This window comes from Massilia sp. S19_KUP03_FR1 (assembly GCF_036688685.1).
Taxonomy (GTDB): Bacteria; Pseudomonadota; Gammaproteobacteria; order Burkholderiales; family Burkholderiaceae_D; genus JALYUM01.
On the sequence record NZ_JAQQPS010000002.1, the window covers coordinates 110492 to 225834 of the forward strand.

General features: G+C 61.5%; 95 protein-coding genes and 1 other RNA gene (2 of these 96 running past the window's edge). 61 read left to right on the forward strand and 35 right to left on the reverse strand.

Going from position 1 to position 115343, the window contains the following annotated elements:
- From V6M87_RS02230 to V6M87_RS02255, 6 genes are all read left to right on the forward strand, one after another.
- Positions 1 to 1349 carry the final stretch of a M16 family metallopeptidase gene (locus V6M87_RS02230; protein WP_332848096.1) on the forward strand. 1369 nt of this gene lie to the left of the window's left edge, so 1349 of the gene's 2718 nt are visible here — the last part of the coding sequence; the start codon falls outside the window, past its left edge; the stop codon is at positions 1347 to 1349.
- Between the two features lie 220 nt (positions 1350 to 1569).
- On the forward strand, positions 1570 to 2229 hold the full coding sequence (locus tag V6M87_RS02235) for a TRAP transporter small permease (RefSeq protein ID WP_332848097.1): 660 nt from the start codon (positions 1570 to 1572) through the stop codon (positions 2227 to 2229).
- On the forward strand, positions 2226 to 3629 hold the full coding sequence (locus tag V6M87_RS02240; RefSeq protein ID WP_332848098.1) for a TRAP transporter large permease: 1404 nt from the start codon (positions 2226 to 2228) through the stop codon (positions 3627 to 3629). The genes V6M87_RS02235 and V6M87_RS02240 overlap by 4 nt, the downstream gene beginning before the upstream one ends.
- A 192-nt stretch (positions 3630 to 3821) precedes the next feature.
- Complete coding sequence (locus V6M87_RS02245; RefSeq protein WP_332848099.1) at positions 3822 to 5072, forward strand: phophatidylserine decarboxylase associated domain-containing protein; 1251 nt, start codon at positions 3822 to 3824, stop codon at positions 5070 to 5072.
- Between the two features lie 76 nt (positions 5073 to 5148).
- Positions 5149 to 5406 (forward strand): hypothetical protein, encoded by a 258-nt coding sequence (locus tag V6M87_RS02250; RefSeq protein WP_332848100.1) that lies wholly within the window; start codon positions 5149 to 5151, stop codon positions 5404 to 5406.
- 126 nt (positions 5407 to 5532) lie between these two features.
- Positions 5533 to 6324 carry an SDR family oxidoreductase gene (locus tag V6M87_RS02255; protein WP_332848101.1) on the forward strand — a complete coding sequence of 264 codons (792 nt, stop codon included), beginning with the start codon at positions 5533 to 5535 and terminating at the stop codon, positions 6322 to 6324.
- A gap of 28 nt (positions 6325 to 6352) precedes the next feature.
- On the opposite strand, the gene V6M87_RS02260 is transcribed toward V6M87_RS02255, so the two are convergent.
- From V6M87_RS02260 to V6M87_RS02290, 7 genes are all read right to left on the reverse strand, one after another.
- Positions 6353 to 7423, reverse strand: coding sequence for a flavodoxin family protein (locus tag V6M87_RS02260; protein ID WP_332848102.1), 1071 nt, complete (start codon positions 7421 to 7423; stop codon positions 6353 to 6355).
- Positions 7424 to 7552: 129 nt separating this feature from the next.
- Entirely contained in the window at positions 7553 to 8899 is a 1347-nt protein-coding gene (locus V6M87_RS02265) for a tetratricopeptide repeat protein (protein WP_332848103.1), read from the reverse strand.
- 148 nt (positions 8900 to 9047) lie between these two features.
- The gene (locus V6M87_RS02270; RefSeq protein ID WP_332848104.1) at positions 9048 to 10535 is read right to left on the reverse strand and encodes a glycoside hydrolase family 3 N-terminal domain-containing protein; all 1488 of its coding nucleotides are present in this window, start codon (positions 10533 to 10535) and stop codon (positions 9048 to 9050) included.
- Between the two features lie 4 nt (positions 10536 to 10539).
- Positions 10540 to 11550 (reverse strand): SIS domain-containing protein, encoded by a 1011-nt coding sequence (locus V6M87_RS02275; RefSeq protein WP_332848319.1) that lies wholly within the window; start codon positions 11548 to 11550, stop codon positions 10540 to 10542.
- 16 nt (positions 11551 to 11566) lie between these two features.
- Positions 11567 to 12658 carry an N-acetylglucosamine-6-phosphate deacetylase gene (nagA, locus tag V6M87_RS02280; RefSeq protein ID WP_332848105.1) on the reverse strand — a complete coding sequence of 364 codons (1092 nt, stop codon included), beginning with the start codon at positions 12656 to 12658 and terminating at the stop codon, positions 11567 to 11569.
- Entirely contained in the window at positions 12655 to 13551 is an 897-nt protein-coding gene (locus V6M87_RS02285; RefSeq protein WP_332848106.1) for a BadF/BadG/BcrA/BcrD ATPase family protein, read from the reverse strand. The genes nagA and V6M87_RS02285 overlap by 4 nt, the downstream gene beginning before the upstream one ends.
- Positions 13552 to 13673: 122 nt before the next feature.
- Entirely contained in the window at positions 13674 to 14741 is a 1068-nt protein-coding gene (locus V6M87_RS02290) for a GIN domain-containing protein (RefSeq protein ID WP_332848107.1), read from the reverse strand.
- A 274-nt stretch (positions 14742 to 15015) separates the two neighbouring features.
- On the opposite strand from V6M87_RS02290, the gene V6M87_RS02295 reads away from it, so the two are divergent.
- The 6 genes from V6M87_RS02295 (at position 15016) to V6M87_RS02320 (ending at position 18749) form a co-directional block, all read left to right on the forward strand.
- Positions 15016 to 15189, forward strand: a complete 174-nt coding sequence (locus V6M87_RS02295) for a hypothetical protein (protein WP_332848108.1) — start codon at positions 15016 to 15018, stop codon at positions 15187 to 15189.
- On the forward strand, positions 15186 to 15671 hold the full coding sequence (locus V6M87_RS02300) for a hypothetical protein (protein ID WP_332848109.1): 486 nt from the start codon (positions 15186 to 15188) through the stop codon (positions 15669 to 15671). The genes V6M87_RS02295 and V6M87_RS02300 overlap by 4 nt, the downstream gene beginning before the upstream one ends.
- Positions 15672 to 15681: 10 nt before the next feature.
- Entirely contained in the window at positions 15682 to 17289 is a 1608-nt protein-coding gene (locus tag V6M87_RS02305; protein WP_332848110.1) for an ExeA family protein, read from the forward strand.
- Positions 17289 to 17933 (forward strand): general secretion pathway protein GspB, encoded by a 645-nt coding sequence (locus tag V6M87_RS02310; RefSeq protein ID WP_332848111.1) that lies wholly within the window; start codon positions 17289 to 17291, stop codon positions 17931 to 17933. The genes V6M87_RS02305 and V6M87_RS02310 overlap by 1 nt, the downstream gene beginning before the upstream one ends.
- The gene (mobB, locus tag V6M87_RS02315) at positions 17920 to 18471 is read left to right on the forward strand and encodes a molybdopterin-guanine dinucleotide biosynthesis protein B (protein WP_332848112.1); all 552 of its coding nucleotides are present in this window, start codon (positions 17920 to 17922) and stop codon (positions 18469 to 18471) included. The genes V6M87_RS02310 and mobB overlap by 14 nt, the downstream gene beginning before the upstream one ends.
- Before the next feature lie 77 nt (positions 18472 to 18548).
- Positions 18549 to 18749, forward strand: coding sequence for a YjfB family protein (locus V6M87_RS02320; protein WP_332848113.1), 201 nt, complete (start codon positions 18549 to 18551; stop codon positions 18747 to 18749).
- A gap of 15 nt (positions 18750 to 18764) precedes the next feature.
- On the opposite strand, the gene V6M87_RS02325 is transcribed toward V6M87_RS02320, so the two are convergent.
- The 3 genes from V6M87_RS02325 to fumC form a co-directional block, all read right to left on the reverse strand.
- On the reverse strand, positions 18765 to 19046 hold the full coding sequence (locus V6M87_RS02325; protein WP_332848114.1) for a DUF883 family protein: 282 nt from the start codon (positions 19044 to 19046) through the stop codon (positions 18765 to 18767).
- A gap of 85 nt (positions 19047 to 19131) precedes the next feature.
- The gene (locus tag V6M87_RS02330; protein WP_332848115.1) at positions 19132 to 19344 is read right to left on the reverse strand and encodes an RNA-binding S4 domain-containing protein; all 213 of its coding nucleotides are present in this window, start codon (positions 19342 to 19344) and stop codon (positions 19132 to 19134) included.
- A gap of 56 nt (positions 19345 to 19400) precedes the next feature.
- Positions 19401 to 20795: a class II fumarate hydratase gene (fumC, locus tag V6M87_RS02335; protein WP_332848116.1), complete on the reverse strand. Its 1395-nt coding sequence runs from the start codon at positions 20793 to 20795 to the stop codon at positions 19401 to 19403.
- Positions 20796 to 20904: 109 nt separating this feature from the next.
- On the opposite strand from fumC, the gene V6M87_RS02340 reads away from it, so the two are divergent.
- Both V6M87_RS02340 and V6M87_RS02345 read left to right on the forward strand, forming a co-directional pair.
- The gene (locus V6M87_RS02340; protein ID WP_332848117.1) at positions 20905 to 21873 is read left to right on the forward strand and encodes a FimV/HubP-related protein; all 969 of its coding nucleotides are present in this window, start codon (positions 20905 to 20907) and stop codon (positions 21871 to 21873) included.
- An 84-nt stretch (positions 21874 to 21957) separates the two neighbouring features.
- Entirely contained in the window at positions 21958 to 22947 is a 990-nt protein-coding gene (locus tag V6M87_RS02345; protein WP_332848118.1) for an SDR family oxidoreductase, read from the forward strand.
- Positions 22948 to 23293: 346 nt separating this feature from the next.
- Here the strand turns inward: V6M87_RS02345 and V6M87_RS02350 are convergent, their stop codons facing one another.
- Positions 23294 to 23578 carry a flagellar protein FliT gene (locus V6M87_RS02350; protein ID WP_332848119.1) on the reverse strand — a complete coding sequence of 95 codons (285 nt, stop codon included), beginning with the start codon at positions 23576 to 23578 and terminating at the stop codon, positions 23294 to 23296.
- A 170-nt stretch (positions 23579 to 23748) separates the two neighbouring features.
- On the opposite strand from V6M87_RS02350, the gene V6M87_RS02355 reads away from it, so the two are divergent.
- Together V6M87_RS02355 and V6M87_RS02360 are read left to right on the forward strand one after the other, a co-directional pair.
- Positions 23749 to 25791 (forward strand): M13 family metallopeptidase, encoded by a 2043-nt coding sequence (locus tag V6M87_RS02355; RefSeq protein ID WP_332848120.1) that lies wholly within the window; start codon positions 23749 to 23751, stop codon positions 25789 to 25791.
- Positions 25792 to 26406 carry a class I SAM-dependent methyltransferase gene (locus tag V6M87_RS02360; protein ID WP_332848121.1) on the forward strand — a complete coding sequence of 205 codons (615 nt, stop codon included), beginning with the start codon at positions 25792 to 25794 and terminating at the stop codon, positions 26404 to 26406. It abuts the gene before it with no gap.
- On the opposite strand, the gene V6M87_RS02365 is transcribed toward V6M87_RS02360, so the two are convergent.
- Positions 26403 to 27248 carry a c-type cytochrome gene (locus V6M87_RS02365; RefSeq protein ID WP_332848122.1) on the reverse strand — a complete coding sequence of 282 codons (846 nt, stop codon included), beginning with the start codon at positions 27246 to 27248 and terminating at the stop codon, positions 26403 to 26405. The genes V6M87_RS02360 and V6M87_RS02365 overlap by 4 nt on opposite strands.
- Before the next feature lie 77 nt (positions 27249 to 27325).
- Here V6M87_RS02365 and V6M87_RS02370 point away from each other — a divergent pair, with 77 nt between their 5' ends.
- From V6M87_RS02370 to V6M87_RS02390, 5 genes are all read left to right on the forward strand, one after another.
- A complete protein-coding gene (locus V6M87_RS02370; protein ID WP_332848123.1) occupies positions 27326 to 27685 on the forward strand; it encodes a c-type cytochrome in 360 nt (119 codons plus the stop codon).
- Positions 27682 to 28605, forward strand: a complete 924-nt coding sequence (locus tag V6M87_RS02375) for a cytochrome c oxidase subunit II (protein ID WP_332848124.1) — start codon at positions 27682 to 27684, stop codon at positions 28603 to 28605. Before V6M87_RS02370 ends, V6M87_RS02375 begins: the two co-directional genes overlap by 4 nt.
- A complete protein-coding gene (ctaD, locus tag V6M87_RS02380; protein ID WP_332848125.1) occupies positions 28602 to 31130 on the forward strand; it encodes a cytochrome c oxidase subunit I in 2529 nt (842 codons plus the stop codon). Before V6M87_RS02375 ends, ctaD begins: the two co-directional genes overlap by 4 nt.
- Positions 31130 to 31438 carry a hypothetical protein gene (locus V6M87_RS02385; protein WP_332848126.1) on the forward strand — a complete coding sequence of 103 codons (309 nt, stop codon included), beginning with the start codon at positions 31130 to 31132 and terminating at the stop codon, positions 31436 to 31438. The genes ctaD and V6M87_RS02385 overlap by 1 nt, the downstream gene beginning before the upstream one ends.
- A gap of 107 nt (positions 31439 to 31545) precedes the next feature.
- Positions 31546 to 31731: a CsbD family protein gene (locus tag V6M87_RS02390; protein WP_332848127.1), complete on the forward strand. Its 186-nt coding sequence runs from the start codon at positions 31546 to 31548 to the stop codon at positions 31729 to 31731.
- 54 nt (positions 31732 to 31785) lie between these two features.
- Here the strand turns inward: V6M87_RS02390 and V6M87_RS02395 are convergent, their stop codons facing one another.
- The 3 genes from V6M87_RS02395 to V6M87_RS02405 form a co-directional block, all read right to left on the reverse strand.
- The gene (locus V6M87_RS02395) at positions 31786 to 34020 is read right to left on the reverse strand and encodes a S9 family peptidase (protein ID WP_332848128.1); all 2235 of its coding nucleotides are present in this window, start codon (positions 34018 to 34020) and stop codon (positions 31786 to 31788) included.
- Positions 34021 to 34248: 228 nt separating this feature from the next.
- Positions 34249 to 35649: an MATE family efflux transporter gene (locus V6M87_RS02400; RefSeq protein ID WP_332848129.1), complete on the reverse strand. Its 1401-nt coding sequence runs from the start codon at positions 35647 to 35649 to the stop codon at positions 34249 to 34251.
- A 75-nt stretch (positions 35650 to 35724) separates the two neighbouring features.
- Positions 35725 to 36627: a c-type cytochrome gene (locus V6M87_RS02405; RefSeq protein ID WP_332848130.1), complete on the reverse strand. Its 903-nt coding sequence runs from the start codon at positions 36625 to 36627 to the stop codon at positions 35725 to 35727.
- Between the two features lie 261 nt (positions 36628 to 36888).
- Between V6M87_RS02405 and V6M87_RS02410 the strand changes: the two genes are divergently transcribed.
- Both V6M87_RS02410 and V6M87_RS02415 read left to right on the forward strand, forming a co-directional pair.
- Entirely contained in the window at positions 36889 to 37809 is a 921-nt protein-coding gene (locus tag V6M87_RS02410; protein ID WP_332848131.1) for a DnaJ C-terminal domain-containing protein, read from the forward strand.
- Between the two features lie 2 nt (positions 37810 to 37811).
- Positions 37812 to 38132, forward strand: coding sequence for a chaperone modulator CbpM (locus V6M87_RS02415; RefSeq protein ID WP_332848132.1), 321 nt, complete (start codon positions 37812 to 37814; stop codon positions 38130 to 38132).
- Between the two features lie 3 nt (positions 38133 to 38135).
- On the opposite strand, the gene V6M87_RS02420 is transcribed toward V6M87_RS02415, so the two are convergent.
- Positions 38136 to 38963, reverse strand: coding sequence for a PEP-CTERM sorting domain-containing protein (locus tag V6M87_RS02420; protein WP_332848133.1), 828 nt, complete (start codon positions 38961 to 38963; stop codon positions 38136 to 38138).
- Between the two features lie 188 nt (positions 38964 to 39151).
- Between V6M87_RS02420 and V6M87_RS02425 the strand changes: the two genes are divergently transcribed.
- Entirely contained in the window at positions 39152 to 39478 is a 327-nt protein-coding gene (locus V6M87_RS02425) for a hypothetical protein (protein ID WP_332848134.1), read from the forward strand.
- Positions 39479 to 39481: 3 nt separating this feature from the next.
- Here the strand turns inward: V6M87_RS02425 and V6M87_RS02430 are convergent, their stop codons facing one another.
- Both V6M87_RS02430 and V6M87_RS02435 read right to left on the reverse strand, forming a co-directional pair.
- Entirely contained in the window at positions 39482 to 40105 is a 624-nt protein-coding gene (locus V6M87_RS02430; protein ID WP_332848135.1) for a hypothetical protein, read from the reverse strand.
- 83 nt (positions 40106 to 40188) lie between these two features.
- Positions 40189 to 41826, reverse strand: coding sequence for a methyl-accepting chemotaxis protein (locus V6M87_RS02435; protein ID WP_332848136.1), 1638 nt, complete (start codon positions 41824 to 41826; stop codon positions 40189 to 40191).
- A gap of 483 nt (positions 41827 to 42309) precedes the next feature.
- Between V6M87_RS02435 and V6M87_RS02440 the strand changes: the two genes are divergently transcribed.
- Positions 42310 to 43152: a TauD/TfdA family dioxygenase gene (locus tag V6M87_RS02440; protein ID WP_332848137.1), complete on the forward strand. Its 843-nt coding sequence runs from the start codon at positions 42310 to 42312 to the stop codon at positions 43150 to 43152.
- Positions 43153 to 43185: 33 nt separating this feature from the next.
- Positions 43186 to 44529, forward strand: coding sequence for an MFS transporter (locus tag V6M87_RS02445; protein WP_332848320.1), 1344 nt, complete (start codon positions 43186 to 43188; stop codon positions 44527 to 44529).
- Between the two features lie 337 nt (positions 44530 to 44866).
- Here the strand turns inward: V6M87_RS02445 and V6M87_RS02450 are convergent, their stop codons facing one another.
- Positions 44867 to 45583 (reverse strand): AbiU2 domain-containing protein, encoded by a 717-nt coding sequence (locus V6M87_RS02450; RefSeq protein ID WP_332848138.1) that lies wholly within the window; start codon positions 45581 to 45583, stop codon positions 44867 to 44869.
- A gap of 196 nt (positions 45584 to 45779) precedes the next feature.
- Here V6M87_RS02450 and V6M87_RS02455 point away from each other — a divergent pair, with 196 nt between their 5' ends.
- The 3 genes from V6M87_RS02455 to V6M87_RS02465 all read left to right on the forward strand — a co-directional run bounded on the left by V6M87_RS02455 (position 45780) and on the right by V6M87_RS02465 (position 51905).
- Entirely contained in the window at positions 45780 to 46064 is a 285-nt protein-coding gene (locus tag V6M87_RS02455; RefSeq protein WP_332848139.1) for a hypothetical protein, read from the forward strand.
- Positions 46065 to 46276: 212 nt separating this feature from the next.
- Entirely contained in the window at positions 46277 to 46714 is a 438-nt protein-coding gene (locus V6M87_RS02460; RefSeq protein WP_332848140.1) for a hypothetical protein, read from the forward strand.
- A 250-nt stretch (positions 46715 to 46964) separates the two neighbouring features.
- Positions 46965 to 51905 carry a DEAD/DEAH box helicase gene (locus tag V6M87_RS02465; protein WP_332848141.1) on the forward strand — a complete coding sequence of 1647 codons (4941 nt, stop codon included), beginning with the start codon at positions 46965 to 46967 and terminating at the stop codon, positions 51903 to 51905.
- A gap of 311 nt (positions 51906 to 52216) precedes the next feature.
- Here the strand turns inward: V6M87_RS02465 and V6M87_RS02470 are convergent, their stop codons facing one another.
- From V6M87_RS02470 to V6M87_RS02480, 3 genes are all read right to left on the reverse strand, one after another.
- Entirely contained in the window at positions 52217 to 52840 is a 624-nt protein-coding gene (locus V6M87_RS02470; RefSeq protein WP_332848142.1) for a hypothetical protein, read from the reverse strand.
- Positions 52841 to 52901: 61 nt separating this feature from the next.
- A complete protein-coding gene (locus tag V6M87_RS02475; RefSeq protein ID WP_332848143.1) occupies positions 52902 to 53846 on the reverse strand; it encodes a hypothetical protein in 945 nt (314 codons plus the stop codon).
- Complete coding sequence (locus tag V6M87_RS02480) at positions 53843 to 54211, reverse strand: hypothetical protein (RefSeq protein ID WP_332848144.1); 369 nt, start codon at positions 54209 to 54211, stop codon at positions 53843 to 53845. Before V6M87_RS02480 ends, V6M87_RS02475 begins: the two co-directional genes overlap by 4 nt.
- Positions 54212 to 54307: 96 nt before the next feature.
- On the opposite strand from V6M87_RS02480, the gene V6M87_RS02485 reads away from it, so the two are divergent.
- Positions 54308 to 54982, forward strand: a complete 675-nt coding sequence (locus V6M87_RS02485; RefSeq protein ID WP_332848145.1) for a recombinase family protein — start codon at positions 54308 to 54310, stop codon at positions 54980 to 54982.
- A 58-nt stretch (positions 54983 to 55040) separates the two neighbouring features.
- Here the strand turns inward: V6M87_RS02485 and V6M87_RS02490 are convergent, their stop codons facing one another.
- The 8 genes from V6M87_RS02490 to ompA form a co-directional block, all read right to left on the reverse strand.
- Complete coding sequence (locus V6M87_RS02490; RefSeq protein WP_332848146.1) at positions 55041 to 57434, reverse strand: AAA family ATPase; 2394 nt, start codon at positions 57432 to 57434, stop codon at positions 55041 to 55043.
- Positions 57435 to 57571: 137 nt separating this feature from the next.
- Positions 57572 to 59395 carry a site-specific integrase gene (locus V6M87_RS02495; RefSeq protein ID WP_332848147.1) on the reverse strand — a complete coding sequence of 608 codons (1824 nt, stop codon included), beginning with the start codon at positions 59393 to 59395 and terminating at the stop codon, positions 57572 to 57574.
- Between the two features lie 98 nt (positions 59396 to 59493).
- Positions 59494 to 59853: a transfer-messenger RNA gene (gene ssrA / locus V6M87_RS02500) on the reverse strand.
- A gap of 76 nt (positions 59854 to 59929) precedes the next feature.
- A complete protein-coding gene (locus V6M87_RS02505; protein ID WP_332848148.1) occupies positions 59930 to 60265 on the reverse strand; it encodes a hypothetical protein in 336 nt (111 codons plus the stop codon).
- Positions 60266 to 60302: 37 nt separating this feature from the next.
- Positions 60303 to 60584 carry a hypothetical protein gene (locus V6M87_RS02510; RefSeq protein ID WP_332848149.1) on the reverse strand — a complete coding sequence of 94 codons (282 nt, stop codon included), beginning with the start codon at positions 60582 to 60584 and terminating at the stop codon, positions 60303 to 60305.
- 121 nt (positions 60585 to 60705) lie between these two features.
- Positions 60706 to 61404 carry an HAD family hydrolase gene (locus V6M87_RS02515; RefSeq protein ID WP_332848150.1) on the reverse strand — a complete coding sequence of 233 codons (699 nt, stop codon included), beginning with the start codon at positions 61402 to 61404 and terminating at the stop codon, positions 60706 to 60708.
- Positions 61405 to 61429: 25 nt separating this feature from the next.
- A complete protein-coding gene (gene ubiG / locus V6M87_RS02520; RefSeq protein WP_332848151.1) occupies positions 61430 to 62131 on the reverse strand; it encodes a bifunctional 2-polyprenyl-6-hydroxyphenol methylase/3-demethylubiquinol 3-O-methyltransferase UbiG in 702 nt (233 codons plus the stop codon).
- Positions 62132 to 62253: 122 nt separating this feature from the next.
- Complete coding sequence (ompA, locus tag V6M87_RS02525; protein WP_332848152.1) at positions 62254 to 62955, reverse strand: outer membrane protein OmpA; 702 nt, start codon at positions 62953 to 62955, stop codon at positions 62254 to 62256.
- Positions 62956 to 63322: 367 nt separating this feature from the next.
- Between ompA and gyrA the strand changes: the two genes are divergently transcribed.
- The 14 genes from gyrA (at position 63323) to rfaE1 (ending at position 81970) form a co-directional block, all read left to right on the forward strand.
- Positions 63323 to 65938 carry a DNA gyrase subunit A gene (gene gyrA / locus V6M87_RS02530; protein WP_332848153.1) on the forward strand — a complete coding sequence of 872 codons (2616 nt, stop codon included), beginning with the start codon at positions 63323 to 63325 and terminating at the stop codon, positions 65936 to 65938.
- 73 nt (positions 65939 to 66011) lie between these two features.
- Positions 66012 to 67100 (forward strand): 3-phosphoserine/phosphohydroxythreonine transaminase, encoded by a 1089-nt coding sequence (serC, locus tag V6M87_RS02535; RefSeq protein WP_332848154.1) that lies wholly within the window; start codon positions 66012 to 66014, stop codon positions 67098 to 67100.
- Positions 67101 to 67304: 204 nt separating this feature from the next.
- On the forward strand, positions 67305 to 68375 hold the full coding sequence (pheA, locus tag V6M87_RS02540) for a prephenate dehydratase (protein WP_332848155.1): 1071 nt from the start codon (positions 67305 to 67307) through the stop codon (positions 68373 to 68375).
- 23 nt (positions 68376 to 68398) lie between these two features.
- Entirely contained in the window at positions 68399 to 69502 is a 1104-nt protein-coding gene (hisC, locus tag V6M87_RS02545) for a histidinol-phosphate transaminase (RefSeq protein ID WP_332848156.1), read from the forward strand.
- Complete coding sequence (locus V6M87_RS02550; RefSeq protein ID WP_332848157.1) at positions 69502 to 70392, forward strand: prephenate dehydrogenase; 891 nt, start codon at positions 69502 to 69504, stop codon at positions 70390 to 70392. Before hisC ends, V6M87_RS02550 begins: the two co-directional genes overlap by 1 nt.
- A complete protein-coding gene (gene aroA, locus V6M87_RS02555; protein WP_332848158.1) occupies positions 70389 to 71720 on the forward strand; it encodes a 3-phosphoshikimate 1-carboxyvinyltransferase in 1332 nt (443 codons plus the stop codon). The genes V6M87_RS02550 and aroA overlap by 4 nt, the downstream gene beginning before the upstream one ends.
- A gap of 6 nt (positions 71721 to 71726) precedes the next feature.
- Positions 71727 to 72392 (forward strand): (d)CMP kinase, encoded by a 666-nt coding sequence (gene cmk, locus V6M87_RS02560; RefSeq protein WP_332848159.1) that lies wholly within the window; start codon positions 71727 to 71729, stop codon positions 72390 to 72392.
- Positions 72393 to 72746: 354 nt separating this feature from the next.
- Complete coding sequence (gene rpsA, locus V6M87_RS02565) at positions 72747 to 74432, forward strand: 30S ribosomal protein S1 (RefSeq protein ID WP_332848160.1); 1686 nt, start codon at positions 72747 to 72749, stop codon at positions 74430 to 74432.
- Between the two features lie 18 nt (positions 74433 to 74450).
- Positions 74451 to 74756 (forward strand): integration host factor subunit beta, encoded by a 306-nt coding sequence (locus V6M87_RS02570; protein WP_332848161.1) that lies wholly within the window; start codon positions 74451 to 74453, stop codon positions 74754 to 74756.
- 290 nt (positions 74757 to 75046) lie between these two features.
- Positions 75047 to 77944, forward strand: a complete 2898-nt coding sequence (locus V6M87_RS02575; protein WP_332848162.1) for a TonB-dependent receptor plug domain-containing protein — start codon at positions 75047 to 75049, stop codon at positions 77942 to 77944.
- A 145-nt stretch (positions 77945 to 78089) separates the two neighbouring features.
- Positions 78090 to 78395: a LapA family protein gene (locus tag V6M87_RS02580; RefSeq protein WP_332848163.1), complete on the forward strand. Its 306-nt coding sequence runs from the start codon at positions 78090 to 78092 to the stop codon at positions 78393 to 78395.
- Between the two features lie 41 nt (positions 78396 to 78436).
- Positions 78437 to 79612, forward strand: a complete 1176-nt coding sequence (gene lapB / locus V6M87_RS02585) for a lipopolysaccharide assembly protein LapB (protein WP_332848164.1) — start codon at positions 78437 to 78439, stop codon at positions 79610 to 79612.
- A gap of 4 nt (positions 79613 to 79616) precedes the next feature.
- Positions 79617 to 80990 (forward strand): UDP-glucose dehydrogenase family protein, encoded by a 1374-nt coding sequence (locus V6M87_RS02590; RefSeq protein WP_332848165.1) that lies wholly within the window; start codon positions 79617 to 79619, stop codon positions 80988 to 80990.
- Entirely contained in the window at positions 80987 to 81970 is a 984-nt protein-coding gene (rfaE1, locus tag V6M87_RS02595; protein WP_332848166.1) for a D-glycero-beta-D-manno-heptose-7-phosphate kinase, read from the forward strand. Before V6M87_RS02590 ends, rfaE1 begins: the two co-directional genes overlap by 4 nt.
- Positions 81971 to 82187: 217 nt before the next feature.
- Here rfaE1 and V6M87_RS02600 read toward each other — a convergent pair whose 3' ends face one another.
- From V6M87_RS02600 to V6M87_RS02610, 3 genes are all read right to left on the reverse strand, one after another.
- Complete coding sequence (locus tag V6M87_RS02600) at positions 82188 to 82370, reverse strand: hypothetical protein (RefSeq protein WP_332848167.1); 183 nt, start codon at positions 82368 to 82370, stop codon at positions 82188 to 82190.
- Positions 82371 to 82760: 390 nt separating this feature from the next.
- Positions 82761 to 85331, reverse strand: a complete 2571-nt coding sequence (gene cphA / locus V6M87_RS02605) for a cyanophycin synthetase (protein ID WP_332848168.1) — start codon at positions 85329 to 85331, stop codon at positions 82761 to 82763.
- Between the two features lie 55 nt (positions 85332 to 85386).
- Positions 85387 to 87561: a cyanophycin synthetase gene (locus V6M87_RS02610; protein WP_332848169.1), complete on the reverse strand. Its 2175-nt coding sequence runs from the start codon at positions 87559 to 87561 to the stop codon at positions 85387 to 85389.
- 228 nt (positions 87562 to 87789) lie between these two features.
- On the opposite strand from V6M87_RS02610, the gene V6M87_RS02615 reads away from it, so the two are divergent.
- The 4 genes from V6M87_RS02615 to V6M87_RS02630 all read left to right on the forward strand — a co-directional run bounded on the left by V6M87_RS02615 (position 87790) and on the right by V6M87_RS02630 (position 94083).
- On the forward strand, positions 87790 to 90069 hold the full coding sequence (locus V6M87_RS02615; RefSeq protein ID WP_442920542.1) for a cyanophycin metabolism-associated ABC transporter: 2280 nt from the start codon (positions 87790 to 87792) through the stop codon (positions 90067 to 90069).
- A 1-nt stretch (position 90070) separates the two neighbouring features.
- Positions 90071 to 90541 (forward strand): cyanophycin metabolism-associated DUF1854 family protein, encoded by a 471-nt coding sequence (locus V6M87_RS02620; RefSeq protein WP_332848171.1) that lies wholly within the window; start codon positions 90071 to 90073, stop codon positions 90539 to 90541.
- A gap of 6 nt (positions 90542 to 90547) precedes the next feature.
- Positions 90548 to 91816, forward strand: coding sequence for a glycosyltransferase (locus V6M87_RS02625; RefSeq protein WP_332848172.1), 1269 nt, complete (start codon positions 90548 to 90550; stop codon positions 91814 to 91816).
- 80 nt (positions 91817 to 91896) lie between these two features.
- Positions 91897 to 94083 (forward strand): tetratricopeptide repeat protein, encoded by a 2187-nt coding sequence (locus tag V6M87_RS02630; RefSeq protein ID WP_332848173.1) that lies wholly within the window; start codon positions 91897 to 91899, stop codon positions 94081 to 94083.
- 53 nt (positions 94084 to 94136) lie between these two features.
- Here the strand turns inward: V6M87_RS02630 and V6M87_RS02635 are convergent, their stop codons facing one another.
- Positions 94137 to 94517: a translational machinery protein gene (locus V6M87_RS02635; RefSeq protein WP_332848174.1), complete on the reverse strand. Its 381-nt coding sequence runs from the start codon at positions 94515 to 94517 to the stop codon at positions 94137 to 94139.
- A gap of 189 nt (positions 94518 to 94706) precedes the next feature.
- On the opposite strand from V6M87_RS02635, the gene V6M87_RS02640 reads away from it, so the two are divergent.
- The 13 genes from V6M87_RS02640 to V6M87_RS02700 all read left to right on the forward strand — a co-directional run bounded on the left by V6M87_RS02640 (position 94707) and on the right by V6M87_RS02700 (position 114908).
- On the forward strand, positions 94707 to 97280 hold the full coding sequence (locus tag V6M87_RS02640; protein WP_332848175.1) for an excinuclease ABC subunit UvrA: 2574 nt from the start codon (positions 94707 to 94709) through the stop codon (positions 97278 to 97280).
- A gap of 70 nt (positions 97281 to 97350) precedes the next feature.
- Entirely contained in the window at positions 97351 to 100821 is a 3471-nt protein-coding gene (locus V6M87_RS02645; RefSeq protein ID WP_332848176.1) for a response regulator, read from the forward strand.
- Between the two features lie 38 nt (positions 100822 to 100859).
- The gene (locus V6M87_RS02650) at positions 100860 to 101651 is read left to right on the forward strand and encodes a CheR family methyltransferase (protein ID WP_332848321.1); all 792 of its coding nucleotides are present in this window, start codon (positions 100860 to 100862) and stop codon (positions 101649 to 101651) included.
- A gap of 35 nt (positions 101652 to 101686) precedes the next feature.
- Entirely contained in the window at positions 101687 to 102292 is a 606-nt protein-coding gene (locus V6M87_RS02655; RefSeq protein ID WP_332848177.1) for a chemotaxis protein CheB, read from the forward strand.
- On the forward strand, positions 102289 to 103515 hold the full coding sequence (locus V6M87_RS02660) for a hybrid sensor histidine kinase/response regulator (protein ID WP_332848178.1): 1227 nt from the start codon (positions 102289 to 102291) through the stop codon (positions 103513 to 103515). The genes V6M87_RS02655 and V6M87_RS02660 overlap by 4 nt, the downstream gene beginning before the upstream one ends.
- 142 nt (positions 103516 to 103657) lie before the next feature.
- Entirely contained in the window at positions 103658 to 104221 is a 564-nt protein-coding gene (ahpC, locus tag V6M87_RS02665) for an alkyl hydroperoxide reductase subunit C (protein ID WP_332848179.1), read from the forward strand.
- Between the two features lie 75 nt (positions 104222 to 104296).
- A complete protein-coding gene (gene ahpF, locus V6M87_RS02670) occupies positions 104297 to 105886 on the forward strand; it encodes an alkyl hydroperoxide reductase subunit F (RefSeq protein ID WP_332848180.1) in 1590 nt (529 codons plus the stop codon).
- Between the two features lie 401 nt (positions 105887 to 106287).
- On the forward strand, positions 106288 to 107997 hold the full coding sequence (locus V6M87_RS02675; protein ID WP_332848181.1) for a RecQ family ATP-dependent DNA helicase: 1710 nt from the start codon (positions 106288 to 106290) through the stop codon (positions 107995 to 107997).
- A gap of 9 nt (positions 107998 to 108006) precedes the next feature.
- A complete protein-coding gene (locus V6M87_RS02680) occupies positions 108007 to 109026 on the forward strand; it encodes a ligase-associated DNA damage response exonuclease (RefSeq protein WP_332848182.1) in 1020 nt (339 codons plus the stop codon).
- Positions 109019 to 110647 carry an ATP-dependent DNA ligase gene (locus V6M87_RS02685; RefSeq protein WP_332848183.1) on the forward strand — a complete coding sequence of 543 codons (1629 nt, stop codon included), beginning with the start codon at positions 109019 to 109021 and terminating at the stop codon, positions 110645 to 110647. Before V6M87_RS02680 ends, V6M87_RS02685 begins: the two co-directional genes overlap by 8 nt.
- A complete protein-coding gene (locus V6M87_RS02690) occupies positions 110644 to 113106 on the forward strand; it encodes a ligase-associated DNA damage response DEXH box helicase (RefSeq protein ID WP_332848184.1) in 2463 nt (820 codons plus the stop codon). The genes V6M87_RS02685 and V6M87_RS02690 overlap by 4 nt, the downstream gene beginning before the upstream one ends.
- The gene (gene pdeM / locus V6M87_RS02695) at positions 113103 to 113750 is read left to right on the forward strand and encodes a ligase-associated DNA damage response endonuclease PdeM (RefSeq protein ID WP_332848185.1); all 648 of its coding nucleotides are present in this window, start codon (positions 113103 to 113105) and stop codon (positions 113748 to 113750) included. The genes V6M87_RS02690 and pdeM overlap by 4 nt, the downstream gene beginning before the upstream one ends.
- Positions 113751 to 113819: 69 nt before the next feature.
- Entirely contained in the window at positions 113820 to 114908 is a 1089-nt protein-coding gene (locus V6M87_RS02700) for a glycine zipper 2TM domain-containing protein (RefSeq protein ID WP_332848186.1), read from the forward strand.
- A 63-nt stretch (positions 114909 to 114971) separates the two neighbouring features.
- Here the strand turns inward: V6M87_RS02700 and V6M87_RS02705 are convergent, their stop codons facing one another.
- Positions 114972 to 115343, reverse strand: the 3' portion of a protein-coding gene (locus V6M87_RS02705) for a Crp/Fnr family transcriptional regulator (RefSeq protein ID WP_332848322.1). The gene runs 414 nt beyond the window's last position; 372 of the gene's 786 nt are visible here — the last part of the coding sequence; the start codon falls outside the window, past its right edge — the gene reads right to left on this strand; it ends in the stop codon at positions 114972 to 114974.

Genomic DNA, 115343 nt, shown 5'->3' on the forward strand with positions numbered 1-115343 from the left:
CGGCGGCGCCGACGGTCGACAGCCTGCTCAAGACCTACAAGCCGGCCGCGGCCAGCCTGTCGTCGGAGAACTTCGAGCCGACCCAGGAGAATATTCTGAAGCGCACCACGTTGACCACGGCCGGCGGTGTCCAGCTGGCGCTGCTGCCCAAGAAGAACCGCGGTGAAATGGTCAGCGTCGACCTGCGCCAGCACTTTGGCGACGAAAAGAATATGTTCGGCAAGGGCGCGGTTGCCGGCCTGACCGCCGCGATGCTCACGCGAGGCACCAGCCGCTACACGCGCGCGCAATTGTCCGATGAATTCGAACGCCTGAAGATCAGTGGCGGCCTGACCCATTTCGATACCACCCGCGCGAATTTGCCGGAAGCGTTGACGCTGGTCGCCCACGTGCTGCGCGAAGCGAATTTCCCGCAGTCGGAATTCGACCAGCTGCGCCAGCAGTCGCTGGTGAGTCTGGAAGGCAGCCGCAACGAGCCGGGTGCGGTGGCCGAGCGCGCACTGGGCCTGCACTTCAATCTATACCCGCGCGGCGACATCCGCGAAGAAACCACGCTGGAGCAGGACATCGCCGACCTCCTGGCGGCAAAATTGTCGGAGCTGCAGACGTTCCACAAGGCCTATTACGGCACCACGCCGGCGCAGATGGCCATCGTGGGCGACTTCGATGCCAAGGCCATCGTGCCGCTGGTCGACGCCTTGTTCGGCAACTGGAAAGCCGAGGCAGCCGTGGCGCCGATCCTGTCGCGCTATGCCGACGTGGCGCCTGTCCGGCAAATGATCGACACGCCGGACAAGGAAAACGGCGTGTATGTGGCGCGCGTCAACCTCGACCTGAACCTGGACGATCCCGACTATCCCGCGCTGATGCTGGCCAACTACATCTTCGGCGAAGGCGGCTTGCGCTCGCGCCTGATGGACCGCATACGCCAGAAGGATGGCTTGTCCTACGGCGGCGGTTCGAACCTCGATCCGGGCGCCCTGGACCGCGCCGGCAGTTTCACCATCAATGCCATCGCCGCGCCGCAGAACCTGAAACGCCTCGATGCAGCCATCCGGGAAGAACTGGTGCGGGCGCGCAAGGATGGCTTTACGGCAGCCGAGCTGGCCAGTGCGAAATCCGGCCTGATGCAGCAGCGCGTGCAAAACCGCGCCAACGATGGCGCGCTGGCGGCCGGCTGGACGACCTACCTGTACCAGGGCCGCACCTTCGCCTGGAGCGCGCAGTTCGAGCAAAAGCTGATGGCCGTGACACTGGCCCAGATGAATGCGGCGTTCCGCAAGGCGATCGATCCGGCCAAACTGAGCGTGGTAATGGCGGGCGACCTGAACAAGGCAGGCGCTAAGTAGGCGTCAAGGCTTTGTTGTTTTAATGAAAGTCTAGTGGTTTTCCACAATAGTGGAGATTGTTTAACTGACACAGACTTGTCCCCAGTAACAAAGAATAGAAGTTCAATCTTCCTGGGGACATCACCATGCAATACCACGCACTTGCGGCCCATCGCGGCCGCCGGGGCGGCAGGGGCGTCCGCGCCTGCCAAGCCTGCTTCAGCGCACATGGAGGCCGTCCATGTTCGTAAGATTCCTCGACCACCTCGAAGAATGGATCATCGCCTTCATGATGGGCGGTGCCACCCTGATCATTTTCTTCTCCGTCCTGCACCGCTACGGCACCGGCTTGCCGATCCCCTACGTGCAGGATTTCCTGCTGTCGCTGCACGTCGAGTGGGCCCAAGAGCTGTCGATCATCATGTTTGTCTGGATGGCCAAATTCGGCGCGGCCTATGGCGTGCGCATGGGCGTGCATGCCGGCGTCGACGTGCTGGTACGCAAGTTGCCGCTGACCTGGCGCCGGACTGCCACCTATATCGCGCTGTTCTGCGGCATGCTGTTTACCGGCATCATCGGCACGCTGGGCCTCTCCTTTATCTGGGGCAATGGCATGCACCACGCCATGTTCACCTTCCTCGGCATGAATCCGGGCGATGCGCCCGAAGGCCCTACCACGCCTGACCTCGAATGGCCGACCTGGGTCGTGTATTCGGTGGTGCCGATGGGGTCTTACCTGATGTGCTTCCGCTTCATGCAGGTCACACGCCACTTTTTCCGCACCGGTGAAATGCCGCATCACAACGAAGCGCACGTCGATGGTCTTGACGATGACGACGACGACATGTTTGCCGCGCTCGCGCCGATTACCCCATTGCCGGCCGCCGGAGGTGCACGATGAGTACCGTCAAAACCATCACCGTCGGTGCCGAAGAAGACGGCACCTGGTCCAAAAAGAAGGCCGCCATCTGGCTGGGCGGCATCGCGCTGATCCTGGCGTCCGTGTGCCTGGTGGGCGGCAAGGTTGGCATCGTGTTCGCGCTGCTGATCCTGCTCATGCTGACCGGCATTCCGGTCTCGATCGCGCTGGGCCTGACCGTGCTGATGTTCCTCTACCTGCTGACCCACGTACCGGTCGAAGCGGTGGCATTAAAACTGTTCTCGGGCATTGAAAAATTCGAGATCATGGCGATCCCGCTATTTATTTTGGCGGGTAATTTCCTGACCCACGGCGGCGTGGCCAAGCGCATGATTGGCTTTGCCACCAGCCTGATCGGCCACTGGCACGGCGGTCTCGCCCTGGCCGGCATCATTGCCTGCGCGCTGTTCGCGCTAGTGTGTGGTTCGAGCGTGGCAACCGTGGTGGCGATCGGTTCGATCATCCTGCCAGCCATGATCAAGCAGGGTTATCCGAAGGCCTTCGGTGCCGGCGTCATCATCACCGCCGGCTCGCTCGGCATCCTGATGCTGCCGTCGATTCCGAAAGTGATTTATGCCATTTCGACGAATACCTCGATCGGCGCGCTGTTCCTGGCCGGCCTGTTTCCGGGCATCCTGCTCACCTTCATGTTGTGCACCACCACCTGGGTGATCGCCAGAAAGAACCGCTACCCGCGCATGGCCAAGTCGAACTGGACCGGCCGCTGGAAAGCCTTCCGCAAGAGCGTCTGGGGCCTGATGCTGGTGGTGATCATCATCGGCGGCATCACCAAGGGTATTTTTACGCCGACCGAAGCGGCCGCGATGAGCGCCGTGTACGCTTTCTTCATCGCGGTGTTCGTCTACAAGGATTTGCCGATGAAGAAGGTGCCGGAAGTGCTGCGCCGCTCGGCCAGCCTGTCCGCCATGCTGCTGTACATCATCACAAACGCGGTGCTGTTCTCGTTCCTGATGGCGCACGAAAACATTCCGCAGCAAATGGCGGACTGGATTCTCGACAAGAACCTGAGCGCGAACGGCTTCCTGTTCTTCTCGAACATACTGCTGCTGCTGGCGGGCAACGTGATGGAGCCATCGTCGATCATCCTGGTGATGGCGCCGATCCTGCACCCGGCCGCGATCCGACTGGGCATCGATGCAGTTCACTTCGGCATCATGATCGACGCGAATATGGAAATCGGCCTGTGCCATCCACCGGTCGGCCTGAACCTGTACGTGGCCAGCGGCATTTCGAAGATGAGCATTGCGGAGCTGACGGTGGCGGTGTTGCCGTGGCTGGGTACGATGCTGGTGTTCCTGGTGATCGTGACCTACTGGCCCGGCTTGTCGCTGTGGTTGCCGCGCGCGATGGGGCTGATGTAGCCGGCGTGAATCGATTCTTCTCTGCAAAATAAAACAGGCGCCGGCAACGGCGCCTGTTTTATTTTGCAGCCATAGCCACCACGATTTGTCCTGCCTTTTTTTCGCGGTAATGATGGTGCCGGGCAGTGGGGAGGTGTACTTGTCGCTGCCTTGTATTTTCTCGGCATGCCAACCATTCACATGAGGTGACACATGAACAAGTCGTATTTTCATTTGTTGTCGAATAAAACGACCCCGCACGCAATCGTGCAGGTGGCAGAATCGAACCGCATTTTCGCCAGCCGGGGCGCACGGCCCGGGAGCGAACTCGATCCCTCGGTGCAGGCCCTGCGCAATTTTGTGCTGGAACCGCAAAACGAGTTTTTACGAATCTACATCGGCCGCATGCTCGACGAAGCGAACCGCCAGCAGCCGCTTGCCGTCAAAACGCCGGACGATTTTTTCCGCCAGCTCGACAACGCCTTGCACAGCTATCCGCAGTACGACGCCAACTTTATCGCCGCCTTGCCGTTTTACGCTGCCATGAAGCCCCTCATGGCCAATCAGTACGGCTATTTTTTGTTCACCAACGAGCAGGTCCGGCCTTACTTTGCCGAGATCCTGCGCGTCTATCACCACAACCTGGCCACGCCGGCCTCGCTGGTGTATCTGAACGATTCGTTCGGCAACTGGCTCAGCGCCGACGCGCGCACGGTCCTGAAACTGGATGAGTCGGTGTACGACCCGGCCAGGCCGCATGGCGGCTTCACCTCCTGGAACGATTTCTTTATCCGCCCGTTCAAGGACATTGCCGTCAGCCGTCCGCTGGCCCATGGGCTCACGCCCGACGACATCGTCAGCCCGGTCGATGGCCAGGTCTGGATGATTTCGCGCCAGGTTCAGGCCGCGGCGGCCTTCGAAATCAAGGGCGAGCAGTATTACCTCACCGATTTGCTCGATGAAAGCGCGGACAGCCCCTTGCTGACGCCATTCATCGACGGCCTGGCCATGCAGATTTTGCTGCTGCCGTTTAATTATCATCGCTGGCATGCGCCGGTCTCGGGCCGGGTGACGCAGGTAAAAACCGTGCCCGGGCTGTTTTTTGCCGCGCCTGCGCCCGACCAGGATTACGCCATTTCCTTCCCCTTCCTCAGCCACGTGAACACGCGCACGATCGTCTTCATTACGCCGGACAATCCGCGCATCGGCAGCATCGCCATGGTTTTCGTCGGCCTGACCGAGGTGTCGTCCTGCACCGCAACGGTGGCCAGCGGCGATCACGTCAGCCAGGGCGAGGAAATCGGCCACTACGCTTTCGGTGGCTCCACCTGCTGCGTCCTGTTCGAAAAGGCGAATATCGCGCAGCTGTATGTTGACGAGGACAATAACCTGACGCCGCAACCGTTGCCGCCCCAGGCGGTCACCCAGGTGCTGGTGCGCCAGAAAATCGCCTCGGTCCTGTAACAACCTATCCCCGCGCAGCAGCGCGCGTTTTCCACGTGAAGCGGCCGGCGCAAAGCCGGTCGCAAGGAGCGCAATCATGCCCAGGATTGACCACCGTTTGTTTTGCCTGTCGTCGTTGTTGATAGGGCTGGCGCCGGCCAGCCAGGCTGTGCCGCCGCATGTTCAGATCGTGACCACGGCGCGTGCCGGGGCGGTCGACGGCACGCGCCAGAATTCCGATGAATTCATCTGGCGCCAGCTCACGCAGGTCGCGGCGCCCGTGGCGCGGCTGGCGGCGTATCCGTCAACGCTGCCGGGCCTTATCTTTGTGATAAAAAGAGTGTCGAGAAATTAATAAACTGTGGTGTCCTTGACGACAAATTTACAACTAGTTGCATTTGAGAATTGTTCGGCTCCGTTTCCTGCGTTACTATATTGCTCTACGGAAGGCACACTTTCCCGAGAAAAATAAAGGACAGACATGAATCGCAGCAGCAAACTTGCCGAACCCCTTCCATTGCCATTCAGCGGCAAGGTCGCTTTGGTCACTGGCGCCTCGAGCGGCATTGGCCGCGCCGCTGCCCTGGCATTCGGTCGTGCCGGGGCCTGCGTGGTGGTGGCGGACAGCTCGGTCGACGGCGGCCATGCCACTGCTGCAATGATTGTCGAAAACGGCGGCAAGGCCTTGTTCGTCCAGGTCAACGTTACCCGCGCCAACGAAGTGGAAGCCTTGATTGACAAGGCCGTCTCCTACTACGGAAAAATCGATTGTGCATTCAACAATGCCGGTGTCGAGGAAGAGAACCTGCAATTGGCTGACGGCGACGATGCCATGTTCGACCGCATCATGAACGTCAACGTCAAGGGGACGTGGCTGTGCATGAAGTATGAAATTCGCCAGATGCTCAAGCAGGGCAGCGGCACCATCGTCAACACGGCGTCCGTGGCTGGCCTGATCGGCGCGCCGACGCAGGCGGTGTACGCGGCCAGCAAGCATGCGGTGGTGGGCCTGACCAAGACGGCAGCGGCCGAATATGCGCGCTCGAACATCCGCATCAACAGCGTTTGCCCGGGCGTGGTGAAAACCACGGTACTTGCGCGCGCGCTGGAGAACGATCCGGAGCGCGAAGACAAACTGAAAAACGTGCATCCGTTCGGACGCTTCGCCGAGCCGTCGGAAGTGGCGAACGCAGCGCTGTGGCTCAGCTCCGAGCAGGCTTCGTTCGTGACCGGGCATCAACTGGCGGTCGATGGCGGTTTGACCGCAATCTGACACGCCGGTCAAGGCCGCAGCCGAAGCATCACTTCGGCCGCGGACCCTTGAGCCGCGGATCCGGGGCCTTGACCCGACCAGCGCGAATATCGGCCACCGTGTGCGCCACCGCGCGCGCCACGTTTTTCACTTCCTCCTGAAAATCCAGATCCCGATCGAGCGCATCATGGCTCTCGGCATACGATTCGTAATACCCGATGTAGCGATTGAGTTCCCCGAACGTCCCCGCGCTGACCATGCCCATCCAGGTCATCCAGTCCGACAGGGCGCGCCGCACGCCATCCACGCCGGCCACATCGCCATGCACCACCAGGCCGTACGCTCGGTTGGCCAGGTGCTTTGGATAGTCCCAGCCACCCAGTTCCAGGTCCTTCGCCTCGTTGGCTTTCTTGCCGTGGGTCGAACTCGGATCGGGATTGCCCCCGTCCGCACAGACCAGCCGGTCGATCATGGCTTTTAATACCGTCGGCGTCTGGTACCAATGCACCGGCGTGATGATGATGACGCCGTGCGCCGCCACCCATTTTTCGTAGATCTCGTTCATCCAGTCGCCGGTCTGGCGCGCCGCGTGGTTCGGATAGCAGCTGCATGGCCAGTGGCACAGCGGCATGGCGGTCGAGGCGCAACCTTTGCACGGGTGGATGTGGCGGTCGTAGTCTGAGGTCACCAGCGACAGGTCGAGCAGGTCGACTTCGATGCCTTCGCCTTCCAGGATGGTGCGCGCCATCTCGCTCATGCGCCAGCTCTTGGAATTCTCGCCGGGGCAGCTGCCATCGTTGCGCGGCGAGCTGACGATGAGCAGCACGCGGCTCTGCGTGGCCGGGTCTTTCTGATGGCGTTCGGCCGCCAGCAGGCGGTCGCGCGCTTGCTTCCATTCGATCGACAGCGCGTAGCCGGGATCGGCAAAACCTGCGCCGGCTGGCACCGTGCGCGGCGCTTTGTGGCTGTCGGCGTAATTGTGCCAGGCGATTTCTTCGATCTTGGCGATCTCATCGCTCACGGCGTCGAAGGCCGGATCGTAAAACGATTTGATGAACTTCAGGTGAAACTCGTTGCGCCCCAGCTTGGCCGGCGCCTGGCCCTTGCGTATCGTCGTCATGGAACCCTCTCGTCAAGACCTGATTATCTTGTGCGCGGGGCGCGCGCCATGTGGGATAGCGAACCCATTCGGACATAAAAAAAGGCAGCAACCGAAGTCGCTGCCCATCTTTAGAAGACGGCTACCTGATTAGTTGGCCGCGGTGGCTGCTGCTGGCGCCGGTGCATTGAGCAGCATGACCCAGTACTTGGCCAGGTCGCCGGCACCGCCGCCGCCCTTGATGCTCTTGAACGTGGCAATCGCTTCGGCTTTCTTGCCGCCGCGCGCCTGCGCCATGCCCAGACGCAGCTTGGCTTCTTCGGGTGCCTTCAGGCTGCCCTTGGCGATACCTTGCTCGATGAAGCCGATGCCCTTGTCGTACTGGTCCATCGTGGCATACGCCCAGCCCAGGTTAACCAGGCCGGCGCCGGTCTTGGCCTTGGTCGCCGACGCTTCGCCTGCAGCGATGTTTTTCGCGTCGTCTGCCGCGCCGCGGGTAGCCTTGTCGCGCAGTGCCTTGTGCTTGGCAGCGTTGGCGCCCGTGCCCAGGACGTTGGCGGCGTAGCCGGCGTCCATGGCTTTCTTCGCTTCGGTCGGGAAGCCGGCCTGCAGCGCCAGTTCGGCCAGGTCGACGTACTCGTCGGCGCTCATGCTCTTGACCATGGTCGCTTCCATGCGGTACACGTTGATCATATTGGTCTGGGCGTCGAAACCAGGTTTACGCGCCACGCCGCGGTTGAGCAGGTCGGCGCGGATTTCGTCGGTCGGGTAGTAGGTGGCCAGTTTTTCCAGCGCCAGCAGGTAGGTGGCGTCGTCCTTGAGCTTGATGGCGGCCGAAGCGAGCAGGCGCAGGTCTTCCTGCGACGGCGCCGTGCCCGAGGCATCGGATGCGGCGATGATCGGCAGTAGCTCGGTCTTGGTGGTGTTGAAGTCGTTCGACAGGTAGTACGAACGGATCATGGCCGGGCGCACTTTATCAGGCGTCGGGCTGTCTTTCTGGTAGCGCTTGAACCACTCGATGGCTTTCGGGTAGTTCTTGCCGTTGTAGTAGTAATTGGCCAGGGCCTGGATGAATTCGGCCTGCTCGGCGCCCTTCAGACGGTCCGAGGCGATGATCGCTTCCAGCGCCGCCATGGCCATCTGGTCGTTCGACGTCGCCGAACCGAGCGACAGCTTCATGCGGTTGGTCACGTACATTTCGTACGGGTTCTTGTTTGCGACTGCCTCGGCCTGGGTGATGCGGCTTTGCACTTCGGTGTAGTTTTTCGCGTCCATCAAGGGCTTGATGGCGGTCGGGTCGAGCAGCTTGAACAGTTCCGGGCGCACGGCGTCCGCTGGTGGCGTCGCGACGGCAGCACCTTGTGCGGGCGTGGGGCCGGACGACGTTGCCGCAGGCATCGCACTTTTCGATGCCTGCGCGTTGGCAGCGCTCGGGAGGACGTTCAGGCCGACAGCGGCCAGCATCATGAACAGGCGGGCGAAGCGGAATTGGGACATGGGTTTCCTTCGTTCAAAAAAATGGTTCAAGAATGCTTGAGCGGGCCGCAACGACGACAAAACAGCCGCCACGCCCGGGCGAATCGCTTATTGTCCCATAAACTACGACTTATCGAGCTGGCGTGTGTCGCCAAAGTGTAGCCGGATGTTACGTAAAGCCCGGCACCGGGCAGTGGCCAGTGGCATCGAGCGCGCCAGACAGCCACGCGTGCACGGCCGCCAGCGCCGGCGGCGCAAAACCGTAGGTCATCACGGCAGGCGCAGCGATGTCGAGCGCCAGGTACGGGTTCCACAGCGCCAGGTGCAGGTCGGGCCGCCAGGTTGCACGCGCAGCGGCGCCGTAGCGCAGGCGCGCGGTCGACGCCAGCATGGTGAACATGCCGTCCTGGGGCAGCGTGCCCCAGTCGAACGTGTCGGCGTCGACGAACGTGACCAGGTCGACCGGATACAGCTGGCCCAGCACGGCGGCCAGTGCCGCGGCGCCCACGCCCGCTTCCGACACGCCGTCGCTGACCACGTCCTGACGCATCACCAGTCGCACCGGCGTGCCGGGGGCAGGGCGCACTGGATTGCCGCGTGTGGTCAAGGCCTGCTGCCAGGCGCGCGCCATCAGCGTGCGGTCGTCCGGTTCGGAGGCGAACTCGGTGCCGGCGCCCGGGTACTTGTGCGCCAGCGCGTCGAGCCGCGCGATGCGCGCTTCGACGGCCGCCATTGGCAGTGTGCCGTCAGCGATCGCAGCGGCGATGGCGTCCAGCGTGGCCTGCTGCGACGCCCGGCTGCCGGTGGCCATCACCATGTCGGCGCCGGCCAGTAAAGCCTGCACACCGGCGGCGCCGGCGCCGAAGCGCAGCGCGATGGCGTGCATGTCCATGTCGTCGGTGATGATCACGCCCTGGTAGCCCCACTGCTCGCGCAGCAGGCCAGTCAGGATCGGGTGCGACATCGTGGCCGGCAACATCGGGTCGAGCGCTGGATACACGATGTGGGCGGTCATCATCGCCGCTGCGTTTGGCGCGGCGCGGCGGAACGGCGCGAATTCGAAGCGTTCCAGTTCGGCCAGCGGCTTGTCGACGGTGGGCAGGTCGCGGTGCGAATCGACGTGGGTGTCGCCGTGGCCGGGGAAGTGCTTGACGCAGCAGGCCACGCCTTCGCTTTCGCTGCCAGCCATCCAGCTCAGCGCCAGCGTGGCTGCCTGCTCCGGGTCGGCGCCGAACGAGCGCTCGGCAATCACCGGATTGTGCGGGTTGTTGTTCAGGTCCAGCACCGGCGCGAAGTTCCAGTTGAAACCGAGCGAGCGCACCGCGCGCGCCACTGCGGCGCCGACGGCGTGCGCCAGCGCCGGGTCATTGGCCGCACCCAGCGCCATGGCCGACGGCGGCGACGGCACCCAGGTGGCGCGCACCACGGCGCCGCCTTCCTGGTCGAGCGCGATCAGCGCCTGCGTGCCCATGATGCCGCGCAGCGCATCGGTGAAGCCGCGCAGTTGCACGGCGTCGGTCATGTTCTGGCGGAACAGGCAGGTGGCGCGGATGCGGTTGTCAACCAAAAACGCACTGGTCTCGGGGTCGAGCGTGGTGCCGAACAGGCGCACCATCATTAACTGGCCGGCAAGCTGGTGTGGCGGTATTTTGCGCATCGATTCAATTCGTCTTCGTGACTTTGGAGAGGTGGCGCGGACGGTCCGGATCCATGCCGCGTGCGCGCGCCAGGTGGGCGGCCATCACATAAAAACTCTGGATCGCGACGATCGGATCGAGGTCCGGCGTGGCGGCGACTGGCAGCGTCAGATCGCGTTCGGGAATATCTGCGGGCGCCGCCAGCAGCACGCGCGCGCCGCGCCCGCGCATCTCGGTGGCGAGTGCCACCAGGCCGGCCTGGGTGGGGCCGCGCGTGGCGAAAATGAGCAGCGGGTAGCCGTCCTCGATCAGCGCCATGGGGCCGTGCTTGATCTCGGCGCCACTGAACGCTTCGGCCTGCAGCGCCGAGGTTTCCTTGAATTTCAGGGCGGCCTCCAGGGCCACGGGAAAACTGATGCCGCGCCCGACCACCATGATGTTGCGCGCCGGCGCCAGTACATCCAGCGCCGCCGACCAGTCGACCTGGCTGGCGCCGCGCAAGGCGTCTGGCAGGGCCGCGAGACCGTCTTTCAGTTCGCTGTCGCTCTGCCACTCGGCCACCAGGCGCGCGCCGGCCACCAGGCTCGTAATAAAACTCTTGGTGGCGGCGACGCTTTGTTCGCGCCCGGCGTGCAGCGGCAGCGCCCATTCGGCCGCCTGCGCCAGCGGCGAGGTGATGTCGTTGACCAGCGCGACGGTGGTGGCGCCGCCGTCGCGGAAGTAGCGGATCGGTTCGACCACGTCCGGGCTCTGGCCCGACTGCGAAATCGACAGCGCCAGCGTGCCTTCGGTGCGCAGCGGCGCTCTCGACAAGGTCACCAGCGACATCGGCAGGGATGTGACCAGCCGCCCAAGGCGCGACATGATCAGGTAAGCCAGATAGCCGCAGGCGTGATCCGAACTGCCGCGCGCGATCGTCACAGCGCTGTTGAAATTGGTCGAGCGCAGCTTGCGCCCCAGTTCCTGGTAACGCGCGGCGTCGTTGGTCAACTGGGCCGCGACGCAGTCGCCGGCGGACAGGGCTTCGTCGAGCATCAACGACGTCACGGATTTACCATTCACACGCTTCTCCTTCGATATACACAGCTTTGATGTTCAACGCGCGGTCGAGCACGACGAGGTCGGCAAAGCAGCCCGGCGCCAGGCGCCCGCGCGTCGTCTCGCCGAGGTAGTCGGCGGCATTGGTCGAGACGCGCCGCGAGGCGTCGGCCAGGTCGAGGCCGAGCGACACCAGGTTGCGCAGCGCCTGGTCCATGGTCAGCGTGCTGCCGGCCAGCGTGCCGTCGGCCAGGCGTACGCCGCCGGCGCATTTGTGTACCACCTGGCGGCCCAGCATGTACTCGCCGTCCGGCATGCCGGAAGCGGCGGTCGAATCGGTGACGCAATATAAATGCGGAATCGCGCGCAGGGCCACCTTGATGGCGCCCGGGTGCACGTGCAGCAGGTCGGGGATGATTTCGGCGTACTGCGCGTGCGCCAGCGCGGCGCCGACCATGCCCGGCTCGCGATGGTGCAGGCCGGGCATGGCATTGAACAGGTGGGTGAAGCCGGCCGCGCCGTGGGCCAGCGCGGCCACGCCGTCTTCGTAGCTGCCGGTGGTGTGGCCGATTTGCACCCGGATGCCGGCGTCGGCCAGTGCGCGCACCAAATCGAGGTGGCCCGGCATTTCCGGCGCCACGGTAATCAGGCGCATCGGCGCGTGCGCTGCCAGCGCCTGCACCTCGGCCAGCGTGGCGGCGCGCGCAAACGGCGGCTGGGCGCCCAGCTTGCCCGGGTTGATGTACGGGCCTTCCAGGTGCACGCCGAGGATGCGCGCCGATCCCGTCACGGGCGTCGCCATCGCCGCGCCGATGGCGCGCAGGGCCGTGACGATGTCGTCGGGCGGCGCGGTCATGGTGGTGGCCAGCAGGCTGGTGGTGCCATGGCGCGCGTGGATGCGCGCGATGGCGTGCGGCGCGTCGCCGCCTTCCATCATGTCGCGCCCGGCGCCGCCGTGGACGTGCAGGTCGATGAAGCCCGGGATGATGTAATCGTCGCCGTTCGCTGCGGGATCGACCGGCGCACCGTCGATGGCACCGATCTGGCGGCCGAAGGCGATGCTGCCGGACACCCAGCCGGACGGGGTCAGGATATTGCCCTTCATTGCGCGGCGCCGGTTTGCAGCTGCGTGGCGATCATGCGCAAGGCGCCGGCGGCCGAGTCGCCCTGGGCCGGCACGATCAGTTCCACCGTTTCGGCATCGAGCCAGGGCGCCACCGCCGCGCCCAGACCACCGCACAGGGCCAGCGGCAGTGCGTATTCCGGGTCGAGGGCGGCGGCCATCAGGTCCACCTCGTAGCCCGCGCTGGCCATGATTTCGCAGGCCGCTTCGTCTTCGGCTTCGGCGTGGCGCACCACCAGCGGCGCCAGCGTGGCGAAGCGGGTGGCGGTGGCGCCGGCCAGCCAGTCCTGGATCGCATGTCGCGTGCCGCCGCACAGGGCGACAATCTCGTCGGCCATGGGGCCACCCTCCAGGCGCCCGTCGAGCGTTTGCTGGATGTAGTTGATGGCGGCCATGCCGATCCACGCGCCGCTGCCTTCATCGCCGGACGGGAAACCCCAGCCGCCGACTTCGCGCTGGGTGCCGTCGGCCAGCAGGGCCTGGCCGACGCTGCCGGTGCCCAGCGCGATGACGGCGCCCGGCTGGCCGCCGTGGGCGCCGATCAGGGTGGTGTAGCCGTCGTTGTTCAGTGTGCAGAAGGTGTAGCCGGGATTGGCCTCGATGAAGGCCTGCGCCCATCGCTGGTTGTGGGCGCCGGCCATGCCCAGGCCTATTGCCAAGTCGGCGCGCGGCGGCGGCTCGAGGCCGGCGTTCTGGAAGGCCTGCGCGACGGCGGCGCCAATCGCGTCCCAGGCCGCTTCGAAGCCTTGCGATAGCGCCGATGGGCCGGCGGCGCCTTCGGCAAGTTCCGTGTAGTCAAAGCCGGGCGTGCAGCGCGCCAGCCGCACGCGGGTGCCGCTGCCGCCGCCGTCGACGCCGATGAGATAAGTGATCATGTGTATGCCCGGGAAAAAGTTCAGGGCACTATAGGATCGGCTCCAGGTGAAGTCAACAGGTATTTAATTGGTATTAGTGTGCTTGCATTTCGCCTGCTGTGGCGACGGCGCAATTGGTATGCCTACCTCTGATTCATGCCGTGCCGGCTCCAGGTGGTTAGAACACTGTCGCGCTCGGTGCCCAGCAGGAGGCTGGCGTCGCCCGGCCCGCTGGCGTTCACATCGGCGCGGTTGGCCAGCAGTTGCGTGCCGTCCAGGCTGCCCGAACCGCGCACAACGGCTTCCAGCTGCGTGACGGTGCCGCCGATGATGGCGCTGCCCGGACCGCTGATGACCAGGCGTGCATGCTGGGCTTGCAGCGTGCTGGCGGTCAGGTCGCCCGATCCGCGCAACTGGGCCACCAGCTCCCTGATGCGTCCGCCCACGCAGGCGTCGCCCGGTCCGCTTTGCACCAGGTTCACCGATTCGACTGCGAGGCTGCAGGCCTTCAGGTCGCCCGAGCCGTTCAGCACGGCTTGCAGGTCGCGCGCGCTGCCGTCCAGCTGCACATCGCCCGGCCCGCTCTGGCGCACGTTGGCGCGGGCCAGTTTCAGGTCGTGTGCGACGAGGTCGCCGGAGCCGGACACCGCGACGGTCAACTCGGTGCCCACTGCACCGAGTTTTACGTCGCCGGGGCCGCTCATAGTCAGGTCCAGGCTGGTGCTGGTCATGGCCTGCAAGTCGACATCGCCGGAGCCGCTGCTGCGCACCAGCAGGGTGCCCACGGCGCCACTGGCGCGCAGGTCGCCGGGGCCGCTGACGGCCAGTTCCAGATTGGCGCCGTTGAGCTGGTCGAGTTCGACATCGCCGCTGCCGCTCGCTTTGACGCGCTGCAGGCCGCTGGCGCTGACGGTAATGACCACCTCCGGGCGCGCGCTGTTCCAGCTGAACCAGTGCCAGCTGCCGTTGCGCGGCAGGGGGCGCACCACCAGCGTGTCGCCGCGCAGCGTGGTTTCGATCCGGGCCAGCGTGGCCGCCTCGCCTTCGAGGCGCACGCCAGGTGCGCCTTTCGCATGCACCACCACCCGGTACGGCCCGCTCAGCTCGACGCTGCTGAAGGTGGCCAGCGTGCGCTGTTCGGTGATGCGCTCGGCCCCGTGGGCGCTGGTGGCAAGCAGGGCAAAGGCGGCGAGGGCGAGGGCGGTTTTCATGGCAGTCCAGGTGAATGAAGAAGCCGCAACGATAGGGCCGCAGCGCGCCGCGCGCACGGTCTGCGCGACAGGCCGCGCAAAAGTCGGGATGGACGGCGATTTGATGGGCGCGGCAGAATGCATGCTGTAGTGGCTCGCGCGCAACGTTTCCAGTGTGCGGCCGGTGTCGCTCACGACGCCCACGACCGCTCCGTATGGTCCTGACATGACAAAGGATAGCGCCGTGATGTCATAATGGCGCGATCGAGAAGGAGGAAGCAAGGTGATACGCTACATGGGAACCCGCAAGACCGAGGACGGGGGCACGTTGTACGTGTTTATTGTCAACGGCCTTAAAAAAGAAGTGCGCGAAATGGCACTCAAACAACATCCGGGATGCTATGAGGCGCTGCCGGCGTCGGCCAAGGCCAAGATTGCGGCCAACCGGGCCTGGATGTCCAAGTTATGACGCCTGCCGGCCGCGCTCTGGCAGTGGCGGTCGTGCTTGCAAGCGTCGCCCTGGCGCCCTGGCCGGCAACGGCCGCCATGCCGTCGACGTTCGGGCCGGTGATCGGGAATGCGATCCTGTGCCGCAGCCATCTCGAGAACAACTATTTTTACAATTACCTCGACACCGCTTTCGGCAAATCCTACAAGCACGAGGGCGGGGCCTACTGGTTCAAGACGCCCGATACCACGCTGTGGGGCGCCGAGGTGAAGGAAGTCTGGGTCAGCGACGACACCAGCGAGCTGATTTCTATCGGCGCGCTGACCGAGTCCGAACCGGACAAGCTGGCCGATGCCGTCAAGAGCGCGGTTGGTTTGCGCTATCCTGTGCAGGGCGCCGACAAATATCCGCTGCGGGTCTCGGCCCTGGGCAGCACCATCGCTTACGTCAACAAAAAATCCAAAATCTACTGCGCACGCTATAAACCGCTGCCCACCGGTTAAGCTGTCTCCCATGTACACGACTTATTTCAATCTCAGGCAGGCACCGTTTTCCATCGCTCCCGACCCGCGCTACCTGTTCATGAGTGAACGGCATCGCGAAGCCTTGGCGCACCTGCTGTATGGCGTCAACAGCGGCGGCGGCTTCGTGCTGCTGACCGGTGAGATCGGCGCCGGCAAAACCACCGTGTGCCGCTGCTTCATCGACCAGGTGCCGGCCAACTGCAAGCTGGCCTATATCTTCAACCCCAAGCTGACGGTGGAAGAACTACTGCTGTCGATCTGCGACGAGTTCGGCCTGACGCTCGCGCCGGCCGGGCCGGGGCCGGTCGGCGTGAAGGGCTATGTCGACGCCATCAACGGCTACCTGCTGGCCAGCCATGCGCAGGGCACGAATAATGTGCTGGTCATCGACGAGGCGCAGAACCTGTCGGCCGACGTGCTGGAGCAATTGCGCCTGCTGACCAACCTGGAAACCAGCGAGCGCAAGCTGTTGCAGATTATCCTGATCGGCCAGCCGGAACTGCGCACCATGCTGGCGCGACCCGAACTCGAACAACTGGCCCAGCGCGTCATCGCGCGCTACCACCTCGGTCCGCTGACGGAAGGGGAAACCGGCGAATACGTTGCACACCGCCTGGCCGTGGCCGGCGCCATGGCGACGCTGCCCATTCCGCGCGCCTTGACGCCCCTGATCTATCGCCTGACGCAGGGCGTGCCGCGCCGCATCAACCTGCTGTGCGACCGCGCGCTGCTGGGCGCCTACGCCGAGAACAGCCCGGTCGTCACGCGGGCGATTTTGCGCCAGTCGGCCAAGGAAGTATTCGTTGCGGCCAGCGCTGGGCCGGCCGCGCCAAAACGCTGGCCGCTGGCGCTGGGCGGCGTGCTGGCCGGCGTGGCGCTGACTGCCGTGGCCTGGCAGTCGCTCCCCAAAACGCCTCCGCTGGCCGTGCCGGTCGTCGCGCAGGCGCCGCTCAAGCCGGTGGCGCAGGCCGCGCCGGCGCCGCTCGCCGCGCCGCTGGCGACCGTCATTGCCGGCGCCGATGAAGCGGCCGCGCTGGGCGAACTGGCCGGCTTGTGGGACGTCACGCTGGCGGCGGGCGCCCCGTGCGATGCGGTGCTGGCCGTCAATTTGCGCTGTCACCAGGGCAAGGGCGGGCTGTACGAGTTGCGCCTGCTCGATCGTCCGGCCGTGGTCATGCTGCATGACGGCCCGGCCACCCGCTACGCGCTGCTGACCGGGCTGGACGATGCCAAAGCCACGCTGATGTCTGGCGGGATTACCCAAAAAGTGGCAATTGCCACGCTGGTGCAACAGTTGGGCGGCGAATTCACCACCCTGTATAAAATGCCGCGCGGCTTCCGCTCGCAGCTGGTCGCCGGCGCGCAGGGCGCCGACGTCGACTGGATCGCCCAGCGCCTGGCCCAGATCAACGACGAAGAGCCGCCGCCGGTGGAACGTCCCTTGGGCAAACGCACGCGCGCGATGCTGAAAGCTTTCCAGATGAGCCAGAACCTGAAATCCGACGGCGTGGCCGGCCCGCGCACCTATATGCGCCTGAACCAGCTCAGCGGCGTGACCGAACCACGCCTGCTGGCCTCGGCGCGAACGGAGCACTGATGTCATATATTCTGGAAGCACTCAAGAAGGCCCAGGCCGAGCGCCAGCTGGGCAACGCGCCGACGATACACGCGACCAGCGTGTACCCCACGCCGCCGCGCTTGCCGCTGGTGAAAAAAACCGGTGCGCTGGCGCTGGGCGCCGGCGTGCTCGTCGTCGTCGTCGTCGGCTGGTTTGCATGGAGCCAGCGCGCACCGGCGCCCGCCGTGATTCCGGTGACGGCGATGGCGCCGGTGGTGGCACCCGTGGTGGCACCGGCGTTAGCACCGATCGCCGCGCCTGTGCCGGCGCCAGTGGTGGCGCCCGCGCCCGTCGCGCCTGCGGCACCGACGCCGACACCGCGCCCGCGCAAGGTCGATGCGCCGGTCCTTGTCAAAGCACCCATCGCCGCGCCAGCCCCGGCTGCGCTGGAAGACACGGTTCGCTACGCCAAGGACCTCCCGGCCGACATCCAGCAGCAATTGCCGCGCGTCGCCTTTGGTGGCTATATGTATTCCGACAACGCTGCCGACCGGCTGGTGCTGGTCGACAAAATCCTGCGCCATGAAGGCGAAGAAATCGCCCCCGGCCTGATGCTGGAAAAATTACTCCCGAAAGGCGCGGTATTGAACTTCCGCGGCACCCGCTATCGTGTCAGTTTTTAAGCAACCCACGCCGGTGACGGCGCTGCCCGCGTTCACCACGCCCGTGCTGGGCGTGATCGGCACGTCCGGCAGCGGCAAGACCACGCTGCTGACCTGGCTGGTGGAACAGTTGGCGGGGCAGGGCCTGCGCGTGAACATCATCAAGCACAGCCACCACGATATCGAGCTCGAACCGCCGCGCAAGGACAGCGCGCGCCTGCGCATGGCCGGCGCGGCCGAAGTCATGATTGCGTCGCCGTACCGGGTTGCCATCATGCAGGAATTGCGCGGGGCGCCCGAGCCGTCGCTGGCCGAGCACCTGGCGCGCCTGTCGCCCGCCGATTTGACCCTGGTCGAAGGCTATAAATGGGAGCCGCTGCCGAAGCTGGAAGTGTATCGGCCGTCGGTGGGCAAGCCCGCACTGTACCCCGATGACGCGAACATCGTCGCGGTAGCGTCGGATATCGCGCGTCCTGAAGGCGTGGCCGCTTCCGTGATCTGGCTGGATCTGAACCGTCCTGAGCAGGTGCTGGCCTGGATTGCTAGCTACCTGGTGTGAATAATCGTTGCACGCCCGGCTCAAGTTTGGCCCGATTCAACCGTTAAAAAGGAACACCCCCTTCTCGGAGAAGCGCCATGGATGCAATGAGCATTGCAAGATTGTCGACCAGTATTGCCGAAACCGGTACCAAGAACGAAGTCGGCCTGACCGTGTTGAAGAAGGCGCAAGACATCCAGGCGTCGACCGCCGAACAGCTGCTGGGCCTGGTGACCCCGATGCCGGGCGCGCAGAACTTGCCTTCGCATCTGGGCAACACGATCAATACGACCGCGTAACACCTTCGTAAAACCTTAGCGGAAGGCGCGCAACAAGCGCGCTTCACCGGACTGGTCGGCGTACGCGAGGTTGGCCGCGTGCGTGGCCTCGATCATGCGCGTCAGTGCAGCGTCTTCCACCCGCGCCAGTTCGGCGTGGGCGGCATCGAGCGCCAGCAACAGCCTGGCCCGTGCAGCCTGGTAGATGTCGCTGGTGTATTGGTTCGTGTTTTTTAGTAACTGCTCGGCATTTTCAATGACGAGGCGCAGGTCGCCAATCAGGCGTTCCTGCGTCAGCTGGGTAGTTTCGATATTCATTGCCTGCACCTTGGGGCGGTTGGTCCATCATAAAATAGTGACAAGGCCAACCGTGCTCCCTTGGGATCGCACAATGCCGACCTTGCTATGCTACCTGAATCTGCACATCCCCCACCTTCACCACCTGGCCGCTGCGGATCTTGGCGGTCTTGCGCATTTCCTGCTTGCCGTCGACCTTGACGACACCGCTTGCCACCATGTTCTTGCCGGCGCCGCCACTGTCGCACAGCCCCACCAGTTTCAATAGCTGGTTCAGTTCGACGAACTCGCCGGCGAGCTCAAATTGTGTTTTTTGCATCATATCCTCAAAAGATGAAGGGCCGGCGTACGGTTGATTTTATGTCAACCGGACGCTCAGCCCGGGTGCGGGTGCGTCATGTCCATCGGCACGATCCAGCTGTCGAATTGCTGCTCGTCGACGAAGCCGGACGCCAGCGCCGCCTGGCGCAGCGTGCTGCCATCGTGCTGCGCCGTTTTGGCAATTTGCGCGGCGCGATCATACCCGATGTGCGGCGCCAGCGCAGTCACCAGCATCAGCGACTGCGCCATCAACTCGCCGATGCGCTTGCGGTTCGGTTCGATTCCCTCGGCGCAATGGTGATCGAACGAGGTCATGCCATCGGCCAGCAGGCGCGCGCTTTGCAGGAAATTGTGCGCAATCATCGGCTTGAACACATTCAGCTCGAAATTGCCCGAGGCGCCACCAAAGGTCAGCGCGACATCGTTGCCGAACACCTGGCAGCACAGCATGGTCAGCGCTTCGCATTGGGTCGGATTGACCTTGCCCGGCATGATCGAGCTGCCCGGCTCGTTTTCGGGAATGGTGATTTCACCCAGGCCGGAGCGCGGGCCGGATGCCATCCAGCGCACGTCGTTGGCAATTTTCATTAGCGCCGCCGCCAGCGTTTTGAAGGCGCCGTGTGCGGCCACCAGGGCGTCGTGCCCGGCCAGCGCGGCGAACTTGTTGGGCGCCGTTTTAAACGAGAGCATGGTGCGCGAGGACAGTTCGGCGGCGATGCGCGGCGCGAAATCGGGATGGGCATTCAGGCCGGTGCCGACCGCGGTGCCGCCGGCGGCCAGCAGCAGCAGGCCGGGCAGCGACGCCTTGATGGCGTGCTCGGAAAATTCAAGCTGCGCGACGTAGCCGGAAAACTCCTGGCCCAGCGTCAGCGGGGTGGCGTCCTGCAGGTGGGTGCGGCCAATTTTGACGATGTCGGCAAAGGCGCGCGCCTTCTGGTCGAGCGTGCCGCGCAGGTGGGCCAGGGCCGGCAACACCGATTTCGCCACCGCCAGCGCCGCCGCCACGTGCATAGCGGTGGGGAACATGTCGTTCGACGACTGGCCCAGGTTGACGTCGTCGTTCGGGTGCAGCTTGCGCCCTTCGCCACGCTCGCCGCCCATCAACTCCGACCCGCGGTTGGCCAGCACTTCGTTGATGTTCATATTGCTCTGGGTGCCCGAGCCGGTTTGCCAGACCGCCAGCGGAAATTCGCCGGCGTGCTTGCCTTCCAGGACTTCCTCGGCGGCCTGCATGATGGCGTCGGCCTTTTCTTTCGACAGCTTGCCCAGCGAGCGGTTGACAGCGGCGGCGGCGCGCTTGCACTGGGCCATGGCGGCGATCAGCTCCGGCGCCATGCGCTCGGTGGAAATGGCGAAGTGGTGCAGCGAACGCTGGGTCTGGGCCCCCCACAATTTGTCGCTCGGCACGTCGATCGGTCCAAAACTGTCTTTTTCAATCCGGTGGTCCATTGCAGCCTCATTTTTGTGGGGAAGAGCTAAAGAGTTTACTCCAACGTCCGTTAATTACGCTTAGGCTATAAATTCTTCCATTCATATGGCATACCGCCACATTTCCCTGTTGCTGATCTCTTCAATGCTGGCCGTGTGCGCCGGCGCTGCCGAGCTGGGCGAGCCGCGCGTCAGCTCCTGGCGCGGCCAGGCGCTGGTGGCCGACATCGAATTGTCCGGTCTAGACGATCCGGCCGCCCCGGTACACGTGCGCGTCGCCAGTGCGGACGTGTACCGCGGCGCCAGCGTGAGCGTGCCAGCGCTGCTGTCGACATTGACGCTGTCGGTGCTGCGCAAGGATGGCAAACAGTTCGTGCACGTGGTGTCGAGCCGGCCCGTGGATACCGAGATGCTGCTGCTGTTCCTCGAACTGGGGCAGGGCGCGCAGAAGGACGTGCGGCTGGCGACCTTGTGGCTGACCCCCGATCCGCGCCCGGCGCCGCCACCGCCGCCGCCAATTGCAGTCGCCCCACCCCTGGCGCCGGCGCCTGTTTCAGCACCGGTGCCAGCCGTGGCGCCGCCCGCCCCGCCGCTGCCACTGCATCTGGCTCGCGTGAGCACCAGTTTGCCGGCCTCGCTGCGCCCCGCGCCGCCGGGCGCGTGCAAGGCCTCGGCATCGAACAGCGCCTGCGCCATCCTCGACAAAAAGAATGTGGCCCTGCAAGCGAAGCTGGTCGGCCTGGAAGACAAGATCAAGCTGTTGCAGGCCACGCTGGTGCCGGCCGAGCCAGCGCCCGTGGCGCCGATTGCCACGATCAAGCCGGCGCCGGCGCCGGTCGCGGTCCTGGTCACACCGAAGAAGCCCAAGCCAGTGGTGCGCGCGCCGTCGGCCACGCCGTGGCTGTGGATCGGCGTCGCCGCGCTGGTGGCGCTGGCGGCCATCGGCGCCATCGTGTTCCTGCTGCTGCGCCGTCGCCGCGGCAAGACGGCGCCGGATGCACCCGCCGGGCCGAAGTCGCCCGGTTTCCTGGATGGCATCAAGAAGCGGCTGCGGCCCGGCAAAGCGGCGAAGGCCGAACCGGTGCTGGAAGAAGCGTAGCCGCGCACGCGTTCGCTATTTAACGGACGCGTTTCTTAACTCCTCGTAAATTAGTTTTATTAACTTACCTGGAGAACCTGCCCGATGGATGACCAACCGAACCGTTCCCGCCGCGTGGCCCTCGGCGGCCTCGCTGGTGGCTTGCTTGTCAGCGCCGCCAGCACCGCCCAGGCCCAGGCGCCAGCCGCTGCCGCTGCCGCCCCGGCCGCACCCAAAAATTATCCGAAACCGCCGTTTCCCGTGCAGCAGCAACCGTGGCCGGGCCTGACCAGCAAGATGAATCCCCGCCCCGACCATGGCGAGACCAGCTACAAGGGCTCGGGCCGGCTGCGCGGACGCAAGGCCCTGATCACCGGTGGCGACTCCGGCATCGGGCGCGCGGCCGCCATCGCGTACGCGCGCGAGGGCGCCGACGTGGCCATCAATTATTTGCCGGCCGAGGAACCCGATGCGCGCGAAGTGGTCGCGCTGATTCGCGCGGAAGGGCGCAAGGCGGTCGCCATTCCCGGCGACATCCGCAGCGAAGCATTCTGCAAAAAGCTGGTCGAAGACGCTGTCAGGCAACTCGGCGGACTGGATATCCTGGTCAACAATGCGGCCCGCCAGGCGTCGCAGGAATCGATCCTCGATATCACGACGCAGCAGTTCGACGACGTGTTCAAGACCAACGTCTACGCCATGTTCTGGATCACCAAGGCGGCCGTACCGCACCTCAAGGAAGGCGCGGCCATTATCAACACCGCGTCCGTGAATGCCTACGACCCGGGCGAGAACATCATCGACTACGCCTCGTCCAAGGGCGCCATCATGATTTTCACCAAGGGCCTGGCCAAGCAGCTGGCATCGAAAGGGATTCGCGTCAATGCGGTGGCGCCGGGACCGTTCTGGACGCCGCTGCAGGTGACCGGCGGCCAGCCGCCCGACGCGCTGGCCAAATTCGGCGTCGAGACCCCGATGAAGCGTCCCGGCCAGCCGGCCGAGCTGGCCGGCGTGTACGTCTTGCTGGCATCCGATGAAGCAAGCTACTCGACCGGCCAGGTGTTCGGCGCCTCGGGCGGGAAGGGTGTGCCGTAAACCGGAACATGATTAAAAAATAAACTACTTCAAACTTAAAACTTGCACCAAAAGTTATTTGGTTTGCGCTATACTCGATTTCATGGTTGTCTAGACCAGTGGTTTAGTCTAGCCATGGACGGAACAGGATCGGCCCGCAGCCACCACCGATAGTGTGGCGCGATTTGCCGATAGTCGTTGAACAAACGCCTGGCTCCGGAAGCAGTCCTTGCACCAGCAGCGGTGCGGGACGCCGGGTGCAACCGGCACGAGGCGACGCCAGGAGATACCTGGTGCTCGCCCTCCCGAATTATGGAACGAAAAAAAAGCGCCAAGGCGCTTTTTTTTATGTCTGCATATTCGTTAGTTAGTGCGCGCCGCTCATGATGGCGTCGACTTTGCTCATCCACGGCTCGGTGCTGGCGCGGATCGCGCGGTCGTTGGCCATGATCTGCTTGATCAGCGCAATTTTGCGCTGGCGTGCGGCGCCGTCCAGGGTCGGGATGCCGCTTGCGGCAGCGCTTTTAACCCCGTCGCACTGGTTTTCCATCCGGGACAGGCCGTCCCGGTCGTTTGCTTGCGCGGCGACCGACATCTTTGCCGTAAGGCCGGCAAGGGTTTCGTACATGGCGAGGACTTCGTTTGATGTCATGGCTTTTACCAGGTAAAAATGCGAACGGATGACCGCTTGTCCTCCGGTAACGGAAGGGCGTGCCGAAACTTGAGGGTTTTTTAAAAATAATTTCAATTATTTTTTTGTGGGACCGGCTAGCGCTAAAATACGGCGACATTTCGTACCGTGCTTTTTTAACAAGGGACCCCATGAAGACCAGCTGGACGCCATTGAAAACCGCTCTCACCATTGCCCTGTGTGGCTTGACACTGGCGCTTGCCCCGGCCCACGCGGTTGGTCAGGCCAGTGCCGCCCCCGTGGCAGAGCCAGCGGCGGCCGTCCTGCCCGGCGACGATTTTTTCATGTTTGCCAACACTGAATGGCTGAACAAGACGGCCATCCCCGCCGACCGCGGCAGCTGGGGCGCGATGGGTGCGCTGGCCGACGAAACCAACGCGCGCATCGTCAAGCTGATCGAAGACCTGGCCAAAGATAGCAAAACCACCGGCGAAGCGCGCATGGTGACCAATTACTACAGCGCCTTCATGAACCAGAAGGCGATCGAAAGCAATGGCACCGGCCCGCTCAAGCCGCTGCTGGCGAAAATCGACGCCATCAAGGACAAGGCCACCCTCACGCGCGCGCTGGGCGAATCGGTACGCGCCAATGTCGACCCGCTCAACAACACCAATTTTTATACCGAAAACCTGTTCGGGCTGTGGGTCGCGCAAGGGCTGTCCGACAGCACCCGCAACCACGCCTACCTCCTGCAGGGCGGCCTGGGCATGCCCGATCGCGCTTACTTCCTCGATGCCAGCCCGCGCATGGCGGCGCTGCGCACGGCTTACCAGGCGCATATTGCCGCCATGCTGAAACTGGCCGGCTTGTCCGAGCCGGACAAGCGCGCCGCCCGTGTGTTCGCGCTGGAGATGGCAATTGCCAACACCCACGCGCCGCGCGACGAGTCGAACGATATCCAGAAATCGAACAACACCTGGACCCTGGCCGATTTTGCATCGAAGGCGCCGGGCGTGGACTGGAAGGCATTGTTTGCCGCCGCCAAGTTGCAGGACCAGGCCAGTTTTGGCGTCTGGCACCCGAGCGCGATGACGGGCGCGGCCGCGCTGCTGGCCAATCCCGACGTCCCGGCCTGGAAGGACTATCTTGCCTTCCACCTCATCAACCACCACGCCGCGACCCTGCCGCAAGCGTTTGTCGACCAGCATTTCGCGTTCAACGGCAAAACCCTCTCCGGCGCGCCGCAGCAGTCCTTGCGCTGGAAACGGGCGCTGGCCGCCACCAACGGCGCGCTCGACGACGCCGTCGGCAAAATCTACGTGGCCCGCTACTTCCCGGCCGCCAACAAGGTGGCGCTACAAAAGATGGTGGCCAATATCGTTGCCGCCTTCGGTCAGCGCATCGACAAGCTCGACTGGATGGCGCCCGCCACCCGTGCGCAGGCGAAGGAAAAGCTGCGCACGCTGTACGTGGGTGTCGGCTATCCCGAGCACTGGAAAACCTATACCGGCCTGACGGTGTCGCCGATCGACGCCTTCGGCAATGCCGTGCGCGCCGAGGAATTCCACTACGCGAATGAAATCGCGCTGCTGCACAGTAAACCGAACCGCACCGACTGGACCATGCCGCCGCAACTGGTCAATGCCGTTAACCTGCCGCTGCAAAATGCGCTGAACTTTCCGGCCGCCATCCTGCAAGCGCCGTTCTACGACCCGAAAGCGTCGGACGCGGCCAATTACGGCGCCATCGGCGCCATCATTGGCCACGAAATCAGCCATAGCTTCGATGACCAGGGCGCCCAGTTCGACGCCGAAGGCCACCTGCGCGACTGGTGGACCAAGTCAGACCTGGAACATTTTCAAACGGCTTTGGGCAAGCTGGTCGCGCAGTACGGTGCCTACAAACCGTTTCCCGACCTGGCGGTGAACGGTCAACTGACCCTGTCCGAAAACCTGGCCGACCTGGCCGGGCTGGCGGCGGCCTACGATGCCTTCAAGGCCAGTGCAACAGGCGGCGCCGACGCCGACCGTGACTTCTTCCTCGGTTTCGCGCAGGCGTGGCGCAGCAAGTTCCGCGAGCCGTCGCTGCGCCGCGGCGTACTCACCGACGGCCACGCCCCGGCCATGTACCGCGCCGCCACCGTGCGCAACCTCGACGCCTGGTACAGTGCCTTCGATGTCCAGCCGGGCCAGTCGCTTTACCTGGCGCCGGAACAACGCGTGCAGGTCTGGTAAATGGACGAGCTCGACGCCATCGCCAGCAGCACCCTGGCCGACTACGACAGCAACGCGGCCGGATTTTTTGCCGGCACGCGCGACCACGACGTCAGCCAGAACATCGACGCTTTGCTGCGCGCCATCACGACGCCGGCGCCGTTCACCATCCTCGACCTGGGCTGCGGCCCCGGGCGCGACCTGGCCACTTTTACACGTCTGGGGCACGTGGCGGTGGGGCTTGATGGCGCCGCCGAATTCGTGGCGATGGCGCGCGCATTTTCCGGCTGCACGGTGTGGCACCAGTCTTTCCTGCACCTCGACTTGGCGGCCGCGCGCTTCGACGGCGTGTTCGCTAACGCCAGCCTGTTTCACGTGCCGCGGGCGATGTTGCCGACCGTGCTGGCGCAGCTGTGTGCGACCTTGAAGCCGGGCGGGGTGCTGTTCAGTTCCAATCCGCGCGGGGATAACCAGGAAGGCTGGTCGGGCGGGCGCTACGGCAGTTATCACGACTACGCCAGCTGGAAGCGCTTCGTCGAAGCTGCAGGTTTTGTCGAGGTAGAACACTACTATCGTCCGCCGGGCGTGCCGCGCGAGCAGCAGCCGTGGCTTGCCAGTGTCTGGCGCAAAGCTTAGTTCAAGGTCGCCAGATACGCCGCCATATCCACCGCGTCCTGCTGCGCCACGTCCAGGTCCGGCATGGCGGTGGCCGGATCGACGCCCTTCGGATCGGTAATCCAGCGCACCAGGTTCGCCTGCGAATTGACCAGCTGTCCCGCGATCTTGTTCTGCCGGCCGAAGCTGGCGAGCTGCGGTCCCACATAGGTTTTCGATCCGGTCACCCCGGGAATCAGGTGGCACGACTGGCACGCATACTGGCCCAGCGCCGTCTTCCCGCGCAGGGCGTCGCCGGCCAGCAGCGCCGGCCCGTCCGGCATGGGCGCGGCCGTCACGCCCGCGTCGAACACGGCAAACTGTTGCGGGCTGAGGCGGGGCAGGTGGGACAAAAATCCCACCACCTGCCAGATCTGCGCATCGCTCATATGGTATTTCCACGCCGGCATGCCGCTGGTCTTGATCCCCTGCTGCACGATCCAGTACATCTCGGGCGCCGACCACCGGCGCGCCGCATCCACCAGCGGCCCTGGTGACGGCTGCATGCTCTTGGCAAAATTGGCCATCGGCACGCCCGGTCCGCCGTGACAGGCGACGCAATTGGCCTTGTACAGCGCGGCGCCGGCGCGCAGCGAGGCGGCATCCGGCGGCGCCGGCGCCACCACGGCGCTGGCGTGATGGCGCACCGATTCATGCATGCCGTATTCGAGGAAGGTGTAGGCGAACTGCCAGTGCGGGGCGAGGGCGCCGATATTGTACCAACCCGCCTTCGCAAACATGGCGCCGCCGAGCGCGCCCAGCACACCGCCCACGGCAATGGTGGCGCAGATGGTCTTGACGATGAGGCGGGTGGTTTTACGCATGCAGTGTTCTGTTGAAAAAGTGATAAGTTATTATTCTTGTAGTATAGCGAGTCATCCATTTCCAGCAAAAGCCTAGCGTGCGCAGCCTTCTTGTTTTTTCGATTTTGCTGGCGCTGTCGGCCTGCAGCCGGCGCGAACCGGCGCCGCCCGCCGTGCACGGCGACGCCGTCGTCGGCGCACGCCTGGTCGACCAGTTCCAGTGCGGGGCCTGCCACACGATTCCCGCGATCCCCGCCGCCCAGGGCCGCACCGGCCCCACGCTTGCCGCCTTCGGCCGGCGCAGCTACATTGCCGGCAGCATCCCGAATGTGCCCGACAAGCTGGCGCGCTGGCTGGTCAATCCGGCCGCCCTGAAACCGGATACGGCCATGCCGGCGATGGGCGTCTCCGACGTTGAAGCGCACCACATGGCCGCTTACCTGGCCACGCTTCGATGATCGATTTACCTTCCCTGCAATCGATTTTGCATCCGGCCGCCATCGATGCCCGCACCATTGCCGAACTCACCTGGATATTGATCATTGGCGCCACGCTGCTCCTTGCCGGCGTCTGCTTCCTGCTCTGGCGCGCGGTGCGGCGCAAAGCCGGTGCGGTCAAACCACTGCACTGGATCGTTGGCGGTGGGATTGCGTTGCCGCTGCTGGTGCTCACGCCCTTGCTGGCCTATTCCACCTGGCGCAGCGCCGAACTGACGATGCCGGCGTCGCAGGACGCACTGGCCATTTCTGTCACGGCAAAAATGTGGTGGTGGGAAGTGCGCTACCCGAATCCGCGCGGCGGCCAGGACATCGTGCTGGCCAATGAAATTCACTTGCCGGCCGGGCGCCCGGTGTATCTGTCCCTGGTCAGCAACGACGTCATCCACAGCTTCTGGGTGCCGGCGCTGGGCGGCAAGGTCGACATGGTGCCGGGCCGCCCGCACGGCATGCGCGTCCAGGTCGACCAGCCTGGTCGCTGGCGCGGCCAGTGCGCCGAATACTGCGGCGAGCAGCATGCGCGCATGGCCTTGTTCGTGGTGGCCGAAGCGCCGGCCGCGTTCGATGCCTGGCTGGCCGGGCAGGCGCAGCCTGCGCGCGGCCAGCAGTTGCCCGGACGCGAAGTCTTCCTCGCCCAGCATTGCGGCGCCTGCCACACGGTGCGCGGCGTGGTTGCCAGCGCCAATCTCGGCCCTGACCTGACCCACGTCGGCAGCCGCTCGCACCTGGGCGCCGGCACGCTGCCCAACGGCAGCGCTGCCATGGCCGCCTGGATCGCCAACCCGCACGCGGTGAAACCGGGCGTGCGCATGCCGGCGTCAAGCGACATGGACCCCGCCTCGTTGCAGGCGCTGGCCGCCTGGCTGGAACAACTGAAATGAAAGACCCTTCCTTGAATCCGACCACCCCCAGCTCCCTGCCACGTCCCGCGGGCGAGCTCGAACAACTGCAGCGAATCTGGCAAACGCCCAAGGGGCTGCGCTTCCTTACCAGCGTCAACAACACCAATATCGGCTTGCTGTACATCGGCACCGCGCTGCTGTTCTTTGTGCTGGCTGGCGTGCTGGCGCTGTTGCTGCGCGTGCAGCTGGCGGTGCCGGACAATACCTTTTTGAGTCCGGCCGTCTATAACCAGCTGTTCACGATGCACGGCACGGTGATGATGTTTTTGTTCGCCATCCCGGTGGTCGAAGCGATCGCCGTGTATTTGTTGCCGGGCATGCTGGGGGCACGCGACTTGCCGTTCCCGCGCCTGTCGGCGTATGCCTTCTGGGCCTATGCCTTCGGCGGCCTGGGCTTTTTTTGCAGCATCTTCGCCGGCCTGGCGCCCGATGGCGGCTGGTTCATGTACCCGCCGTTGACGGGCAAGGAATTCTCGCCGGGAATCAATGCCGACTTCTGGCTGCTCGGCATCGGCTTCATCGAAATCTCGGCCATCGCCGGCGCCATCGAACTGATCGTCGGCATCCTGTTTACCCGCGCGCCGGGCATGACGCTCGGCAAAATGCCGGTGTACGCCTGGTCGATGCTGGTGGTCGCCGTGATGATCGTGTTCGCCTTTCCCGCCGTGATCGCCGGCACCACGCTGCTGGAGTTGGAACGCGCCTTCGACTGGCCGTTTTTCATCCCCGCGCGCGGGGGCGATCCGATCCTGTGGCAGCACCTGTTCTGGTTCTTCGGCCACCCCGAGGTGTACATCATCTTTCTGCCCGCCGCCGGCATGGTCTCGACGATGATCCCGACCATTGCCGGCACCGCGCTGGTGGGCCGGCGCGCAATCACGGTGGCGCTGGTGGTGGTCGGCTTTTTCAGCTTCGCGCTGTGGGCCCACCACATGTTCACAGCCGGCCTGGGGCCGCTGGAAACGGGGCTGGTGTCGGCGGCCAGCATGGCGGTGGCGGTGCCGACGGCGATCCAGGTGTTTGGCTGGATCGCGACCTTATGGAAAGGCAAGGTCGCCTGGAATGGTCCGGCGCTGTTCCTGATGGGCTTCATGTTCATTTTCGTGCTGGGCGGCCTGACCGGCGTCATGGTGGCCGTGGTCCCGTTCGACTGGCAGGTACACGACACCTATTTCATTGTCGCCCACCTGCATTACGTGCTGATCGGCGGCATGGTGTTCCCCGTGTTTGCCGGCCTGTATTACTGGATGCCGCTGCTCAAGGGCGTGGCGCTGTCGGAACGGCTGGCACGCTGGGTGTTCTGGCTGATGTTCGCCGGTTTTAATGTGGCGTTTTTCCCGATGCACCTGACCGGCATGCTGGGCATGCCGCGCCGGGTCTACACCTACGGCGCCGAGATGGGCTGGAGCGGGTTGAACATGTTGTCGACCATCGGCGCCTTTGTGTTTGCCGCCGGCGTGGTGCTGTTTTTCATCGACCTGGTGCGCAGCTTGCGCAAGCCGGCCCGGCCGATCGGCAACCCCTGGAACGCGGCCACGCTGGAGTGGCTGCCCAACGAGGACTACGCCACGCGCAGCATCCCGCAGGTCGACAGCGCCGATCCCTTGTGGGACCGCCTGGCGCTGGCGCGCGAAGTGGAAGCCGGCCAGCACTGGCTGCCCGGCAGCGCCACGGGCCTGCGCGAAACCATCATCACCAGTGCCATCAAGGCGACCCCGCTGTACGTGCTGGTGCTGCCGAAAGACAGCTGGCTGCCGTTTATTGCCGCGCTCGGCACGGCCGGCTTCTTCCTGCTGCTGACCATCAAGTGGGCCGTGACCGCCTGGACCTGCGGCATCATCGCGCTGGTGGCCATCGTCGCCTGGCTGTGGGAGACCGACCAGGCGCCGCTGCAAACAGAAGTGCAGGTCGCGGACCATGTCATGCTGCCGGTCGGCATGGTTGGACCGCGCTCCCATGCATGGTGGGGCACCGCCATCTTGATGGTGGTCGACCTGACGATCTTCGCGTCCTTTTTGTTTGCTTTCATTCATATTTCGATGCGCCTGAACATTTGTCCGCCGCCTGGCGCAGGCTTGCCCGGGGCAATCTGGCAATACGGCTCTGTTGCTTTGCTGCTGGCCAGCTCGGCCTGCATCGAGTTTGCGCGTCGTAAACTGGTCGACCGGCACCAGGCCTGGCTGCGCGTGGCGACCCTGCTGGCGCTGGCGCTGCTGGTGGCCGGTTTTGTGGTCGTGATGCTGGGCCAGCGCGGCGCCGGGCTGGACCCGACGGCAACTGCCTGGGCCGCGACCATCGCTGCGCTGCTGGCGTACCAGGGTTGGCACGTGTTCATCCTGGTCATCATCGGGATTTACCTGTTCTTACGCGCCTGGAATGGTAAACTGCACGGCCGCAACCGCGGCACCTTCGATAACAGCGCATTGATCTGGCACGGCAGCGTGCTGCAAGGCGTGCTCGGCACGCTGGCTGTGTCGTTTTTACCCCAATGGATGGGTGCTTGATGCAAAACCGCGATCCTTTATTTGCCTCCGTGATGCGCGTCTGCGCACCGCTGCTGGTATGGGCCGCGCACTTTTTCTTTTGCTACGCCTATATCGCCGCCGGCTGCGCATCGGGCATGGTGCTGGGCGTGACCACCGCGCTGGCGCTGTCGGCCTGCTGCGGCCTGCTGTGGCTGTCGTGGCGCGGCCGCATCGGCAAGGGTAGCCTGCTCGACCTGGGCGCCTTCCTGGCGTCGGTACTGAGTTTTATTGCGATCACGTGGAGTACGCTGCCGCTGATTTTCATGGCCAGTTGCCAGCCCTTTTAAGTTTTTGCGGCGTTCGGTGCGGCGTCGAACAGAAGGATGGGAAACGCGGCTGTATAGTGAATCCAAGACATCGCCACTACCGGCCTGTAAAACTTTAGGAGAGCACCATGAACCAAGATCAAGTCAAAGGTAACCTGAAAGACATCGGCGGCAAAATCCAGGAAACCGCTGGTAAAGCAGTGGGCAGCACCGAACAGCAAGTCAAGGGCCTGGCAAACCAGGCTGAAGGCAAAGCGCAGGCTGGCCTGGGCGATGCAAAAGAAAACGTCAAAGACGCGATCGACAAGATCTGATTGTTTTTGAATGTAAAAAAAGCCGCGAAAGCGGCTTTTTTTATGGGCGGAGACTTACTTTTTTTCCGTCACACCCAGGTTTTTCTTGAAAAACGCCTCGATCAGTCCATACACGTGGCGCTGGCTGCTACGTGCCGAAATGCCGTGCTTGGCGCCCGGATAGGTCATCAGGTCGAACTTCACATTCCGGTTCACCAGGTTATCGATCAGGCGCGTCGTGTTGGTGAACAGCACATTGTCGTCGGCCATGCCGTGAATCAGCAGCAGCGGCGATTTCAAGCCGTCGAGATGCGCGAACACGCCGCTGTTGGCATACGCTTGCGGATCGCTCTTTGGCGTGGCGCCGACGAATTGCTCGGTGTAGTGGGTGTCATACAGCGCCCAGTCCGTCACCGGCGCCACCGACACGCCCATCGCGATCTTGTCCGATGCCGCCGAGAGCAGGCGCAAGGTCATGAAGCCGCCGTAGCTCCAGCCGAACACGCCGACGCGCTGCGGGTCGACAAACGATTGTTTGGCCAGCCAGTCGATGCCCGTGACCTGGTCTTCGACTTCGTTCTTGCCCAGGTTGTTGTAGATGACGTCGGTGAACGCACGCTCGCGCCGGCTCGATCCGCGGTTATCCAGGCGGAACACCACGAAACCTTGCTGTGCCATGTACTGGTCAAAATAATTGCCCCAGGTACGCGTGACGCGCTGTGAATGCGGGCCGCCGTAGGTAAACAGGAACACCGGATAGCGCTTGGTCGCATCGAAATTGGCCGGCTTGATCATCGAGTAGTGCAAGGTCTGGCCGTCATGCGCCTTGATGGTGCCGAATTCGGTAGGCAAATGGTCCGGCAAGAATTTCGCGTACGGGTGCGTGGCGTTCAGTTCATTGTGCTCGAGCCACTGGATCATGCTGCCGTCGGCCTTGCGGATCGACACTTGCGGTGGCGTCTGCGGGTTCGAATAGGTGTCCACGAACAGCTGGCCATTGCGCGAAAAACTGTTTTCGTGCCAGCCGTCGCCCAGCGTGATGCGGGCCGGCTTGTCGGCATTGCTGCCATCGAGTTTCACGGCGTAGGCCTGCTTGTCGATGACGGCGTCGCGGTTCGAGGCGACGAACACCTTGCCGGCTGCTTCGTCCACGGCCAGCACATTGTCGATGCCCCATTCGCCCTTGGTGATCGGGTGCAGCAGCTTGCCCTTCATGTCGTACAAATACAGGTGTTTGCGGCCGCTGCGCTCCGACGCCCAGATAAAGGCGCTGCGGTTTTTCAGGAAGCGCAGATCGTCGTGAATGCTGACCCAGGTGGTCGAGGTTTCCGTCAACAGCGTGGTTTGCGCCAGCGTGGCGGCGTCGACGGCAATCAGTTCCAGCTTCTTCTGGTCGCGCGACTGGCGCTGATACACGATGGTCTTGCTGTCGGCACTGAAGTCGGCGCGGACCAGGTAAATATCGCGGTTCGCGCCCAGGTCGATCTTGCGCGGGGCAGGCGCATTTTGCCCGACTGCGGTCGTTGAGACCACCAGCAAATCGACCAGCACGTTCGGGTCGCCCGCGGCAGGGTAGTGCTGCTCGACCACGTCGGTGCGGTCGGCAAAGATTTCGAAACGGCGCACCACCGGCACCGGCGCTTCGTCGTAGCGTTTATACGCAATCGCCGAATCGTCGGGCGCCCAGTAGTAGCCAGTGGTCTGATCCATTTCTTCCTGGGCCACGAACTCGGCTTCGGCGTTGTGGATGGTGCCCTGGCCATCATTGGTCAGCTGGCGTTCGGCGCCCGTGGCCAGGTCGATGATGAACAGGTTCTGGGCGCGCACGAAGGAGACGAATTTGCCGCGTGGCGAAATTTTAGGGTCCAGCACATTGCCGCTGGCGACTTTGCGGGCCTGGTCGGGATGGGCCACGTCGACCAGGAACAGGTCGCCGGCAATCGGCACCAGCAACTGCTTGCCGTCCGGCGACCAGCTGTAGCTGAGAATGCCGGACAGGCTGGCGGTACGGGCGCGCTCGCGGCGGGCCTTTTCTTCCGGCGACAGATTCTCGGTTGGCACCAGCAGCTTCGAGTCGACCAGGCGATGGGTCGATTTATCCTTGGTGTTGAATTCCCACAGGTCGAGCTGGAACTGGTTGTCTTCGCGGCCGCGCAGGAAGGTGACGCGTTCGCCGTCGGGCGAAACGCGCAGGCTGCGCACGCCGGGGCCGGCAAGCGATGGGTCGCCGTGGATACGGTCGAGGGTGAGTTTTTCGGCGGAGGCGGGCATGATGGACAGAAAGGCCAGGAGGCAAACGAGAAGACGCATTGAGGTTCCGGTAGAGGTACGACAAAAATCACCCATAACGCGTCATCCCCGCGAAGGCGGGGATCCATACCCACGTCGAAAAGCGTTATCGATGCGCGAAGGTACGATAGGTTCCCGCCTGCGCGGGAATGACGGTCTCTGGGGCGACGGTAAAAAAATAAACTTATCGGCGATGCAAAGTAGCAAGACGATACCAGACTCCGTCCCAAAAATCTGTAATGACAGCCGCTAAACTGCCGTCGCTACCCGCTGCTGCGCCAGCCGCTGAAACGCCGCCGTCAACAGCACCGCCGCCACCGTCAAGCCGAGCACCAGCCCCATCCAGAAGCCGGTGGCCGACAGTGGCGCCGCCGGCGACCACGGAAACCAGCCCGGCGCCAGCCCGAGAACGCACCCGACCGGCAGCGAGACGCCCCAGAACGCCAGCAACTGGATCACCATCGGCCCGCGCGTCACTTTATAGCCACGGATCGCGCTGGCCACCGCCACCTGGGTCGAATCGGACAATTGAAACAGCGCCGCGAACAGCAGCAGCTGCACACACATGGCCTGCACCGCCAGATCCGAGGTGTAGGCCCGCGCGATTTCCCAGCGGAACAGCAAAATGAACCCGGCCGACAGCACCCCGAACGCCACCGACATCGCCACGCCCACCCAGCCGACGAAGCGCGCACGGACGGGATCGCCTTCGCCCAGCGCCTGGCCCACGCGCGTCATCAGCGCAATGCCAAAGCTCAGTGGCACCATGAACACCAGCGAGACAAAGTTGAGCGCAATCTGGTGCGCCGACACTTGCACCACGCCGAAGCGCGCCACCAGCAGGCTGATCGCACCGAACGCGCTGACCTCGGCAAAGTAGGTGATGCCGATCGGCAGCCCGAGCCGGAACATGGCGCCGATTTCGCGCCAGCCGGGGCCTTCCCATTTGCCGAACGGGTACGTGCTGCGATACACGGGCGCCGTGCGCACCCACCACACCAGCGCGCCGAGCATCAGCCACATTCCCAGCGCCGTGGCCACCGCGCAACCGATCGCGCCCATGCGCGGCAAGCCGAGATTGCCGAACACCAGCAGCCAGTTGACCAGCACATTGAACGCCAGCCCACCGAGCGCGATGACCATCACGGGGCGGGTTGCATTCATGCTGGTGGTGTAACCGTACAGCGCGCGGTAGCAGGCGAACGCCGGCATGCCCAGGCTGATCACGTGCAGGAACAAGGACGCGCGCTCGGCCACGCCGGCATCGAGGCCGATATGGTCGAACAGCAAGGTGCACAGATTGGCCACCAGGCAGCCGGCCAGGCCGACGATCAGGCCTTTCCACAGGGCCGCGCGGACCGAGTGGGGAATCTGGTCGTGGCGCCCCGCGCCGACTTCGTGGGCCACGATGGTGTTAATTGCCATCATGACGCCCATCACGGTCACCAGCACGATCGACCAGACCGAGGCCCCCAGCGACACCGCCGCCAGTTCCTCGGCGCTGACGTGGCCGGTCATGGCGACATCGGCCACGCCCATGCCGACGGTGGCCAGTTGACCGACCAGCATTGGCCACGACAGGCGCCATAAAGTGGCAATTTCTGCGCGTATGCTTGCTGCGCGCTGCACGGGAGCTACGATGGAAGACATGGCCGGTTCGCTGACGAAACCGGCGATTCTACCGATTTATGTTGCGTTTCGGCGGACTGTTCAGCGGCACCCGCGTCAGCGCTGGCCCGTTTCGCGCGGCGCGCTTGCGCGCAGGTAGGCGTGCAGCGCGCGCAGGTCGGTATCGGTCATTTGGCCCAGCGAGGCGAAGGGCATGACGCGGCTGATGGCCGAACCGTCGGGACGCTGCCCGCTGCGCATCATCGCCATGAACAGGTCCGGCTCGGGATAGGCGCGCATGGCGCTGCCCGGCCCGGGTGTCAGGTTGGCGGCAGGCGGCCATGCAGGCGGCGCGCCCGGGATCTTGCCCCCGCTCAGCTGCGGGCCGTGGCAACCGATGCAGGCGTTGGCCACGTAGGCGCCATGGGCGATCGTGACGCCGCTGGCAACCGGCTGTGCCGGCGCAAGCGTATGGTCGATCTTCTCGGCTGCATCTTCGATGGCGCCGACGCCGTACAGCGCCAGCACCGGCGTGGGCATGCGGATCACGGCCTGCTTGCCAGGCGCTGCGGGCAGTTGTTGCGTGTAGACGATCAATGCCGCCAGGTCGGCATCGGTCAGGCGGTTGTAGTCTTCGCTGGGCATGATCAGGATGGGCTGCCCGTTCGGCTTGACGCCGTGGCGGATGCTGCGCACCCAGTCGGCCTGGCCGTAACGCGCCACCGCGCTGCCGGGATGCGGCGTGATGTTGGGCGCCACCACCAGCATGCCGCCATCGTCGAAGACGGTGTTGCCGGTGCCGCTGGCGCCGTGGCAGTCGGCGCAGCCGCGCGTGGTGTACAGGTAGCGTCCCTGCGCGACCTGCGCGGGATCCTGGGAAAGCGCGATCGGCTCGACCGCCACGGCGATCACGCGCTCGCGTTTGCGCTCACCCATCGCGCTGGCGGCGAACAGGCTTGACAGTAGCAGCAACACGAGCGCCAGCAAGGCAATGCCAGCGCGTTTGAACCAGGTGCGCATCGGGTCTCTCCATGACGAACCACTGCCTTGAATGTACAACAGGTGCATGCGGGCGCAGGGGTGATTCGAATCGCATACCGGCGGTGGTTGCGAAAGGGTGACATCCACGTTGCATACATGCGGCGCGCCGTACGGTTGACGGTGGCAGGCTTTCCTTTTTTGCATGGCGGTTCTGTTACCATCGAAACGAACAGTGTCAGGAACCGTGCGCCCGGCGCCGGGATCTCGCAGTAAGATTGTAAGAACAACAAGGAGCGGTACGTGGAATATAAGGACTACTACAAGACTCTCGGCGTCGCCAAGACCGCCGATGAAGCCGAGATCAAGAAGGCCTACCGCAAGCTGGTTCGCAAGTACCACCCCGACGTCAGCAAGCTGAAAGACGCCGACAGCATGACCAAGGAACTCAACGAAGCTTACGGCGTGCTGGGCGACGCCGAAAAGCGCACGGCCTACGACGAGCTGGGCAACGCCCCCCGTGGCGGCCAGGGCTTCCAGCCGCCGCCGGACTGGGGCAGCCAGCATGGTTACGCCGGCGGCGGTGGCGGCGGCGCGGCCGACCCCAACGATTTCTTTGCCGACCTGTTCGCCAACATGGGCGGGGGCGGGGGACGCCGCGGGGCTGGTTTCAAGACGCGCGGCGAAGACATTCATGCGTCCATCGAAATCGACCTGTCCGACGCCTACACCGGCGTGACGCGCAACATCACCCTGCGCGTGCCGCAGCGTGGTGGCGCCCCGCAAGAGAAAACGCTCAGCGTCAAGATTCCCAAGGGCGTGACACCGGGCCAGCAACTGCGCCTGACCGGGCAGGGCCATCCGGGCAGCGCCGGCGCCGGCGACCTGTACCTGGAAATCCAGGTCAGGGGCGATGCGCGCTACCGGCTCGAGGGTGTGAATGTGTATGTCAGCGTGCCGGTCGCGCCGTGGGAAATGGCGCTGGGCGGCAGCATCGCCGTGCCGACCCCGTCCGGCAGCGTGGAAGTGAACGTGCCGGCCGGATCGCAAACCGGGCGCAAGCTGCGCCTCAAGGGGCGTGGCATTCCGAGCGCGACGCCGGGCGACCTGTACCTGATCCTGGACGTGGTGCTGCCGCCGGCCATCACCGACAAGGCAAAAGCACTCTACGAAGAGATGGCGCGCGAGCTGGCTTTCAACCCGCGCGACACTAAAGGAGGATGACCATGAACGACTTCACATCGATGCAGGCCTTGACCGGCGTGCTGCTCGACGAATCCGCTCTGAGCCTGGACGAACTCGCGCGCGCCTGCCAGGTCGAACCGGATTGGGTGGTGCGCCACGTCGAGGCCGGCTTGCTGGGGGAAGACGGCAGCGTGCAGGTGACCACGCTGCAGTTCCGCAGTGTCGACCTGGACCGTGCGCGCCGCCTGCTCAGCCTGGAGCGCGATTTCGAGGCCAACGAAGACGTGGCCGGCCTGGTGATCGACCTGGCCGACGAGGTGCGGCGCCTGCGCGCGCGCCTGCACGTGCTGGGTGTGGAATAAGGCTTATTTCGCCTTTCTCCGGCGCACTGCCGCCAGGCCGAATACCCCCAGGCCCAGCAGTGCAATGCTGCCAGGCTCCGGCACTGCCGCCGCCGCCGCTTCGAAGTTGAACGTGGTGACGTTCTGGCTGAAGCCGAAACTCACATTGTCGACGAAGCCGTTGAAGCTGCCGTTCCAGCCCGAGCCGATGCCGAACTCGATGCCGAGAATGGCGCTGCTGGCGTTGAGGCGGTCGGCGTTGGCAGGCTGGTTGTTGCCGGAGGTCCAGTCGGCCAGGGTCACGCCGTACGATTCCACGGTCTCGCCAGGGCTGAACTTGCGTTGCCACAGGTTGGCCGTCAGCAGGTCGCTGGAGGCCCATTGGTCGCTGACAACCGATGCGACGTTGGGGTTGTAAATCTGTTCGTAAATCAGGTATCCCTGGTCAGCGGTTGTGGCGGCGCTGCCGTCCGCGTCATACAACAGGCGCAAGGCAGGCATGACGCCACCGGCCGAGCTGGCGCTACTGCGGTACCAGTCGTAGCTGAGCGAGGTCAGCGTGCCAAGCGTGCGCGCGCCATCGTAACCCCAGGTATAAGCGTAGTCGGCTTTGCCTGAACTGTTGGTCAGCGACATTTGTACCGAGCCGTTGCCGTTGCGCGGATTGGCAGTGGTGATGCCGGCCGTCGTGGTTGACGTATAGCCGTTCGAGGTGCCGCGCAAGTTCGACAGGTTCCACTGGTTCAGGCCGCCAACGTTGAGGTCGGACGGCAGCACCGTGATAGCGGCGGCGCAAACCTGGCTGCCGGCCAGGAAGAAAGTTGCGGCAAGGAGAGTGTGCAGGCGGGTCATGGTGTCTCTTTCTTTGTTATGGGGCCGCGCAGGGGCCAGACATTTCGTTGAGCAAAAAGCAGGCCAGTTATGCATGACACATAAATAATCCTTGTGAATCAGCGGTTTATCGATCTCAGTTGCTGCTGGGAACAGTGATTCTGCTAAGCTTTGTAAAGTTATCCGACGCTTTTTTTGACACTGGTTTCATGTCCCGCCGCTACCACCACCACGTTTATGTTGTCGCACTGTCGCCCGACGTGCTGTACGAACCGCGCTTTCGGCGCGCCAACCCCGACTATGTGACCGGTCGGCCATGCGTGTACGTCGGCATGACGGGACAGACGCCGGACGTGCGCTTCGACAAGCACAAGGCAGGTATCCGCGCAAATAAATTCGCGCAGGAATACGGTCTGCGGCTGATGCCCGAGTTGTACGCGGTCTACAACCCGATGCCGTACCGGGGCGCGGCAGACATGGAAGTGGAGTTGGCCATTGCGCTCAGGGAAGCTGGATACGGGGTGTGGCAGGCCTGACTGTCAGGCGGGCCGGGTACCCGGCCACAATTTGAACAGCGTGATGGGCTGGCAGACGGCATGGATCAATTCCTGGATCAGGGGCAGGTCGTTGTAGTCGGCTTCCGGCTCGCTTGCCACGGTGCCAGTCGCCCACACGGCCAGGCGCCCGCCTGCCGACAGCGCAAACGGAAAGCCGATCACGCTCACCGTCTCGGCCGGTTGCACGGCAATGTTGGCGCCGTCGGTCATCGAGTAGGGCGTCGCGGCAATGCCGTCGGTCCGGGTGAGGGGCAGCAGCACGAAGTCGACCCGGCTGCCGTAGTGCGGGTGTTCTTTCCAGAGCCGCTCGCCGTCGATCGACCCGCCGGCGTACAGCGGCTCGACGCGCGCTTCCCATGCCGGGACGAAGCGCTGCTTGTCACAGGCAAGCGGGTGGAAAATGGCGATTTCGTTCGGGATTGCAGCGCTCGCCGCGATCGGCTTGCCGCTGCGCTGGTAGCGGCCGGTGACGTTATGGCGATTCGTGACCAGGCCGATGCCGTTTCCCAGTTTCACGATGAAGCCGGTGCCGTGGCCGACGTCGACGCCATTGCATCGCATGGTCAGCATCAGCGACTGCATGGACTGTTGTGCGATTTGCAGCATGGGAGCATCCTGGCATTTTAGTAGCCAGATGGTAACATTTTCCCCGCGAAGCGCAGGCAGCCATCCGGCACCCGCGACGACGATCAGGCAGCGCGACGCAAGGCGGGCTTGCCGGCCTTCAGTGCCAGGCGCGCTACGGGTCGCGGCAGCGCTACCACCTGGGCCGCATCGAGCTGGAACACGGCCACCAATTGCTGCAGCGCGGCGGCCTGGTCCTGCATGCTGCGCGACGCGACCGTGGCTTCTTCCACCAGCGTTGCATTCTGCTGCGTCACCTGGTCCATTTCCGTGATCGCCTTGTTGACCTGCTCGATGCCCGCACTCTGTTCACGGCTGGCAGCGCTGATTTCCTGCATGATTTCATTTACCTGGCGCACGCTGGACAGCACCTCTTCCATGGTCGCACCCGCTTCTCCGACCAGTTTGCTGCCGGATTCAACCTGCTGCACCGAATCGTTGATCAGGAGATTGATCTCCTTCGCGGCGGTGGCCGAGCGGTGCGCGAGGTTGCGCACTTCCGAGGCCACGACAGCAAAGCCGCGGCCCTGCTCGCCGGCGCGCGCCGCTTCCACGGCAGCGTTCAAGGCAAGAATATTGGTCTGGAAGGCGATGCTGTCGATCACGCTGATGATGTCCGAAATTTTCTTGGCCGAGCGGTCGATATTGCCCATCGTGCTGACCACCTTGGACACCACCGCGTTTCCCTTTTGGGCAATTGCCGAGGCACTCAGCGCCAGAGTGTTGGCCGCTTCCGCGTTGGCCGAGTTCTGGCGCACGGTTGCCGTCAGTTCTTCCATCGATGCCGCGGTTTCCTCCAGCGAACCGGCTTGCTGTTCGGTACGTGAAGACAGGTCGTCATTGCCGGCGGCGATTTCGGTGGCCGCCGTGTTGATCGTTTCCGTTCCGGTGCGCACCTCGGCGACGATGGAAGCAAGACTGTCACGCATCGACTTCATGGCAAACAGCAGGCTGCGCGTATCGTTGGGCCTGGTATGGATGGGCGTCGACAGTTCACCGGCGGCGATGCGTCCGGCAATTGTCACGGCGTAAGCCGGTTCGCCGCCAAGCGTCCTGGTGAGCGAGCGGGTAATCGCCACGGCTGCCACCGCGCCAAGCACAATACTGAGAATGAGCAGGCCGGCGATCCAGTTACGCGCGCTCACGAACGTCTGTGCGCCCGCCGCTGCGGCCGCATCGCCGCCATCGCCATACACCTTCACCAGCTTGTCGATCTGGCCGCGCAGCGAAACAATCAGCTTATTCGATTCGCCGCGAATGAGTTTTTTGGCAGCAGTATCGTCACCTGCGCGCATGGCGGCGCGAATTTTTTTATCTTCTTCAAGATAACTGCCCCACATTGCCAGAAAATCCGCATACAGCTGTTTTTCCTCCGCAGTTTCGGCGAGCTTGACGAATTTTTCCTGCATTTTTGCCAGGTCAACCAGGTCCGCTGCAATCACCTTGTCATATTTGTCCATTTCAGTTTGATCGGTGGAGATAATGTACTGAAATTCACGGGTGCGAACGCGCGCCACCTGTGACTTTATATCCTGAATTACGCGCATGCTCGGCATCCAATCCGACGACAATGCCGCGGCTGTGCTATTGACTGCTGCCAAACCGACAATGGCCGCAATGCCAATACATGCACTCAACAGCAACAGTCCAGCGAATGCAAGGCCAAGCTTGGTCGCCAACCTCATGTTTTCAAACAGTTTCATTATTGCCTCGTAGACGTTTAAACATGATTACCACGTATTGAATATAAAATTACAACATATTTATCTGAATGCAATAAATTTAGTTGCCGTAGCATAATACTTCATCGAATTCGGTGAAAGCGAAACCGTTTGTTAAAATGTTGCGTATGACCAACAATGTAATAATTATTGCAACTTGAGAAATGGGCTGCGGATGTGCTATTTCATAGGAGGAAGCAGAAACGCGTTTCCCGAAATCGATGAGAATTGAAAAAAAAGTCAATCAATAGTTGTCTTGAGTCAACCATGCTGGGCTAACATAAATTACCGATAATTTTGGGAAACAGTGTCATGTTAGTAGTGCAGGAATATCAAGGGACAATTGCGATTGCAGATGCTGCATTTCAATGGGGCGGCGATCTGGATCGGCTATTCAAGATCATTGGTCGGCACTTCCAGGATTTTAATAACAATGGTTTTTATCCGCATCCGGACGAAGTGGAAATGCGAGAGGCGTTGGCCGAAGTGGGCACGCTGCGCCGGCTCACCGAGGCGCTACGCCGGCTGAGCGCAAACGCCATCGTGCTGCGCGGACTCGGGCTGGGGGGATTGCCGGAGGAGCGGCGCAATGCGGCGCTGTATGCGCTGACGCTGATGCTGGGCTACCCGACCTCGACCGACCAGCGCACCGGCAGGGTGGCCTGGGACGTCAAGGCGCGCCCGGCCGAGGGCAAGGATACGCGTTTCGTCACGTTCTCCGAGCGCATCGGCAGTGCTGACATGCATACCGACTCTTCGTTTTACCCCATGCCTGAAGAGCAGTTTATTTTGTACGTCGTGCGCGCTGCCGAATGTGACGGCGGGCATTCGCTGCTGGTCGACGGCGAGAGCATCTACGACGCACTGCAGCGCAGCGCGGCGGGCCGCGCCGCGTACCAGCTGCTGCGCGAAACACCGGTGCCGTTCCGGGTGCCGTCGGTGTACGCCGCCAACGACGACAGCGTTGAACATCATGTCGCGCCGGTGTTCGGCGCACCGTGCCGTGAGGGCGAGCGCTTTACCCTGCGCTGGCGTTACGATGCGATCAGGAAGGGGCTGGCGTCGTGCCCTTCCATGAGTTCGCCAGCTCTCCTCGCTGCCCTGGAAATCATGCACCAGGTGGCGGAAGAGGGCGCGACGCGCTTCCGCGAGCAGTTGCCGACGGACACACTGATGATCGCCGATAACCACCGCATGCTGCACGGCCGCACCACGTACACCGACGAACAGCGCCACCTGATTCGCATCCGGATGTCGAATGTTCCGAATGCGCAGCGGGTGGGTCCGTCCGGCGTGGTGCAGGACTGAGCCGTGGCGGTGTTGCAGAGTAGCGCCGCAGACATGCGGCAGGTGGCTGGCCGCGCTGGGCTGGCGATGCTGGCGGTGATGACTGGCGTGGCGATGGCGTCGCTCGATACGGCGATTGCCAACACGGCGCTGCCGGCCATGGCGGCGCAGTTGCATACCACCCCGGCCGGCTCGATCTGGATCGTCAATATCTATCAACTGGCAATGCTGGCGACCTTGCTGCCGTTTGCTGCCTTGGGCGAAATTGCCGGTTTCCGGCGCGTGTTTATCGGCGGGCTGATCGTCTTCACCGTTGCCTCGCTGGCTTGCGCACTGGCCTGGTCCTTGCCCGTTCTCGTGGCGGCCCGCTTCGCGCAGGGCATCGGCGCCAGCGCCATGATGGCCGTCGCGACGGCCTTGATGCGGGCGATCTATCCACCCGATTTGCTGGGACGTGGATTCGGGACCAATGCGCTGGTGGTTGCCGTGGCATTTGCCGTCGGGCCGACCGTCGCGTCGCTGATCCTGGCGGTAGCGTCGTGGCCCTGGCTGTTCGCAATCAACGTCCCGTTCGGTATCGGCGCCATGTGGCTGGCGCGCCGCTGCCTGCCCGACAGCGGGCGCGGGACGCATCGTTTCGACCCCCTCGCGGCGCTCTACAACGCCGGTGCATTCGGCGCCCTGGTCCTGCTGTTCGGCGATGCGGCGCACGGCGTCGCGCCACTGCGCTTGGGCGCGGAGCTGGCGGCAGCGGTGATCTGCTTCGGCCTGCTGTTGCGGCGCCAGCGCGGCCAGCGCTTCCCCTTGCTGCCGGTTGACCTGTTCCGCAGTCCGCTTTTCTCGCTGTCGGCCCTCACGTCGGTCTGCACGTTTGCGGTCCAGGGCCTGTGTTTTGTCTCCTTGCCGTTTTATTTCGAAAGCATCGGCAGGTCGCCGATCGACACCGGCTTCCTGATGACGCCCTGGCCGGCCATGGTCGCGGTGATGGCGCCGATTGCCGGCCGCCTGAGCGACCGCTGGTCGTCGGCCATCCTGGGCGGCATCGGGCTGGCGGTTCTGAGCGCCGGCGTAATGGCGCTGGTGGTTCTGCCTGCGACACCTTCCGCGCTGGACATCGCCTGGCGCATGGGACTGTGCGGCGTCGGTTTCGGCTTCTTTCAGGCGCCTAACATGAAGGCAATCATGGCCAGCGCGCCTGCTGACCGGGCCGGCGGCGCGAGCGGCATTGTCGCCACGTCGCGTCTGATGGGGCAGGCGGCGGGCGTGGCGCTGGTGGCGTGCTGCTTCATTGTGGCAGGGAATGGGGGGCCGCGGCTGGGGTTGATGGTGGCGGTCGGGTTTGCGGCGGTGGGGGCGGGGGCGAGCTTGTTGAGGTTGAGGTTTGATGCTAATAGGTAGATGCGGGGTTGGCTGGGGCGAAGTTTGCTTCAAGAAACTGCCGGGTGATTTCCCTCTAGTCAGGCGAATCGGAGAGTTCTGTGCTTGCAAGCGCAAGTCGGATTACCGGCGCCCTGGAAATCCTCCGCGTTCTGCGGGTTGAACCCCCGCCGCCCGTTGGCGCTGGCGAAAAAAACCGTCCAGAGGACGGTTTTTTGAATGCGTGGTGGAGGCGGCGGCGGGAATCGAAGCCTCCACCATGTCACCGCTAAGTCGTTGATTTTTCTGGCCATCCATGCATCACAGTCTTGCACTTGGGGTACCCGATTGTAGTTGTGTGAGGTGATGGAGTAAACAATCAATTTTCTGCTTTCATCGCCTTGGCTATGAACGCATCTTTCTCAACCTGGTTTTGTTCAAGCATGCGCTTAACCGCTACAAAAACCGTCTCGAAATCTTTCCGTCCCACAACGTTAGTGGAATAACTTGTAGCAACGAACAGAGTGCTGTAGCGATGAATGATTGTGAGAGAACGTTCAAGCAGGCGCTTAAAGTCTGCATATGTGAGCGGAAACTGGTCACTTATCTTGACGCCAGCAGCGGTCAACTTAGCGCTCAGATGAGCCCCGCAATTGTTGCGCTGATACATAAGGATTCGAACAAGGGGATCGCTGGAAGAACAGAGAACGATATCCGCTTCAAGCTGCGCCCGGTCTGGGATTCGATAGTCCTCCGCCAGGCTGTCAACGTATGGGTTTTCCTTCATGCGCTCTCTAAAACTAGCTGCTGAAAACATGTCAGGATTGTCCCGGATAGCGATGAGCCAGCTTTTTAAGTGAAGTGACTGATGTTCCTGATCGTACGCGCGGGTGAGCATTGCCTGGCTCAACTTCACGTGCGCGGATATTGTCATATGCCAAAAATTGTTGGATTCTCTCGCGACTTCGGGGGCCGCTTGCAATGCCGTAATCAGGTCATCGTGCATTTTGTAATGGACATGAGCATCGACAATGTCGTTCGCCAGGCCAGTCAACAATCGATCCATTTCCTCATCATTATTGATTTTAAATCCCATTTAGATCGGCTCCGTAATTGATTTACCTCTAACTGATGAAAACAGTACACTATAAGGATGGAATGTGCGACGGTGTCAGGTCTGACAATCGGACATTTTTGAACTTTAACATTCAAAATTTGTCACTTCCCCGCAGAGTGGGGGGGGGATCGGTATTCCAATTCAGGCTCAACCGTATCGTAGAGGCGATGCTGTCTTGATCTTGATACCGAATAAATTTTTAAAACTGGAGGCGAACGGCAAGAAATCGCTGGGCGATTTCCCTCTAGTCAGGCGAATCGGAGAGCCTTGCGCTTGCAAGCGCAAGGCGGATTTCCGGCGGGGAGCGGTGCTCCCCGAAACCCCGGAAATCCCCCGCGTCCCGCGGGTTCGATCCCCGCCGCCTATTGTGCTGACGAAAAAAAACCGTCCGGAGGACGGTTTTTTTGGATGCGTGGTGGAGGCGGCGGGAATCGAACCCGCCTCCACCACCGTCCGCTAAGTCATTGAAATGTCTGGCCATGCGCCCGGTACTGGCTTGCCTTTGATGTCCCGTTTGGGACACCGTATCGGGGGTATCTTACCATGCACCTTTGCTGCGAATGCCGTTGGAAAGTGGTTGCATTAGCAACATCCGTGTGTAACGATCAATCCTCATCTAACACAGCAACGCCGCCACCGATAGGCGCTGCACACACTGAGGAGCGTGCATCAATGGGCGTCGGTTTTAGAATCTTTTTGGTTGGTGAGGACGACTCAATCAACCGCCTTTCAGTGAAGTCGTTTTCCGATTTCTACCTGCGTCAAAAGCCCACATTGCCTAAGTTCAGCAATTCGACCATCACCGTCGCCGTGGCCATCTGTGCGCTGGACGGGCGAGTGCCAACTGAGATCATCAAGCTGGACTGCATGCGGGTGAAGGTAGGGGCGGATGGCGCGCAAGACGAGGAGAGCTATAAAGCTGAAACCCGACTCATGGCTTGGCAACTTAGTGCTCCGTCGCACAACAGTGATTCGGCAAAGCTGAGCGACAGTTCGGTGGTCAATGCGGAGGATAGATTTGACGCTAGACGCTGGGCACAGCTTCACCCTAAACTATCCGGTCCTGCGCTTAAACGGATACTTCAAGCGCTATTCGGCAGGTCTTACTAGGCGGTCGCCCAGCGCCAGCAACAGTGATGTGATCTGTCCTGAGTGGGATGGGGTCGGATCGCAAATATATCCGTTGACGAAAGTCTTTAACTAGGCGGGCGCCGTCTTGCGACGCCAACGGCAAAGGGTATTAGCAGGTCAAATCAACTGTGGAACACCGGGCGGAAGCCAACGTTCGCGCTCCTCCGCCGGACTGTTTTTGTGCCCTCTCATGCATGACCATCGGTTATGATCGCGTGATATTTCCTCGATGAATGCCACCTCAAATATGACCGCTCTACAGTCAATTCTCCACGCCTACCGTCAAGCATCCCTTTCCGAACGTGAGAAGGGCACCTATTTCGAAGAACTGATCTGCACCTACCTCCGCAACGAAGCAACTTACCGCGACCTGTACAGCACCATCTGGACTTACAGCGACTGGGCTGCCATGCAGGGGATCGACAAGCGCGATACTGGAATTGACCTTGTGGCAAAGACGCAGGGCACAGACGAATATCACGCTATTCAATGCAAGTTTTACGCGGACGACTACAGGGTACAGCGCGGGGACATTGATAGTTTCTTCACGGCCTCGGGGAAGAAACCGTTCACCCGTCGCATAATCGTTGCGACGACGACCAACTGGAGCGAGCACGCGAACGATGCGTTGCAGGACCAGCAGCCGCCCGTCAGCAAGATCGACCTGCAGGACCTCGAAAATAGCCAGATTGATTGGTCTAAATACCAGCCGTACGTAAAGCCGACGTTTAAAGAGAAGAAGTCACTCCGCGCTCATCAAGAGCGCGCGCTTATTGCCACGCAACGCGGCTTGAGGGATGCTGATCGCGGCAAGCTCATCATGGCATGCGGCACAGGCAAGACATTCACCAGTCTGAAAATTGCTGAGGATTTAGCCGGCGCAGGAAAACGCGTGCTTTTCTTGGTGCCAAGCTTGTCGCTGCTGTCACAGACGCTGACCGAGTGGACGCAGGAAAGCGCAACGCCCTTGCACAGCTTCGCCGTCTGTTCTGATAGTGACGTTGGCAATAAGCGAAAGAAGGACGACGATGTCGTTCAGACCTTCGTCCATGAACTGCGCTACCCGGCCACGACCAAACCAGAACGTCTCGCCGCCGAAATGGCCAAGCGGCACGACAGCCAGCATATGAGCGTCGTGTTCTCGACCTATCACTCCATCGATGTAATCAGTCATGCTCAGCGTGACTTTGGCTTGGCGGATTTCGATCTGATTATCTGCGATGAGGCGCACCGCACCACCGGCGCAACGCTCGGCGATGACGAGGAAAGCGCGTTCGTCAAGGTCCACGACGCTGACTTCCTCAGGTCTTCCAAGCGCCTGTATATGACCGCTACGCCTCGCATCTATGGGGATGGCGCAAAAGCCAGCGCGGAGAAGGATAACGTAGCTCTGTGCTCAATGGACGACACCGGACTGTACGGCGAGGAGCTATTCGTCATCACCTTCAGTGAGGCCGTCAAAGCGGGGTTGCTGGTTGACTATAAGGTCCTTGTGCTCGCGATGGATGAGGCTCACATCAGCCGCAGCCTACAAAATTTGCTCAAGGACGACAACAATCAAATCAAGGTTGAGGACGCAGCCAAGATTGTTGGGTGCTGGAAGGCGCTTGGCAAGCGAGACACACGTGAGGACCTTGCTGATGATAGCGAGCCTATGCGGCGCGCTGTCGCGTTCTGTCAGGTCATTGAATACCAGGCAGGCGCGAAAGGGAATGCGAAGACTCACAAGGTCAGCTCCAAGAAGATCTCAGACATGTTTCGCGCAGTCGTCGAAGAGTACAAAATCACCAATCCCGACGATGGCAACAGCTCCCTGATATGCGAAGCGTCGCACGTGGACGGAGGGATGACTGCAAGTCAAAAGGAGGCTGAACTGACTTGGTTGAAGTCCGATGCACCTGAAGACACCTGCAGAATTCTGAGCAACGTCCGCTGCCTGTCTGAGGGGGTGGATGTGCCGGCCCTCGACGCTGTGCTCTTTCTTACTCCACGCAATTCGCAGGTGGATGTGGTGCAGTCCGTCGGTCGCGTCATGCGCAATTCGCCGGGCAAGAAGCGCGGCTACGTTGTCTTGCCCGTGATCATTCCAGCGGGCGTTGCACCGGACGAGGCCTTGAACGACAACAAGACCTACAAGATCGTTTGGCAGGTGTTGCAGGCTCTTCGTTCGCACGATGATCGCTTCGACGCGATGGTCAACAAGTTAGATCTCATTGGTAAAGACATCTCAAAAATGGAGGTGATCGCGGTCACCGAAAAAGTAGCCCAAAAAGCCAGCAAAAAATCAGGGCAAGCTAATTTAGGCAAGGGTAGATTCGCCATTGGTGAGGAACCGGCAGAATACAAGGCGCAGGTACAAGGTGAGATCGCATTCGAAATAGGGGAAATCGAGCGCGCGATCTATGCCAAAGTTGTTCAAAAATGCGGAAATCGAAATCACTGGGAGGATTGGGCCAATGACATTGCCCGCATAGCCCGGACTCACATCACGCGCATCGCCACCATCATCGGCGATGCCGAAAACGGCAGGGAGCGTATTGCCTTCGATGCGTTCGCCCGCGAGTTGCGCGATGATCTCAACGACTCGATCACGGACAGTGAAGTCATCGAAATGCTGGCCCAGCACCTCATTACCAAGCCGGTGTTCGACGCTTTATTTGAGGATTACAGCTTCGCGAAGCACAACCCGATGTCGCTTGCAATGCAGGGTGTTCTGGACGTCCTACAAGAGCATCGGCTGGATAAGGAAGCGGATACTCTCCAGCGGTTCTACGATAGCGTGAAGATGCGTGCACAGGGCATCGACACTGCGGCTGGCAAGCAGAAGATAGTGGTCGAACTCTACGATAAGTTCTTCCGCAACGCTTTCCCGAAGATGACCGAGCGATTAGGGATCGTCTACACACCGGTGGAGGTGGTGGACTTCATCATCCATAGCGTCGCGCATATCCTGAAAACAGAATTTGGTCAGACTTTGGGCAGCAAGGGAGTCCACATCATAGATCCCTTTACTGGTACCGGCACCTTTATCACTCGGTTGTTGCAGAGCGGTCTCATCGAGCCGGAGGATCTTCAGCATAAGTACAAGCACGAAATCCATGCTAACGAGCTTGTACTGCTGGCGTACTACATCGCTGCCATTAACATCGAGGCGGTCTACCACAGCATTGTGGGTGGAAAGTACCAACCGTTTGAAGGCATCTGTCTTACCGACACCTTCCAGATGTACGAGAAGGAGGATTTAGTGGACGTGTTGCTAGTGGATAACAGTGCCCGGCGCAAGCGCCAGAAAAAGTTAGACATCCGTGTCATTTTGGGCAATCCACCCTATTCAGTTGGGCAACGAACCGAGAACGACAACAACGATAATCTCGCGTATCCCCATTTGGACGAGCGTATCCGTTCGACATACGCGGAGCGATCTGACGCAGTGCTGTCCAAAGGGCTGTATGACAGCTACATCCGAGCAATCCGCTGGGCAAGTGATCGAGTAGGTAGCAGCGGCGTTATCGGTTTCGTCACGAATGCTGGTTTTATTGACGCTAATACTGCAAATGGAATGCGCCGCTGTTTAGCGGACGAGTTCAGCAGCATTTACATCTTTCACCTACGCGGAAATCAACGCACGGCTGGTGACCTGTCCCGCCGAGAAGGCGGCAAGATTTTTGGAAGTGGAAGCCGCGCACCGATAGCAATCTCGCTATTAGTTAAAAATCCAGCCGCCGAGCGCATGGGCGAAATTCATTATCACGACATTGGCGATTACTTGAGTCGAGAAGATAAGCTGGCAAAAATTGATGCGTTTTGTAGCATCGCGGGCATTACAGCGGCACACGGCTGGGAGGGAATTGTACCCGATGCTCACGGAGATTGGCTGAAGCAGCGTGACAACAGCTTTGCTGATTACATTGTGCTGGGCGATAAGAAAGGCAGCGCATCCAAATTGTTCGAGAACTTTTCGCTTGGAGTAGTCACCAACCGCGATGCATGGTGCTACAACTCCTCAAAGGCGGGCGTGGCCAACAATATGAAGAAGATGATCACTTTTTACAATGACGAGGCTGATCGCTTTGCCAAACGACATCCTGGGTTAGACAAGAAGCATCGAGAAACATTGATAGACAACTTCATTGATACAGATGCGAAGCGAATCGCCTGGACCCACAACGTAAAGCAGGAGCTTGCGAAAGACCGCCGTTTCGAGTTCGAGGATGATTGCCTTGTTTCTAGTGTGTACCGTCCCTTCAGTAAGCAGTGGCTTTACTACAGTCGTCGCTTTAATGAACGTGTCTACCAGATGCCGCGTATTTTTCCAAACGCATCGGCGAAGAACATCGTTATCATGGTGAAGCAGCGCTGGGCCGGCACGGGGCAGCTCGCCCTAATGGTCAACCAAGTTTGCGACCTCCAAGTTGATGGTGGTGCTCAATGTTTTCCGCTCTATCTTTACGATGACGTCGAGTCCGAGATGTCGGATCCTAACCAAGAGCAATCCACCTTATTCGAGGATCCGGTTACAGCCCATGTAGCTGGACGTCGTGACGCCATCACCGCACAGGGGCTGCAGCATTTCAATTTGGCTTACCCCGGAGCAAACATCAACTGCGAAGACATCTTCTACTACGTCTACGGCTTGCTGCACTCTCACGATTACCGTGAACGCTTCGCCGACAACTTGGGCAAAGAATTGCCGCGCATGCCATGTGTCAAAACCGTTGAAGATTTTTGGGCCTACTCACAAGCTGGCCGCAAATTGGCTGACCTGCACCTAAACTATGAAAGTGTAGCTCCATACCCACTGAAGATCGATAGTCGAGGAACAAAGCTCACCGATGCGGACTATAGGGTAGAGAAGATGCGATACGGCAAAAAGGGCAAGGACAAGGACCTGACGACCCTGCATTACAACGACAAGATCACCTTGACCGGTATCCCGCTCGAAGCGTACGACTACGTCGTCAATGGCAAGCCGGCTCTGGACTGGGTTGTCGAGCGCCAGAGCGTCAAGACCGACAAGGACAGCGGTATCGTCAACGACGCCAACGACTGGGCGGTCGAAACGATGGTCAACCCGCGCTATCCGATGGAGCTATTCCAGCGTGTGGTCACTGTCAGCTTGGAAACGATGAAAATAGTAATAGCTCTGCCGCCTCTTGATCTCGCTAAGTGAGCCGGCGATTAGCCCGCAATTTCAACGGTTCGACCGGGCCGCCGATCATCAGGCGGTATTTGGCGTATGACCAAGCCTGAAGCAACCGTTTTGGAAGTCCGCAAAGCCCGGCTGTGCCGTTTTTTTGCTATTCGTAGTCTCTCGGCGCCAGGAATGGTAAAAACGCCCTGACTGGCGTTTAAATCGTTTGCCCAGATGGCGCTGGCCCCGGACCGATTTTCAATTTGGCCTCCCGGTTGCACTCTCCAGAGCCATCAAGGAGCGTCATTTCTCTAGGACTTCGGTCATGCCAAGAACCCGCCAAGAAATACTCACAGTCCTTCTTCGATCACTTCATTGAGTTCGTCGTCAACCGAGGTGTCGTCGTCCCGGGCGCGGCCTCTAGCCAAGACATCGTCGTGCTCGACGTTGGCGTCATGCCGGGCGGCGGCGTTTCGCAATTCCGCGATCTCTTCAGCGGTCAGCTCGCGCACGACCAGCTCAGGCAACTCTGACGACACGTCCTCGTTGAAACGTTCCGCGCGAAGGCTATGTCGGATGATGTCGGATGTGTTCTTAAGTGCGGTCGAATATGCAGCCGCCGCACGCATGACCTGTACAGCATCTGCCAGGGTCACGGCTGTCATCGCCTCCGTCGCCGCCAGCATGATCTGCCGCAGGTGCTGCGAGTGCGCCAAGTCATCGGCTACCAAACGCGCCGCCTCCTCCTTGATGGAGGATTCGGAAGAGACCCGCGCCATGAGGTCCGCACGCGCCTGTACGAGCAGGTCCGCTTTGATCGCCCCCTTGACGGTCCCGGTCGCCGCGAAATGGCGCTGCAGGCTACGGACGCTCATGCCGAGGCGCTGACTGATTGCGAGGGCGGTGTAGCCCGCCTCTCTCAATGCAAGCGCTTGGCTGATTTCATCTGGTGCTGCTGACTTCTTCTTCATCATCAATCGTATATAGAGTAAGTATTATTAGGGCAGGGGGAAGAAACCCAGCATTCACGCGGGGTTACGCGCAAAAAGTTTCCGGGAAATCCGCACGGGACCGATTGCTGCGCCACTCACGCGTTAGCTTGCGCAGGCATTCATAGGCCACAGTGTTCAGGCCCTCATCGGCAACAGTCGAGCCTCGGAAGCGGCTAGTCCCGCTGTACCTCCCAATGCGCTGAGTATCGGGTCTCCGATACCGCCCATTCCGTCCCAGTTGCCGCCCTGACCATTTGGCGAGTACGTCCCGAACAGCGGGATGAAGATCATCAGCGAGGCGCCTGAACTTGAAATGGTGAGCTAGGCTTGTAAAGTTGAATTCGATCAGTTCCGGGATGGTCGTGAACGGAAGGGCCATGCCTCGAAGCGTGACTTCGAGACGCGCGCAATACCGGCTGGGAATCAACGATTTTTTGTTGTCTTGGGTCTTCACATAAGCGTGATAACGGATGTCGGCGTCTTTGCTATTCCGGTCTGTCAGTTGCCACGATGCTTCGAACAATTCGATCAGATCACGGCGTTGCTGAAGTGTGTTCGCGTAGTGCCGGCCTTCACCCTTCATCCGGTAGAAGTGCCAATCGTCGCCAGGCTTAGCGGTGTTGAATTTGAAGCGGTCAGTCGCGACCTCGGCCAATTGGCGAACGGTTCCGCCCTGCATGAAGGTATCGAATGCCAGCTCTACAGCAATGGGCCGGACTGATGACAGTCCGAACTTGTAATTCAACTCCTCAATCACAACAGAGAGCTGACGCATCTGATTTAAGTCTTGGATGCGGAAGCGGAACGCAGACGCGGCGCTGCCACTTCCCGCGTCCAGCGCTTCAAAGAAGGAATGCGCGCCCTGTGGGAGCCGCAAGGCTGCGTGCACAGCCTTTTTAACTGTCCAGAAATTCGATTGCCTTAATAGCTGAACTTCCAGTTCGACCCAATCGACTACGGCCCTATATGCTGAGGCTCCAACTTTCATGACTCCCCACGCCCGGCCTCAATCGGCGGCAACTCAGGGTAGAGATGGTCTTGCAGGAACTGCTCGCAAGCCTCTGGTGTCGCTCCGTTTTCCGACATCCGGCCGGCACGATGCATTACAGCGACGTAACGATCCAGGGCTTTCTCCATAAGAATGCGGAGGGCCTCGGAGGGCGTGATGCCTTGCAAGGTCGCCAGCACTTCTACGTGCACAAGATGCAGGCCCCCTAAAGTCATTAAGAAGTCTTTGCCGCCACTGGAACGCAACTTCTCACGGTACCGCCGCTGGCGCTCTGCAGGGGTAAGGGTCGCTGTGCCGATTGGCTTGCGGCCGGGCTTTTTGGTAGTAGGTAATGTGTTGTTCATGAGCAAGAGCATAACACAATTTAGTCACTAGTGATATAAGTATGCTAGAATGACTACACATTAAACGAACGCTTTGTCATGTTGTCAGAGGAACTGATGGAAATCCAGAAAGCTGTCTGCTATCTACGAGTGTCTACCCAAAAGCAGGGTGCGTCGGGATTGGGCGTTGATGCTCAGCGTGCCGCAGTCGAGCGGTACATTCAGCAAGCTGGCAACATCGAGGTAATTGAAGAGTTCGTAGAGGTCGAGACCGGCAAGGGAAGTAACGCGCTTGCGAAGCGACCGCAGTTACGAGCGGCGCTCGAATCATGCCGAAGGAGAAGTGCCACGTTATTAATTGCTAAACTCGACCGTTTGGCCCGGAATGTACACTTCGTAAGTGGTCTGCTTGAAACCGGGTGCGACTTTGTGGCTGTTGACATGCCTAAAGCAAACAAGGTCATGATCCAGATGCACGCTGTGATGGCAGAATGGGAACGGGATGAGATAAGCAAACGTACGAAAGCAGCGCTGAGCGCTGCTAAAGCACGTGGCATTGCCCTCGGTACCCAGGGTCTAACAAATTTGAAACCCAATATAGATGCACGAAAAGCAGAAGCAAACCTGTTTGCTGAAAAATTGCGAGGTCAGTTTGATGGCTTTCGGTTGCGTAATCTGACGCAGCGTCAGATGGTTGAGGAGTTAAACGAACTCGGAATTCGTACTCCTGCAGGTTACCTTTGGAAACTTATTCAGGTCCAGCGCCTTATTAAGCGACTTGCAACTCCTTAACCTAACAAGTCACTGCTATTGGATGCCGGTGTGACAGCGGATGCCACCCGGCCTTCTGTTACTGAAGTCGCTCAGGCTCGCCTATGCTCCGAAGCAGAGCATTAAACTGGTGCGGATCTGCTGCGTACATTTTGTCTAGCACGAATGTTGCGAGTTTCGGAATCTCCGGTATGTCGATAGGTTTAATGCTGCGGTCGAAAATAAGCTCCAGATGAGATAGTTCGTTATTCAGGCGGTTTGCCAGAATGACTGCCATTTCATCATCACCGAAGAACTTAGTCAGGCGTTCAGATGAATCTGACTTGTCGTCATGATGCGGATATTTGTAAAATAAAAAAGCCTCCAAAAACTTGCGTAAATTGTTCCCGAACGAGTAAAAAGGCTCGTGATTGACTTTGGCAAACTCTTGATTTCGGCACTTGTAAATCTGATGAAAGAGATAATTGAACTCAGTAACATAGTCTCTCAGATAAGAGGGCATTAGGGAGATTGTGCTCGCTAATCCACTTCGCTCAATTAAGAACTGTTGATGGCCACCGTGATTCTTTTCAGCTGGCAGTGAAATTTTCTTTAAATATTTTAGAAAATCAAGATTATGCGTTGAGATAAAAAGCTGTTTGTAGCGATAGCTGTTTGATTTGTCAGAATTTTTTTGTGGTTTCGCTATTAAGCTTTCGATCAAACTAAACATGAAGAAAATATGGTTTCCATCGAGACTGGAAATAGGATCATCGATGTAGATAATCAGTTCTTTATCTTTGCTCTCAGGCTCCTCTAGCTTGGCGATAAAATAGCAAAATGCAATCAGGCTGCATTCGCCTTCACTAAGGTTGAAGGCTGGCTTCCCATCGCGCGTAATCTCAAACTTAATTGCCGTCTTAGCTAAGTCATCTTTTGCTTCAAGTTTGATTCCGTCATGACCAAAGAAATGATTCAATAAGCTATTTATTCTATCGGCGCCCTTGCGCTCATCTTTTTGTTTGCCTCTCAGATCGGTAATTTCGCGTTCCAGCTTGACGATCTCCAAAGCAGCATCCGAATGTTCTTTAGTTGCCTTGCCGGCCTCATTTTCAAGTACGCCAATACGAGCAAGCTCAGTGTCGTATGTAATCGTTTCGGCAAACTTCGCGACATCGGTTAAACGTAATGCCTCGCGTGCTTTCCCCTTATCTAGCTCCAATGTCTTCGTTTTTCCGTTGCTCTTTACGATCAATTCGCCGATTGATTTCACGATTGCTGCAATAGCTTCTGGGTCGTATGAATTGGGTTTTATTGATACAACCTGAAACAGATTCGCCTTCCGAGCTTCAAGAGCGAATTTTATCTCTTCCAAATCTGCCTTATAACGGTTAAGGTGCTCCACAAGAGTTTTGTTGAGCTTTTCAAACTGAATCCGTTCTTCCTGGTAGAATTGCTGCCCAGTCAGCAACATAAAATTAGGTATTGAATTAATTTCGCTATTAACCGATGCAAGACACGTGGTCAGTAAATTTTCAAGCTCACCCGACTCTTTGCTAAAGTGTGAGTCCAGCACTTCCCAAATATCATCTGGCAACTCTTGACGGCAAAAAGCACATGTTTCACGCTTTTCTCTGTGGTGCGAAATTCCTTGCTTTACCCACAACTGCAGCACGCTATCGTTTAGTAATTCTTGGATCGGCTTCGTTGGTGTAATAACCCGACTTACTAAAGTCAAGGCTTGCGCTCTAAGGCTTTCAATTTCAAAGATAAAGCTAACCGATTCGGATATATCACTCAATGCTTCTTGGTTTAGCAGCGCCAGCTTCGCAGACTGTTCTTCTAGCCCCAACGCTACGAAGCCTTGTTTTTTTGTTAATGTTATATCTTTTCGGATGCTCTCAATGTTATAGACCGAAGTGCCGTATTGGCGGTTCTTCTTAATCTTGTCGTTTGCATGTGTCCTTAACTTGGCTTCAAGTGAGTCTGATCCAGTTTTATAATTAATGCGAATTAGATCACGATCTGCTAATTTCTGCTCAAGATCATAGTACAAACCAACTTTGCCTGTAACGCTTCCGAGCTTCATTTCAATCAAAGCTATGGAATCCTCTATTTCTTTGTTCTTCTCTCCAACAATTGCGAACGTTTTTATTTCGCCGCTGACTTGATTGGTCAAAAAGCTTAAATTATCTTTAACAAAATCGCTGTTGTAAACGCGTACATCGTAAGAGTGAGCAGCGAGACCAGAATGAGTCACATCTCCTTTGTTGCCATAAAGCGTAAAAGTAGGCGTGATGTAATTAGGAGGTATTTTGCCCGTTTCTAAAGCCCGAAAGATTCGTGATAACGTTGTTTTGCCAGAATAATTTCGTCCATAGATGACATTAAGCCGTTTGAAACTTTGAACGTTGTTCCCGTCGTCGCGGATCGACTTCTTCCAATTCAATGCGCTAAAACTGCCAAAACTACCGATGTCTATCTGATGGATCATAGAAGTCAGCCCTCAAATGCCGTATGGGTAAATGAACGAAGCTGAATAAATTGCCTTACGGCATTTCTTAGGCCAGCCTCGGATCTCACAGTAATGAAATACTGTAACTCATCTACCTCCTGTCGGTGCCCAATTTTTCATTTTGCCGATACTTTGACGTGCTTGGAGGGGCGCCGTTGCAAAATTGTGACTTCGGTAAATTGGGGTATGAGGAGCAATACCTCACGGGTTAATGTGAATTTTTCCACTGTAGGCTTGCGCTTTGCAGCATCTTTCACGTTCCAATATATTTTTCCGGTGATCAGGTCTGCCTCATGACCAACGATTTGTCCCACTGCGATTTCTGGCACCTCATCATTGAGTAGTGCTGAAATGAATGTGTGGCGAAAACTGTGAAAAACTTTAGTGTACCGATCCAAAATACCGCACTTTTTCTTATATCGCTGGAACCAATTCGACGCTGCTTGCGCAAAGCCATCTCTACGTTCGTTTAACTCTGGAAACAAGCGCTCTTCACCGCGATCCCGCAACAGCTTTACATAGTCTAAAAGGCCGAGTTCAATCAGCAGACTGTGTATCGGGACCAAACGTCGAGCGTTTTCGTTCTTGACCCGCTGTCCTGCTTCTTCGTCAGATATGTCTATGCACGCAACTCCGTTGTGGTCAACGAAATCAACGAGGTAGAGTTGGCATAGCTCGCCAAGTCTTGCTCCAGTCAACAGGCCCATCGGCATCAGCCAATATGCGTACGGGTTCTCAAACTTGCGTGCTGTGTACTCTTTTCCACTGAAAAGTGCGATTAGCTCCGGATTCGTAAATGGAAGTCGTTTCTTCGTGCCACTTTCGTCGAGGCTCATTCCGGTCGCTGGATTGTAAGTGATGGCATATCGTTTCTTTCCTATTGCCCACTTAAATAGACTGCTAACCCTTTCAATATTCTTGTTCACTGTACGGACTGCCATTGGTATGGGATTCATACTTAGAATTTCTTCTATATGCTTGCCCACATAGACAGGCGACTTATTCATGTTCGCAGGCAGCTTTTTCAATGTCTCCAAATATTTAATCACTACGCTGTCATCGATCTCGGCGAGTGGAATATCGCCGATCAGACGGACAAATAGCTCGAAGACCGCCTTGTATTCCTTTTCAGTTTTTTCTGTCCATTTATCTTGAACGCGCTTCGCGCGGACGAACTCTGTGATTGTTTCGGACAGCAGCGGGCCGACCGGTATCGAACCGGCTTGCAGGGAAACGCCCAACGGGGACGCAGACTTTGCCATCACATTCGCAACGAATTCAGCAAGCGAATTCTTTTCTGTTCTATGGAGCGTTGCTTGATGGCTGACGGTGTTCAGGTGGTGACGTGAAAGAGCCAAGCGTTCGACTTCGTTTATGAAGCGATTTGTATCCATATCCACGTCAGCGCTGTCGGACTGGATCGCGAAAATCAATGGTGTGAGGGTGTCCAAGATTGAATCAAGCTGGAGGTATTCTGCGGTAATCAGAGCGTCAGTTTCTGCAACCATAGGACGGCTGCGTGCGTCATCAAGCCACCGTCGCCGCGCGTCAAGCTCTTGAAGTGCATCGCGTATCCGTGCCTTCCGCTTTTCAAGGGAAGCGCCAGCGTCTGTCACCTGCAAGAGAACTTGCTGCAGTCGGCTGCGTTCCGTATCAATATCGGCAATGAACGGTAGCTCTTCAATGCTTGATGGGTCCATGGTTATATCTGTTGCTGAAAATTTATTCATGCTTCGTTGTCGTAGATCTTGGAATGTCTGCTTAAATAGACACGCCAAATGTAGGGTTTTGAGCGCAGCGTCGCGCACCTGTCCGGTGCCAAGGCTGCGGTAAATTTCTTTGGACGCAAAATGATGCCTGAGGTCACTGGGAACGGCAATGCGGAAGTAAAGCATACCGAAGCGATTTCGATGGAGGTGAGAAGGTAATTTGACCGGCATAAACGCCTCGACTTGGGGCACTCGGTTGGGACACCAAGCCAGGTCGGGACGCAGAAAAAAGAAAAGCCCTTGACGAATCAAGGGCTTAACGTGTTCAGTGGTGGAGGCGGCGGGAATCGAACCCGCGTCCGCAAGCACTCTACAGACAGTTCTACATACTTAGCACTATCATTTAATTTAACCGGTACAACGCGGATGTGCACGCTGTGTACAAGCTAGTTACCTATTATTTAGTGGCTTGCTAAGTAACCCAGCAAATCACGAGTCCCTGTAAATGACTCTAGAGCTTTTGACGGCCCACCCCAGGGACGAGGTGTTCTAGAGCTAGCAGCAATTAAGCTGCGAGTGCGTACGAGTTATCGTTTGCAGTTAAGTTTTTCAGGTTGTATTTACGAGGTAGCCCGCCCTCGGTATGCCCTGCGCTGCTTTGCAACCCACGTCGAAACCAGGTCGCCCCCACAGAACTTGGATTGTACCTCAATACTGGTAGCCGTGCCGGGTGTGTTCTCCCGTCCGCGCCAACCACTCAACTGATTAGAGCAGGGCCGGATGCGCACCCATCAGCTTGCCGGAAAACACGCGGCCAAACAGGCTCACCGAACTGGCGTGACCCGGGCGGCTGCGGGCGACGACATGGCTGAAATGCGGGGCAAACTCGGCCTCGTCTTCGAGCAATGGCTTCGGCGCCGGCTTGGAGGCAGCCGGCTTGACGGCATCCTTGATGTAGGTGGCCTGCGTTACTACGGCCGGTTCAGGACGCTGTACCAGGCCTGCGTTGGCAGTCGTACTAAACAGGTCCATGACGATGATCACCGCGGCTGCGATGGCAAGTAAGGAAGGTACACGGTGGCGGATGTCCAAGGTTTGCATGATTTTCTCCTGAGCTGGTCGCGAGGGGCAAAAAGCGTTACTGCGCAGCGCGCGGTGGCGTGGCGTTCGCCGCCGCTGAGGAAGCGAGATCTTGCGGCGCTGATTGCGCGTGCCGTGCAGCGGACCCGGCGTCGATGGCGGCCGCGTTGCGCAGGTGGTCGGTCAACGGTGTCCAGAAAGCTGGCTTGTGCGGGTCGACACGCGCATCCGGCATCACGCCAGTGATCGACGCGGCCGCAGCCAGGCTGATCGACAGGACGAACGACACAGCGATGGCCAGCATGAAGTGCAGGGAAGTGGAGGTGCGAATGGTATGCAAGGTATTTCCTGATAATGTAGCTGCGGCTAAATTGCCGAATGGAAACATCATAAGGAAAGACCAGTGCCAGGGCTAGACGTTGTCCTGTATCACTCGTAACTGAATGTAAATACGGTCGAAATCAGATTGCTGCGGGGGCGCTGCCGGCCATGCCACGCAGCGTGGCCAGCAGTTCGGCGGGGGTCTCCAGGACATAATCGGCGCCCCAGTTGGCCGGGTCGATATTGCCGCAATAGCCCCAGGCGCAGGCCACCGTGACCATGCCGGCGGCGCGGCCGGCTTCGATGTCGCGCAGGTCGTCGCCCACGTACCAGCAGGTTTCCGGCGCCAGGCCGAGGCGGCGCGCGCCTTCCAGCAGCGGGGCCGGATGCGGTTTGGCATGCGGCGTGGTGTCGCCCGAGACGATGCAGCCGGCGTGGGCCAGGCCAATCTGCGGCAGCAGCGGATCGGTGAAACGTGCCGGTTTATTCGTGACGATGCCCCAGGCCATGCCGGCATCGAGCAGGCCGGCCAGCAATTCGTCGACGCCGTCGAAGCGCGTGCTGTGAACCGCCATGGCCGACTGGTAACGGTCGAACCATTCCACGCGCAACTCTTCGTAACCGGCGTCGCCGGGCACCAGGCCGAAGGCCGCGCCGATCATGCCGCGCGCGCCGGCCGAGGCGGTCGGGCGCAACACGTCATACGGCGTGGGCGTCAGGCCGCGCTCCGTGCGCAGGTAATTCACGGCGGCAGCCAGATCGGGCGCGGTGTCGGCCAGTGTGCCGTCGAGGTCGAACAGGACGGCGCGTGGCGCGGCCAGCGGGGGAGAGGATGTCATCGCGAATTTACGTGGAATCAGACAGTTACAGAGGGCGGCTGCAGGCAACCATGTAGTTGACGCTGGTGTTGCCGTTGAGCGAATACACCTTGGTCAGCGGGTTGTAGGTCATGCCCTTCAGGCCATCGACTTGCAGGTCGGCGGCGCGCACGAATTGCGACAGTTCGGCCGGCGTCAGGAACTTGGCGTAGTCGTGGGTGCCGCGCGGCAGCATGCGCAGCACGTATTCTGCGCCAATGATGGCGAACAAGTACGACTTGGGGTTGCGGTTCAGCGTGGAGAAAAACAGGTGTCCGCCCGGTTTGACCAGGGTGGCAGCCGCACGCACGATCGACGCAGGGTCGGGAACGTGTTCCAGCATTTCCATGCAGGTGACGACATCGTACTGGCCGGGTTCGGCCAGCGCCATGTCTTCGGCGGCGATTTTCTGATAACGCACTTCGACGCCCGATTCCAGGCTATGCAGGTCGGCCACCTTCAGCGCTTTGTCGGACAGGTCGATTCCGGTGACGATCGCACCTTTTTTCGCCATTGCTTCGGACAACACGCCGCCGCCGCAACCGATATCGATCACGCGTTTGCCGTGCAGCGGCACGCGCGCGTTGATCCATTCAAGGCGCAGCGGATTGATCTCGTGCAGGGGACGAAATTCGGAGGTTGGATCCCACCAGCGGTGTGCAAGTTCGCTGAATTTGTTGATCTCGAGGGGGTCGGCGTTGGTATTCATGGATGGAATAATAGCGGGAATTTCGGGCGAGCGACAGACCGGAAGCGTGCAGCGAAAATCACGGCCAGGCCGGAACGAAAAAAAACCCCGCCGCAGCGAGGTTTTTTACCGGTCAAAGCCGATTACTTCTTGGTGCCGACCACTTCGATGACGACGCGGCGGTTTTTGGCGCGGCCGTCAGCCGAAGCGTTGTCTGCCACTGGCTGGGTCTCGCCTTTGCCTTCGGTGTAGACGCGGTTCGATTCGACGCCCTTGCTTTCGAGGTAAGCCTTGACCGATTCAGCGCGGCGGATCGACAGCTTCTGGTTGTATTCATCGGTACCGACCGAGTCGGTATGGCCGACGGCGATGATGACTTCCAGGTTCATGTCGCCCAGCTTCGCGGTCAGTTCGTCCAGTGCGGCTTTGCCGGCTGGTTTCAGAACAGCTTTGTCGAAGTCGTAGAAGGCATCGGCCGAGTAGCTGACTTTTTCTGCGGTTGGCACTGGCGCGACCACGCCGGCGGCAACTGGCGCTTCAGGCGGCAGGGCGACGACTGGCGGCGGCGGCGCGACGCATTTGCCGTTTTCGAGTTTTTCTGGCTCGACGCACAGTGGGGCATCGCAACCTGGTACGGCATCGGCCGGGGTCCAGTAGCCGGTGCGCCAGCACAGGCCGTTCGAGTTACGCACGATCACGCCGCGCGCATCCTGCACGTAGGCGCTGTACGGTGTCTTCGCCTTGACGTCGGTCGTCACTGGCGCGTACGGCGGCGCGCTTTGTGCGAATGCGGAACCTGCCATCGCGGCAGTCGCTGCGAGCATGAGGGTGGCCAATTTTGTCATTTATTCTTTTCCTTTCGGGTGATATCCGGAGTGCGTCAACTTTGCCTGGGTGATGTCAATTTCATAATAACATCCGCCAAGCCAGTGTGTCGCACCATATGAAACAAGCAATTTACATCTCAAGCATTTTGACACACGGGGTATTTCAGGACGATGACAGCCGGGTAAATACCCTTGCGAAGCGCACATCTCGTTGTTCCCGCGCAACAATTGGTGGTCGATTCGGTCATTTGCTTGACAAAAATTGCTGAATGTCACGTCTCCTCCTTTGAGGGGCGGTCTGGCATTTGCCCTGTTGCCAGAGGGACCATGGTAAAATCGTGCGCTTGAACTTCAACATCCCAGCCTGAAAGCAGTCGACCAGACAATGGATCAATTCGCAAAAGAAACAGTCCCGATTTCACTCGAAGAAGAGATGCGCAAGAGCTACCTCGATTACGCCATGAGCGTCATCGTCGGGCGCGCATTGCCGGATGTACGAGATGGCCTCAAACCTGTGCACCGGCGCGTCCTGTTCGCCATGCACGAAATGAACAACGTCTGGAACCGGCCGTTCCTGAAATGCGCCCGGGTCGTCGGCGAGACGATGGGTAAATTTCACCCGCACGGCGATGCGTCGATTTACGACACGCTGGTGCGCATGGCCCAGGACTTCTCGCTGCGCTACACGCTGGTCGATGGCCAGGGTAATTTCGGTTCCGTCGACGGCGACAGCGCCGCGGCAATGCGTTACACCGAGTGCCGCCTGGACAAAATCGCCGGCGAAATCCTGGCCGACATCGACAAGGATACCGTCGACTTCCAGCCCAACTACGACGGCAAGGAAAAAGAACCGACGGTCCTGCCGACCCGTATTCCCAACCTGCTGATCAACGGCTCGTCCGGCATCGCGGTGGGCATGGCGACCAACATTCCGCCGCACAACCTGCACGAAGTCATTGCCGGCGCCATGCACGTGCTGCACAACCCCGACTGCACCATCGACGAACTGATCGAGCTGATCCCGGCGCCGGACTTCCCGACCGCCGGCATCATCTACGGCGTCTCGGGTGTGCGCGACGGCTACCGCACCGGCCGTGGCCGCGTTGTCATGCGCGCCAAGACCCACTTCGAAGAGTACGGCAAGGATGGCGGCCGCATCGCGATCATCGTCGACGAGCTGCCGTACCAGGTAAATAAGAAGTCGCTCCTGGAACGCATCGCCGAAAACGTGCGCGACAAGAAGCTCGAGGGCATTTCCGACATCCGCGACGAGTCCGACAAATCGGGCATGCGCGTGGTCATCGAACTGAAACGTGGCGAAGTACCGGAAGTGGTGCTGAACAACCTGTACAAGCAGACCCAATTGCAGGACACCTTCGGCATGAACATGGTGGCGCTGGTCGATGGCCAGCCGCGCCTGCTGAACCTGAAGCAGATGCTCGAATGCTTCCTGTCGCACCGCCGCGAAGTGGTCACGCGCCGCACCGTGTTCGAACTGCGCAAGGCGCGCGAACGCGGCCATATGCTCGAAGGCCTGGCCGTTGCGCTGGCCAATATCGACGACTTCATCGCCATCATCAAGGCGGCGCCGTCGCCGCCGGTCGCGAAGACCGAACTGATGGCGCGCAGCTGGGATTCGTCGCTGGTGCGCGAGATGCTGCAGCGGACCGAAGAAACCGGCGTGGGCGGCATCGAAGCCTTCCGCCCGGAGCACCTGCCGAAGCATTACGGCCTGCAGCCGGACGGCATGTACCGCCTGTCCGACGACCAGACCCAAGAAATTCTGCAGATGCGTTTGCAACGCCTGACCGGTCTCGAGCAGGACAAGATCGTCAACGAGTACAAAGACATCATGGCGCACATCGCCGACCTGCTCGACATTCTGTCCAAGCCGGAACGCGTAACCGTCATCATCGTCGACGAAATGACCGTGATCCGCAACGAATACGGCGATCCTGCCAAGGACCCGCGCCGTTCGACCATCGTGCACAACGCCAGCGACCTGGAAACCGAAGATTTAATTACGCCGCAGGACATGGTCGTCACGCTGTCGCACACCGGCTACATGAAGTCGCAGCCAATCTCCGAATACCGCGCGCAAAAACGCGGCGGACGCGGCAAGCAGGCCATGGCGACGAAAGAAGAAGACTGGATCGACCAGCTGTTCATCGCCAACACGCACGATTACATCCTGTGCTTCTCGGACCGCGGCCGCATGTACTGGCTGAAAGTGTGGGAAGTGCCGCAAGGTTCGCGCAACTCGCGCGGTAAACCGATCGTTAATATGTTCCCGCTGCAGGACAACGAGAAGATCACGGTGATCCTGCCGCTGTCGGGCGCCAACCGCACCTTCCCGGAAGACCATTACGTGTTCATGGCCACCTCGCTCGGCACCGTCAAGAAGACGCCGCTGCGCGACTTCTCCAATCCACGCAAGGCCGGCATCATCGCGGTCGACCTGGACGACGGCGACTTCCTGATCGGTGCCGCGCTGACCGACGGCGAGCACGATGTGATGTTGTTCTCCGATTCCGGCAAGGCAGTGCGCTTCGACGAAAACGATGTGCGTCCGATGGGCCGTACGGCGCGCGGCGTGCGCGGCATGAACCTGGAAGATGGCCAGCACGTGATCGCACTGCTGGTCGCTGAAAACGAGCAGCAGTCGGTGCTGACCGCGACCGAAAACGGCTTCGGCAAGCGTACCCCGATTGGTGAATACACCCGTCACGGCCGCGGCACCAAGGGCATGATCGCGATCCAGACGTCGGAACGCAATGGCCGCGTGGTTGCTGCCACGCTGGTCGAGCCGAAGGACGAGATCATGCTGATCACGACCGGCGGCGTGCTGATTCGCACCCGCGTCGCGGAAATTCGCGAAATGGGCCGCGCGACGCAAGGGGTGACCTTGATCGCTGTCGAAGACGGTACCAAGCTCTCGGGCTTGCAGCGTATCGTCGAGACCGATCTCGAAGACGTGGACCTGGAACAGGCGCCGGAATAACGGTGCTTCAAGTGCGCAGCCCGCCCCGTGCGGGCTGCGTCGTTTTGAAAGGTAAGATTTTGGGAATCAAGCCGTGACGCAGATTTATAACTTCTCCGCCGGTCCGGCGGTCTTGCCGAAAGAAGTGCTGCAACAGGCAGCGAGCGAAATGCTGGACTGGCACGGCTGCGGCATGTCGGTGATGGAAATGAGTCATCGTGGGCCGGAATTCATCTCGATCTACCGCCAGGCCGAAGCCGATCTGCGCGAGCTGCTGGCGGTGCCCGCGAATTACAAGATCCTGTTCCTGCAGGGTGGCGGACTGGGTGAGAACGCGGTCGTGCCGCTGAACCTGGTCGGACGCGTTAGCCAGCCTGCGACGATCGATTTCGTGCATTCGGGCTCGTGGTCGGGCAAGTCGATCGAGGAGGCCAAGCGGTATGCGAATGTGAATGTGGCAGCGTCAGGCGCGCCAGCGCCGTTCACTGCAGTGCCTGCCGAAGAGACATGGCAATTGACGCCCGGTGCGGCGTACCTGCACCTCTGCACCAACGAAACCATTGACGGCGTCGAATACAATTTCGTGCCGACCGTGCAGGGCGACACGCCGATCGTCGCGGACATGTCGTCGCACATTCTGTCGCGCGTGATCGACGTCAGTCAATATGGCGTGATCTTCGCCGGCGCGCAGAAGAATATCGGGCCGGCTGGCCTCACGCTGGTGATCGTGCGCGAGGATTTGCTCGACCACGCGCTGCCGATCTGCCCGTCGTCGTTCAACTGGCGCAACGTGGCGGACGCCGATTCGATGTTCAACACGCCGCCAACCTATGCGATTTACATCGCCGGCCTGGTCTTTGCGCACCTGAAAAAACGCGGTGGCGTGGCGGCGATGGAAGCGATTAATATTGAGAAGGCGCGGCTGCTGTATGCGGCGCTGGACGCTGACGGGTTTTACGAGAACCGCGTCGCGCTCGCCAACCGGTCGCGCATGAACGTGCCGTTCTATTTGCGCGACGAGAGCAAGAATGAAGCATTCCTGGCCGGTGCCAAGGCGCGCGGGCTGCTGCAACTGAAGGGCCACAAGTCCGTCGGCGGTATGCGGGCGTCGATTTATAACGCAATGCCGATCGAAGGCGTACAAGCCCTGGTCGATTATTTGAACGAGTTTGCGGGCAGGTAGTTTGCGTTTGCACGCCGTGCAAATTACCCTGCACCGTTACCCTGAAAACCGTCATTCCGGCGAAAGCCGGAACCCATGCTGAGTTCCAGAAATCGCGCTGTTCTATCCGTCGCGGCAACTTCGAAAGCGCAGCATGGACCCCGGCTTTCGCCGGGGCGACGAGCTAACTGAAAACCGCAATTGTTATTGGCGGCTCAAACAAACATGACAGACAAACTCAAACCCCTGCGCGAACAAATCGACGCAATCGACAAGCAAATCCTCGACCTGCTTGCTCAACGGGCCAACGTGGCCCAGGCCGTCGGCCACGTCAAGGCCGAAACCAATGCCCCGGTGTTTCGCCCCGAACGCGAAGCGCAGGTGCTGCGCGGCGTGGCCGAACGCAACCCCGGTCCGCTCAAGGACAAGGATCTGCAAGTCATCTTCCGCGAAATCATGTCGGCCTGCCGCGCGCTGGAAAAGCGCGTCACCGTCGCCTATCTCGGCCCCACCGGTACCTTCAGCGAACAAGCCGTGTTCCAGCAATTCGGCAGTTCGGTCGAGGGCTTGCCATGCGTGTCGATCGATGAAGTGTTCCGCGCCACCGAAGCCGGCACCGCCGACTTCGGCGTGGTCCCGGTCGAGAACTCGTCGGAAGGCGCGATCAACCGCACGCTCGACCTGCTGCTGGCGACGACGTCCGTCATCAGCGGCGAAGTGTCGATTGCGGTCCACCACAGCCTGATGACCAAGACCGGCGGCATGGAAGGCGTGACCGCCGTCTGCGCCCATTCGCAGGCGCTGGCCCAGTGCCAGGTGTGGCTCAATTTGCACCATCCAGAACTGGAGCGGCGCGCGGTGGCCTCGAACGCGGAAGCGGCGCGCATGGCAAGCCACGATCCGACCCTGGCCGCCATCGCCAGCGAGATGGCCGGCGAGCAGTACCAGCTCGGCGTCGTGCAAGCCCACATCCAGGACGACCCGCACAACCGCACGCGCTTTGTTGTCATCGGCAGCCTGCTCACCGGCCCGTCGGGCCAGGACCGCACCTCGCTGGTGCTGGCCGTGCCGAACAAGGCCGGCGCCGTCTACAATCTGCTGTCCCCACTGGCGAAACACGGCGTGTCGATGACCCGGTTTGAATCGCGTCCGGCGCGCACCGGCACCTGGGAATATTATTTTTATGTCGATATCGAAGGCCATGTGCAGGATGCGGCCGTGGCCGCCGCGCTAAGCGAGCTGAAGGACAACGCCGCCTTTTTCAAGGTGCTCGGGTCCTATCCGCTGAGCCTTTAAACCATTTATACGAAAGTCACCCTATGTCCCAGTTTGGTCCAGATTATGTTCGCGCCATCGCCCCGTACCAGGCCGGCAAGCCGATCGCGGAAGTCGCGCGTGAATTCGGTCTCGACGAAGCCGCCATCGTCAAGCTGGCGTCCAACGAGAACCCGTTTGGCATTCCCCAGTCCAGCATCGCCGCCATGCAGGCCGCCGCAGCCGATCTCGGGCGCTACCCGGACGCCAACGGTTTCGATCTGAAAGCCGCGCTGGCGACCCGCTACGACGTGCCAGCCGCCTGGATCACGCTGGGCAACGGCTCGAACGACATCCTCGAAATCGCCGCGCACGCCTTCGTGAGCGCCGGCCAGGCGGTCGTGTATTCGCAATATTCATTCGCCGTCTACGCGCTCGCGACGCAGGGCGTGGGCGCGCGCGCGATTGTCGTGCCGGCCGTCGCGTACGGGCACGACCTCGACGCGATGGCGGCCGCCATCGACGCCGACACCCGCCTGGTCTTCATCGCCAACCCGAACAATCCGACCGGCACCTTCATCCCGGCCGCGCAAATCGCAGCCTTCCTGGCCAAGGTGCCTGCGCACGTGATCGTCGTGCTCGACGAAGCTTACAACGAGTTCCTGCAACCGGACGACCAGTTCGAGTCGGCCGCCTGGGTGCGCAGCTATCCGAACCTGGTGGTCTCGCGCACCTTCTCGAAAGCCTACGGCCTGGCCGGGCTGCGGGTCGGTTTCGCCATCGCGCAGCCGGCATTGACCGACCTGATGAACCGGATTCGCCAGCCGTTCAACGTCAACACGATGGCGCAGGCTGCGGCCATCGCGGCGCTGAACGACACGGCGTTCCTGGAGCAGGGCGCCCTGAACAACGCCGCCGGCTACCGCCAGTTCGTCGAAGCGTTCGATGAGCTGGGCCTGGAATATGTGCCATCGCACGGCAACTTCGTGCTGGTCCGGGTGGGCGACGACGCCGACGCCGGCGCGCGCGTCAACCTGGCTTTGCTCAAGCAGGGCGTGATCGTGCGCCCGGTTGGCAATTACGGCCTGCCGCAATGGCTGCGCATTTCCATCGGCCTGCCGCAGGAGAATGCGATCTTCCTTGCTGCGTTAAAAGCGGCACTGGCTTGATGTTCGGGCGCGTCGTCGTCATCGGCGCTGGCCTGATTGGCGGCTCGTTTGCGCTGGCCTTGAAGCAGGCCGGTGCGGCGCGCCATATCGTCGGCCTGGGGCGTTCGCACGACGCCATGGCGCGGGCGCTGGCGCTCGGTATCGTTGATGAAGTCTGCAGTACGCCAGCGCACGCCATGCGCGGCGCCGACCTGGTGCTGCTCGCCGCGCCGGTGGCGCAGACAGCAGCGATCCTGGCGTCGCTGCTGCCGCACCTGGAAGCGCACACCATCGTCACCGACGCCGGCAGCACCAAGTCAGACGTCGTGGCCGCCGCGCGTGCGGTGTTCGGGGAACGCATCGGCCAGTTCGTGCCTGGCCACCCGATAGCCGGCAGCGAGGCGAACGGCCCCGATGCGGCCAGGGCGAATCTGTACCGCGGCAAGAAAGCGGTTCTGACCCCGCTGCCTGAAAACAGCGCAGCAGATGTCGAGCAGGTCGCCGCCGCCTGGCGCGCCTGCGGCGCCATCATCCACAGCTTGACGCCGCAGGAGCACGACAAGGTGTTTGCCGCCGTCAGCCATTTGCCGCACTTGCTGGCCTTTGCGCTGGTCGACGACATCGCCGCCAGGCCACAGGCAGATTTGCTGTTCCAGTACGCCGCCAGCGGCTTTCGCGACTTTACCCGCATCGCCGGATCGTCGCCCGAGATGTGGCGCGACATCAGCCTGGCCAACCGCGCCGCCTTGCTCGGGGAGCTGGACGCCTATCTGGCACAATTGAGCAATGTCCGCGCCATGCTCGCGGCCGGCGACGGCGCGGCACTGGAAAACGTGTACACCAAGGCACAGCGCGCGCGCTGTGGCTGGATCGAGGCGATCGAATCAACTGAATCAGGAACACCAAAATGACGCAAGCTAAACACTACCCGAAGCACCTCGACCTGGCGCCCGTGATGCGCGTCGAAGGCACCGTGCGTCTGCCCGGCTCGAAAAGTATCTCGAACCGTACCTTGCTGCTGGCGGCGCTCTCAAGCGGCGCCTCCACGATCCACGGCTTGCTGGCGTCGGACGACACCATGGTCATGCTGGGCGCGCTGACCTCACTTGGCATCAAGTGGGAACAACAGGACGATCACACTCACATCATCCACGGCGGCGCGGGCCTGTTGCCGGTGCACGCAGCGGACCTGTTCATGGGGAATGCCGGCACCGCCATCCGTCCGCTGACCGCGGCGCTTGCCGTCATCGGCGGCGACTACACCTTGCACGGCGTCTCGCGTATGCACGAGCGTCCGATCGGCGATCTGGTCGACGCACTCAACGCGATCGGCGCGCAGATTGAATACACGGGCGAAGTGGGCTTTCCGCCGCTGCGCATCCGGCGCGGCCACATCCACGCCGAGACCTTGTCCGTGCGCGGGAATGTGTCGAGCCAGTTCCTGACGGCCGTGCTGATGGCCGCGCCGCTGATGGCGAAGGAACACGCAGTCAAGATCGACGTCGTTGGCGATCTTATAAGTAAACCGTATATCGAGATTACGCTGAACCTGATGCGGCGCTTCGGCGTGACAGTCGAACAGAACGGATGGCAGTCGTTCACCGTGCAGCCGGGCCAGCATTACACCAGCCCGGGCAGTATCCATGTCGAGGGCGATGCCTCGTCGGCCTCGTATTTTCTCGCGGCCGGTGCGATTGCCGGCGGCCCGGTACGGGTGCTGGGCGTGGGCCGCGACAGTATCCAGGGCGACGTGCGCTTCGCCGAAGCGCTCGAGCAGATGGGCGCCACGATCACGCGCGGCGATGACTGGATCGAAGCCTCCTCGAACGGCGTATTGAGGGCCATCGATGCGGACTTCAACCACATTCCCGACGCAGCGATGACGATTGCGGTGGCCGCGCTGTATGCCGACGGCACCAGCACGCTGCGCAATATCGCCAGCTGGCGCGTAAAAGAGACCGACCGCCTGGCCGCGATGGCGATCGAGCTGCGCAAGCTGGGTGCGACGGTGGAGGAGGGCGCGGATTACATTCGCATCACGCCGCCGGAGCAACTGAACCCGGCCACCATCGACACCTACGACGACCACCGCATGGCGATGTGCTTTTCGCTGGCCTCGCTCGACGGCGCCGCGCGGCGCGGTAATGCGATCCGCATCAATGACCCGAAATGCGTCGCCAAGACTTTCCCCGATTATTTTGAAACGTTTGCCGGTATCGCGGTCAACGAGCTGTTTTAGGCCTACATGACAAACCCATCTTCCATCCCCGTGATCACCATCGACGGTCCCACCGCCTCCGGCAAGGGGACCGTCGCCCACCTGGTCGCCGAGCGCCTGGGTTTCCACCTGCTCGATTCGGGCGCCTTGTATCGCCTGACGGCGTTGTCGGCCACGCGCCGCGGCGTCGACCTGCATGACGAACATGCGTTGGCCAAAGTTGCCGAACATCTGCCGGCGCGCTTTGTCGATGGTGAAATCAAACTTGCCGATGAAAACGTCGGCGAAGCGATCCGTGCCGAGGCAGTCGGCAACCTGGCCTCGCGCATTGCGGCACTGCCGGCGGTACGCCAGGCGCTCTTCGGCCTGCAGCTCGGCTTTCGCAAGGCGCCCGGCCTGGTCGCCGACGGACGCGACATGGGCACGGTCATCTTTCCAGGTGCACAACTTAAAATTTTCCTCACTGCAAGCGTTGCGGCGCGCGCGGAGCGCAGATATAAGCAATTGATTGACAAGGGATTTTCTGCTAATATGGACGATCTGCTAGCCGACTTGCAGGCGCGCGACGACCGTGATACTCATCGGTTGATTGCCCCGCTGGTGCCGGCAGAGGGTGCCCATGTACTGGATACGTCGAGCAAAACCGTTGTTGAAGCGGTCGAGCAGATCATGCAGTGGTGGGTGCAGAAGTAAGGTAACAAGCCTTGATGGGGCGTCGCTCAAGACGGTTGAATGTACTTCACGCAATTGCGAAACGTACACTCGACACCGTCTCCCGGCCAAAACCGGGATCCATGCCAAGCATGGTCTGGTGACAAGCTCATCTCTGTCTCTTCAGCGACCTCAGTGTCGGTACCGGCGGCCGCCGGAAGACCTGTCTGAGGGTAGTGGCGAACGGAGGCAATCAGGGTGTATTGGTGCTTGATGGTGGCAATGTTGTCCCCATCTGGCGTGGTCCAACCTAACCCAGTTTAAGTCGCATCCTGCGTAACTTGCTGGCTAACAAAGTAAAATCCTATGTCTACAGCAACAACTGAAGCAACCGGTATGGAAAGTTTTGCAGCACTCTTCGAAGAGTCGTTGTCAAAGCAGGATATGCGCTCCGGCGAAGTTATTTCCGCTGAAGTCGTGCGCCTCGACCACAATTTCGTGATCGTTAACGCCGGCCTCAAATCCGAAGCTTTTATTCCTATCGAAGAATTCAAGAATGACCAGGGCGAACTGGAAGTCAAAGTAGGCGACTTCGTTTCCGTGGCCATCGAGTCGCTCGAAAACGGTTTCGGCGACACCATCCTGTCGCGCGACAAGGCAAAACGCCTGGCGTCGTGGCTGGCTCTGGAAAAAGCAATGGAATCCGGCGAGATCGTCGTCGGTACCGTCAACGGTAAAGTCAAGGGCGGTCTGACCGTTCTGACCAACGGCATCCGCGCGTTCCTGCCGGGTTCGCTGGTTGACACCCGTCCGGTGAAAGACACGACCCCATTCGAAGGCAAAACCCTCGAATTCAAGGTTATCAAGCTGGACCGTAAGCGTAACAACGTGGTGCTGTCGCGCCGCGCTGTGATCGAAGCTTCGATGGGCGAAGAGCGCCAGAAGCTGATGGAAACGCTGAAAGAAGGCACGGTTGTGACCGGCGTCGTCAAGAACATCACCGACTATGGCGCCTTCGTGGACCTGGGCGGTATCGACGGCCTGCTGCACATCACCGACCTGGCATGGCGCCGCGTGCGTCACCCGTCGGAAGTATTGACGGTTGGCCAGGAAATCACTGCCAAGGTCCTGAAGTACGATCAGGAAAAGAATCGCGTTTCGCTGGGTGTTAAACAGCTGGGCGACGATCCTTGGACTGGCCTGTCCCGTCGTTACCCACAGAGCACCCGCCTGTTCGGTAAAGTCACGAACCTCACCGACTACGGCGCCTTCGTTGAAGTCGAGCAGGGTATCGAAGGTCTGGTCCACGTGTCCGAAATGGACTGGACCAACAAGAACGTGGCACCAAACAAAGTTGTCCAGCTGGGCGACGAAGTGGAAGTCATGGTTCTGGAGATCGACGAAGAGCGTCGCCGTATTTCGCTGGGCATGAAGCAGTGCAAAGCAAATCCATGGGACGACTTCGGCATGACCCACAAAAAGGGCGATAAAGTCCGTGGCGCCATCAAATCGATCACCGACTTCGGCGTGTTCATCGGCCTGGCCGGCAACATCGACGGTCTGGTGCACCTGTCCGACCTGTCGTGGACCGAAGCTGGCGAAGAAGCCGTGCGTCGTTTCAAAAAGGGCGACGAGCTGGAAGCTATCGTGCTGGCCATCGACGTGGAGCGCGAGCGCGTTTCGCTTGGTGTCAAGCAACTCGAAGGCGACCCATTCAACAACTTCGCAGCAATGAACGACAAAGGCTCCCTGGTAACGGGTACGGTCAAGTCGGTCGAAGCTAAAGGCGCTGTTATCGGCCTGAGCGAAGAAGTCGAAGGCTACTTGCGCGCTTCCGAAATCTCGCGTGACCGCGTTGAAGATGCTGGTACCCACCTCAAGGTTGGCGACAGCGTTGAAGCCCTGGTGATCAACATCGATCGCAAAGCGCGCAGCATCCAGCTGTCGATCAAAGCGAAAGACAATGTCGACACGACCGAAGCTTTGCAGAAAAACAGCTCGTCGGCTCCTGACAGCAATGCTGCTTCGGGCACCACCAGCCTGGGCGCGCTGCTCAAGGCCAAGTTCGATAACAAGAACTAAGTTTGCGGACATAGCACGATGACCAAGTCCGAGCTGATCAGCCGCCTCGCTGAGCGTTATTCTCAGTTGGTGGCCAAGGATGCGGAATACGCTGTCAAGACGATTCTCGATGCCATGACCAACGCTTTGGCGACTGGCCAACGCATCGAGATCCGCGGCTTTGGCAGTTTTGCACTGAACAGCCGGCCGCCTCGTATCGGCCGCAACCCGAAGTCGGGTGACAAAGTGATGGTCCCGGAGAAACGGGTGCCGCACTTCAAACCCGGCAAACAGTTGCGCGAACGGGTGGACGCGATGGTCGGGCAACCGATCATCGAGGACTGAGTCCAATCTGCTACTGCAAAACAAGAACGGCATCTTCGGATGCCGTTTTTTTTCGCCCCTATGTCGTCAAACATCATCCAGATGCACGACCAAACCAGAAGGAACACTAACTTTGTTTGTTGATGTAAAAAACTGTATCGAAAATCCCACGCTTTTAGCTTAAGTATAAGGTTGATTGAAAAGAACCTTTCTCAGTAGACAATTGGTTTCATATACTCCTTGTATCGTATGTATGTTGTGACACGTACAGACGACTTATAAAAAATTCCAACCACGACGAGGAAGTTACTTTGAGAAACCAGTTATTATGCAGATCCACCGCGATCGCCATCGCGTGCAGCACGCTTTGCGCCCAATTCGCACAAGCGCAGGCTGTATCGACCGCACCGATTGAAACGGTGTATGTCACCGGTTCGAACCTGAAACGGACCGACAAGGAGGGGACGTCGCCAGTGAGCGTCATCTCGGCGCAGGACATCAAGAATACCGGCGCGACCTCGGTTGCCGACCTGATGAAGCTGGTCCCATCGATGGGCTCGAACAGCAATCAGGACAACACGGGCGGCTCTGGCTTCGCCAAGGGCGTCGCAACGGCATCGTTGCGCGGTCTCGGTTCGTCATCGACGCTGATCCTGCTCAACGGTCGCCGGATTACCCCTGCGCCGTATGCTGATCCAAACCAGGGCAATTCGGTCTTGTACGACCTGAACAGCATTCCCCTCGCCGCCATCGCGCGCATCGAAATCCTGCAGGACGGCGCATCGGCCGTGTATGGTTCCGACGCGATCGCCGGTGTCATCAACTTCATCCTCAAGACCAATTACCAGGGCGCGGAACTGTCCGCCCGTACCGGCGCCAACGACGATGGTAACTTCCGTCGCAAAGGGTTCACCGGCATTTTTGGCAAGGGTGACCTGGACACTGACGGCTACACGTTCATGCTAAGCGCCGACGTCGACCAGCGCGACCGCACGGCGCTGCGCGACGCGACCGACCTGCACTACAGCCAGGCCCAGTTGCTCAATGGCCGCTTTGCCTCGGATTACGGCAGCTCGGTTTCGCAATATCCGACTTACTATCGCGAGCGGGTCGCCAACAGCAAGAATTTCGGCGTGACACAGGCAACTGCGCCGGCGAACATGAGCTTTAACTTGGGCTGCCCTGCCGGCGAACAATTGAAAGGAAGCACAGCTCTTGGCATGCTGCCGACGAACACGCTGATCGGCCGCACGTTCTGCAACTACAATTCCGACCAGTTCCTGGAAGCGCAAGGCGATTCGCGCGACATCAACCTGCTGGCGCATGGCGAACTGAAAATTGGCGCTGGCGTCACCGGTTTTTCGGACGTCGAGTATTCGCACTCACGGCGTGATTACACAGGCGTCCCGATCACGATCGGCACGACCAGCGTGGGCAACTTCACGGCGACCGGCGCTGCCGCGTCGTACCAGACCATCCTGCCGATCGGCCACCCGGACAACCCGTACACCGACCGGCGCGGATCGATCGCCTACCGCTTTGTCAATCTGCGCGGCGGCTCGAGCACCATCAATGAAGGAATACGCGCGGTTGCTGGCCTGCGCGGCAACAACTACGGCTGGGATTGGGAAAGCGCGCTGCTCTTCAACCGTGCCCAAAGCGACAGCACCAGTTATGGCCGCCTGTACCTGCCGACGCTGCGCCACCTTGTCGACGACAACTGGTCGATCGCCCGCGTGGCCGCCGATCCGACGATCGGCCATGACGTGGTCACCGATAACCGCTCGCAGATCAGCCAGTTCGATTTCAAGGGCAACCGCGAATTCGGCCAGCTGCCGGGCGGCGCGATTGGCGTGGCGGCAGGCGGCGAAATCCGGCGCGAGAGCATCAACCTGTCGCCCGACCCACTGGTTGCAAGCGGCCAGATTTATGGCCTTGCCAATACCATTCTCAACAGCAGCCGCAACGTCAAGTCGGCCTTCGTCGAAATGCGCTTCCCCGTGTTGAAAAGCGTCGAACTCGACTGGGCCGGCCGCGCCGACAAGTACGACAACCTGGCGCGCAATTTCGTGCCGAAATATGGCGCCAAATGGACCGTGAGCGATATGTTCGCTGTGCGTGGCTCGTATGCCAAGGGCTTCCGCGCGCCGTCGCTGAGTCAGATCGTGCCGGGCGGTGCCCAATTCTTTTTGAACAGCGTCGTCGATTTGAAGCGTTGCTCCGATGACGGCGTGACGCCAAAACCGGGCGGCGGCACCACCCAGGATTGCGCGGCCAGCGTCGCCGGTACGGGCGGTTTCAATCCCGCGTTGAAGCCGGAGACGTCAAAATCCTACAACCTCGGCTTCATCTTCTCGCCGACAAGCACTTTCGACATGACGGTGGACTTCTACAAGATACACCGCGAAAACGAAATCGTGCTGGGTAGCGCAAGTGAGGCGCTCAAGAACGAAGACAGCGTTCCGCAGAACATTACCCGCAACCAAAACCCGGCCAGCTTCCTGGTCAATGCCGACGGCCAGCCGATTGCCGGCACGGGCCCATTGCTGGCGATCGCAGAGCCCTGGAAAAACCAGGGCATGACGGAGCTCAATGGCGCGGATATCGAAGGCCGCCTGCGCAACAAGCTCGGCAAATGGGGCAGCCTGTCGACGACGCTGCGTGCGACCTACACCCACAGCTACAAGGTCCAGGAAAATGTGGGCGATCCAGTGCACAACGTCGTGGGCACGCGCCCGAACATCTACGACTGGGCGCTGTCGAGCGGCAGCACCATCCCGCGCTGGAAAGGCAGCATGTCGAGTACGTGGACGCAAGGCGACCACGCCGTCAACCTGTCGGTCAACTATGTCGGTCCGATTTCGCTCAAGCGGACCTACGACGGTGACACCACGTATGCGCAGCCGTTCTGCCAATACGGGACGAAGAAAGCGACGGATGCGGCAGCGGACCGCGATACGACGATTCCGCTGTACGAGGCTTACTATCCTGATTGCGCGATCAAGGAATGGGTGACAGTTGGTATCGGCTACACATACACGGGCTTTGAACACTGGAATCTGAACGCCAACATCCAGAACCTCGCGGACACGAAAGCGCCGTATGATCCATTGTATGCCGCACCGACGCCGGCGGCTGTCGGGTACAACGCCAACCTGCATAACGCCTACGGCCGTTACTTCACAGTGAGCGCGCGCTACACGTTCTGATTCACGTCAGACAGATCCAACCTCCCGGCAGTTTTGGGAGGTTTTTTTTTGCGCAGCTTGACCCTTCTGAGCCCCCGGCTTTTTGAAATATGTCTGCAGATGTGCGACACTGCGCCTTTGGTGAATTTATGGACGGACCGGGCGAATGAAATTTGTATCGACCATCGTTGGATGCTTCGTGTTTATCCTGTTTTTCGGCTTTGCGCTGAAAAACACCCAGGAAGTGAACCTGCACCTGTTCCTCGATTACGAAATTCGCGGGCCGCTGGTGTTGATGCTGCTGGCGTTTTTCATCATCGGCGCGGCGCTGGGCATCCTGGCCGTGACGCCAACCGTGTTCCGCCACCGGCGCGAAACCTCGCAGCACCGCGATACCATCCAGGCGCTGCAGAACGTGGCCGGCACCAGCGCCACCCAGCCTGCAGCCGATAGCGTCGCCACGCCGCGCTGATTTGCGTGTCTGTTTTACCCTGACAACAATAAAAGAACTACATGGAATTTGAAATCTGGTGGCTGCTTGGCATCCCCGTCTTTTTTGCCCTTGGCTGGATTGCCGCCCGGGTCGACATCAATCAACTGGTCTCGGAATCGCGCAGCTTGCCGCGCGGCTATTTCAAGGGCTTGAATTTCCTGCTCAACGAGCAGCCCGACAAGGCCATCGATGCCTTCATTGAAATCGTCAAGCTCGACCCGGAAACGGCCGATATGCACTTCGCGCTGGGCAACCTGTTCCGCCGCCGCGGCGAGACCGAGCGCGCCATCCGGGTCCACCAGAATTTGCTGTCGCGTCCCGACTTGCCGCTCGAGCAGCAAGTCCACGCTCAGTACGAATTGGGTATGGATTACCTGAAAGCCGGGCTGCTCGACCGCGCCGAAGAAACCTTCAATGCGCTGGTCGATACGCAATACGCGGTGCAGGCGCGGCGCGCGCTGCTGGAGATTTTTCAACGCGAAAAAGAATGGCGCCGCGCCATCGATGCCGCCGAAGGCTTGCAGGATTCGGGTGCCGGCGCGCGCCAGAAGGAAATCGCCCAGTTCTATTGCGAACTGGCCCAGGATGCGCTGGTGCACATGGAGCCGGAGGATGCCAAGCGGCTGCTGGAAAAGGCGCTGCAGGCCGAGCGCAAGAGCGTGCGTGCCACCATGCTGATGGGCGACGCGCAACTGGTGCAGGGCGATGTCGAAGGCGCCCTTAAAACCTGGCGCCGCGTCGAGCAGCAAAGCGTGCCGCACGTGGCACTGGTGGCGGGCCGCCTGATGGACGGCTACCGGCGCGTGGGACGCACCCAGGAAGGGGTGAATTTGCTGCGCTCCTACCTGGCCGAAGCGTCCTCGATCGACTTGATGGAAGTGGTCTTCAAGGCGGTCATCGAACTCGATGGCGTGGCCGCCGCGAAAGCGCTGGTGCTGGAAGAGTTGCGCCGCAATCCAACCCTGCTGGGCCTGGACAAATTGCTGGAAGCGCGCCTGATGGATGCGCCTGCCGAAGTGTGGGAAGAGCTGTCGATGGTGAAAAACCTGGTGCATGGCTACACCCAGAAAGTGGCGCGCTACCAGTGCAGCCATTGTGGCTTCAAGGCGCGCCAATTCTACTGGCAGTGTCCGGGATGCAGCCGTTGGGAAACCTACCCGCCGCGCCGTACCGAAGAACTCAACGTCATGAACTAAGTCTATGAAAATCACCATTATCGGCACCGGCTATGTTGGCCTCGTGACCGGCGCCTGCCTCGCCGAATTGGGCAACGACGTGTTTTGCCTGGACGTCGATGCAAAGAAAATCGCCATGCTCAACGCCGGCGGCATCCCGATCCACGAGCCGGGCCTGGAAGAAGTGGTCGCGCGCAACGTCGCCGCCGGCCGCCTGCAGTTTTCCACCGACGTGGCCGCCAGCGTGGCGCACGGCGCGCTGCAATTCATCGCCGTCGGCACGCCGCCCGATGAAGACGGCTCGGCCGACCTGCAGTACGTGCTGGCGGCCGCGCGCAATATTGGCAAGCACATGACCGGCTTTAAGGTCATCGTCGACAAGTCGACCGTGCCGGTGGGGACTGCCGAGCGCGTCACGGCGGCGCTGGCGCACGAAATCGCCGAACGTAACGCGGATGCCACGTTCTCGGTGGTGTCGAATCCGGAATTTTTGAAAGAAGGCGCGGCCGTCGAAGACTTCATGCGGCCGGACCGCATCGTCATCGGCCACGACGCGGGCGACTACGGCCAGCGCGCGCGCGAGGTGATGAAGCTGTTGTATGCGCCGTTCAACCGCAACCACGAGCGCGTCTACTGGATGGATGTGCGCTCGGCGGAATTTACCAAGTACGCGGCCAATGCCATGCTGGCCACGCGCATCTCGTTCATGAACGAATTGTCGCTGCTGGCCGACCAGGTCGGCGTCGACATCGAGGCAGTACGCCACGGCATCGGCTCCGATCCGCGCATCGGCCACAGTTTTCTTTACGCCGGCGCCGGTTACGGCGGTTCGTGTTTCCCGAAAGACGTGCAGGCGCTCGAGCGCACTGCGCGCCAGTACGACCAGGATTTGTTGATCCTGCGCGCCGTGGAGGCTGTCAACGAGCGCCAGAAACAGGTACTCGGCAAAAAGGTCGTGGCGCGCTTCGGCGCGGACTTGACGGGACGCCATTTCGCCATCTGGGGCCTGGCCTTCAAGCCGAACACGGACGACATGCGCGCAGCGCCCAGCCGCGTCGTGCTGCGTGAACTGATCGAGCGTGGCGCCAGCGTCGCCGTGTACGACCCGGTGGCGATGGACGAGGCACGGCGCGTGCTGGCGCTCGATCTGACGCCGGAACAACTGGCCAGGGTACGCTTCGGCGCCAGTCCGCTCGACACGCTGGCGCAAGCCGACGCGCTGCTCATCATCACCGAATGGAAAGCCTTCCGCAGCCCGGACTTCGAGCGCATCAAGGCCGCCTTGAAGACGCCGGTCATTTTCGATGGCCGCAACCTGTTCGAACCGGGCCAGATGGCTGAGCACGGCATCGAATACCACGGCATCGGCCGTTCGGTCCTGACCAAGGTGGAAGCATGACGGGCACGACGCAGCCCGCCAGCCGCCTGTTGCTGGCCGACGACTACCGCGGCGCGGCCGCACCTGCCCTGGAGGCCGTGCGCCTGTTGGTAGTCGGTGATGTCATGCTGGACCGCTACTGGTTCGGCGAAGTGAGCCGCATCTCGCCGGAAGCGCCGGTACCGGTGGTGCGCATCGAGCGGCGCGAAGAGCGCCTGGGCGGCGCGGCCAACGTGGCGCGCAACGCGGCCGCCCTGGGCGCCCATTGCGCGCTGCTGGGCGTGGTTGGCGCCGATGAAGCCGGCGAATCGGTGGCGCGGCTGCTGGCCGATTCATCGATTCACAGCTACCTGAAAAGCGACGCCGCAATTTCTACCATCATCAAGCTGCGCGTGATCGGGCGTCAGCAGCAGATGGTGCGCATCGATTTCGAGGATGCGCCAACGGAAGTGGTCCTGCGTGACAAGCTGACGCAGTACAAGGCGCTGCTGGCCGACTACGACGTCATCATCCTGTCCGACTACAACAAGGGCAGCCTGGTGAACGTCGCCGAAATGATCGCCGCCGCCCGTGCGGCCGGCAAGCTGGTGCTGGTCGATCCGAAGGGTGACGATTTCACGCCGTACAAGGGCGCGACCTTGCTCACGCCGAACAAATCCGAACTGAAGCGCGTGGTCGGCAGCTGGTCCAGCGAAGAACAGTTGACTGCCAAGGCGCAGGCCTTGCGCGCCGAGCTCGAGCTCGACGCCTTGTTGCTGACGCGCTCGGAAGAGGGCATGAGCCTTTACACCGCCACGGAAGTGCTGCACATGCACGCCGATGCGCGCGAAGTGTTTGACGTCTCTGGCGCCGGCGACACCGTCATCGCCACCCTGGCCGCCATGCTGGGCGCCGGCGCCACCCTGGCCGAAGCGCTGGCCACGGCGAACCGGGCGGGCGGCATCGTCGTCGGCAAACTCGGCACCGCCACCGTCACCCGCGCCGAACTCTTCACCAACTAACACTAGCCCAAAATCAAGTTCACAAAAAGTAGGGTCAGAGTCAAATTGTTTTGCAACTTTCATTCAAGAAGTTGCTCAATAATTCGACTCTGACCCTAATTGCCTAAAATTAAATGCTCGAAAATGAGGGTCAGTGTCGAATTAATATGCAATTGATTGCTGGTCAATTGCTCAATAATTCGACACTGACCCTACTTTTTTTGCAATTGATCTGTGGCTAAAGGTCGATGCGGTCGAGGCGTTTGCGTTTGCGCTTTTGTTCCTGGACGGAGATTTCCTGGACGGGCTTGCTGGCTGGTGGCGGGGCCAGCGGCAGGGGAAAGCCGAGGAAGATCATGATCAAAAAGATCGGTAACAAGCAGAAGAAGAGCGGCGTCTTCCAGTTGAGCTTACGTTTCATCATTGCTGACAAGTGGTGATGCACTTGCAAAGAGCAAGTTTTTTTCGATGCATATGGCGCGCGCCATATTGGCGTCTGCATTTTCGGTGTCGGTGGTTTTTACATCCTGTCCACGCGCTAATATTGAATTTTATGCAAGTAATTTTTTTATATAAATAATTACTTTATGGAACGCCGAATGGCGCAGCAGACCTCGGCGCCGGAAATTCGTTCGACCGGGAGTTGGCGTTCCTGCTTGGGATTGTTGGGACTGTGGTTCTGGCGCAAGAAGAAGGCGGTGGCGGCGTAGCGTGAGGCGTGATGCTTGCCGGCGCGGCCACCCGAACTGCGCCGGTAGACGGTTCCAGATTTTAAGTTTGAAACAGCGTCGTACCGGCTCCCACTGTTGACTTACCCTTGTGCGATCCGGCTGGCGATATGCGCCAGCGCTTCATCGACCTGGTCGATCAGGATCAGGCACAAATCGCCTTTGCCCAGCTTGGCCAGCGCGATGTCGATGGCGACGAATTCACCCTGAATCTCTTCGACATGGCTGGTGCGTTTGGCGCCTTGCAGGCCGTCGCGCAGCAGGGCGATGACCTCGCCATCGGCACGGCCGCGCTGGCACTGGTCCTGGTACAGCATCACGTCGTCGAACGCCGCGCCCAGGATTTGCGTTTGCTGGCGGATGTCATCATCGCGGCGGTCGCCCGCGCCACTGATCACCACCGAACGGCGCAGGCCGGGCATCGATTCCACCGCGTGCACCAGCGCCGAAATTGCATCCGGATTGTGGCCGTAGTCGGCAATCACGGTCGCGCCGCGGTAGTCGAATACATTGAAGCGGCCCGGCGCATTGTCGCTCTCGCCGACAAAGGTTTTCAGGCCCAGGCGAATCGCGTCCCACGAGATACCCACACCCCAGGCAGCCGCCACCGACGCCATCACGTTCTCGACCTGGAAGCCGATTGCGCCATTCCTCGTGATCGGTACGCCGTCCAGCGCGAAGCGGTGTTCGTGCTTGCCCTGCACGCAGACGATCTCGAGATCGTCCACATACACGACCCGGCCGCCCTTGGCGCGGTGCATCGACATCACCGGATGGCTGACGTCGAGCGCAAAGAAGGTGACCGAGCCGCGCGCGTTGTCGGCCATTGCCGCCACCGTCGGATCGGCGGCATTGAGCACCGCCACACCGCTGTCGGCCACGTTCTGCACGATCACGCGCTTCAGCACCGCGAGGTCGTCCAGCGTGGTGATGAAGTTCATGCCCAGGTGATCGCCGGCGCCGAGGTTGGTGACCACCGCCACCTGGCAGCGGTCGAAGGCGAGGCCTTCGCGCAGCAGGCCGCCGCGCGCGGTTTCGAACACGGCCGCGTCGACGTCCGGATGCAACAGCACATTGCGGGCACTTCTTGGACCGGCGCAGTCGCCGCTGTCGATGCGGCGGCCTTCGATATACACGCCGTCGGTGTTGGTCATGCCGGTGCGCAGACCGGAGGCGGTGAGCAGATGCGCGATCAGACGCACCGTCGTGGTTTTACCATTCGTGCCGGTGACGGCGACCACCGGGATGCGGCCATCGTCGCCGTCGGCGAACAGGGTGCCGACGATCGCTTCGCCAACCGCGCGGCCCTTGCCGAAGGAGGGGGACAAATGCATCCGCAGACCCGGCGCGGCATTGACTTCGACGATGCCGCCGCCCAGTTCTTCGATCGGGTGCAGCACGCTGTCGCACACCAGGTCGACGCCACAGATATCGAGGCCGATCATTTGCGCGGCCGCGATGGCGCGCGCCGCCACTTCCGGATGCACGTCGTCGGTGACGTCGGTGGCGGCGCCGCCAGTCGACAGGTTCGCGTTGTTGCGCAGGATGACGCGCTGGCCCTTGTTTGGCACCGATTCGGCCACCAGGCCCTGTTTCGCCAGGCTGCCCAGCGCGATGTCGTCGAAGCGGATCTTGGTCAGCGAGGTCGAATGGCCATTGCCGCGGCGTGGATCGAGGTTGACCGTGTCGACCAGTTCACGCACCGTGTGCACGCCGTCGCCAATCACCTGCGGCGGATCGCGGCGCGCCGCTGCCACCAGCTTGTTGCCGACCACCAGCAGGCGGAAATCGTTGCCTGGCAGGTAGCGCTCGACCAGGATATCGTCGCGGAACTCGATGGCCGCCGCGTAGGCCGCGTCGAGCTGTTCGCGCGAGGTGATGTTGACGGTCACGCCCTTGCCCTGGTTGCCGTCCTTCGGTTTCAGAACCACCGGCAGGCCGATTTCCAGCGCCACGGCCCAGGCGTCGTCCGGGTCTGCTACGGCCCGGCCCAGCGGCACCGGCACGCCGGCGGCGTCCAGCAGACGCTTGGTCAGTTCCTTGTCCTGGGCGATGGTTTCGGCAATCGCACCGGTCGAATCGACTTCGGCGGCCTGGATGCGGCGCTGCTTGCTGCCCCAGCCGAACATGACCAGGCTGCCGTCGGTCAGGCGCCGGAACGGGATGTTTCGCGCCACGGCGGCCGCCACGATCGAGCCGGTCGAGGGCCCCAGCCGCACTTCTTCATCGAGCTCGCGCAGCTGCGCCAGCGCGCCATCGAGGTCGAATGCGCTGTGCTCGACTGCGGCCTGCACCAGCGCCATGGCGAGGTCCAGGGCCAACCTGCCGACCGCTTCTTCCGAATATGCAAACACGACCTGGTAGGTGCCGGCTTCAACGGTTCTGGTGGTGCGGCTGAAGGTGACCGGACAGCCGGCTTGCGCCTGCAGGTCGAGCGCCGCCAGTTCCAGCACGTGGGTCAGCGGGACGGTGTCGTTGTGGCCGGTGGGCTGGAGTGGCGACAGTTGCGGGAACAAGGCGCGCAGGCGCGTCTCGAAGCCAGTCATGGCGCCAACCGATTCTTCATCGGGCGTGATGACCACGATCGCTTCGATCGAGGTGTGGTGGCTCCACAGATTGGGGCCCCGCAGGGCGCGTACGCGAGATACTTGCATGTAACTTCAATCCTTCCTGGTGGCCCGGCACGGTGCCGGACCAATGTAGTGAGCTTTAACCCGAGCGCTTGACGCTGGCGTCGAAGGTGCGCAGACCGGCGCTGAGCAGGTCCGCCGGCACGCCCAGCGACCAGGCGGCGGCGGTGGCCGCCAGCACGCTGCCGACATCGTCTGATACATTCGGCATCAAACGCGCCAGTTCGATGACGATGGTTTCGTCCTCGCCGTGCGCCAGCACGATGGCGCCGGCGCGCACGAACGCAATCCGTTCGCCGGCGGCGCGGTGGCTCGCCATGACGCCGAGGTGCTCGTCGGCGGCATAGAAAATCACGCTGCCGTCGCACAGTTCGGCCAGTTCGGCCACCGCTGCATCGGCGGCGTTGAGTACCGCCACGCCATCGGGCAGCACCACGTCGACCTGGCTGCGCACAACGCGCGCGAGGTCGTCGACGTCGCGCAGGTAAAACTCGGCGAGGTCGTCGACGCCGTCCATGTCGGTGACGATGCCGACCTGGCATTTATCGTAGGGCAGGCCTTCGGTGAGGATGGCGCGCGCGTTCGACTCGAACACGGCCGCTTCGATGGTGCGGTTGATCAGCAGGCGCTGGCCGGCATCGAAGCGCACGCTGTTCGCGTTCGACACGCGGCGGCTGTCGAGATACAAACCGTCGGCATTGGCCACGCCGATGTGGCGCCCGCCCAGATGCAGCAGGCAGCCCGTCAAACGGGCAACCACGCTGGCGCCGCGCGTACCGGTGACGCCGACGATCGGAATGCGCCCGCTCTCGTTCGGTGCGAACAGATGCGCGATGATGGCGGTGCCGATCGGGCGCGGCTCGCCGTGGGCCGGCTTCAAATGGGCCAGCAGGCCAGGGCTGGCATTGACTTCGATGAAGGCGCCGCGCTGCTCTTCCAGGGGGCGCGTGATGTCTTCGGCCACCAGGTCGATGCCGGCGATGTCCAGGCCCACGATGCGCGCGGCCAGCGTGGCGGCAGCGGCGATCGACGGGTGCACCAGGTCGGTGACGTCGGTGGCGACATTCCCGTTCAACTGGATCAGCACCTTCTGGCCGGCGGCCGGCACCGATTCCGGCGTCAGGTTCTGGCGCTTCAGGTCGAGGATGATTTCGGCGCTGTCCTGCGGCACGATCGCGTTCAGCGGTGCGTCTTCGGTCACGCCGCGGCGCGGGTCGATGTTGATCTGGCGGTCGCACAAGGCGATGACGTTGTGCTCGCCGTCGCCGACGATCCACAGCGATTCGCCGCGTGCAGCTGCCACCAGTTTTTTACCCACCACCAGCAGGCGGTGTTCGTCGCCGGTAACGAAGCGTTCAACCAGCACGGCCGAACTGTCGCCCTTGCGCGCGGCCAGGTGGTAGGCCGCTTCGATATCGGCCTGGGTCGACAGATTGAGCGACACGCCGCGGCCATGGTTGCCGTCGTATGGCTTGACGACCACCGGCAGGCCGATATCCTGTGCTTCTTCCCACGCTGCTTCGGCGCTGCGCACCAGGGCGCCTTCCGGCACCGGCAGGCCGCACGCGGACAGCAGTGACTTGGTCAGATCCTTGTCGCTGGCGATGCTCTCGGCAATCGCGCCGGTGCGGTCGGTCTCGGCGGTCCAGATGCGGCGCTGGGCGGCGCCGTGGCCAAGCTGCACCAGGTTGCCGTCGTTCAGACGCAAGGAAGGGATCGACCGCTCTGTGGCCGCTTCCACGATGTGCGCCGTGGAGGGGCCGAGGCAGTGGTCGTCGACCAGTTCCTTGAGCGTGTCGACTGCGCCCGCCAGGTCGAACGGCGTGTCGTTGATGGCGGCCATCAGCAGCTTGCGGCCGGTTTCGAGCGCTGCGCGCCCGACCACGCCATCGCGGGTGCGGAACGCCATTTTATAGATGCCATGCTCGCCCACCGAGCGGGTCTTGCCGAAACCGGTGCGCATGCCAGCCAGGTTTTGCAGTTCGAGCACGATGTGCTCGAGGATGTGCCCGGCCCAGGTGCCGCTGTGCAGGCGTTCGATGAAGCCGCCGCGCTCGCCCACGCCGCAGCGATGCTCGATCAGCCCCGGCAGCAGGCTGGTCAGGCGTTCGGTGAAACCGGGCAGGGTGTCGGATGGACATTCTTCCAGTTCGCCAAGGTCAAGCCACACTTCGATGACCGGGCGGTAGGTCCAGATGTTCGGGCCGCGCAAATGTGTCACCCGGAGGAACGTGATGTCGTTCTTAATTGTCATGTAATCATTTTCTTGCTATCAGCGCCATTGCGCATGAGTAGCATTACCTATATGAACTGCATATTTACTACAGTACCGGAAACCGGCGAACCACGAGCGCACATGTTGTATACTTGCCGGGACGAAGCTTACCGTGTCGTACTGATTTCTGCCAGTCTCACCCCGCGTCACTGCACCTTCTACCTCGTTCTTTTCCAGCCTGCCATCGCCTCTCAAAAGCCCGTATTAATGACGAATCAGCCACTTTCTTCCCCTGTTGCCCTTACGCTTGCAGCCATGTCGTTGCCGGAGCAGTGGCACAATGATGTCGAGAAAAATCTTTTCCCTGGGGAAAACGTTTTAAGTAGCGTTGTGGTTGACCTCGATACAAAATTACGTTTCAGAAAAGGCATTCTGGTCGTCACCAGTCGCCGTTTGCTGACGCTGGCGCCGGGTGAAACCAAGTGGCAGGACTGGTCCTACCGCGCGGGCCTCGAGCTGCGTCACCACGACCACGCCGGCGTCGGCCACCTCGAACTGCTCGATGAAAATGGCTTGCTGGCCGAATGGCGCTTTACGCTGGGCCAGAACCTCGATGCGATTCGCGTGCAGGGCAGTTTTGTTGAACAGCGCGACAGCGTCGTCAGTGGCCGCCCCATCGTCGCACCGGAAGCGCTCACCTGCCCGAGCTGCAAGGGCCCGCTCGAAGCCGACGACGAAGAGTGCCCGGTCTGCACCAAGGTGCTGTACACGCCGCCGTCGACGTGGACCCTGTTTCGCCTGTGGCGCTTCGCCAGGCCCTACCAGGGCCAGTTGTTGCTGGGTTTCCTGCTGATGCTGGGCAGTACCGCCGCGCACATGATTCCGCCTTACCTGATCATCCCGCTGACCGATAACGTGTTGGTCCCGTACCAGACCGGCCAGAAGATCGACCCGATGCTGGTGGTGTATTACATGAGCGGCCTGCTGGGCGCGGCCTTGCTGGCCTGGTTGCTGGGCTGGGGCCGCACCTATGTGCTGGCGCTGGTGTCCGAACGGATGGGCGCCGACCTGCGCGCCGAAACCTATGAACACCTGCTGAAACTGTCGCTCGAATTTTTTGGCGGCAAGCGCACGGGCGACCTGATGTCGCGCATCGGCAGCGGCAGCGACCGCATCTGCGTGTTCCTGTCTCTGCACCTGCTCGATTTCGCCTCCGACGTGCTGATGATCATCATGACCGGCGCGATCCTGTTTTCACTCAATCCGTGGCTGGCCGTGGTCACGCTGCTGCCGCTGCCGTTCATCGCCTGGATGATCCACCTGGTGCGCGACCGTCTGCGCACCGGCTTTGAAAAAATCGACCGCGTCTGGGGCGAGGTGACCAACGTCCTGGCCGATACCATTCCCGGCATCCGTGTCGTGAAGGCGTTTGCGCAGGAAAAGCGCGAAGCGGTGCGCTTCCGCGAAGCGAACAAGCACAATCTGGCCGTGAACGACAAATTGAATGCTGTCTGGTCGCTGTTTTCGCCGACCGTCTCGTTCCTGACCGAGCTTGGCATCCTGGTGATCTGGTGCTTTGGCATCTGGCAGATTTCGCGCGGCGAGATCACGCTGGGCGTGCTGTCGTCGTTCATTGCCTACAGTGGCCGCTTTTATGGTCGCCTCGATTCGATGAGCCGGATCGTCTCGGTCACGCAAAAATCGGCTTCGGCGGCGAAGCGCATTTTCGATATCCTCGACCACGTGTCGAGCGTGCCGGAACCCGTGCACCCGGTCAAACTCGACAAGATCGAAGGCCATATCGAGCTGCGCGAAGTGGGTTTCCGATATGGCAACCGCGCCGTCAACCGCGGCATTTCGCTCAACATCAAGGCCGGCGAGATGGTCGGCCTGGTCGGCCACAGCGGCTCCGGCAAGAGCACGCTGGTCAATCTGATCTGCCGCTTCTATGACGTGGCCGAAGGCGCGATCCTGCTCGATGGCGTTGATATCCGCCAGTTCGCCATTTCCGATTACCGCCGCAATATCGGCCTGGTGTTGCAGGAGCCGTTCCTGTTTTTCGGTACGATTGCCGAAAATATCGCCTACGGCAAGCCGGGTGCAACGCGCGAGGAAATCATCGCGTCGGCCAGGGCCGCGCACGCGCACGAATTCATCCTGCGCCTGCCGCAGGGTTACGATTCGATGGTCGGTGAACGGGGCCAGGGCTTGTCGGGCGGCGAGCGTCAGCGCATTTCGATTGCGCGCGCTCTGCTGATCGATCCGCCGATCCTGATCATGGACGAAGCGACCTCGTCGGTCGATTCGGAAACCGAGAAAGAAATCCAGAAGGCGCTCGACAACCTGGTGCAGGGCCGCACAACCATCGCCATCGCCCACCGCCTGTCGACGCTGCACCGCGCCGACCGCCTGGTCGTGCTCGACCGCGGCGTGGTGGTGGAAGAGGGTAGCCACGACGACCTGATGGCGCGTCAGGGCGCTTATTTCCGGCTCTACGAAGCGCAGGCGCGCAACGTGGACACCGACCTCGACGATAAGGACCATTGAGATGGCGACGACAGAATTCAATTTGCGCCGCGACAGTTTCGGCAAGCTCATCCTGACAGGCGCCGACGGCGAAGAACACCTCGGCGTGGTGCCGGTGCGCGCCTTCCCGATCCAGTCGCCGAATCAGGGCATCTCGCTGGTGCGCGACGGCGGCAAGGAAGTGGCCTGGATCGACGACATGGCGACCTTGCCCGCGCACTTGCGCACCCTGGTGCAGGATGAACTGGATGGTCGCGAATTCATGCCGGTCATTTCGTCCATCGTGGACGTCAGCAGCTTTGCGACACCCTGTACCTGGGCGGTAAAAACCGACCGCGGCGACACCGAGTTCACCTTGAAGGGCGAGGAAGACATCCGCCGCATCGGCGAGACCGCGCTGATCATCGCCGACAACCACGGCATCCAGTTCCTGATCCGCGACATGTTCACGATCGACAAGAACAGCCGCCGCATCCTGGATCGCTTCCTCTAAATCGCCATGACGGGCGAACCGGTCGATGTTGTTCTCCTCACGATCGGGTCGGCCGGCGACCTGTTTCCCTTCCTGCGCATCGGCACGGTGCTGCGTGACCTGGGCCACCGGGTCAGCTTTGTCGCGCCCTGGCTGCACCAGCCGTATGTCGAGCAGGCAGGCCTGGCGTTTCACGGCCTCGATATCGACGAAGCGGTGCTCGACGACCCCGATTTGTGGCACGCGATCCGCGGCTTCGGCGTGGTCTGGCGCGCAACGCGGCCGGCCGCTGCGCAGGTGCACAAGCTGGTCACGCCACTGTTGACCGGCCCGCGCAGCCTGATCATCGCCCATCCGCTGCTGCTGGCCGAAGCCGACCTGATCCGCGCCGCCCGCGCCGGCGTGACGGTGGTCAGTGCGCTGCTGGCGCCCCAGAATCTGCCGACCGTGTACGACCCGCTGATGGTGGGGCCGCACCGCATGCCGGCCTGGGTGCCGCACAGCGCGCGCCGCCTGCTGTGGCGCGCGGTGAGCAAATTCGTGCTCGATCCGGTCGCGCTGCCGGGTATCAATGCCGCACGGGCGCGGCACGGCTTGTCGGCCGTGCCCGGCCTGCTGCTGCATATGGCGCGCGTGCCCGACCTGACCCTGCTGCTGTTCCCCGCGTGGTTCGCCGCGCCGCAGCCGGACTGGCCGCAGCGGCTGCTGCAAGCCGATTTCGCGCTGTACGATCCGCATCCCACTGCAGCGCTATCGAGCGAGTTGCAGGCCTTCCTGGCCGCCGGGCCAGCGCCGCTGGTCTTTACGCATGGCACCGGCAACCGCCAGGCAAGCGCCTATTTCGCGGCGGCGCGCGACGCCACCTTGCAGCTGCAACGGCGCGCCATTTTTCTGACGCCGCATGCCGGCCAGGTGCCGGCCGATTTACCGCTTGCGATCCTGCGCCAGGACTACGTGCCGCTGCGCGCCTTGCTGCCGCACGCGGCCGCCCTGATGCACCATGGCGGCATCGGCACCACCGCCGAGGCGCTGCGCGCCGGCACGCCGCAGTTGATCATCCCCTTGTCGCACGACCAGTTCGACAATGCCGAGCGGGTCAAGGCGCTGGGCGTTGGGGCACGGCTCGATGCCACCCGCGTCACGCCGGCCCGGCTGGCCGCGACATTGCAAACCTTGCTGAACGGGCCCGGCTTGCACGCGCAATGCCGCGGCGTCGCGGGACGGTTCGACGATGGCGCGCGCTTTGCCGCGGCATGTGCGCACCTGGTGTCACCAAAAAATAGTGATAATCGGTAACTGTTGCCTTAGAATCACGGCAACTTCGCATCGCGCGTTGTTCGGCCAACCAAGCTGTCACTTCTCATCAGGCCACTGCCATGCGTTTTTCCATTCTGGTGCCGGCAATGCTGCTGGCGCTGCACCTTTCCGCGATTGCTGCGGCCCAGGACAATGCCAGCACAGTGGCCACTGACGCGGCGAGCGATGGGTTGCGCGCTTTGTCCATGCGTAACCGGGTAGCCGAGCAGCAGCTGCAGGCGATACGGACGGTCCGCAGTCAAAAAACGGAAGAGCAGATTGCGCAAGCGGATGTGGATGCCCTGTGCGACTACTTGCGCAAGGGTTTTGCGACATGGCATCTGCAAACGGAAGAAGAACGTGCCGCAATAACGGTCCAGGTCGATCAATTCCACCAGCGCGCGCAGCCTGGCGTCAGCGCCTGCATGGGACGACTGGTCATGCAGCGTGGCGAGGCGGCCAGCGCCCTGCTGTGGTTTTTCAACGACGGCCTCGCTGCGGACGACCGCTTGCGTCTCGACGCGAGCTGGGCGCGCTGGTATGCCGGCCAGCACGACGACGCGCTGGATGACGCCATCGCGTACATCGCTGCCGCACGGGCCAGCGGCACCCTGGCTGCGAATGATGTCGCGCTGGCGGTATCGCTGCATGTGCGGGCCGGCAAGGCCTTGCCGGCCGGCTTGAAGAAAGCGCTGCTCGGGCCGGTCAACGACCCATGGCCGGCGCCGCTGCTGGCGTGGCAGCGTGGCGCGCTGAGCGACACTGCACTGTTCAAGTCAATCGACGGGTATGGGCCCGACGCGCGCGCGCTGGCGCTCAACGATGCCTGGTTTCACATCGGTGTGCGCCGCCTGGCCAGCCGCGACAGTGCGGGCGCGGCCCAGGCCTGGCGCTGGTATCGCATCGACGGCATCCGCGGCACGCTGCCATGCGTGCTGGCGGGCCTGGAGCGGCCCGCGCAGCTGAGCCGGGATCCCGATCTGCTCGCTGGCGCCCTTTTACTCAACGCTGGAAAATTTGCCGAGGCGGCTGCAGCCTGGCGCAAGGCGGCGCAGCGCGGCGATGTGGACGCCCAGGCCTGGCTTGGCGTTATGCTTGCGGAAGGGTGGGGCGTGCCGCGCGATGCCAACGCAGCGCGCCAGCTGCTCGAGCCCGCTGCAAAGGCAGGCGCGGGGGTCGCGCTGGCCGAACTGGCCAAGTTGGCCTGGTCCGATCCACAGGCAGACAAAGACAAGGCGCGCGCCTTGCTCGACCAGGCCGTGTGGCTGGATTCTCCCCATGCCATGCTGTATTTGAGTCAACTGTACCGAAGCGGCACCTTGGCGCCACCGGCCGCGGACAGCGCAGCCGAACTCGAGCGCCAGGCCGCCGAACTGGATTTGAAGGACGCGCAGGGCAGGCAAGCTTTTCGCTACCTGAACGGTGTCGGCGTAGCGCGCAACGACGCGCTGGCACGCTATTGGGCGCAGCGCGCCATCGGCAGCGGGAATGACGATGGCTATGCGGTGCTGGCGCGCCTGCTCATGCAAGGCAGCGCTGATGACCAGCGCAGCGCCATCGGCATGGTGCGCGGCCTTGCCGAAGCGGGCAATGGCGCGGCCATGCGCACCATGGGATACGCCGCCATGCGCGGCATTGGCCAGCCAGCCGACCTGGCACTGGGCCGGACGTGGTACGCCCGCGCGCAGCAGAAAGCGGGCGCCGCGCGCATGCTGGCATTCAGTGCTGCGTTGGCGAATGTAGAAAACGACGAGCCGGCAGCCTTCGATGCTATGCGTCTGGCGGCGGAAGATGGCGACGCGGATGCCCAGTTGCGCCTGGCGGCGTGTTACAGGTACGGGCGCGGGACGCCGGTCGATGCCGTCGCTTTTGTACGCTGGGTACGCGCCGCAGCGGCCCAGGGTAACCTGGACGCCGTGAATAATTATGGCGATGCCTACGAGACGGGATTCGGCGTGCCGCGCGACATGCCGCGCGCGATGGCGCTGTACCGGCAAGCAGCACTGGCCGGCGCACCGGGTGCTTTATCCAGCCTGGCCAGCGTCCACGAAAAAGGCCTGGACACGCCGCCCAACCTGCGCCTGGCCTACACCTATGTGCTGCTGACCCAGCGCTTTATCGGCAGCAGCCCGGGAGCACCCTCGGTACAGGCACGCGCGCGCGCCATGGCGGCAAAGCTGGCGCTGCCGGAGCAAGCGCAAGCGCTTGCCGTGGCGCAGGCGTGGCAGTTGGGGCAGGCATTGCCGGGAGAGGCCGGCCTGCAATAGGCCTATCCTGCGCCAGGCGCGTGATGGAAACGCTTACCTGCTTACTTTACTGCTTACTTCAGCCCGCCCGCGCTGGTGAAATGGCGCCGTGCGTAGGTCAGCAACTGGCCGTCCGACGGATGATCGACCGTTTCGACCGCCTTGATATTGTCGGCGACAGCCGGTACCTTGGCGCTCAGGTATTTGACGAAGGCGGTCTTTTCCTGGGCTGGGCCGACCACCAGGATTTGCTGGGCATTGCTCAATGCGCCGGCGATGTCATTGTAAAAGGCGGTGTTGTCGTCTTCGTTGGCGTGCGTATCGGCGTGGTTCTGCTTCGGGTGCGGATGGGTCGAATGCGTTTTCAGCGCTTCCGATTCCGATGCATCTTTATCGAAGTGGATGATTTGGGCTTTGGTGTGGTCGAGCCAGACGACGGCGTTATTGAATGTCATGTTTTTCTTTCTAATGAAACTGCGTGAACTCGATGTCGAGCATGCAACCACTATGCGCGCTGGCCTGGCGTCAGTCGGTTCGGTACTGCACCGCCATGCGCTATTCATGGATCAGCGTGTGTCACCGCACAGTAACCGTTCGGCAGCTTTGTTGTAATACCGGCATCAGAAATCAATCGCGGGCCAGGCATGCGCAATTCCATCAGTAATAAGCCAGGCTTCGTGCGCGTGCGCGGCGCGCGCGAGCACAATCTTAAAAATGTCAGCCTCGAGATCCCGCGCGATGCGCTGGTGGTGTTCACCGGCGTGTCCGGCTCCGGCAAATCGTCGCTGGCGTTCGGCACGCTGTATGCGGAGGCGCAGCGGCGTTACCTCGAATCGGTGTCGCCCTACGCGCGTCGGCTGTTTCACCAGATGGCGGTGCCCGATGTCGACCAGATCGACGGCTTGCCGCCGGCCGTCGCGCTGCAGCAGCAACGCGGCGCAGCCACCACCCGCTCGTCGGTGGGCAGCGTCAGCACGCTGGCCAACTCGGTGCGCATGCTGTACTCCCGCGCCGGCGTCTATCCAAAGGGCCAGGACATCATTTACGCAGAAGGGTTTTCGCCCAACACGCCGGAGGGCGCCTGTCCCGAATGCTCGGGGCTGGGGCGCGTCTACCAGGTAACCGAGCAGTCGCTGGTACCGGACGATACGCTCACCATCCGCGAGCGGGCAGTGGCCGCCTGGCCGCCGGCCTGGCACGGTCAGAACCTGCGCGATATCCTCGTCACGCTGGGCTATGACGTCGATACGCCATGGCGCGATTTGCCGAAAAAGGACCGCGACTGGATCCTGTGGACCGATGAAACGCCCACCGTCCCGGTGTACGGCGGCCTGACGCCCGAAGAGACGAAGCGCGCCCTGAAACGCAAGGAAACACCGAGCTACCAGGGCACCTTCAGCGGCGCGCGCCGCTACGTGATGCAGACCTTCGCCAACACCGAAAGTGCATCGATGAAAAAGCGTGTGGCGCGCTATATGGTCAGCACGGAATGCCCGTTATGTCACGGCAAACTGCTGCGCCAGGAGGCGCTGTCAGTGACCTTTGCCGGCCTCGATATCGCCGACATCGCGCGCCTGCCGCTGGCCAGCCTGGCGGCGCTGCTCGCGCCGTACGCCGACGGCACGGCCCGCATCGACGCTGCCCATGCAAAAGCGCATCCGGAACAGGTGATCGTCACCCAGCGCATCGCCGCCGACCTGGTGGCGCGCCTGCAGGTGCTGCTCGACCTGGGCCTGGGCTACCTGGCGCTCGAGCGCAGCACCCCGACCTTGTCTCCTGGCGAACTCCAGCGCCTGCGCCTGGCAACACAGGTGCGCTCGAACCTGTTCGGCGTGGTGTACGTGCTCGATGAACCGTCGGCTGGCCTGCACCCGGCCGATACCGAAGCGCTGTTGACCGCGCTGGCGCAATTGAAGGCGTCCGGCAATTCGCTGTTCGTCGTCGAACATGCCATCGACGTGATCCGCCACGCCGACTGGATTGTCGACGTCGGCCCGGCCGCTGGCGAGCAGGGCGGCGACATTTTATATAGTGGCGAGCCGGAAGGCTTGCGCAAGGTCGCCGCCTCGCAGACGCGGCGCTACCTGTTCGACGTGGCGCCGCCGGCAGAGCGCACGCCGCGCACGCCCACCGGCTGGCTGAAACTCGACGGCGTCACGCGCAACAATCTGAAGCAGATGGCGGTCGCTTTCCCGCTGGGCGTGTTGACCAGCGTGGTGGGTGTGTCCGGCTCCGGCAAGTCGAGCCTGGTCAGCCAGGTGCTGGTCGACCTGGTCAGCCAGGGCCTGGGCCAGGCCGGCCCGGCGCCGGAAGCCGAGGAAGTGGACGACCTTGAGCAGGAAGCGACCATCGCCACCGAGGGACGCATCGTCTCGGGCCTGGACGGCGTGCGCCGCCTGGTGCGGGTCGACCAGCGTCCAATCGGCCGCACACCGCGCTCGAACCTGGCCACCTACACCGGCCTGTTCGACCAGGTGCGCAAGCTGTTCGCGGCCACCAAGATGGCCAAGGCGCGGCGCTACGACGCCGGGCGCTTTTCCTTCAATGTCGCCAAGGGCCGCTGCGAACACTGCCTCGGCGAAGGCTCCGTCATGGTCGAGCTGCTGTTCCTGCCGAGCGTGTACGCGCCGTGCCCCACCTGCGGCGGCGCCCGCTACAACGCCCAGACCCTGGAAGTGACCTATCAGGAGAAGAACATCGCCGAGGTGCTGGCGCTGACAGTCGACGCCGCCTTCGATTTCTTTGCCGGTGAAGCGCTGGTCGCACGCGCGCTGGAAACACTGCGCGAAGTTGGACTCGGTTATCTGCGCCTGGGCCAGCCGGCCACCGAGCTGTCCGGCGGCGAGGCCCAGCGCATCAAGTTGGCCACCGAACTGCAGCGCGCCAGCCGCGGCAACATGCTGTATATCCTCGACGAACCGACCACCGGGCTGCATCCGTCCGACGTCGACCGCCTGGTGCTGCAGCTCGATCGCCTGGTCGAGGCCGGTAACACGGTGATTGTGGTCGAGCACACCATGCGCGTGGTAGCGGCCTGTGACTGGGTCATCGACATCGGCCCGGGGGCGGGCGATCTGGGCGGTACAGTGGTGGCGCAGGGGCCGCCACGGGTAGTGGCCGACAGCACGGAAAGCCGGACGGCACCGTACCTGCAGCCGTATTTGCCAGCGCATGTTGCTCCAAGCAAATCAAATGTGAAGGCAAAGCGCGCCGCCTGACACGTTTGAGCCGGGCGGGGCGGATATTTGCGTTACACTCGAACTATTTTTCTCATCAAGAATCGATCGCATGCCCGGGAAATCCATCGACCAAACGCAGTTCCAACGTATTCTGACGCGCAATGTCGCCCTGCCTCTGGTGGTGGGGGTCATGAGCGCACTGGTGTTCGTTGGCATCATTGTTTATCTGATCAGCGTCCTGAACTGGGTGGAGCACTCGGAAAAGGTGATCGGCAATGCGACCGAAGTGAGTAAGCTGTCGTCGGACATGGAGACCGGCTTGCGCGGCTACCTGATCACCGACGACGAGAACTTCCTCGCGCCCTACCTGGTGGCGCGTCCGCGCATTGAACGTGAAATGACCGCGCTCGAGCAATTGGTGTCAGACAACCCGAATCAGGTCGAGCGGGTCGTCAAGGCGCGTGCCGCACATCAGGAATGGGCCAGGTTCGCCGATGAAATGATCCAGCGCCGCCGTGACAAGCGCGATTATGTCGAGCTGGTCAAGAGCGGTCGCGGCAAGGTGCTGACCGACGAAATGCGGCGTCAGTTCCAAGGCTTCCTGGAAGTCGAGCGCGGCCTGCTCCAGCAACGCAACGAGTCGTCGCGCGTTGTGACCGGCTGGTCGGTAGGACTGTACATGCTGTTCAGCCTGATCGTGGGTGGCTTGCTGGCCCTGTTCGGCCGGCGCGAACTGCTGCGCCTGTCGAATTCGTACTCGGAAGCGCTGGCCCGGCAGGAAGAGCACAATGCGTTCCTCGGTCACCAGGCGTGGCTGCGCACGGGGCAATCCGAATTGTCGACCCGCAGCGCCGGTCACAATACGGCGCGGCCCCTGTCCGAGGCCGTACTCGACTATGTTGCGCGCTACCTGGAAGCCTCGGTGGGCGCGATGTATATCCGCGACGAGCAGGGCGCGCTGCGCCGCAGCGGCACTTACGGTTTCCCGCCGGACGAACCGAGCGGCATGTCGTTCCGCGGCGCCGAATCGCTGGTCGGCCAGGCGGCGCAGGAAAACCGCGTCATCACCCTGGCTGACGTGCCGCCCGATTACATCAAGATCAACTCCGGCCTGGGGCAGAGCGCGCCACGCAACGTGTTGATCGCGCCGTTCAGCCATGAAGGCAAGGTCAACGGCGTGGTCGAAATCGGCTTCCTGCACAGCATCCGCGCGCGCGACCGCGAATTTGTGACGTTGATCGGTGAAGCGGTGGGCGCCTCGGTGAATGCCGCGCAGTATCGCCAGAAACTCCAGGAAGTGCTGTCGGAAACCCAGGCTCTGAATGAAGAATTGCAGGTTCAGCAGGAAGAGCTGCGCACCGCCAACGAAGAGCTGGAAGAGCAATCGCGCGCGCTGGAAGCGTCGCAGTCGAGCCTGGAAAACCAGCAAGCCGAACTGGAGCAGACCAACGACCAGCTGGCCGAACAGGCGCTCAATCTCGACACCAAGAATGCGGCGCTGACCGAAGCCCAGGAACTGCTGCGCCAGCGCGCGGTGGAACTGGAACGCTCAAGCCGCTACAAGTCCGAATTCCTGGCGAACATGTCGCACGAGCTGCGCACACCGTTGAACAGCTCGCTGATTCTGGCCAAATTGCTGGCCGACAATAGCAGCGGCAACCTGAACGACGAGCAAATCCGCTTTGCCCAGACCATTTATTCGGCCGGCAATGATTTGCTGCACCTGATCAACGACATCCTCGATATCTCCAAGGTCGAGGCCGGCAAGCTGGAGCTGGTGGTGGAAGATTTGCCGCTGCGCCGCGTGGTCGAAAACCTGGGCCACACCTTCGGACCGATGGCCAAGCAGAAGCAGTTGACGTTCACCGCCACAGTGGACGCGAATGTGCCGTTGACGATCAACACCGATCGCCAGCGCCTCGAGCAGGTACTCAAAAACCTGTTGTCGAATGCCGTCAAATTCACCGAGACGGGTGCGGTCAGCCTGACGGTGTCGACCGTTGACGGCGACTGGATCCGCTTCGCCGTGCGCGATTCGGGCATCGGTATCGCACCCGATCAGCAAGATAAGATTTTCGATGCCTTCCACCAGGCCGACGGCACCACCAGCCGCCGCTTCGGCGGCACCGGCCTGGGCCTGTCGATTTCGCGCGATCTGACAGCGCTGCTGGGCGGTTCCGTGGAGGTGAGCAGTACGCCAGGCGAGGGTAGCGTGTTCACCTTGACCTTGCCGGCGAATATCGATACCGGTGCGACCACGCCGCCAGTGCCGGCGCCGGTGCCGGCGCCGCGCGCGCGCGCCCCTGCGGCGCCAGTCCAGGCGAGCGCGGCGCCGGCCACCAAGGAGCAGGCGCACGTGTCGTTCCCGGACGACCGCAACAAGCTGTCCGCCGGCCAGCGCACGGTGCTGGTGATCGAAGATGAAGCGGCGTTCGCGCACATCCTGTACGACCTGGCGCACGACCTCAAGTACCGCTGCCTGGTAGCCCTGACCGCCGGCGAAGGCCTGGAGCTGGCAAGCACCCACACGCCCGACGCGATCCTGCTCGACATGCGCCTGCCGGATCGCTCCGGCCTGTCCGTGTTGCAGTTGCTCAAAGACAGCCCGGAGACGCGCCATATTCCCGTGCACGTGGTGTCGTCGGCCGACAATGCCGGCGAAGCCTTGCACCTGGGCGCCATCGGCTACGCGCTGAAGCCGGCGTCACGCGCCGACCTTGAAGCGGTGTTCCGCAAGCTGGAAGAAAAATCAGCGCAAAAGATCAAGCGCGTGCTGCTGGTGGAAGACGATGAGCGCCAGCGCGAAAGCGTGATGGCGCTGATTGCTGACGCCGACGTGGAAATTTCCGCGGTCGGCACCGGCGGCGAAGCGCTCAAGCTGCTGGCGAGCGAAATATTCGACTGTATGGTGATTGACCTCAAACTGCCGGACATGATGGGCAACGAACTGCTGCAACGGATGTCTCACGAAGAGATCTGCTCGTTCCCGCCCGTGATCGTCTACACCGGTCGCAACCTCACGCGCGACGAAGAAGCGGATCTGTTGAAGTACTCGCGCTCGATCATCATCAAGGGCGCGCGTTCGCCGGAGCGCTTGCTCGACGAAGTGACCTTGTTCCTGCATAAGGTTGAGTCACAACTGTCGTCCGAGCGCCAGACCATGCTCAAAACTGTGCGGGGGCGCGACCGCGTGTTCGACGGGCGCACGATCTTGCTGGTCGACGACGATGTGCGCAATGTGTTTGCCTTGACCGCCGCACTGGAGCAGCGTGGCGCCAAGATTGTGGTGGGGCGCAATGGTTTCGAAGCCATCGCGCGCCTCGATGAAGTGGACGCAATCGACCTGGTGTTGATGGACGTGATGATGCCCGGCATGGATGGACTGGAAGCGACGCGCCGTATTCGCGCCGATGGCCGCTTCAACCGCCTGCCCATCATCGCCATCACCGCCAAGGCGATGAAAGATGACCAGGAACAGTGTCTCGCGGCAGGTGCCAACGATTACCTGGCCAAGCCGATTGACCTGACGCGCCTTTACTCGCTGTTGCGTGTCTGGATGCCGAACCTGGAGCGCATTTGAGCGATCAACACCATCACGATGTCGACATTGAACTGAGGATGCTGATCGAAGCGGTCTACCTCAAGTACAACTACGACTTTCGCGATTACACGGGCGCCTCGCAAAAGCGCAGGGTATTGCATGCTTTGGCGGAAATGAAATGCGCCACCGTATCGGCGTTGCAATCGCGCGTCATGCACGAACCGACCGCCTTTGCGCAGCTGTTGCAGTACCTGACGATTCCCGTCACCGAGATGTTCCGCGACCCCGAGTACTTCGCGGCGCTGCGCAGCCAGGTGGTGCCGCTGCTGGAAACCTATCCCTCGCTCAAGGTCTGGGTGGCGGGCTGCAGCACGGGCGAGGAAGTGTATTCGATGGCCATCATGCTGCATGAAGAGGGGCTGCTTGAGCGTACCTTGATCTACGCCACCGACATCAACCAGACGTCCCTCGACGCGGCGCGGCGTGGCGTCTTCAACCTCGACAAGATGCGCCTGTACACCGAGAACTACCAGAAGGCGGGCGGCAAGCGGGCGTTCTCCGATTACTACACGGCGGCCTACGATGGCGCCTTGTTCGACCGCTTCCTGACCGAGAATGTGACTTTCGCTGATCACAGCCTGTCGACCGACAGTGTGTTTGCCGAGACGCATCTGGTAAGCTGCCGCAACGTCATGATTTATTTTAATAAACGCCTGCAAGATCGCGTGCTTGGCCTGTTTCACGATTCGCTGTGCCACCGTGGTTTTCTCGGACTGGGCACCAAGGAAAGCCTCGAGTTTTCCAGCTACGCGTCGCGCTTTGACGTGGTGGCGCGGCGTGAGCGCGTGTACCGCAAAAGCGCGCAGTGATATGCCGGTGAAATACGAACAGTGAGTGCTGCACCATGAAAACTGCTGCCGAGATCGCATCGGTACTGGCGGGCTACCACCCCGAGGTCCTGATCATTGCCGGCAGCGCCGGCGGCGTTGACGCGCTCCTCAAATTGTTGCCGCAGCTGCCACCGCGCTTCAGTTTGCCAGTGATTTGCATCCTGCACGTGCCAGGCGACCGTGACAGTCGCCTGGCCGAATTGTTCGACGCGCGCCTGGTTGCGCCGGTGAAGGAGGCGCACGACAAATTGCCGGTGGCAGGAGGCGCGGTGTATTTCGCGCCGTCCGGCTACCACCTGTCGATCGAGCGCGACCACGCGTTTTCGCTCAGCTGCGAGGCGCCGGTGCACTTTGCCCGTCCAGCCATCGACGTGCTGCTCGAGTCGGCGGCCGACGCGTATGGCCCCGGCCTCGCGGCCATCTTGCTGACCGGCGCCAACGCCGATGGCGCGGCCGGCATGGCGCGCGTGCACCAGCGCGGCGGCTTGACCGTCGTGCAAGATCCGGCGGAGGCACAGGCCAGTACCATGCCTGAATCCGCCATCAAACGTAGTCCACCCGACCTGATTCTGCCGCTGGTCCAGATCGGTGCGTTGTTCCCCCTGTTGGAGAAGTCATGAGCGATAAACCAAGCAAGTTGCTGATCGTGGACGATTTGCCGCAAAACCTGCGTGCCCTGGAGGCATTGATTCGCGGAGAACAGCGCCAGGTGATCCAGGCCAGTTCCGGCGATGAAGCGCTGGCGCTGTTGCTCGAACACGAATTCGCGCTGGCCATCCTCGACGTGCAGATGCCTGGCATGGATGGTTTTGAGCTGGCTGAACTGATGCGCAGTACCGAGCGCACCCGGAATATCCCGATCGTCTTCGTCAGCGCCGCCGGGCGCGAGCTCAATTACGCTTTCAAGGGCTACGAAACCGGCGCTGTCGATTTCCTGTACAAGCCGCTGGACCCGGACGCGGTGCGCGGCAAGGTCAATGTGTTCGTTGCACTCGACCAGCAGCGGCGCGAGACCCAACTCCAAATGGCGGCGCTGGAACGCAGCCGGCGCGAGCAGGAAGTGCTGCTGCGCGAGCTGGGCGATACCCAGCTCGAACTGCAACGCTCGCTGCACATGCGCGACGAATTCATGTCGCTGGTGGCGCACGAACTGCGCACGCCCCTCAATACCCTGTTCCTGGAAACCCAGATGCGCACGCTGCACGTCAAGCGCGGCAATATGGCGGCCTTCGGCCAGGAGCAAATGAGCGGCATGGTCAAGCGCGACGAGCGCCAGATCAAGGCCATGATCCGCCTCATCGATGACATGCTGGACGTGTCGCGCATGCGCAGCGGTACCTTGTCGATCCGTCCCGTCCAGGTCGAGCTGGTGGAATTGCTGGAACGGGTGGTTGCCGATTTGTCCTTGCACGCGGGCGCTACCGGCAGCACGGTCACCTTGTTGCCGCATACGCCGGTACAGGGACGCTGGGACGAGTTCCGCATCGAACAGGTGATCGTCAACCTGTTGACCAATGCGCTGCGCTACGGCAACGGGCGTCCGGTGGAAGTGAGCATTCACGAACTGGATGCGGCGGTGCGCATCGACGTGCGCGACCAGGGCCGCGGGATCGACCCGGCCGACATGGAACGCATCTTCGAGCCGTTCGAGCGCGGCGTGGCGACGGGCGAGTTGAAGGGCCTGGGCCTGGGCTTGTACATCTCGCGCCAGCTGGCGGCATCGCACGGCGGCAAGCTGACCGTGGCCAGCGAGGTGGGCAAGGGTTCCACTTTTACATTGGTACTGCCCTGCAACGACAAGCTGACCGCTGCGGACTCGCCCGCCATCACCTCCGCCGCCTGAGCCAGGCGGCCGCGCATGGTCGCGTCAGCTCTGCGTTATAGTCAAAATCAATCGAACTTATCCGTTCAATCAATTTCCCAATTTCATCCAAGCCGGCTACACTAGCCTTCATTGCAGTTCCAACCACCACCCAGGAGATTACATGTCCCTTATCAATTCCACCGTCAAGCCATTCAAAGCCACCGCTTACCACGCTGGCAAATTCATCGATCTGACTGAAGAGAACTTCATCGGTTCGTGGTCGGTTGTCATGTTCTACCCAGCCGACTTCACCTTCGTCTGCCCAACCGAACTCGAAGACCTGGCCGACTTCCAGCCAGAATTCGCCAAAATGGGCGTGAACGTGTACGGCGTTTCGACCGACAGCCACTTCGCGCACAAAGCATGGCACGACACGTCGGACGCCATCAAAAAGGTCAACTACCCGTTGATCGGCGACCCAACCGGCATTCTGGCCCGTAACTTCGAAGTCATGATCGAAGAAGAAGGCATGGCACTGCGCGGTACCTTCGTGATCAATCCAGAAGGCCAGATCAAGCTGATGGAAGTGCATGACAACGGTATTGGCCGTGACGCTTCGGAACTGATGCGCAAAGTCAAAGCTGCCCAGTACGTCGCTGCCCACCCAGGCGAAGTGTGCCCAGCCAAGTGGACCGAAGGCGCTGCAACCTTGACCCCATCGCTGGACCTGGTTGGCAAGATCTAAGTAATTAGTAAGTGCATTGCATGCCGGGCCGTGTGGCCCGGCAATTGAATCGAATACAGTAAAGGAAGACCCATCATGCTGGACGCAACCCTCAAGCAACAGTTGCAAGCTTATTTGCAAAAAGTGGTGCAACCGATTGAGATCGTTGCATCGCTCGATGATTCGCCTAAATCGCGTGAAATGCACTCCTTGCTCCAGGAGATCATTCCGCTAAGCGACAAAATTACCCTGGTTGAGCGCTACGACGACAATGAGCGCAAGCCATCGTTCTCGATCAACCGCCCGAATTCCGATGTCGGCGTGCGTTTCGCCGGCATCCCGCTGGGCCACGAGTTCACCTCGCTGGTGCTGGCGCTGCTGCAAGTCGGTGGCCACCCGATCAAGTTTGACGAAGCGACGATTGAACAGATCCGCAACCTCGACGGCGACTACGCCTTCGAGACCTTTATTTCGCTGTCGTGCCACAACTGCCCGGAAGTCGTGCAGGCACTTAACTCGATGTCCATCATCAACCCGCGCATCAAGGTCACGACGATCGATGGCGGCGTGTTCCCGGCCGAAGTCGAAGCGCGCCAGATCATGGCTGTGCCGATGATGTTCCTCAACGGCGAACACTTTGGCCAGGGCCGCACCGGCGTGGAAGAAATTCTCGCCAAACTCGACACCGGCGCCGGCGCCCGCAAAGCCGAACTGTTGTCGCAGAAAGATGTCTTCGATGTGCTCATCGTTGGCGGCGGTCCGGCCGGTGCGGCAGCGGCAATTTATGCCGCCCGTAAAGGTATCCGTACCGGCGTGCTGGCCGACCGTTTCGGCGGCCAGGTGCTCGATACGCTGGCCATCGAGAACTTCGTATCCATGAAGGAAACCGACGGCCCGAAATTCGCGGTCGCCCTGGAAGAGCACGTCAAGCAATACGAAGTCGACATCATGAATACCCAGCGCGCCAGTAAGCTGACGCCAGGTAAATTGATCGAGATTACGACGGAGACCGGTGCCGTGCTGAAAAGCAAGACAGTGATCCTGGCAACCGGCGCCCGCTGGCGCGAAATCAATGTGCCGGGTGAACAGGAATACCGTAACCACGGGGTAGCCTATTGCCCGCACTGCGACGGTCCGCTGTTCAAGGGCAAGCGCGTGTCGGTTATCGGCGGCGGCAACTCTGGCGTGGAAGCGGCGATCGACCTGGCTGGCCTGGTGGGACATGTGACGCTGGTGGAATTCGGCGCGGAACTGCGCGCTGATGCGGTGCTGGTGCGCAAGTTGCACAGCCTGAAAAACGTCACCGTGATCACCTCGGCGCAAACCACCGAGATTCTCGGCGATGGCCAGAAAGTCAGCGGCATGACCTACAACGATCGGGTTTCTGGCGAGTCGCACAAAATCGACCTGGAAGGCGTGTTCGTGCAGATCGGCCTGATCCCGAATACCGAATGGCTGAAAGGCACGCTGGCCCTGTCGCGGCATGGCGAAATCGAAGTCGATGCCCGTGGCCAGACCTCATTGCCAGGCGTGTTTGCTGCCGGCGACGTGACAACGGTGCCGTTCAAGCAGATTGTGATTGCAGTGGGTGAGGGTGCCAAGGCTTCGCTTTCAGCCTTCGATCACCTGATGCGCACACCGGCGGAAGAAGAGACTGCGGATGTGCCAGTCGCGATTGCTGCGTAAGCTGTTGAGATACCGGTAAGACGTCGTACTTGATCCTGCCTTCGGGCGGGATTTTTTTTGAACTGCTGAAAAATCAGTGCACGAACAGCAGCGCGCCGCTGCCCAAGGCCTCGCTCTGGCAGATGGTCCACGTTGCAACGCTGGCAAGTGCAACACTCAGGGCGGCCCAAGTAATTGGCAAGTTGCGCATCATGATTTTTCTCCGGTAAGACAGTGGACCAACAATGAAGTCATGTTAGTTCAGGTTCTCAGAAGCAACTATCGGAGGAGTTTCCGCGACCTTGTAGGATTAGCACTCGCGCCGACGTATGGTTTCGCGAGGATACCAAAAGTTGGCTTCCTACGAATGAGTTGGATGGTGTCCTATACCATCACGGTATTGTGCGTTTTACAGTGATGCCATGACCCGATACGACACCACTCTCCTGCACAACGGCCAACTTGCCATGCGCCGTCATACGATCCGCCAATTGCTGCGCTCGGTGTTTCACGTCGAGCGCCTGCGCGGCGGCCAGCAACAAGTCATCGACAGCGTCCTGGATGGCCGTGACACGCTGGCGATCATGCCGACCGGCAGCGGAAAATCGCTTTGTTATCAAGTGCCTGCGCGCTTGCTGGGCGGTTTGACGGTGGTCATTTCGCCGCTGATTTCTCTGATGAAAGACCAGCAGGACGGCTTGCTGGAACTGGGCGTGCATGCGGTTCTGCTCAACAGTACCTTGACGCGCGACGAGGAAGATGCGGCCCTGGCGTCGATTGGCAACGGTTGCGAAATCCTGTTCTGCACGCCCGAACGCTTTACCACGCCAGCGTTTCTCGCGGTGCTGGTGGCGACCAAAGTGACACTTGTCGTCGTCGATGAAGCCCACTGCATCTCGCACTGGGGCCACGATTTCCGGCCGGCTTACCTGCAAATGGCCGCCTCCATCGATGCACTGGGCAAGCCGCCCGTGCTGGCGCTGACGGCCACCGCCACCGACGATGTGATCCGCGATATCGGCAAGCAACTTGGCCGTCCCCGCATGAAGGTGATTAACACCGGCATCTACCGCCAGAACCTGCACTACAACGTCGTGCAAGTGACCAGTACAAATGAAAAATACCAGCGCGCTTTGGCGCTGGTGCGCGCCACCGAAGGCGTCGGGATCATTTATGCGGCCACCGTCAAGGTTGTCGAAGAAATGTACGCCATCCTGCGCGAGGCGGGCGAGAGCGTCACGATTTATCACGGCAAACTGGCAGCGCGCGAGCGCAAGGCGCACCAGGATCTGTTCATGGATGGGGCGGCTCGCGTGATGGTGGCCACCAATGCATTTGGGATGGGCATCGACAAGAGCGATACGCGCTTCGTCGTGCACTTGCAAATCCCGCCCAACCTCGAAGCCTACTACCAGGAGTCGGGCCGCGCCGGCCGCGACGGCCTTGACGCCACCTGCACGCTGTTGTTCCTGCAGGACGACAAGCGTATCCAGCAATTTTTTCTGGCGAAACATTATCCCGACGTACCGGAACTGGCGATGGTGTACGAAACCGTGCGCGAACTGGCGCAAGACGCGCCGGTGACGTTTGCCCGGGTCGATGCGCTGGCTGAGGAATATGCCACCAGCAAGCTGAAAATCTGCCTGAAGATGCTCAAGGACGGCAAGCTGCTGAAACAGAACCGCAAGCTCGAATTCAGCCTGACCGCCAAGGCGCCGGACACGACCGTCCTTCAGGAACTGGCCGACATCTACGCCCTGAAACAGGAGCATGACAAGGAATCGCTGGAATCGATGGTGTCCTACGCCGTCAGCGGTTTTTGCCGCTGGAAAGTGCTGCTCGACTATTTCTCCGACGAAGCGCCAGGCTTCGACAAGTGCTGCAAGTGCGATAACTGCCGCAATCCGCCGGTGCGCACGCTCACGCAAGAACTGCCGATCCGCGACGACGAATTCGACCGCAGTTCGGCGATCGAGGTGGGGCCGATGTTTGCCATTGGCGACGCTGTCAAGGTAGCCAAGTACGATGCCGGGTCAGTCGCAGCCTTGGCCGGTGACCAGGTGACGATTGCCTTCCCGGACGGCGCACAACGCACGTTCATGGCAGACTTCGTGACAGCCGTACATTCATAAAGGGTATCGATGGGAGACATGGTCGTCGTTCGCAAGGAAGGTCTGTACTGCGTTCCAGGAAATTTTTATATCGACCCGTGGCGTCCCGTGGACCGGGCTGTCATCACGCATGCGCACGGCGACCACGCCCGGGTCGGCCACGGCCACTATCTGGCGGCCGCGCCTGGCGTCGATATCCTGCGCGTGCGGCTGGGCGAGATCACCATCGACGGCCTCGCATACGGCGAGCGGATCACCCACAACGGCGTGACTATCTCCCTGCACCCGGCTGGCCACGTGCTCGGTTCGGCGCAGGTGCGCATGGAATGTGGCGGTGAAGTCTGGGTGGCGTCGGGTGATTACAAGGTCGAGCCGGATGTCACCTGCGCCCCGTTCGAGCCGGTGCGCTGCGACACCTTCATCACCGAGTCGACGTTTGGGTTGCCGATCTATCGCTGGCAAAAGCAGCAGGACGTCTTTGACGACATCAATGCATGGTGGCGCAAGAACGCGGAGCAGGGGCGAGCCAGCGTGGTGTTTGCGTACTCGTTCGGCAAGGCGCAGCGCATCCTGTCGGGGCTGGACGCGAGCATCGGTCCCATCGTCTGTCACGGTTCGGTGGAACCCTTGAATCGCGTGTACCGCGCCGGCGGCGTCGCTCTGCCGCCCACCGTGCTGGTCACCGATATCGACAAGGCGGCCCTGAAAACGGCGCTGGTGATTGCGCCGCCGTCGGCCTCCGGCTCGACCTGGATGCGCCGCTTCGGCGACTACAGCGATGCGTTTGCCAGCGGCTGGATGCTGCTGCGCGGCGCACGCCGGCGCCGTGGCGTCGACCGCGGGTTCGTCTTGTCCGACCACGCCGACTGGCCCGGCCTGATGAGCGCGATTAAAGCGACCGAGGCCGAAAAAGTCATCGTCACGCACGGTTCAATTCCGACCATGGTGCGCTGGTTGTGCCAGCAGGGCTACGATGCCAAGGGTTTCGATACCGAGTACGGCGATGAGGACGAAGCGGTCGCACCCGAGAAGGTGTCTGCCGATGCGTGAATTTGCCCGCCTCTACGCAGAACTCGACGAGACCACCGCCACCAACCGCAAGCTCGACGCCCTGCAGCAGTATTTTGCTTCCGCCTCGCCCGAGAACGCCGCCTGGGCCGTGTATTTTCTTGCCGGCGGCAAGCCGCGCCAGGCCGTGCCTTCCAAATTGCTGCGCGCCTTCGCCATCGAATACGCCATGCTCGACGACTGGCTGTTCGAAGAGTGCTACCAGGCTGTCGGCGACCTGGCCGAGACGGTGGCGCTGGTGTTGCCGCCACCCGAACACGAAAGCGACGTCGGCCTGGCGGTGTGGATGGAAGAGCGCATCGGCCCGCTGCGCGGCGCCGATCCGGGGACCATCCGTGACAAGCTGTTGTCGTATTTTGACGAACTGACGGCGCGCGAGCGCTTCCTGCTCATCAAACTGATCGGCGGCGGGTTTCGCGTGGGCGTCTCGAAACTGCTGGTCACGCGCGCACTGTCGTCGCTGGCGGCCGTCGACAGCAAGCTGATTGCCCAGCGCCTGATGGGCTGGACCGATGGCAGCGTGGCGCCCACTGCGGCGGGCTTTATACGCTTGATTGCCGCGCAGTCTGACGACGAACACAAGCTGCGCGGTGGCCAGCCGTTTCCGTTTTTTTTGGCGCACCAGCTGCAGGGCGATCCGGCCGCGCTGGGCGAGGTCGCCGATTGGCAGGTCGAGTGGAAATACGACGGCATCCGTGCGCAGCTGGTGCGGCGCAGCGCCGAGAGTTATGTCTGGTCGCGCGGCGAAGACTTGATTACCGAGCGCTTCCCCGAAATTGCGGCGATCCAGGTACCGGAAGGGACCGTCATCGACGGCGAGATCCTTGTGTGGCGCGGCGGGCCGGCACCCTTCGCCGACCTGCAGAAACGCATCGGCCGCAAAACCTTGTCCGCCAAGCTGCTGGCCGAACTGCCGGCCGTGTTATTGGCCTACGACTTGCTCGAACGCGATGGCGTCGACCTGCGCGCGCTGCCCCAGCACGAGCGCCGCGCCTTGCTCGAGACGCTGGTACGCGATGCCGCGCAGCCGGCCTTGCAGATCTCCCCGCTGGTCGAGGCGGATGATTGGGACGCGCTGGCTGCCACGCGCACCGGGTCGCGCGCACGCGGCGTGGAAGGCATGATGCTCAAGGCGAAGAACGCCCAGTACGGCGTGGGCCGCACCAAGGATGTCGGCACCTGGTGGAAGTGGAAGGTCGACCCATACGCCATCGACGCGGTGCTGATCTACGCGCAGGCGGGCCACGGTCGGCGCGCGTCACTGTACACCGACTACACGTTCGCGGTGTGGGACTTCGACGAAGCAGGGGCGAGGAAGCTGGTGCCGTTTGCGAAAGCCTATTCGGGCCTGACCGATGCGGAGATTGCCAACGTCGACAACGCGATCCGCAAGACCACGATCGAAAAATTCGGACCGGTGCGCTCGGTGAAACCGTCGATGGTGTTCGAGATCGGTTTTGAGGGCATCGCGCTGTCGACCCGGCACAAGGCGGGCATCGCGGTGCGCTTTCCGCGCATCCTGCGCCAGCGCCTGGATAAAACCGTGGACGATGCCGATAGCCTCGATACGCTCAAGGGCTTGTTGGCTGCAGCCGCCACATGAGCAAGTCGGCTGCGGCGCAGGCTGTCGATGCATGGTTCGCCCAGCGCGGCTGGAAAGTGTTCCCGTTCCAGCGCGCGGTATGGAAAGCGGCAGTCGCCGGCAAATCGGGCCTGCTGCATGCGAATACGGGCGCCGGCAAAACCTATGCGGTGTGGTTTGCGGCGCTGCTGCGCGCGCAACTGGCGAGCAGGAAGAAGAGCACCGGCCTGCGCGTGTTGTGGATCACGCCGATGCGGGCGTTGGCCGCCGATACGCAGCGCGCGCTGGAAGCCTCCGCGGCCGACCTGATGCCGTCGTGGACCATCGGCGCGCGCACCGGCGACACCGGATCGGCCGAGCGCGCACGCCAGACGCGCGCCATGCCCCAAGCACTTATAACGACGCCGGAAAGCCTGTCGCTGTTACTCAGCCACGCGGCCGCGCAGGACCAGTTCAAGCAGCTCGACACGATCATCATCGACGAGTGGCATGAGCTGATGGGCAGCAAGCGAGGCGTGCAGGTGCAGCTGGCGCTGGCGCGCCTGCGTTGCTGGAACCCGGATCTGGTCGTGTGGGGCTTGTCGGCGACGATGGGCAATCTCGAGCAAGCGCGTCATGTGCTGCTCGGTGACACCGCTGGCGTGCTGGTCGAGGGCGACCTGCGCAAAGAGATTCGGGTCGACTCGCTCATTCCCGAGAACGTCGCGCGCTTCCCGTGGGGCGGTCACCTGGGTATCCAGATGCTGCAGCCGGTGATCCGCGAGATCGAGCAGCATGCCGCCACGCTGGTGTTCACCAACACCCGCTCGCAGTCCGAGCTGTGGTACCAGAATATCCTGGAAGCGCGTCCCGACTGGGCCGGCGTGATCGCGCTGCATCACGGGTCACTGGCGCGCGAGGTGCGCGAGTGGGTCGAGACCAGCCTGAAAAAGGGTGAGCTGAAAGCGGTGATCTGCACGGCCAGCCTGGATCTGGGCGTCGATTTTTTGCCGGTCGAGCGCGTGCTGCAGATCGGCAGCGCGAAGGGGATCGCGCGCCTGCTGCAGCGGGCCGGGCGCAGCGGCCACGCGCCGGGACGCGTCTCGCGCGTGACGCTGGTGCCGACCAATTCGATGGAAATTCTGGAAGCGGCCGGTGCCAAGCAGGCGGTCGCGCACCGCCACATCGAAGCGCGGCTGGTGCCGAACAAGCCGTTCGACGTGCTGGTGCAGCACCTGGTCACCGTGGCGCTGGGCGGCGGTTTTCGTGCCGACGCATTGCTGCGCGAGGTGCGCGGCGCCTGGTCGTATCGGCATCTCACCGATGAAGAGTGGCAGTGGGCGCTCGACTTCGTCGCGCGTGGCGGACAAAGTCTGACCGTGTATCCCGAATACCGGCGCGTGCTGGCGGACCAGGATGGCGTCTACCGCGTGCCGGATGTGGCGATCGGGAGGCGCCATCGGATGGGGATCGGCACCATCGTGTCCGACGCGTCGGTGCAGGTGAAGTACATGAGTGGCGGGCGCATCGGCAGTGTGGAAGAGTCGTTCATTTCGCGGCTGAAGGCGGGCGATCATTTTCTGTTCGGCGGGCGCATCCTCGAATTCGTGCGCGTGCACGAGATGACGGCGTTCGTGAAACGCGCGACCGGTGCGCGCGGCGCCATCACGCGCTGGGCCGGCGCGAAGATGCCGATGTCGTCCGAGCTGGCGCACGCATCGCTCGAGCAGCTGCGCCAGGCGGCGCTGGGCGTGTTCGAGGGCCCCGAGATGGAAGCGCTCCGGCCGCTGATAGAGATTCAGCAGCAGTGGTCGGCGCTGCCCACGACTGACACGCTGGTCATCGAAAGCATGAAGAGCCGCGAGGGATATCACTTGTTCGTCTATCCCTTCGGCGGGCGCTCGGTGCACACCGGGCTGGCGTCGCTGATGGCGTACCGCATTGGCCAGGTTCAGCCGATCACGTTCTCGATTGCTGTCAATGACTACGGGTTTGAACTGTTGTCGGCCGAAGCGGTCGAATGGGGGTTGGTGTTTGGCGGGTTGAGCGGTGCTGCGGTCGGCTTGTTCGGCACCGATCAGCTGCTGGAAGACGTACTCGCTTCGCTGAACGCGACGCAGCTGTCGCAGCAGCGCTTTCGCGAAGTGGCGCGGATTGCCGGGCTGGTGTTTCAGGGCTATCCCGGCCAGCCGAAATCGAACCGCCAGGTGCAGGCCTCGTCGTCGCTGTTCTTCGAGGTGTTCCGCAAGCACGACGCGGCCAATTTGCTGCTGACGCAGGCGCAGCGCGAAGTACTGGAGCAGGAACTGGAACTGACCCGCCTGAACGACACCCTGGTCGAGCTGCATGGGCGTAAGCTCGCGTACTGCGAAGTACGGCGCGCCACGCCGTTTGGCTTCGCGCTGATGGTCGAGCGCTTCCGCGAGAAGGTCAGCACCGAAAAACTGTCCGACCGCGTGGCGCGCATGGTGCGTGAACTTGAAAAGGCAGCAGCAATTTGAAGCAGGAAGTCCATCTCGCAGGTGAAACGCTGGTGTTATTGGCGCAAAAAGCCTTGTACTGGCCGCGCGAGAACATGCTGGTGATCGCCGATATCCACTTCGGCAAGGCGGCGGCGTTCCGCTCGTTTGGCATCCCGGTACCAAGCGGCACCACTACCCAGAACCTCGATGCGCTCGACGAACTGGTGCGCGCGCACGGCGCCGAACACATCCTGTTCCTGGGCGACTTTCTGCACGCGCGCGCGGCGCACGCAGCCTCGACGCAGGCCGCGCTGCTGGCCTGGCGGCTGCGCAATCCGCAACTGATGCTGACGCTGGTGCGCGGCAACCACGACAAGCATGCAGGCGACCCTGCCGCGATCCTGGACATTGCCATGGTCGACGAGCCACACACGGTAGGTGCGCTGTCGTTCTGCCACCATCCGGATATTGCCGCGCCCGGCTACGTGCTGGCCGGGCATGTCCATCCTGCCTACATGCTGGCCACGCGCGCCGACGCGCTGCGCCTGCCGTGCTTTGTGGTGGGCGCCACGCGCATGATCCTGCCCTCGTTTGGCGCTTTTACGGGCGGCCACACCATCACGCGGGCACCGGGCGAGGCGATCTATGTCACTTCTGGTGAGGCGGTCCATTATGTTCGCTAGCGAACCGACCTGTGATGCATGAAAGCGTACCTTACGTCAATACTTCGTCAATACAGGTAAGGAAACACCATGTTCACCAAGAAAATTCTCGCCGCCGCCATGATGGCAGCACTGCCGCTGGCGTCGATGACGCTGGCTTCGCCGGTACAGGGGCAACAATACAATCGTGAGGCGCCGCGCGGACCGGTGATCCGTGGTTTCAACGTCGACGAAGTGCGCCGCCTCGATCCGGGCGTGGAACTTAACTTCGACCTGTATGGCAGCCCTGGCGGCAGCGCCACCATCCGCATCGATGGCGCCACCCGCAACCTGACCCTGAGCGAAACCGAGCCGGGTCAGTATGAAGGGAGCTACACCATCAGCTCGCGCGACCGCATCCGGCCAAACAGCGCCGTCACCGCTAACCTGCGCGAAGGCAACCGCGTAGCCAGCCAGGTGCTGAGCGAATCGCTGCTGCGCGGTCCTGGCCAGCGTCCGGGGCCGGGCGCCATGGCGCCGCGTGTCGAGCGCTTCGATGTGCGCGGCGTCGGTGACCTGGAAGCAGGCGACGAACTGACCTTCACGCTGATGGGTACGCCCGGCTCCAAAGTGGAGATCAGCATCGCCGGCAGCCGTGGCGTGTTCTTCCTGCCGGAAACGCGTCCGGGCGAATACAGCGGCGTCTACACGGTACGCCGTGCCGACCGCCTGGCGCCGAATAGTGCCGTGACGGCGACGATCCGCAACAGCGGCCGCGCGACCACGACCACGCTGGGCCGTCCGCTGGTGTCGGGACCGGCGCCGCGTCCGATCAATCCGGTGGCGCGTTACTGCAGCAATTGCGCCACGGTTGAAACGGTGAATGTGATCCAGGTGCAGGGCAATGCCGGCTATATCGGCACCGTGGGCGGCGCCCTGGTCGGCGGCTTGCTGGGCAGCCAGATCGGCAGCGGCAACGGCCGTACCGCCGCGCAAATCGCCGGTGTCGTCGGTGGCGCGGCCGTCGGCCGCAATATCGACAACAACAACGCCGCCAAGGCGGGTCCGAACCAGCATTACGAAGTGATGGTGCGCTACCCGAACGGCGCCACCAAAGTCATCACCTACGCCAACGAACCGGGGTTCCGCGTGGGCGACAAGGTCCGTGTCGACAACAATGTGCTGACGCGCGACCAATAAAGTTTCGCTGAATAAAAAAAAGCCGGCGTCCCATGGGGCGCCGGCTTTTTTTATGCAGCAGCTTCAGATGGTGGCAACGATCACGTCGTCGCCCGCTTCGGTCTTGGCTTTGACCTGCGTCTTGGTGCGCGAGCGCGACGGCGGCAGGCGGCGCAGGGTTTTCAGCGATTCGGCGTCCTTGATGCCGATGGTGCGCTGGTCGACGGTGATAAGGCCGATTTCGTTGAACGCAGACAGCGTGCGGCTGACCGTTTCCAGCGTCAGGCCCAGGTAGCTGCCGATTTCATGGCGGGTCATGCGCAGGTTGAACAGCTTGCTGGAGTAACCCATGGCGGCGAAGCGGTCGGCCAGCGTGACCAGGAAGCGGGCGACGCGGGCTTCGGCCGAGAGCGCGCCGAGCATGCCGATCATGGCTTGCTCACGCACCAGTTCGCG

Bases quoted from the DNA above. Each gene is read 5' to 3' on its own strand.
- ompA (WP_332848152.1), bottom strand. From the start codon at position 62,955: ATGACAAAATTGGCCACCCTCATGCTCGCAGCGACTGCCGCGATGGCA.
- gyrA (WP_332848153.1), top strand. From the start codon at position 63,323: ATGGATCAATTCGCAAAAGAAACAGTCCCGATTTCACTCGAAGAAGAG.
- V6M87_RS02400 (WP_332848129.1), bottom strand. From the start codon at position 35,649: ATGTCTTCCATCGTAGCTCCCGTGCAGCGCGCAGCAAGCATACGCGCA.
- V6M87_RS02355 (WP_332848120.1), top strand. From the start codon at position 23,749: ATGAAGACCAGCTGGACGCCATTGAAAACCGCTCTCACCATTGCCCTG.
- V6M87_RS02265 (WP_332848103.1), bottom strand. From the start codon at position 8,899: ATGTCCCAATTCCGCTTCGCCCGCCTGTTCATGATGCTGGCCGCTGTC.
- V6M87_RS02300 (WP_332848109.1), top strand. From the start codon at position 15,186: ATGACGCCTGCCGGCCGCGCTCTGGCAGTGGCGGTCGTGCTTGCAAGC.
- V6M87_RS02325 (WP_332848114.1), bottom strand. From the start codon at position 19,046: ATGAATATCGAAACTACCCAGCTGACGCAGGAACGCCTGATTGGCGAC.
- V6M87_RS02465 (WP_332848141.1), top strand. From the start codon at position 46,965: ATGAATGCCACCTCAAATATGACCGCTCTACAGTCAATTCTCCACGCC.
- V6M87_RS02685 (WP_332848183.1), top strand. From the start codon at position 109,019: ATGCGTGAATTTGCCCGCCTCTACGCAGAACTCGACGAGACCACCGCC.
- V6M87_RS02495 (WP_332848147.1), bottom strand. From the start codon at position 59,395: ATGCCGGTCAAATTACCTTCTCACCTCCATCGAAATCGCTTCGGTATG.
- V6M87_RS02675 (WP_332848181.1), top strand. From the start codon at position 106,288: ATGACCCGATACGACACCACTCTCCTGCACAACGGCCAACTTGCCATG.
- V6M87_RS02345 (WP_332848118.1), top strand. From the start codon at position 21,958: ATGGATGACCAACCGAACCGTTCCCGCCGCGTGGCCCTCGGCGGCCTC.
- V6M87_RS02650 (WP_332848321.1), top strand. From the start codon at position 100,860: ATGCTGATCGAAGCGGTCTACCTCAAGTACAACTACGACTTTCGCGAT.
- V6M87_RS02635 (WP_332848174.1), bottom strand. From the start codon at position 94,517: ATGACATTCAATAACGCCGTCGTCTGGCTCGACCACACCAAAGCCCAA.
- lapB (WP_332848164.1), top strand. From the start codon at position 78,437: ATGGAATTTGAAATCTGGTGGCTGCTTGGCATCCCCGTCTTTTTTGCC.
- V6M87_RS02590 (WP_332848165.1), top strand. From the start codon at position 79,617: ATGAAAATCACCATTATCGGCACCGGCTATGTTGGCCTCGTGACCGGC.
- rfaE1 (WP_332848166.1), top strand. From the start codon at position 80,987: ATGACGGGCACGACGCAGCCCGCCAGCCGCCTGTTGCTGGCCGACGAC.
- V6M87_RS02480 (WP_332848144.1), bottom strand. From the start codon at position 54,211: ATGAACAACACATTACCTACTACCAAAAAGCCCGGCCGCAAGCCAATC.
- V6M87_RS02460 (WP_332848140.1), top strand. From the start codon at position 46,277: ATGGGCGTCGGTTTTAGAATCTTTTTGGTTGGTGAGGACGACTCAATC.
- ubiG (WP_332848151.1), bottom strand. From the start codon at position 62,131: ATGAATACCAACGCCGACCCCCTCGAGATCAACAAATTCAGCGAACTT.
- V6M87_RS02310 (WP_332848111.1), top strand. From the start codon at position 17,289: ATGTCATATATTCTGGAAGCACTCAAGAAGGCCCAGGCCGAGCGCCAG.
- V6M87_RS02450 (WP_332848138.1), bottom strand. From the start codon at position 45,583: ATGGGATTTAAAATCAATAATGATGAGGAAATGGATCGATTGTTGACT.
- V6M87_RS02395 (WP_332848128.1), bottom strand. From the start codon at position 34,020: ATGCGTCTTCTCGTTTGCCTCCTGGCCTTTCTGTCCATCATGCCCGCC.
- V6M87_RS02580 (WP_332848163.1), top strand. From the start codon at position 78,090: ATGAAATTTGTATCGACCATCGTTGGATGCTTCGTGTTTATCCTGTTT.
- V6M87_RS02680 (WP_332848182.1), top strand. From the start codon at position 108,007: ATGGGAGACATGGTCGTCGTTCGCAAGGAAGGTCTGTACTGCGTTCCA.
- V6M87_RS02620 (WP_332848171.1), top strand. From the start codon at position 90,071: ATGGCGACGACAGAATTCAATTTGCGCCGCGACAGTTTCGGCAAGCTC.
- V6M87_RS02640 (WP_332848175.1), top strand. From the start codon at position 94,707: ATGCGCAATTCCATCAGTAATAAGCCAGGCTTCGTGCGCGTGCGCGGC.
- V6M87_RS02430 (WP_332848135.1), bottom strand. From the start codon at position 40,105: ATGCTGCAAATCGCACAACAGTCCATGCAGTCGCTGATGCTGACCATG.
- hisC (WP_332848156.1), top strand. From the start codon at position 68,399: ATGTCCCAGTTTGGTCCAGATTATGTTCGCGCCATCGCCCCGTACCAG.
- V6M87_RS02610 (WP_332848169.1), bottom strand. From the start codon at position 87,561: ATGACAATTAAGAACGACATCACGTTCCTCCGGGTGACACATTTGCGC.
- V6M87_RS02255 (WP_332848101.1), top strand. From the start codon at position 5,533: ATGAATCGCAGCAGCAAACTTGCCGAACCCCTTCCATTGCCATTCAGC.
- V6M87_RS02490 (WP_332848146.1), bottom strand. From the start codon at position 57,434: ATGATCCATCAGATAGACATCGGTAGTTTTGGCAGTTTTAGCGCATTG.
- V6M87_RS02570 (WP_332848161.1), top strand. From the start codon at position 74,451: ATGACCAAGTCCGAGCTGATCAGCCGCCTCGCTGAGCGTTATTCTCAG.
- V6M87_RS02445 (WP_332848320.1), top strand. From the start codon at position 43,186: ATGCGGCAGGTGGCTGGCCGCGCTGGGCTGGCGATGCTGGCGGTGATG.
- ahpC (WP_332848179.1), top strand. From the start codon at position 103,658: ATGTCCCTTATCAATTCCACCGTCAAGCCATTCAAAGCCACCGCTTAC.
- V6M87_RS02435 (WP_332848136.1), bottom strand. From the start codon at position 41,826: ATGAAACTGTTTGAAAACATGAGGTTGGCGACCAAGCTTGGCCTTGCA.
- ctaD (WP_332848125.1), top strand. From the start codon at position 28,602: ATGAAAGACCCTTCCTTGAATCCGACCACCCCCAGCTCCCTGCCACGT.
- V6M87_RS02245 (WP_332848099.1), top strand. From the start codon at position 3,822: ATGAACAAGTCGTATTTTCATTTGTTGTCGAATAAAACGACCCCGCAC.
- V6M87_RS02550 (WP_332848157.1), top strand. From the start codon at position 69,502: ATGTTCGGGCGCGTCGTCGTCATCGGCGCTGGCCTGATTGGCGGCTCG.
- V6M87_RS02470 (WP_332848142.1), bottom strand. From the start codon at position 52,840: ATGATGAAGAAGAAGTCAGCAGCACCAGATGAAATCAGCCAAGCGCTT.
- fumC (WP_332848116.1), bottom strand. From the start codon at position 20,795: ATGGACCACCGGATTGAAAAAGACAGTTTTGGACCGATCGACGTGCCG.
- V6M87_RS02415 (WP_332848132.1), top strand. From the start codon at position 37,812: ATGAACGACTTCACATCGATGCAGGCCTTGACCGGCGTGCTGCTCGAC.
- V6M87_RS02660 (WP_332848178.1), top strand. From the start codon at position 102,289: ATGAGCGATAAACCAAGCAAGTTGCTGATCGTGGACGATTTGCCGCAA.
- V6M87_RS02485 (WP_332848145.1), top strand. From the start codon at position 54,308: ATGGAAATCCAGAAAGCTGTCTGCTATCTACGAGTGTCTACCCAAAAG.
- pheA (WP_332848155.1), top strand. From the start codon at position 67,305: ATGACAGACAAACTCAAACCCCTGCGCGAACAAATCGACGCAATCGAC.
- V6M87_RS02250 (WP_332848100.1), top strand. From the start codon at position 5,149: ATGCCCAGGATTGACCACCGTTTGTTTTGCCTGTCGTCGTTGTTGATA.
- V6M87_RS02645 (WP_332848176.1), top strand. From the start codon at position 97,351: ATGCCCGGGAAATCCATCGACCAAACGCAGTTCCAACGTATTCTGACG.
- V6M87_RS02475 (WP_332848143.1), bottom strand. From the start codon at position 53,846: ATGAAAGTTGGAGCCTCAGCATATAGGGCCGTAGTCGATTGGGTCGAA.
- V6M87_RS02505 (WP_332848148.1), bottom strand. From the start codon at position 60,265: ATGCAAACCTTGGACATCCGCCACCGTGTACCTTCCTTACTTGCCATC.
- V6M87_RS02365 (WP_332848122.1), bottom strand. From the start codon at position 27,248: ATGCGTAAAACCACCCGCCTCATCGTCAAGACCATCTGCGCCACCATT.
- nagA (WP_332848105.1), bottom strand. From the start codon at position 12,658: ATGAAGGGCAATATCCTGACCCCGTCCGGCTGGGTGTCCGGCAGCATC.
- V6M87_RS02405 (WP_332848130.1), bottom strand. From the start codon at position 36,627: ATGCGCACCTGGTTCAAACGCGCTGGCATTGCCTTGCTGGCGCTCGTG.
- V6M87_RS02515 (WP_332848150.1), bottom strand. From the start codon at position 61,404: ATGACATCCTCTCCCCCGCTGGCCGCGCCACGCGCCGTCCTGTTCGAC.
- V6M87_RS02420 (WP_332848133.1), bottom strand. From the start codon at position 38,963: ATGACCCGCCTGCACACTCTCCTTGCCGCAACTTTCTTCCTGGCCGGC.
- V6M87_RS02275 (WP_332848319.1), bottom strand. From the start codon at position 11,550: ATGCTCGACGAAGCCCTGTCCGCCGGCGACTGCGTCGCGGCCCAGTTG.
- V6M87_RS02390 (WP_332848127.1), top strand. From the start codon at position 31,546: ATGAACCAAGATCAAGTCAAAGGTAACCTGAAAGACATCGGCGGCAAA.
- aroA (WP_332848158.1), top strand. From the start codon at position 70,389: ATGACGCAAGCTAAACACTACCCGAAGCACCTCGACCTGGCGCCCGTG.
- cmk (WP_332848159.1), top strand. From the start codon at position 71,727: ATGACAAACCCATCTTCCATCCCCGTGATCACCATCGACGGTCCCACC.
- cphA (WP_332848168.1), bottom strand. From the start codon at position 85,331: ATGCAAGTATCTCGCGTACGCGCCCTGCGGGGCCCCAATCTGTGGAGC.
- V6M87_RS02285 (WP_332848106.1), bottom strand. From the start codon at position 13,551: ATGATCACTTATCTCATCGGCGTCGACGGCGGCGGCAGCGGCACCCGC.
- V6M87_RS02290 (WP_332848107.1), bottom strand. From the start codon at position 14,741: ATGAAAACCGCCCTCGCCCTCGCCGCCTTTGCCCTGCTTGCCACCAGC.
- V6M87_RS02330 (WP_332848115.1), bottom strand. From the start codon at position 19,344: ATGCAAAAAACACAATTTGAGCTCGCCGGCGAGTTCGTCGAACTGAAC.
- V6M87_RS02295 (WP_332848108.1), top strand. From the start codon at position 15,016: ATGGGAACCCGCAAGACCGAGGACGGGGGCACGTTGTACGTGTTTATT.
- V6M87_RS02425 (WP_332848134.1), top strand. From the start codon at position 39,152: ATGTCCCGCCGCTACCACCACCACGTTTATGTTGTCGCACTGTCGCCC.
- V6M87_RS02360 (WP_332848121.1), top strand. From the start codon at position 25,792: ATGGACGAGCTCGACGCCATCGCCAGCAGCACCCTGGCCGACTACGAC.
- V6M87_RS02305 (WP_332848110.1), top strand. From the start codon at position 15,682: ATGTACACGACTTATTTCAATCTCAGGCAGGCACCGTTTTCCATCGCT.
- V6M87_RS02375 (WP_332848124.1), top strand. From the start codon at position 27,682: ATGATCGATTTACCTTCCCTGCAATCGATTTTGCATCCGGCCGCCATC.
- ahpF (WP_332848180.1), top strand. From the start codon at position 104,297: ATGCTGGACGCAACCCTCAAGCAACAGTTGCAAGCTTATTTGCAAAAA.
- V6M87_RS02700 (WP_332848186.1), top strand. From the start codon at position 113,820: ATGTTCACCAAGAAAATTCTCGCCGCCGCCATGATGGCAGCACTGCCG.
- V6M87_RS02320 (WP_332848113.1), top strand. From the start codon at position 18,549: ATGGATGCAATGAGCATTGCAAGATTGTCGACCAGTATTGCCGAAACC.
- V6M87_RS02240 (WP_332848098.1), top strand. From the start codon at position 2,226: ATGAGTACCGTCAAAACCATCACCGTCGGTGCCGAAGAAGACGGCACC.
- V6M87_RS02440 (WP_332848137.1), top strand. From the start codon at position 42,310: ATGCGAGAGGCGTTGGCCGAAGTGGGCACGCTGCGCCGGCTCACCGAG.
- V6M87_RS02235 (WP_332848097.1), top strand. From the start codon at position 1,570: ATGTTCGTAAGATTCCTCGACCACCTCGAAGAATGGATCATCGCCTTC.
- V6M87_RS02350 (WP_332848119.1), bottom strand. From the start codon at position 23,578: ATGACATCAAACGAAGTCCTCGCCATGTACGAAACCCTTGCCGGCCTT.
- V6M87_RS02690 (WP_332848184.1), top strand. From the start codon at position 110,644: ATGAGCAAGTCGGCTGCGGCGCAGGCTGTCGATGCATGGTTCGCCCAG.
- V6M87_RS02270 (WP_332848104.1), bottom strand. From the start codon at position 10,535: ATGCGCAAAATACCGCCACACCAGCTTGCCGGCCAGTTAATGATGGTG.
- V6M87_RS02600 (WP_332848167.1), bottom strand. From the start codon at position 82,370: ATGAAACGTAAGCTCAACTGGAAGACGCCGCTCTTCTTCTGCTTGTTA.
- rpsA (WP_332848160.1), top strand. From the start codon at position 72,747: ATGGAAAGTTTTGCAGCACTCTTCGAAGAGTCGTTGTCAAAGCAGGAT.
- V6M87_RS02260 (WP_332848102.1), bottom strand. From the start codon at position 7,423: ATGACGACGATACGCAAGGGCCAGGCGCCGGCCAAGCTGGGGCGCAAC.
- V6M87_RS02615 (WP_442920542.1), top strand. From the start codon at position 87,790: ATGACGAATCAGCCACTTTCTTCCCCTGTTGCCCTTACGCTTGCAGCC.
- V6M87_RS02385 (WP_332848126.1), top strand. From the start codon at position 31,130: ATGCAAAACCGCGATCCTTTATTTGCCTCCGTGATGCGCGTCTGCGCA.
- V6M87_RS02655 (WP_332848177.1), top strand. From the start codon at position 101,687: ATGAAAACTGCTGCCGAGATCGCATCGGTACTGGCGGGCTACCACCCC.
- V6M87_RS02625 (WP_332848172.1), top strand. From the start codon at position 90,548: ATGACGGGCGAACCGGTCGATGTTGTTCTCCTCACGATCGGGTCGGCC.
- V6M87_RS02630 (WP_332848173.1), top strand. From the start codon at position 91,897: ATGCGTTTTTCCATTCTGGTGCCGGCAATGCTGCTGGCGCTGCACCTT.